This window comes from Streptomyces sp. NPDC054794 (genome assembly GCF_053611585.1).
The window spans coordinates 1-115,343 of record NZ_JBSHAQ010000025.1; the positions used below are offsets into that span (position 1 = coordinate 1).

The window sequence follows — 115,343 nt, forward strand, 5'->3', positions numbered from 1 at the left end:
GGGGCGCCCCCCCTGTTTGTTTTTGGCTTGCGCCCCCCCCTCTCGGTGGGGGGGGCTCGGGCGTGGGGGGGGGGGGCGTGGGGGCCGGCCCACAATCGCCGCGGCCTTCGCGGTGATGCGGCAGGTCGCTCGCTCGGCGGCGCTCAGGCGTAGCCAGAGGCCGTCGAAGGACTCGACGGAGCCGACTGTCGCCTCCGTCCAGACGACCGATTTCGGGCGGGTGAGGACGTCGCGCAGGAGGTCGGGGGCGACGGGCTGGTCCTCGTCCCAGTAGAGCCTGACGAGCCGGTTGTCGTCGATGTAGTCGTCGCGCTCCCCGTCCTGGCCGATCACCGGGAGGAAGCCGCACATCCTGACGGAGTCGGACCGCATCAGGTCCTTCTCCCGTCGGAACGCCACGGACCTGGACAGCCCGCGCCATCGCAGCGGGACCACGAGGCGTCCGCCGACGGCGAGCTGGTCCCACCAGGCGCCGGGGAGATCCCACATGCCGACCGCCGCGATCATCCGGTCGTAGGGACCGAACTCCGGGGCGCCCAGGGCGCCGTCCCTCGTGACCACGCGAACGTCGCTGTATCCGTTCGCGTCCAGCATCCGGCGGGCGTAGGCGGTCACGTCGGGCGCGATGTCGCACGTGGTGACCTCTCCGGACGTCCCGGTGAGGTGCTTGAGCAGGGCGGCGTTGTAACCGGTGCCGGCGCCGATCTCGAAGACGTTGTCGCCTTCACGGACCGCGAGCTGGACCAGCATGAAGTGCACGACGTCGGGCTGGGAGGCGCAGCTCAGCGGAAGTGCGTCCTCGTCCGGGTTCACCTTGATGGTCACGCTCTTGTTGGCGTACGCCTCCTCGACGGTCGCGTCGGGGAGGAAGGCGTGGCGGGGTACGGTCCGCATGGCGGTTTCGACGCGTGCGTCGCGGAGGCCGGAGACCTCCTGCTTCAGGATGGCGTCGACCAGGCGGTTACGCAGGTCCTCGGGGGAGGCACCGGTGGTGTTGTTCATCGCGTCCTTCCGGAAGGTGCCCGGCCGTGCGTACGGCAGGGGCAGATCGTACTCATTCGCTGTGGTTCGGGGTGCGGTTCGCGGCGTCATCCCGCCACGAGCAGGCAGCGGTCCCAGGGGACGGTGATCGCCGTGTTGGCGGGGTCGCTGAGGCGAACCAGATGAACGCCCGACGTGCCGTCCATGAGGCCGACGCCGTCCGGTGGTCCGCTGTGGTCCAAGTGCTCGTCGAGCCGGGTCCGCAGACGACGCAGGTGTCCCGCAAGCTCGTCGTCGACGGCGTCGGCAGCGGCACGGGAGGCGGTCTGTATGAGCCCCGCCCAGCCGTGACAGAGGGACGCGTCGGTGAGCTGGGCGAGTTGCTGGTCGTCGGCCAGGCATCCGGCCAGGGCCTGTTCGGCCTGGCGTTGCCGGTCGCGGTCGCCGAGGGCGATACCGGCGAGTTGTTGGGCGCGGGCGATGCCAGGGGTGCCGTAGCACCAGGACGGGCGTCCGGGGCCTTGGTGCTGGAGAATGCCGCGCCGGTGTTCGGCTCGGGTGATCAGGTCCGGCCACCAGGTGCGCGTGCCGGTGCCGTCGCGCCACCGATCAAGCCGTTCACAGATCCGGATGATGGCCTGCCGCTGGCCGGGCACCGTGTGGCCATGACGCATGGCCGTGGCCAGCAGCGCGAGCGGTCCGCTGATGCCGTGGGCAAGACCGAAGTTCAGGTGTCCGCCGGGCCATCGCGGCGACGGGCGCAGATCGGGGCTGTCGCTGGTCCACCAGCCAGGGATGAGCTGAGCCTCGACGGTGATCGGCTCGGTCAGCCGCACCAGGTAGGCGAGGGTGTCCCGCAGCTCCGTCCGGTGGCCGCGGTGCAGGTGGTACGCACCCAGCCCGGTCAGTCCGCTGATGAGGTCGTACTCGCCCAGGTTGGGCAGCGCGCCGCGGTCGATGCGTGCGTGTGCCTGCCTGAGGCGGTGGCGTGTGACGTCGGCGAGGTGTGTGTCCAGGGTCGCCAGAGCGCGGTTGGCGGTGTCGGTGTGCGTGAAACTGAGGACGTACGCGACGGCCGGGGCGCCCTCGTACAGGCCGCATGCTTCGGGAGCGGCCTGGATCGGGCCCTTGACCATGGCGGCGGCCCACGGCCGGAGCGCGTCCCTGTCGTCTTCTCCGGTGCGGGTCCTGACGGCATGTAACAGAGCGGCTCCCGCGGCGCCGGCGTACAGCGACTGGCCCCAGTCGGGTCTGGTGGGTGTGGGCGGCGTGTCGTGGCTCATGGGCGGCTTTCCCTTGGCCATGCGGCCCACGCGACGGCGGACTGACGGGCCAGGTGGCGGCAGATCCCCTCATCCTCACGGTCCAGGCCACGCAGGCGGTTGTGGTGCATGTGAAGCAGGGACTCCAGGACGGAGTCGCGGTCCATGCCCTCGGCGAGGTGCTCGCGATACAGCGTCAGGGCCACGACGCGGCGGTGCCAGGCGCCGGCCAACGCTTCGCCCCAGCCACGGGCCCGGGGCGTGGCGTGGCGAACGAGGTCAATGGTCTGGTCTCTGACGCCTCGTTCGCCGCGGGCCCCAGGTGCCGGGCGGCGCGCCAGCCATCGCATACCCTCGTCGGGGCCGAGCAGGCCGCGGGCGATGTCCACCATGCCGACGGCGGCCAGCGCGCGACCGTCGACGTCGTCGACGCCCTCGGCTCGCAGGCCCCGCAGTGCGGCGAGGGTGTAGGCGGAGTCAGCCGTGAACACCGCCTCCGCACCGCGCAGGACGGCGCCGGGGCCGTAGCGGCCGACCTCCGGGGTGTAGGTGTCGAACACGAGTCGACTGCTGAGCCCCTCGCGGCGCAGCGCCGCGGCCCATCGGGCGACGAGCTCGGTGCAGGCCGCGTGCTGCCCGGCGCTGCGGGTGCGGATGCGCAGGCGCAGGTGGTCGAGGTCGTGCGGGCTGCGGTATCGGACGAACCACCACTCGGGTGCGTCGGGGAGCTGGGCCGTGAGCTGCGCGAGGTGGGTGGCGATCAGCTCCTCGAACTGGTCGGGGTGGGTGTAGATCTTGGCGTTCAGCCAGGGTGCCCACACCGATCCCGGTACGGGTCCGAGGGTGTTGTTGGTGAGCACGGGGAGGGGGCCGGAGAGCGGGTCAGGGGCCGGCGGGCGCGTGCTGGTCATCGGCAGGGCGATCTCGTGGACGTGGCCGTCGATCCAGCCGTAGCTCTCCTCGGGTGGCGCCTCGGTGAGTACGGCCTGGCCTTCCCGGGCGAGGTGGGCGCGCAGGACGGCGACGTGGGCTGGCACGTCGAGCCGCAGCCGCCGCGTCCGGTCGTCCTCTCGTAGCTCGACGGCACCGTGGCAGTGCCACCGCTTCCGCCACCGGCCGAGGGCGTCCGCCCACTCGCGCGTCTCCGCTCCACGACCTGGCAGAGCGTCTGCGGTCAGGTTCCAGCGGCTGGGCGAGAGGATCACGCGCCCGTGGCGGACGCGGGGCAGGAACGGCAGCCGCGCGCCGTGCGGTCCCCAGTCGAAGCCGGTCCAGGCGGGGCCGAAGGCGCGGGTCAGGTGCGCCAGGAACCGGGCCAGGGGCGGGGGTTGCTTGTCCAAGGCCATGGCGTGGAAGACCTGCGGGTCCACCACGCGGCGGCGGGAGATGCTGACCAGGTACAGGCGGGTGTGCGTGGCCGTGACCGCGAGGTCGTCGACGTCGATGAGCGTCGGCCCGGTGTCGGCGGGGCCGCGGTGCTCGCCCAGCGGGATCACGTGCGGGAGATAGGCGGGGACGCGAGCGACGTTCTCGGTGTGCGGGTACAGCGGCGGAAAGGAGAGCTGGGCGGTCAGCGCGTTCTCGACGCTCGCGGGGACCTGGCGGTAGATCTCGTCGAGGCCAGAGCCGGTGGCGACCGGTGAGAACCGGGAGGTGAGCGTTCCCGCCGCGCGGGCCGGTGTCACGGTGAGCGTGAAGTCCCCGCGTTCCAGCGCGGGCAGGCTGTGGGCGTGCAGGCGCGCGCACATCTCCACGTGGGGCGGTGCCTCCTGCGCGGCCATCGTCTCGTCGGCCAGACGCTCGACCAGGTCGTCGGTGAGGACGATCTCCCTGCCGCCGTCGGCCAGTGCCTGCCAGGCCAGGGCCAGCAGCCGCTCGTCGCGCTCGGAGACCACCGGTGGCGGCGCGGTCCTTCGGCTGCCGGGGTACTCGGCCGGGTAGCCGAGCCCGGAGGCCGGGTCGACTACCTCCTTGACCGGCACCAGCGTGCCGGTGCCGTACCGCTCCCAGAAGGCGACCTGGTACTCCTTCCACACACCCTGGCCTGCCGGTCGGCGCGTCAGCCTCAGCAGCACATCGGCGGCCCGCTCCATCTCGAGCGCGACGCTCTCGGGTATCCGTACCTCAGCGTCCAGCCGCAGGTCGATGGCCAGCGGGTTTCGGCCCGCGCCGGAGAGCTGGCGCAAGTGGGCTGTCAGCGCCTCCCGTTGCTGCCCTTGGTGGGTGGCGGGAAGCCGGTTGTGATCGTGCACGGCACGCTGCGCCGCTTCCAGTTCGTCCAGAACCTTCGCGGCCTCCGGCACCGTACCGGCGTCCGCGACGTGCAGCCGCTCGATCAGGTGGGACAGCGGATCGGTGTCGGTCATCGGCGGGCGCAGGCTGGTGATCAGGAACTTCTCGCGCACGAGCGCGCCGAGCAGTGTGCCGATGTTCCGCGGCTCGGTTCGGGGAAAGGACGCGGCCAACTGCTCCGCGAGGGTGGCGAAGCGGACCGGCTCGCGCGCGAGGGTCGCGATCAGGTGGACCGCGCTGGTGCGCCGGACGGTGGCCCCCATCGGTCCGCCGTGCGGGACGTGCAGGCGTCCTCCGCGGCGTCCCGCCAGGTTGTTCAGTACCACGTCCAGGCGTTCCAGCAGGTCGGGGCACGCCTCCAGGCGGACGACGACGTCGTCCAGCCACTGGGTGTCCACCCGCGCCATGGCCCGGTGTATGTCTCCCCATCTCGCGTACGGCGGGGAACCCACGCTGACCGGCGCCACCCCGGCGAAGAGGCCGAACGGGGTGGGTCGCCCGGTGGCTCGCAGCAGGTAGCGGACGGTGGCCATGGCGGCGCGCCGGACCTGCTTGGGACGTGCCGGCTGCCCGGCACAGATCGCGTCGACCCGCGCGGCGAGATCGCCGCTCGCCTGCCGAACGGCGTCGGCGAACCTCGCGTCGGACCACACCTGTTTCAGCCACCTGCCGCACGCGTCCGTGTCGGATGGATCGGGCCACCATCCCGGCAGGCCCGTCAGCGGCGTCGCGGCGGCCCGGAGCAGTGCCGCGCCCGTGTGCTGGTAGAGCTTTCCGTCGCTTCCACTTCCCATTTCCACTACCTCCGCCATCAGTGCTGGGACCGGGCGGCGGGGCCGGGAGTGAAAGGGCTCCCGGCCCCGCCCACGAGCCGCTGTCAGACGGCGCTCGCGCAGGACGAGGCGCAGGACGGCTTGCAGCCGTCACCGGTGTCGCACGCCTTGGGAAGCAGGTCGGTGTCGATCTCCGTGATGACGGTCAGGTCGATGTCGAACGGGTCGGTGACCACATGGGGGACGTCCGTCGCGGCGGACTCCTCGGTCGTGGCCGTCGTGACCGGGCTGAGCGTGGTCGTGGTCATGGCGCTTCCTCTCGCGTCGGAAGGATCCGAACGTTTCGTCGTGCTGCCCGGCGCCAAGGGCCGGCGCCTCGACGAAGAGCCTCACCGGGGGCGGTCGGCGGCGGTACGCCGTCAGCACGCCGTTCGTCCGCCGTCCGGCGGCGAGCGAGGAGGCGAAGGCGCGGCGTACCGCTGCGCCTCACGCGTGGCGAGGCTGGATCGTCCAGTGCCTAGCGGAAACGAGAAGCGGCGATGGACGCGGTGGACGAAGAGCGCCTCAGCAGGCGGACACCAGTAAGGCGTCATTGGGTCAAGCTGGCGGACTGCGCGGAGCCGTCCGGTCTCGCACGCAGACATGTGCAGGAAGCCCTCAAGGGCTACGCCCGTCCCGAGCGGATCGACGACGCCGTTCTCGTCGTCTCGGAACTGGTGGGAAACGCGGTCAGACACACGGCCAGCGGTCCCGACTGCCTGTGTGTGGAGATCTACTGGAACGTGGCGGTGCTGCGCGTCCATGACGCCGGACGAGATGTGTCCAGAGTCCGGGCACGGTCCGCGGAGATGTCGCTGGACGACCTGCCGGACAGCGGTCTCGGGTTACTGCTCGTCGAGGACCTGGCCTACGGGTGGTCGGCCCGCCCCACCGCGATCGGCAAGGAAGTGATCGCGGTTCTCGCCTTGGACGCCGACGGGCTAGCCGAGCGGGATGTCCTTTCGTACATTCCAGCGGTACGTGCGCCCCTCGCGGCGGAGCTCGACCAACTGGACTGTGGACACGGAGAGTTCGACGGCTGGGAGAGCGCGGAGCCCTGAGACCGCCTCTATGACGGGGGCGGCAGGGCGACGGCGGTTGTTGTACGCCAGGCTGAGGTGCGGTCGGAAGGCGGACGTCGGCTTCTTCGGGGCCAGACCGGCGCCGCTGCCCGCCTTGGCCAGCGCATGGTGCAGCCAGAGCAGGGGTTCCCAGGGGCCGAGGGACAGGCGGACGGCGCCTCGGGATCCGGCCAGCGGCATGGCGCGTACGGCGAACGCGGAGGGCAGCAGCGCCTCGGCGTCCCGCGCCAGGTTGTCCAGTTGGCAGGGGGTGACGGCGTCCGGTGATCCCACTCGGGCGAGGGTGATGTGCAGGGCGTCCGTCGGTACCGGGTCGAGGCCGAGGGGATCCAGCTCCTCCTGGCAGTGCCCGGCGAGGGCCGCGAGCTGTTGATGGCGCGGGAAGGCCAGCATCCAGTAGTACGCCCGGCTGCCGTCCGACCAGCCGGGGCGTGCCCAGTGGTCGGTCATCTCGTCGAGTGCGCTGAACGCCGCCCAGTCGTGGGCCGCGGTGACCGCCGGGTCGTGCGTGTCGGCGGGGGGCTCGGCGGGGAACGCGGCGGGGTCGGCGCTGAGCAGGGGCACCCGTCGTACTCCTTCGGCTTCACACTGCCCCAGCGTACGACGACACCGACGGCGCCTACGACGCGGACGACGCGATGGCCAGGGCCGCTGGCTGCGAGCTCCAGGTCCGGAACTCCTCGCCATAATCGCGCACGGCCGGGTGATCACGCCATGGCCCGGCCTGCTCACGCAGGCCTCGGGAGCGTTGGTAGACGGAGCTGATCGGGGTGTCTCCGCACAGCCGCAGGGCCTCACCGCCCAGCGCCATCGCGTGGTCGACGTCGGGTGTGCGCTGCTGCAACAGCGCGGTGGCGACGTCGAGCCGGACGAGCGCGCGGCTCCAGGAGGAGGTCGAGTGCTCCACGAGGTCGTCGATGTGCTCGGCGTCGCGCAGCACCTGCGCCGCGTTGTGCAGCGCCACGTGGGACGTGACGGCGTTGGCCAGCGTCCGGGCCTGGCCGTACGGCTCGAAGGAGATGCAGGAGGTCAGCCCGACCGGCACCTCGTGGAGGTCGGAGAGCCGGAGCGCCTGTCCGATGGCCTGCGCGACCCCACGCCGGTCGCCGGTCTTGCCGAGGGCCCGGGCCCGGCCGTTGGCGAGCAGGCGGATGGACTGGGCGTGGCGCGGGGCCCGCTCGACGGCTGCGGCGGCGCAGGCGTCCGCCTCGGCGTACCGGCCAGCGTAGTAGAGGCTGAAGGAGAGGGTGCCGCACGCCCAGAGGTCGGTGTCCAGGTCGCCGATCTCACGGCTCAGGTCCCGGGCTTCGGTGCTGTACGCCTCCGAGAGGGCGAAGTCGCCCATGTTCACCGCCATGTAGCCGAGCAGGCCGGAGGCGCGGGCGGCGATGCGGAAGAGCTCGCGGCGCGCGCGTGGGGGCTGGCGGCCGGCGAGCAGGGTGTGGGTGAGCCGCCGCACCTGGCGGGCTTGGGGGCGCAGGACGTACGGCCCGTCCTGTTCGTACCGGCCGGCGATGTCCTCCAGGGATGAGCCGAGGAAGGCGAGCGTGGCGTCGTCGGCGTTGCTGGCCAGCAGCTGCCGAGACCGGGCGACGATGTGGAGTGGGTTCTCGTCGTCCTCGCGGGGCGGAGGAAGGCTCGGCGCGCGACGATGTGCGCGCGGCTCCTCCACGGGGTCCTGCGCGGAGTCCCCGTCGGCCGCCGCCGCGTCGCTGTCGTACGCCGTGAAGAACAGCTCGGACACGGGTCTGCCCAGCATGTGCTCCAGCACTCGGCAGGCGTCAGGGCGGGGCAGAGTCAGTAACTCCCCGCCGTACCACCGGTCGAACTGACGCGAAGATACCTGAAGGGACGCCAGGCGGGGGTCACGGTCGAGTTCCGCCAGCCGGACAGCGGCCCGCTCGTACTGAGCGGCGAAAGCCTCGTGCGTCGTCAGGTGCCGTTGCTGGAGCAGCTGCCGGAACAGCGTCGTCCGTGGCATGGCCCACCCTCCCGGTGCGGCGTGCGGGACCGATACGGAAGCGCGCGCAAGTGGTGCGGTGGTGGCGCATCGCCCATCGGTCGGGTGCGGCGCAAGCCCCGTACGAACACGCGCCGTGACTTCTGACAGCATGCCGAGACAGCTACCAACTAGGCAATATGTCTGGTGAAGTTGACCCGTTCGGGTTGTAGAGGCGTCGTCGGTACGGAGAGACTTCCGACATGGCCTTGAAGAGAAGCCTGGTCCCGCAGTCCGTGTACCGGCGACAGCTCGCGGCACGCTTGAAAGAACTGCGCGACGCGACCGGCCTCACCCTCACCGAGGTCGCCGACCAACTGGAGGTCAACCAGGGGTCACTGAGCCGGATCGAGAACGGCGAACGCGGTACGACACCGGTCCTCGTCCGAGCCCTGCTGGACCTGTACGGCATCGAGGACGAAGACCGGCGCGCCGACGTCCTCGACCTCGTGCGGGCGGACAAGGAGCAGCAGAAGCCCTGGTGGCGGAAGTACTCGACGGTGCTCACCCCGACCCGCTACGACGGCTACCTCGCGCTGGAGGCCGGCGCGACACACCTCGCCAGCTATCAGCCGATGCTCGTGCCGGGACTGCTCCAGACCGAGGACTACGCACGTGCCGTGATCTCCCGGATGAGGAAGGACCTGCCCCCGCCCCAGATCGAGTCCCTGGTTAGGGTCCGGATGGAGCGGCAGAGCAGCCGCCTGGGCGGCGAAGTCCCCGCAAGGCTCTGGGCGATCCTCGACGAAGCCGTGCTGCGCAGGACCGTCGGCTCCGTCAACGTGATGCGCGACCAGATGCGAAAACTGGTGGAAGCGAGCGAGCAGCCGAACGTCACCGTGCAGCTCCTGCCGTTCTCACTCGGCGCACATCCCGGGCTGTACGGCCCGTTCGTCATCCTGACCTTCCCCGACCCCACACCGAACCTGGTATGGCTGGAGAACCCCAAGAACTCCGTGTACCTGGAATCCCCGGACGACGTTGACAACTACACCGATACCTTTGACCAGTTGAGGGACACCGCCCTCGACCCGTCGGAGACCCGCACCCGCATCGCCCGCATCAGCAAGGAGCTCGAAGAGTGAGCACGCCCAGCATGGCCGCCCAACACGACGTCAATCTCACGCACGTGCAGTGGCGGAAGAGCTCGTACAGCGGGGGTGCCAACGACTGCGTGGAGATCGCAGAACTGGGTACCCTCGTCGCCGTACGGGACTCCAAGGATGTTGGTCGTCCGCCGCTGAGCTTCTCGCGGCGGGCGATGCGGGCGCTGGTAGAGGGCATCACGGATAGCCGATCGGCTGGTGTCGAGAGCTGACGAGTTGGCGAAGCTCGGCGCCCTCCCCCAGCAGAAGTTCGACCTGCAGAAGTGCACGTCTCCTGGGTATGCGACACAGCCCTACGCCAGCGTGTTCGGCGCCAGTGTCTCGCGATCAGGCCAGCTTCTTACCGTGGGAGACCAGAGCTGCCTCGACTTGATCGGGGAGGGCGCCTCGCGCTCGCGCGCACTCATTCACCCCGTCCATGTACAGCCGGTATTGGGCCGTGGTCCAGCCGTTCCCCGGCCAACTGGCGTCCGCAGCACCGGTGGCCACAAGAGCCCGTGAGACGACGCTGTCAAGAATGACTGGGAGTTGGGGCGCCGCGCCGTCGCCGTGGCCAGCGAAGTAGAGCACCTTGGTGAAGAACGCCGGCCCCAGGTACGGGATGTGCTGCTCACTGTTTAATGCACGGTACGCGTCGGCGGCGCCTCGTTCCCGGAGCACGTCGAGTGCCTCGCCGAGTCGGGCGTCGATGTCTGCGGGCGAGGAGCGCACGAAGATGTGTGCGCGCCGCTTCACCGACCGCGCCTTGGTGCCGGTCCCCCAGACCAAGGCGGCGACAAGTAGGTGGCGGCGGCCTTCGACTGTGTCGGCCTGGCCGGCGATGCCGAACACGGTCCGCCGGCCACCCGAGGCCAGCGGCCCGCATGCGGGCACTCGTCGAGCGCGGTCGGCTACCAAGTGGAAGCCGGAAGCAGCGATGCCCAGCGGGCTCGGTCGAAGGGAATCGCCTGCCCCAGGACCGTGTCACGGTCAGGGACGTCGACATCATCAGGCAGGACAATCACTCTTGTTCCTCGGCAGGGTTCGGACACCCGGCGTGTCGCGCCAGCCGCCGCGAGCCATCCAAGTGGGAAACGCTCCGTAGGTCAGCCATAGGCCTTGCCACCCCCACCCCGCAGGGATGACAAGACCGGGCGCCCATACCGTGTGGTCAGGGCTCCGGCCGTGGCGGCAACCCGTATCCGAGGTCGCGGACGAGTTGATCGGCAGGCACTGCCTACGCCTCGCCCTCCAACTCATACTCGTCTCCCTGCTCGGGCGTAGCCCCGATCGAGGCCGTCCCCGGCTCGGCCCGCTCCGTGTCTTCCATGGGTTCGGCATACTTCGCGGCGAGCCGAGCGAGGTGCAGGGCGAGTGGAAGCTGCAGCGCGTTGTCGTAGTCGTCCGGGAAACGCTGCTGGTGGACGTACATGGCCCACTGTTCCGCATCGTCACCCGGTTGAAGTGCTGCCATACAGAGATCGAGGATCTCGGGGTTCCATGCCGACGTGCCTGGCATGCGTAGGGACCGTCCAGCTGCGTTGCGGTGCTCGGTGAATTTGCTCATGTCACGGGGGTGTCCGTGCTGGCTTGCCTTGTCCGAGGTGCTCTGGAAGACGCGATTGCCCTGCCGCGCGTCATCGGGCACCCACAGCCCCTTGGCCACGCCGGCGCCCTCGTCCCCGTCGGGTGCCCACCACTGCGGTGTTTCCTCCCGGTCGTTGCTCGCGACACGAACGAGCCGCAGGCGGCGGCCGTGCGCGGCGAGCCGCTGAAGTGGTCCAGCTCCCAGGCTCACACGGTCGACGGCCAGCCCCGGGTTGGTCAGCCACGGCCAGCGCTGGCGGGTGTTCTGGGCGTGGGTAAGGACGAGGGTCGGCTCGCCGCGCAACTTATACAGCGTCTGCTTGACGAACAGGGCGGTTGCGTCCTCCTGCTGCTTCCTCGTCCTGAGGTCTTTGCTGCGGATCCTTCCTGTGAGACTGCGCAACAGCTCGGGGTACGGCACCCAGTCCGATGTGTCCGCCGTGCGGCCAAGCACACAGTCTTGGCCGGGACGGATGAGTACGGCGATCGGGGTGAACTGCGGATATTTGTTGTCGCGGCTGACGTTGCGCTTGACGAGCCAGAAGGCGAGCTGGTTCAGGTCCTCGGGGATGGCCGCACCGAGTGAATGCTCGGGCAGGCACCGCATGCCGAGCTGTCGCAGACCGTCATTCCAGGCAGCCTTGGCCCTGTGCGGGTCCGAAACAGCCTCTGGCTTGGTGGCGACCGGGTCCGGGAGGTCCAGGAACTGGCTGACCAGGCCAGCGTCAGCAAGTCCCACGCGCAGCGCTGCCTTGGGGTCGCTGGTGCGGCGTCGGAAACCGTCCTTGCCTTCCAGCTCGACGAACGCCAGCTGGGGGCACGTGCCCAGCTCTGCCGTCCACACGCGCAGTTCGTCGCGCACCGCCCGTCGTCGCGCATCCATGGCGGCGTCCCACTCCTCGCCTCGGCGCATGGCGCTGCCCTCACCCAATGGGCCGACGAGTTCCCCGGCTTGCCTGACGTGGAGACGCACGGTCAGGTCGGGATGGTCCCACTGCCACAGCTCGGGGCCACTGGTCGTGCGGTATTGCGCAAGCCCGAGGCTCTCCTCGGCTGCGGCGACCAGGTGATCGCGCATGGTGTCGGTCTGGTGCAGCAGTACGGCAGTGAGACCTGCGGGGCCAACGGCGCGCGCGAGCAGGGGCCGCCGACGGGCGGCGTTGCGTGCCCGTCGCTCGGCGTTCTCCCGGTTGATCCTCGTTTTTTCCTCTTCGGTGGCTTTCTTCGGCACGGATACGGCGGCCTCCAGCACGTTGTGCGGAGTCTGGCGCCGGATCCCGCTGCGTCGGGATGTGCCGACGCATGTGAACTCTGGGGACAGCGATGCCGCAGCCCACTCCGTCAGCCGCCGCCGTTCTTGTGGTGCGATTCCGGCCTGCACTCCGTGTCGTCCCATCATCGTGTGGTGCACCACAGCTGCAGTGACGCCGTCCCGGCCAGCGAGCCAAGTCTCCGGCTCCTTGGCCATGAGGTCGGGTGAGGGGAAGCGGGGGAAGGCGGAGATCTGGTTCAGCATCCCTTCTGGCCCTCCCTGAACCCAAGCGTACCCCCCGGTCTGAGGTACCCAGCGCAGTCCACCAACCGCGAACCGTTCCGGGTCGGGCCCGTCAGGCACAAGGCTCTGGTCCGCCAGCAGGTAGACGGAGGCGCTTCCCCGCTGCGGCAACCAAACGGGGCCGCGTACCCACCGGCGTACACCCGTGGATAGGTGGATGCGGGGAGTCGAGTCGAAGGGAACGGTACGGAGACAAACTCGGATGTACGCGGAGTAGTTCCACACCTGGGATTTCGCACCACGGCCATTGGAGTGCTCCAGCGGAGGCCAGGAGACGAGTTCCGCCCCAGGGGCTCCCGCATCCATCGCGACCTGCCGGAATGTGAGCCGTTCGCCGAAGTGCTCGTAGGCTGGCTCCTGTCGAGCGATGCGGGCGGCGAGGATCTCGGGAAGAAGCCGCCACAGGTGATCCGCAGGCACGGCGGTGCCACCATCGCTAACCGTCTGCTCCAGCATGTCCACGCCGAGGAGGTCCCACTCCAGGCTGTCGATGTTCAGCAAGGAGGCGGTTTCCTTGACCTTCGCATGTCCCTCCGGTCCCGGCTGTAGATCGCGCAGCCAGGCATGGATGAAGGTGCTCATCACCGCCTTGGGATAGGGGGCGTTCGCGTACAGCCAGGGCCGGCCATCGTCGAGTGGTGCCTTCTTGGCCACGGACACCAAGTCGGGGGCAACGGCGGCGATCACCTGGTTGAGCCGCTTGATGGGCACCGACACCTTGCTGCGGTCACGCCGCTCGGGCTTGCCATGCTGCCAGTGGTCCTTGAGAGGAGCCCGCCAGGCTCGGGGGAAGGCTAGTCCGTATTGGGGCACGAGGAATGGATCGCTTCCCCGCGTCGGGATGAAGGCAGCAGGCTGAATTTGGTCATACGCCATGACGGGGTGGGTCTCCGTTCGGGTCGGTCAGAAGCGTCAGTGAGCGTCCCTGCGATGCGTGAGAGTGCATCAATGCGCCGGCGCGGGAGGGACAGTGGGACGTCAGTCCATGTCGGCCAATGCCTTGTACAACGGCTCGTACAAAGCCTCGACCAGGGACTTGTCGATCGTGGGTACGGCGGATTCGGTACTGAAATAGGGAGCGAGGAGTGCGCGCATGCTCTCCAGCAGGCTGGTGGCGGGGGTGTCGGTGGCCGCGAGGCCCGCCTCGCGTGGTGAGAAGGCGGCGTCGACGAATACGACGCGAGCGGGCACTCCGCCCCGCACGAGGCGGCCGATGACCTGCCACATTACGACCAGCTGGTCCCAGGTGAACGCCTCCTTCTCAGTCTTCGGGAGGCTGGTCCACGACAGTCGGCGGGTCAGGAAACGGTTCCAGGCACGGCGGGCGTCGCGCCGGAAGGCGAGCCCAGCCCGGTCGGGTGTGCCTTCCCGACGAGCGAGATGCCGCAAGCCGTTACCTGGGCCACGGATCTGCCGTACCGCCCAGTCGTTGACGGCCTGTACGGCAAGTGCGATGTCGTCGGGACGAGGGTGCGGGCGGGCCAGGAAGTAGACCGTGCCGATAGCGGCCTTGCCTCCGGGGACAACGATGTTGTGGCCGCGTTCGACAGCGAGGAGCGGGGCGACGAGGAGTTCCCCGTCGGCCTGGCCGCCGCTCGCCCAGCCCGCTACGTCGCCCCGGCGCAGAGCCTTCGCCTCGGCGGTACGCGGCAAGGCGCTCCAGGCCGTGTCAAGGTCGGCGTCGTCGGAGACAAGTCGGGAGATCCGACCGGCCCATTCCGGGATCGAGTTGAGGTACGCGGCGGCCCTGCGGGCCTCCTCGTAGCTGCCGACAAGGAGCAGCAGGCGGCGTCTCTCGGGGTCTTCGATGTCGTCGAGTTCTTGCTGGAGGGCGCTTACCGAACCGGTGAGGCTGCGGTCGGGCTCGGCGAGCTGGTGCAGCATCTGGACGAGGGCGGCCGGGCGTTCCTCTGGGTCGCAGCCGGACAGCCGCAGCGGTCTTGTACTTCCGGGCCAGTACAGAAACTCCTTACGGAACTCGGTGTCGAGGATGGCTCGCACCTCCTCCTGGTGCGGGCGCAGCACCGCATCGACGTCGGCGTGCACGTGGTAGCGGCTGGAGGTGCCGGCCCAGCTGGTGGCGGACATCAGCAGCAGGTGCGGGCCGGGCCTGCCGTCGACGGCTGGCAGGTCGGGCAGGCCAAGCAGTAGTTCGCGTCCAACGCCGTTACAGCGAAAAAAGCGCAGTTCGCCGCTCTGCTCGCCGTCTTTCCTCCGCTCGTCCAACTGGAACTGGAAGCCGAGGACGTTGCCCATGGGTGACTCGGGCATCGCGGGCTCGTAGTCGCGGGGTGGGCGACGGGAAAGCACGTTGGAGGCGGACTCCAGGTTGAGGACCGCCTCAACGCGCTGCCATAGCCCAGTCATGAAGTTGAGCCGGTGGTGCAGGGCGGCGAGGACCAAGGTGAGTTCGAACCGGGGCACGTGAGGGTCGGGGCCGTCGTCGAGTCGTACGGCTCCGTTGAGGAGCCGCTCCAACACGGGCCGCACCTGGGTGCGGGTGTCAGAGCCGTGAGGGGCGTGCAGCAGACCGAGCGTGAGATGGATGAGCTCGTTGACGAGCGCGGTCTCCGCCGGATCCGTCTCAGGTTCGGTGCCCACCGTACGGGGCTGGAGCGGGTCGTCACGGAAGCGGTTGAGTACGCCGTCGATCCGCTCGCGCTGCGCAAGACGCCGGGCCTCTGGAGTGCCCTCGGACACAACAGTCTCGTCGATGTCTTTGAGGTCGGGGAACCATGCGTTGATGAGCCACTGGTGGAGGGTGACCGCGCTGAAGTAGTCCTGGGTGATCCAGTGGCGCAGCGCGCGGTTCTGAATGAGGCGTGAGTACAGCCGGTCGGTGGCGTGGCGCACGGTGTGGGTGGCGTTCGTCCAGTCGTCGATGTCCCGTGCCGAGAGCTGGAGTCGCGCCTGACCGGCGAGTTCCGCAAGGGCGTGTGCAGCGACCTCGTCGATCCACGAGTTAGGGGCGCGGCCGGCGAGAGTGGTGGCTGGGGCGAACGCCGTGTCGAGCTGCATTTGCACCCGGTCTGCCTCGTCCACGATGACCAAGTCGCTCATTCGGCACGCGAGTTCGAGGTAACGCAGCCGCTGCTGCTGAAGCTGTTCGGGCACGGCCGTGTGGACGAGACTCGCGGGGGTGGCCACCCACACCCGGGCGTCGACTAGTTGACGGGCCGCGTGATGGCGGGGGCATCTGGACCACAGGGGGCAGCTGTGACGCCGCGGCCGTTCGTCGTCCGTGGAGGCGGCACTCGCGGCGGAGTCAGCGGCCGCTGCTCCATCGAGAGCCTCACCATGGCCATCGGGGTCTGTCTCGGAACTCTCCTTGCCGAACAGCCCTTCTCGCAGGTCCGCCTCCTCTGTGGATGTCCGGCGCGCCTCGTACAGGCTTCCGCACGGCGCCTCGCCGACGCGCAGTGGTCGCTCCGCCTCCGTGCCGCGCAGGGCGTCGAGTGGGCAGGCGCTGTTGACGTGGTTGAAGCCGTCGTGCCAGTGGGTGAGCAGGCTTGGGGCTCCATTCGACGCGATACGCCGGTGAAGTCGCTGGATGTGGCGTTCACGCGTGGAGTGGCCGAGTACGGGTGCGGTCGGCACGCCCAGGCGGTCCAGGAGTCCGGTGACGGACAGAGCTTCGGCGACATCGCCGACGACAATGGTGATCCGCAGCCCGAGTTCGGTGGCGGCCCAGAAGGTGAGGATGTCGCGCAGGGTGCTCTTGCCAGCGCCGACCATGCCGACGAGGTGGAGGAGCCGGTCGATACGCAGGGTGTCGCTCTGCTCGAACTTGCCTTGTCCTTCGTCTCGTACGAACAGTTCGACGCGCTTCAGGCGCTGCAGCCAGTGGCCGCGTGCGACGTCCGGGGCATGTGACTCGATCACGTCCATGCGGCGTGCGGCGGCTTCCAGCTCGCGCCACCGTACGGTGATCGGCTCGCCTTCTCCGGGCAGCGGCGCATCTAGGTCATGTGCGGCCGTCGGTCCGTCCGGAACTAGGTCCTCGGTGAAGGTGACGGCGTACCGGCGGTTGCGGACGGGGAAGACATAGTCTCCGGCCTGGGCGCGGGACAGTCGGTGTCGCGCGTACGGGGGCGGCTCACCGAGCACCTTCTCGTAGCGCTCGAAGCGGCGTGCGGCCCGCGCGGGCGAGCGCCGCATTGGTACGGACTCCGCGGATACGAGATGGTATCCGCGCAGTTCCTGGGGAACGGCGAGGTAGGACTCCAGGGCGAGCAGCCATTCCCGGCGCCTGCGCAGGGGCAGCAGGTAGTGCCGGGCTCGTCGGACGCGCAGTCGCTGAGCGTCGGTGGTGATGTCGCCGAACGCCTCCCCGAACGGGTAGCCGCTGATGAGTGTCCAAGTGTCGACGGCGGCCCGGTTCGGCATGACCGACTCCAGTAGGTACAGGCCGAGTTCCACATCAAGGAGATCGCCGGGGCTGAAGGAGCGGGGTCCGTCCTGCCATGCGTCCTTCAAGGGGGCGGTCAGCCCGCGGTGCCAACCGCTGCGGTCACGCATCGAGCTCTCCTTCCTGGGGTTTTGGTGTCGTTCGCTTTACCCTCCGTGCTGTCCGGGGCGCCGGCCGGGTGGTTCCGGGCTCGGTGTGCCGCATGGTGCGGGCCAGAGTGCTTTTCGCCTGTCGCACGACCTCCTCATCGGTAAGCAGGCTGACGTGGCCTTCGACTCCCTCGGGCAGATGGTGGTGGAAGACTTCGCGGTAGCCGTCCCGCTCCTTGAACCTGTAGGAGGGCACGACGAGCAGTCCCCGGTCGTAGGGCGGTTCTCGGCGCAGGGCGGTGGTGGTCCGGCCCAGCAGCGCAGGATTGGCTCGGTCCTTGACGTCGATGCCCCACGCCCGGCCGTCGGGAAAGACGACACGGAGGTCGTACGCGTCGAAGTTGGGCCACATCGCGACGGCGAGGCCGAGTCCCACGAGTCGCCGTTCTAGGCCGGTCTCAGCCAGTCCGGGGCCAGTGATGAAGACGCGAAGCGGCCTGGTGAGGAGGTACAGGCCGCCGTCGGACCCGGGGTCGAGGCGTTCTCCGACGGCCACGGGCCTCCTGCGGCAGCGGTCGAGCGTGCAGGCGTATCCGTCGTCCCGCAAGGGCACCAGCAGACATCCGCAACCGGCGCACAGCGTGCACCGCCCATGGCTGATATAGGCGGCGGTGACCGGCTCGTAGCACCGCTTCACTATGTCGAGCAGTAGCGACAGGTCCAAGTCAACGCTTAGCAGGGCAAGTTCGACACCCGTCAGGACGGGGCGCTCGATGAGCAGCCTGCGGAAGGCGGTGTAGGAGTCGGGGGCCTTGGCCGCCCGGCAGAGGGTGAGCGCCACTTTGAGCAGTGCGTTCTCGATCTGCTCGGCGGCCGGATCGGGTGCGAAGACGGCCCACTCCAGGCACTCCTGGGCGGGGGCGCCGGTGTGCGTGTCGACCAGCCGCAGGTCACTGATGTGCTTGTCTTCTAGAGGGAACGGCCACCAGTCTGCCAGTGGGCGCGCAGCCGCCCACCGGGCGAGCTGCGGCACGCTGCCGGGGGCCGTACGCCCGGTGCGCAGGCAGACGAGGACGAGATGGTTGTAGGCGGCCTGCACGACGTCGGGGTAGACGGGATCGCCGGGCGTGCGCAGCTGAGACAGCCGTACCAAAGCGGTGGCGACCAGCCTCAGCAGCCGCTCGGACTCGGCACCTGCGACATCCGGGGGTTCAACGGCGGCCACGACGCACCTCCTCGGGGGCGCTCGCGCACCACTCGGTGACAGGGCAGGTACGGCAGTGGGTGCCGGGCCTGGGCGTGAAGACCTCGTCGCCGCGCCAGGGCTCGACGTACTCCCGCACGAGCCGACGGGCGGCCTCGACGCGCTCGGGCTCGTTGTACGGCTCGATGTATGAGGGGTCGCCGCTGTCCGGCCGCAGCACCTCCAGCTCGACCCGCGAGCCCGCCGGGTCGCCGCCGAAGGCTCCTTCAGCTAGAAGGATTACGGCCAGGGCAAGTTGGGGGTCGGTGGTGAAGGGGTCCCGGCCCATCCAGGCGTCCGCGCTCTGCGTGGTCTTGGTCTCGCGCCACACCCACGAGCCGTGCTCCGCGTAGAGCAGGTCCGGTTTCACGATCAGGACGACATGAGCGTGCGGGTCGTAGAAGGCTCGCAGGGGCTCGGGCACCACGGCCGTGACACCGTCGTTGAGTAACGGGCACATGTCGATGTGCTGGGCGAGCATCCGGGACCCGGTGCGCGCCCACTCGCCAGTCATGCGCAGCTCCCCGTCACCCCAGGCGGTGTCGCCCCAGGGCATGTCCGCACCCCCGCACGGCGTCAGGAGACCGCTCCTGTGGTTTGCCTCCAGGTGGGCGTGGACGGCCTTGCCGAGCTGGTTCTCCGGCGAGTACTCACGGGTGCGGGGAAGGTGCTGGGCGTAGGAGAAGTACATCTGCGGGCACTTGCGGTGGTAGCGCAGATGGCTGGCGGACAGCTCCCGCAGCGGGAAGGGGCCTCGGCCGGCTGGAATGCCGAGCAGGCCGGGCAGACGAACCGGAGCATCACAGGTCTCCAGGCGGCGGCAGCCCGCGCAGCTGCCGCCGGGCGTCGCGGGGCCGCCACCCACGATCTCCTTGACGCGCCCTTCGGCATGCTGCTCGTAGTAGGCGCGGACCTGTTCGGGCCCGCCCTCAAAGAGGAGCCGGTACGAGCCGTCATGCAGCCCGGTGAGAGCCACGCGCACATGGTCGACAGGCTCTGTGCCAAGGAGCTGGTACGGGTGCCAGGGCTTGGCACCCTGCCGTGCGGGTTCCCCGAAGGCGGCGGCGAGGGCGGCAATCGCGACCCGGTCCTTCGGGACAGACCGGGGATCGGCGCTGCCGTAGCAGAGGAAGGAGAACTCGCGCAGCCGCCGTCCCGGGTTGTGGTGGCAGGCCCCCCAGCCCGTCAGCTCCCAAGTCCGCCCGTCCACCTCCCGCATCCGCACCCACGGGCCGGGGGCAGGAATCACCGGCGGCGCGTCCTTGGGCCGATCACGATCGAGCCACCGCTCGACAGCGTGCCGCAGGAAACGGCGCTGGGCCTGGTGTAGGGAGCGCCGCGCGCAGTCCTCGGTCTGCCGCACGGCGTCCTGCGGGACCATACCCTCGCACTCGACGAGCCGCACGGCGGCCAGAACGAGGCCAAGGACGAAGTTCTCCAGATACGGCTTCGGCCGCTCGACACGGCGGCCCGGCCAGGCATTCGGCCGGGTTTTGCCCTCCGCAAAGCGCAGGCAGGTATGCCGCTCTTCAGCCGCGTGCGAAGCCTGCACCCGGATCAGCGCGCCGCTACCGGTCATCCCCTCCGGCGGTGGCCACTCCGGCATCGCTGCCCCGTCCCTGCCTCTGTCCTGCACGGTCCGTCTCCCTCGGCCACTGCGGTGCCCACGGCACACCCCACCCGTCGCTGCGGCCACCTTGAGCGACCGTGGTGAGACCGTATCGCGCGAGTGTGAATATAGCCAACCAGCACTTGTGATCTAGAGATGACGCTACTGTGATCCTGTTCCTCACGCATGAATTCGCGTAGGGTCGACCGCGCACCACCCCCGAGCTGCCGGAAGACGAGGAGCCGAGGAGCATGACGACAGGCCGAGTGGAGGTGACCGCGGCGGACATCGCCCGGCTCGCCGAGGTGAAACCGACCGCCGTCAGCAACTGGCGCAAGCGGCACGACGACTTCCCCCAACCCGTTAGCGGCACCGACCGCAGTCCCCGCTTCGACCTCGCCGAGGTCGAAGAATGGCTCGGACGCCAGGGCAAAGCACGGCATATCGCGGTGGCCGAGCGGCTGTGGCAGAGCTTTGAATCCGCAAGGGCCGGCAGTGCTGCCGAGGACGCCCTGGCCCTCACCGGCCTGCTTCTGTTCCACCTCCACCGCCACCCCGGGGCACAGAGCCCGCGGGACAAGGCGGGCCTGGTCCAGCTGATGGAGCGAGCCGAGCACACCTTTGCCGAGGCGCTCGGCGGTACGGTCGGCAGTCTCGGCGAACTTCTCAGCGCCCTTCAGTACGAGCTCGGCGCCCGGCTGCTCTCCCTCCTGGTCACGGCCGCCGAGGCCGCGACGGCCGACGGCGCGCGCACCACTTTCGACGACCTGTGCGCCCGTTTCCTGCACCAGGGCTCACGCTCCGGCCTGGCGGCCACCCCCCGTGAACTCGCCGACCTTATGGTCACCCTCGCTGGGCCGCCCACCGACGGTGCGGTCCTCGACGCCTCCTGCGGCAGTGGAACCTTCCTCCTTGCCGCCGCCGACAGGGGCGCCACCCGCGTCCAGGGCCAGGAGCTCAGCCACTCCCTCGCCCTCCTCGCCGCCCTCCGCCTGGCTTTCCGCAACACCGATCCGGTAGCGACGGCCGTCTCCTTCGACGTGCACACCGGCGATTACCTACGGCGCCCCGCGTTCCGCCCCGGGCGTGCGGCGGCCGTCGTCGGTCACCCGCCATTCGCCGACCGCAACTGGGGTCACGAAGAGCTCGTCGACCATGTGGGCTGGGAGTACGGCATCCCACCGCGCAGTGAGTCGGAACTGGCTTGGATACAGCAGGCCCTAGTCCATGCCGCTCCGGGCGCACCCGTGGTCCTCCTCCTGCCCCCGGGTGTCGCCTTCCGTCCGTCCGGTCGCCGCATCCGCCAAGAACTGCTGCGCCGCGGAGCACTACGCGCGGTGATTTCCCTCCCTGCTGGGTACGCGGCCCACTACGCACTCGCCCTGCAGATCTGGGTTCTGCGCCGCCCCGAACCGGGTGAACTTCCCCCTGCCCGCGTCCTGTTGGCAGACAGCGGGGAGGAGCAGGACCCGAGCATGCTGATCCAGGATCTCTGGGCGCGGTACGTGGCGGCAGCCGATGACGATGACTCCTCGTTCCCGGCACGCCCCGGCGTGGCTCGACTGGTCCCCGTGATGGATCTCCTCGACGACGATGTCGACCTGACTCCCCGCCGCCATCTACCCCAGTCCGCCACACTCGGTGTGAGTGCCGAAACCCTGGACGCGGGCCGCACCGCCTTGGACGAGACTCTACGCGCGCTCAGGTCCGCGCTGCCCGCCGTCGGCGCGCTCCCTGGCCTGCCGGACCTGACCGAGGCGGCGCGCGCGGGCGTCCGCGTCGCCACCCTCGCCGAGTTGGCCAAGAGCGGCGTCGTGGTGCTGCGCCGCCCCGCCCACACGGAGCGCCACCGTCCAGCTGCCGATGTCCATCGTGGACAGACCGGCTCCGCTCCGCCCCCCGCCCCTGGCCCCGGGGAGGCTCTCTTCCTCACCGCGCGAGACGTCGTGACCGGTCGACCGCCGTCCGAGATCGGTCCGGCCCCCGACGACATCGTCCAGCACCAGCCGGTGCGCGTTGGTGACGTCCTGCTGCCCGTCACCGCCCGCAGCGTCGTAGCCCGCGTCGCCACCGACGAGGATGCGGACGCCTACCCGGCGGCCACCCTTCACCACATCCGCGTGGCTAACACCGACATCCTGGATCCCTGGTACCTGGCCGGCTTCCTCTCCAGCGTGGAAGGAGCGCACCAGGCCGCCTCCACCACCAGCAGTCCCGGCTCCCACACTCGCCTGGACCCGCGCCGTGTCCGTGTCCCTCTGTTTCCCATTGACCGGCAGCGCGCGTACGGCGCAGCGTTCCGCGCCGTGGCCGACTTCAGCCGCCTCCTGCGCACGGCGCACGATATGGGGCAGGATCTGGCCAGGGATGCCACCGAGGCGGTGGCGGGGGCACTGCGCGGCCAGGGCAGTGCGGAGGCTCACGATGCACCAGCCAGTGCACGGCCCCACGTTGCTCGGTGAATCCCCGCTCTTGCCACCACCGGCCTCCGGCTCTCCCGGTGTCACGAGTTCCTCTAACCCCAACTCCCAAGATTTGTAAGGACGTACGTACGTGGTGACTGATCCGAAGGCCCAGGCAGCCGCGGAGTACGCACAGGCGACGAAGCTCGCGAACCTCATCTGGGAGGTGGCGGACTTGTTGCGGGGCGAGTACAAGCGCTCGGACTATGGCAAGGTGATCCTGCCGTTCACTGTGCTGCGACGCCTTGAATGCGTGCTGGCGCCAACGCGGAACGAGGTAGTCTCCGAGTTCAGGCGGCTGACGGCTCTGGGAAGAAACCCTCACCCATTCCTGCCAGCCAAGTCCGGCCATTCCTTCTACAACACGACGCGCCTCACGCTCGCCTCTATCGTGAGCGGCCACGAGGAAGAGAAAGCCAATCTGCCGCAGTACGTCCAGGCATTCTCACCGGATGCCTACGACGTGTTCCTGAAGTTTCGCTTCGAGGAGCAGATCCAGCACCTTGTGGACACGAAGCTCCTCCACAAGGTCGTGTCCGCTTTTGCTGGTTACAACCTTCACCCGAAGGCGATCCCCAACCACGTCATGGGGTACGCCTTCGAGGAACTCATCAGGAAGTTCTCCGAGGAGTCCAACGAAACCGCCGGTGAGCACTTCACACCGCGCGAGGTTATCCAGCTGATCACCCGCCTCCTCATCACCCCGGACCTCGGTGAACTCAAGGTCGGCAGACCCACGCGCACCATCTACGACCCGACGTGCGGCACGGGCGGCATGCTCAACGCGGGTCAAGACGTGATCCACGAGCACAACACAAAGGCCGACGTGTATGTGTTCGGGCAGGAACTCAACCCCGAGTCCTGGGCTATCTGCCGCTCCGACATGATGATCAAGAACCAGGACATCGAGCGCATTCAGCTGGGCAACACCCTTAGCGACGACAAGTTCGAGGACTTCCGCTTCGACTACATGCTCTCCAACCCGCCGTTCGGTGTCGCGTGGAAGAAGGTCCAGAAGGAGGTCGAGGACGAGCGGGACAACCTGGGGCACCGAGGCCGCTTCGGCGCCGGCACCCCGCGCATCAGCGACGGCTCGCTGCTGTTCCTCCAGCACATGATCTCCAAGATGCGGCCCGTGGAGGAGGGCGGCAGTCGCATCGGCATCGTCTTCAATGGCTCGCCGCTCTTCAGCGGTGCGGCAGGTTCCGGCGAATCCGAGATTCGCCGTTGGATTCTCACGAAAGACTGGCTGGAGGCTGTGGTCGCACTCCCCGACCAGCTCTTCTACAACACCGGCATCTCCACGTACTTCTGGATCCTCACAAACCGCAAGGACCCAGCCCACAAGGGCAAGGTCATGCTGATCGACGCCCGCGACCAGTGGGTCAAGATGCGCAAGTCCCTCGGGGACAAGCGGAAGGTGATCAGCGAGGAGCAAATCACACATGTGATGAAGCTGTATGCCGAGGGCCCAGAGATCGCCGAGAACGAATCCCACGCTTTCCACGGCAAGGTCAAGGTCTTCGCCAACGACGACTTCGGCTACCAGCGAATCACCGTCGAACGGCCACTGAAGCTGCGCTTCGAAGTCACCGAGGAGACGCTGGAGGAGGCCCGCGAGTCAAAGGGCATGATCAAGCACTTCGGGGAGGTCGGGGTCGAGCACTTCACGGATGCCCTGAAATCGCTTCTCGGAAAGACGTGGCCGGGGAAGAAGCCCGCTTGGGCGGCGGTCAACGCGGCCCTCGCCAAGGCTGGCATCCCGTGGAGCCGCAATACCGCTTTCCAGAAGGCGCTGCGCGAGGTCATCGGTGTGCGCGACCCAGAGGGCGAGATCCAGATGAAGAAGGGCGAACCGGAACCGGACCCGGAACTGCGCGACTACGAGAACGTGCCGCTGGACCAGGACGTGGATCAATACCTCAAGGACGAGGTACTCCCGCACGTGCCCGACGCATGGATCGACCACGAGAAGACGAAGATCGGCTACGAGATCCCGTTCACCCGTCACTTCTACGTGTACGAGCCACCGCGCCCGCTTGCGGCGATCGACGCGGAGCTGAGCGGGCTTGAGGCACAAATTCAAGGACTGTTGGGCAAGGTGGCGAAGTGAGCGTAATTCAAATCGCTCCGTGGCTCGCCAATTCGCACTGGCCTACGGTGCCAATTCGCCTTGTAGCGCGACTGGGGTCTGGCCACACCCCAAGCCGAAGCAAGCCCGAGTATTGGCAAGACTGCACCATTCCGTGGATTACCTTGGCTGATGTTTGGCAGCTACGCAGCAACCAAGTTGATGTCATCACAGATACGAAGGAGCAGATCAGTAAACTCGGGGAGGCAAACTCTGCCGCGGTCAGGCATCCTGCAGGCACTGTTATTCTCTCCCGTACCGCGTCAGTTGGATTTTCGGCAATAATGGGACGCGACATGGCCACAAGTCAGGACTTCGTGACTTGGACTTGCGGACCGCGACTCGATCCCCGTTTTCTGCTCCATGCACTGCGAGCGATGGCTCCGGACCTCAAGCGGATCGCAGCTGGATCCACCCACAAGACGATCTATATGCCAGACGTCGAACAGTTGAGGGTGCCCTTGCCCTCACTAGAGGAACAGCGCCGAATTGTCGATTTCCTCGACGCCGAGACAGCTCGCATGGATCAAATCTACAACCTCCGCGAACGGCAGGTGAACCTGATCGACGAATCCGCGATCTCGCGCGCCTACGCTACTGTACGCGGACAGCGCGTAGATGGTCCCCGCAAGGAAAGCGGACTCTCATGGCTCGGAACAGTCCCCGCCTCATGGCGGGTCGCGGCCGTCTCGCACCATTTCGAGGTAGAACTCGGCAAGATGCTCAATGAGGAACGGACAAAGGGGCAACATCTGTTCCCTTATCTCCGCGTCGCCAACGTGCAATGGGACCAGGTGGACGCGGAAGAGTTGGCGTATATGAATTTCCCACCGCACGAGAGACGGCGCTATCGCCTGCGCGCGGGCGACGTGCTCGTGTGTGAAGGCGGCAGCTGGCCAGGCCGAGCTGCCGTCTGGGACGGACAGGTTCCCGAGATGTTCTACCAGAAGGCGCTGCACCGCATCCGCCCTCGTGGGACTGATCTTCCGCGCTGGCTGTATTACTGCCTGCTGGTGGCCGAACGGCTCCGCGTGTTCGCAGTGCAAGGTAATGCGAGCACCATGACCCACCTCACTCGTGAGCAACTCCGCCCGCAGCGCTTTCCGTTCCCTGACCCAGCCACTCAGCGAAAGCTCATTGAGATGCTCGACGCGGCAGCGCAGACTGACCGGGAGGCTAAGGCGCTTCTCCAACGCCAACTCGATGTGCTCGCCGAACGCCGCCAGGCCGTCATCACCGCAGCGGTAACTGGTCAGCTCGACGTCATCACCGCCCGAGGAGTGGAGGCCCCGTGACCCTCGCCAACGCCCCCGCCGCCTTCGCACAGCGACGCCCCGACTCCGAGTACGCCTTTGAGCGGACCATCGTCGGGGCCCTCACCGCCTCCGGCTGGCACGAGGGCGAGCGAGGGCAGAGCGCCTACAACGCCGAGCTCGGTCTCGACACGGCCCAATTGCGGACCTTCCTCGACGCCACGCAGCCCGCCATCCTGGAGCGGCTCAAAGAGTTCACCGGCGAGGCAGATAGCCCCGAGGCCACCGACGTCGCCATGCGTGAGTTCGGCAAGCTGCTCGCCCGCGAGATCGACGCACGCGGCACGCTCGACGTGCTGCGCAATGGCGTCAAGGACCGCGGCCTGCACATTGAGCTTGCCTACTTCCTGCCAGCGCACGCCATCGCCGATAATGCGTTCCACAACTACCGGTGCAACCGCCTGACGGTGACCCCACGCCTACGCTATTCACCCGACCACACCCGTGAACTCGACCTGGTGCTATTCCTGAACGGGCTTCCCCTCGCGACGGCCGAGCTCAAGAGCTCGGCGTCCCAAAACCCCCAGAACGTCGAGGACGCGAAGCGCCAGTACCGCACCACCCGCAATCCGAAGGACCTGATCTTCGCCAAGCGGGCCCTCGTGCACTTCGCGGTCGACGAGATGCTCGTCTTCCTCGCCACACGTCTCAAGGGCGAGAAGACGCTCTTCCTCCCCTTCAACCAGGGGTCGAAGGGGCCCGGCAATCCTGGAGGCGCAGGCAACCCGCCCCTTCCCGACCGTGAGAAGGGGCCGGCTTACCGCACCGCCTACCTCTGGGAGGAGGTCTGGCAACCGGACAACTGGATGGCAATCATCAAGCGTTTCTTGCACGTCGAGGACCCGAGGAACAAGAAGGGCGCCGCGAAGAGCGGCCGGCCGCGTCGTGTGTCCGTGCACGACCGGCCCCTGATCTTCCCCCGTTACCACCAGTGGGACGCCGTCCGCCGCCTCACCGCCCACGCCGCCTACCACGGCTCGGGCCAGAACTATCTCGTCGAGCACTCCGCCGGTTCAGGCAAATCCAACACCATCGGCTGGCTCGCCCACCACCTGTCCGTGCTGCACGGCTCCGCCGAGCCAGGCGCACTCGATCCGAAAGCGGTCTCTGAGGGGCGTATCGAGGCCGACAAGCCTCTCTTCCACAAGATCGTGGTCGTCACGGACCGGACCGTCCTGGACGACCAGCTTCAGGACACCATCTACCAGTTCGACCACACGCCGGGCGTAGTCCGCCCAGTCAAGGGAACCGAAGGCGCCAAGTCTCAGCAGGTCGCCCAAGCCCTTGGTGACACCGGCACGAAGATCATAATCGTCACGGCGCAGACCTTCCCCTACATCCTCGAAGGCGTCACCGGCCTCAAGGACAAGCGGATCGCAATCATCGTGGACGAGGCTCACTCCGGCCAGACCGGCAGCTCTGTGCCAAAGATGCGCAAGGTATTGCGCGGACTCGGAGCAGAGGAGAAGGCCGGCAAGGACGAGGAGGAGTTCCTGACCTCTTCCGCTGCCGCACGCCAGATGCACCCGATGTTGTCGTACTTCGCCTTTACCGCGACGCCCAAGAAGAAGACCCTCAACCTCTTCGGCGTCACCGATCCCGACACCAAGCTCAAGCGCGGGTTCCACATCTACTCCATGAAACAGGCCATCGAGGAGGGCTTCATCCTCGATCCCCTGCGCAACTACACCCGCTATACGACCCATTGGCGGGTCGCCAAGGACGGTGCCGAAGAGATCGAGGTGGACGAGCACAAAGCCAAGAGCGAACTCGCCAAGTTCGTCTATCTCAACCCAACCACCCTCGCCCAACACGCCGAGATCATCGTCGAGCACTTCGCAGTGCACGGCCGCCGCAGGCTCGGCGGGCGGGCCAAAGCAATGGTGGTCACCCGGTCCCGGCCAGCCGCGTACGAGATGTACAAGCATCTGGTGCAGGCCACTAAGGACCTGGACTGCGCGGACCTCGGCGTGCTCGTCGCCTTCTCCGGGGAGCTGGAGGTGGAGAAGGAGATCGACGGGGTTGTCACCAAAGTCAAGGTCACCGAGGCCGAGCTCAACGGCGTTTCCGAGAAAGAACTCCCCGACGCCTTCGCCTACACCCGCGCCGACGACCGCTACGCCGCCCTGCGGACCGGAAAGCCGGGCGGCGCGCCGCTGCGCACCGAGTACCGCTTCCTCGTCGTCGCGGAGAAGTACCAGACCGGCTTCGACCAGCCGCTTCTCACCCACATGTACATCGAGAAGCCACTGACCGACGTCGCCGCCGTCCAGACCCTCTCTCGCCTCAACCGTACCCACCCACGTAAAAGCCAGGAGGATCTGTTCGTCCTGGACTTCGTCAATGACCCTGAGGACATCAAGAAAGAGTACGCCCCCTACTTCAAGGAAGCTCGCACCGAGCCTGCCGATGTCAACCTTCTCTACGGTTCCCAGCGCAAGGTGATGGCCCACCAGTTGCTGTACGAGGACGAGATGGATGCCTTCGTCCGGGCCCTGGCCACGGCGCAGGCGGCCGACGGGTCCGCCACCGTCGGTGAGCCGGGCGCCCGCCGCTGGGAGAAAGCGCACGCGGCCCTCTACCGCCACACCGACGCCGCCCGCGCCCGCTTTGTCGAGCGCCAGGAACAGAACGGTGAGGCCGCCGAGGAGTTTCGCGCCGACCTGCGCGCCTTCCTACGCCAGTACGGCTTCCTGTCCCAGCTCATGCCGCGCGTCGACATCGGCCTCGAACGTCTCTACCTCTACGGCAAGCATCTCGCCAACATCTTGCCACCGCCGCCGTACGACCCCTCCCTCGACGTAGGGGAGATGGACCTCACTCACATGCGGGTCACGAAGGTAGGTGACTACGACATCAGCCTCACTGACGCGGACGTCGAAGACCTCGGCCCGTACGGTGCCGAAGGCGCGGGCAGCCACCGAGACCCAGACAAGGTCCTCCTCTCCGAGCTCATCGAGGAGTTCAATGTCCGCCACGGCCTCGGGCTGAACGAGGCTGACCGCGTGATGTACGAAGAGCGCATCGTCGCCGCAGCAGAAGATCCGGATCTGGAGGATGCCGCGCTTGCCGCCCGGAACGAGGGCGACTTCGAGCATCCCTTCAACAAGAGATTCCGTGACATCATGATCGAACGGGCCGAGGCGGACACCAAGTTCACCGAACGCTACTTCTCCGACGCAGAGTTCCAGGGGCAGCTGCTCCAGGAGGCCCGCACGGCCGCATACCGTCTGATCCGGCGCCGCCACAACCTCCCCGACACCCGCTGAGCCTACTGCGTGGGTACGGCGAAGGGACGGCCGCCAACAGATGCCCACCGAGCGCCTCTCCGCGTGTACCTTCCGATCATCCCTCCGTCTCTTCCTCGGTGGCCAGCCACTCCATGGCCATGTCGTACAGGGACTTCTTACCGCCGACGACCCAGCGTGCCGGCCCTTGCACAGCAGTGGGGGACTGTTCCCAGCCGGCTAGCTCCCAGATCCTGTTGACAAGGCCGCTCGCCGAGTAGGAGGTGCCGTCGTAGGCCCACACCAGCGGCTTGGAACGGTCGTTCGTCCAACTCGCTTGCTCCCTGCGGGGGTCGGCGGTCAGCCAGTCCCGTACCTCCTTCTCTTCCGTACTGTTCAGCGGTACGTACTGGACGGGAGTGCCCTCTGCCAGGAGCCGGGCGGTCACCAGGGTCGGTACCGCGTTCGGTCGGCGTGGGCGGCGCGGCTGCGGGATGGACGGTTGGTAGGTCTCGGGGACCTCCGAAACGGGCTGCCCCGCCCGCACCATTGGCAGGACAAGGCCGACGAGTTCCTTGCAGCGGTCCTCGTTGGTGAAGGTGCTGGTGAGGAAGGACTGCGGCCCGTAGACCGTGTCGATCTGGTGGATGAGCCAGTCCACGACGGGTCTGACCAGGTCCGGGACGCGAGCGAGGAGGGGCGCGAGGTCGAACTTCGGGTCGTCGACGTCCTCCAGATCGGGGGCGAGGAGTTGGAAGACCACATGGCTGACGAGCAGGTCGCCGCGGAGCGTCGTGTCGGCCGCCCGGCCACGTACTTGCTCGTGCAGCCGTTCCAGCGCCTCGCCGACCTCACGGTGGACCAGGACACAGCGCCAGATACGCAAGGCGCTCGGCTCCTCACCGAACAACCGCGCGTAGTTCCCGAGCCGACCGCTCTCCCAGAGCAGGTCCGTCGACCTCTTGGCGCGAACCGCCAGTTCCGGCGTGCGGTGTGCACAGGCCAGGGCAACAGCTGCATCTGCCACCGAGCAGCCTGCTTCTGGCGCTGGGTCGGCCTCGCCACGCTTGTACACGTACTGCTTCCCCAGGGACAGGTCGAAGTCCTCACGAATGCGCGCCTGGGTGTCATCCAGGGCGATGAAGTCCCTTAGCGATACGTCGTTCTGGGTGTTGGTGGTCTGTGTAATGCGTTTCGCGTAGGTGGCCCGCTCATCACCGAGGTCGCCCAGTGCGATCACCCGGACGCTGACATCTGCATCTTCGACGGTGTCCGGTGTCAAGCTCTGTGCCTCGTGTATCGAGGTGACGGTCTGGGCGCCGTTGACGACGCTGACGTTGCCCAAGATCAGGTCCACCGGCTCATCGGGGCGACGCCGGCCGATCCAGCGCTCTTCGATGCTGTCGCACAGCACCGTGATGCCGTTATTGAAATACCAGAAGTTGTCGGGCTCTTCGGCCAGTGTCTTCTGGATGCCCGAGTTGATCGGGGTCAAGCCGAGAGAGTTTCGGATGTTCTGCGAAAACAGGCGGTGACCGTATGCGTCATACCATCCGGCCACTTCACCAGCCGCAACGGTGCCCTGGAAAGCGGTGAACGGCGTATCGCGCTTGATCCACTTCTGCATCCGCACGATGACGTCCACCGGGGCGGGCGAGCGGTCGTCCTTGAGCTGCTCCAACAGCTCACCCGCGCCCAGGAGCTCATAGTCGAGCATGGGGCCGTGCCCGTGATGGTCCTCGACAGTGCGGTCCAAAACGTCCGTAGCGTGCTTGCTGAGCGGGTCGTCCCCAACGAGTGCGATCACTAGGTGGATCTTCAGGCGGGCATCCGCCAGCGCGGAGTCCAGTTGCGCGGTGAAAGGCCGCAGCTTGTCGTTGAACACGTCGAACTTGCGCTGCTCCAGCAAGCTGAGCCCGTCGACCAGCGCGAGGGCCGCAGACTGATTGAAGCCCGCGTTCCCCCGGTCGTTCCACTTCGCCTGGACGAGCCACACCTGGGCTCCATCGGTGACCGCGACTGCGTCGAGCCCGCCGTCGTCGTACCCATCGATGACAGCCTTCGCACACGTCTCGTGGTCCAGGCCGGTCTTACGGCGTAGCGCCGTCGCTGCTACTGCCCGTGACAGCCATGCGCGCTCTCGGTCGCGGCCCGACATCTGTTCAAGTCCGGTCTCGTCGATGAGTCCCTGATAGCCCCGCTTGAGTCCCTCCTCTATCTGGTGCAGCTCCTGACTCGTCGTCCTCGACGGTCCCCGCCCCGTACCGCTCACGCTTCCCCCAGCTCCTCGTTGCCACCCCGAGTTGTGCCCTGGGCCAGCGTAGCCCGGCACCTTCACTCACCTTGAGCAGCAACCAGCTTCTGCATGAACCTGACGTACTCTCATTGAAAGACGGGTGCCCCATGACGTCGGGAGGACGCCACCACATGACCAGGGGTCGGACCAGACGCATCGCCGACCGGTACGAGTTGAACGCGCTGCCGATGCCCGGCGGCATGGGCCTGGTCTGGGAGGGATATGACATCGTCCTCGACCGGCCCGTGGCCATTAAGCAGATCCGCGTCGAGAAGGCTCGCACACCCGCCGAGCTCGCTGTGCTGGTCGGACGGTTCCGGCGGGAGGCCCGTGTAACGGCGCAGATCGAGCACCCGGGGGTGCCCGCGGTCTACGACGCGGCCATCAACCAAGCCGCTGACTCGCCCGACAAGGCGGCAGAATTGTATGTAGTAATGCAGCTGATCCGGGGCATGGACTTACGGGACATCCTCGCCCAGCAGGGCCCGCTGCCCGTCGAATGGGCGGTCGCTGTAGCCGCGCAGATCTGCTCCGTACTGTCATACGCGCACGCCGTGCCCGTCGTTCATCGGGATCTGAAGCCGAGCAACATCATGATCGACGGCAACGGGGCCGTGAAGGTCCTCGACTTCGGCGTGGCCGCTGCCTTCGGGACCGACACGGCCCAGCTGACCGAAACCGGCCGCCCAGTCGGCACCCGCGACTACATGGCCCCCGAGCAGTTCCTCGGTGTCGGCGTCAGCCCTCGCAGCGACCTCTACACTCTCGGCTGCGTCCTACACGAGATGCTCGCCGGGCGCAAAGCGTTGTGCGGAGCCGGCGATGCCGCGCTGCGGCACGTCCACGACAACCCCGAACCACTGCGTTCCCTACGGCCCGACATCCCCGTTGAGCTGGAACGGCTCGTCCTGGACCTCCTAGAGAAGAATCCCGACGACCGCCCCGCTGATGCGCATGCCGTCCATGACCGACTCGTCCCCCATCTCCCGTCACCCGGCACCAGTACCGCACCGCCGGGCCCGCCCGGCCTGGCGGATCCGACCCTCCCCTATCGCGCTCCCCTCGCTCCCAAGAGCCGACCAGCCATACGCACCGGCCCTGGACCGGCGCGCCCCGCAACGCCCACCGTTCTGTCCGACGCGTTCCTCCAGGAGGGAGAGGAGGAAGCGGTGCGACTGTTCGAGGAGGGGCGCTTCACGCAGGCCGCTCATGTACTTGAGGAGTTGCTCGACCAAGCCGATCAACTCGACCCGCGTTTGCCAGAGACCCGGCGCATCCACGCGGGTGTCCTGCTCGCAGGAGAAGATTTCCGCCGCGCTCTCGGCGCGTTCCGGCATTTGGCAGCTGAGGCGAAAGACGGCAGTGAACTCCGTGAATACCGCCAGCACATCGCGCTGTGCCTGGCAGCACTCGGCGAGCATGAGCAGGCACTGAAGGAGTATCGCTCCCTGTTGCGAGACGCTCCAGACTCCGAGGCGGTCACGCTTCGGCAGAAGATCGCCGACCTTTTGTTGGCGTTGCATCGTGCAGGCGAGGCGGCCGACTTGTTGCGAAGCCTTGTGCGCGAGTTCCCTCCAGAACACCCCGCCGCAGTGCGCTCCCGCGAGCTACTCGACCGCATCCAGTTCGCGGGAGGATCCGCCGATTAAGGAGCTGGCGTCCCTACTGACCTGGCCTCACTGGACCTCGTAGGACGACATCCCTTCGAGCGGGGGCACCATCGTGGCACGCTGTGAACCCGGTCCTTCTCACCGCGCGCGTTGTCACTCTGCCTTCAGCTCGTCCCAGCCCCCTCCTTCGCCCCAGTAAGGTCCGAAGTAGACGAACGAGGTGAGGATCGATTATGACGGCTGATCACGAGTACGAGGAAGAAGACGAGCGTGAAAGCACCGAGTCCCTGATCGCGGACTGGCAGGCCCATGTCGCGCACCTCCAGCGGACTGGAGACAAAGTAAGGTGGCTGCACGCGGAGTTGACACCGTGGCATGGCGTGCGGGATCGCGCTGACGAGTGGGACTGGATCATGAGGGAGTTCTCGGAGGCGGCCTCAGGTGCCCACAAAAGCGACTTCGAGAGTCTGATCCTCCAGACCGTGGAACTGCACAATCGCGGCGCCGGAGTCCTCAATCCAGATCATGGACCGAATCCGGTCCCGTCCCCCTTCGTACGGCACATGCCCGCAGACCAAGCCGAGATCGAAGCCAAGCGCATGCAGCGTCAGGGCCGCCATGTCGTCACGTATCAGGAACACATCCGCCAATGTCTAGATCACTTTGTCCTGACGTGGACAGCCCTCATTGACGGCTGTTCGATCTGCGACTGGGACATGATCGACGACGAGTTCCCCAAGCTCGCTCTACTTGCGGAAGAAGCAAAACGCGCCCACAGCATCTGGTCGTCCTTCGACCGATAGAGCGCCACATGTCGCTGTGCCGCTCGGCTTGCGGCCTCAAGCTGAGCGGCCATCTCCCGGAACACGGCGGGGACTCAAAAACGCTCGCGAAAGGACATCCCCCCGAGCCGCGTCTTCGGTAGATGGACTGACATCGTCACGACGGGCGAATCTCCGCAGGCCGCAAGGGTACGTCACGACCAGCCCTTGATTGCGGCCCCTGCCCAGGACTCGAACCTGCGGCCAGCGATAGGTCCAGCCCGTCTATCGGAACCTGGGGGTGTCTCTTCCCGATAGCGGTTGGGTGGGTGTCTCCCGCAGAGTTCCCTGCGGTTGTGCTGCCGTCGCCTCTCTGCGGTGACGAAGGTGTCTCCCGGCAGCGTTCCCTACTGCCGCTGGAGAAGGGATATGGCGTCCTCAACGCGACCGAGGTCGATAAGGTGACGGGCCAGCTCCTGGCTGTTGGCGGGGGTATACGGCTCGAGTACGGTGACGGCCTCTTCGGTCCGACCGACTCCGGCGAGCAGGTCGGAAATCGTCCAGGCCGCATACCAGGTGTCACCCTGGGGGTGTGCCTGTGCCTGCTCGATCGCTTCGTCGAGCCAGCCGCAGGCGGCCATGAGGTGAAGCCGCGGCCTGAAGAACTCCCATTCCTCCTCGCCGTCATGGCGCGCCTTGAGGGCGTCAAGGTAGGCCAGGCCCTCCTGGGCGCGGCCGTGGTCGGCGTACAGGGTGCACAGCGTGTCGATGATCCAGTCCTGCGTGCCGCCAGGTGATTCCGCGAGCGTGCGCATCACCTCGATCGCCTCGTCACGGCGACCGTGCCGGGTCAGAAGCTGAGCCAGTTGCACCGCGCTGTGATGGTGGTGGACTGGCGAGTCGTCCGTCTGGCGGTACACGGCGATCGCGCCTTCTATGTCACCGTGCTCCTCCAGCACCTCGGCGAGGCGTTGTGAGGCGTGCCCGTGGTCGTCGGACGCCGCGTACGCTCGGAGTTCCTCGAGCCGCTCGTGCCGCGCCAACAGATCGGCCAGCTGGTCGTGGTTGTTGACGGAGGTGATGTTCCGGGTGTGCAGCAGGGCGATCGCTTCGTCGATGCGGCCCTGGCGTTCACGGACCGTGGCGAGCAGGCCGATGGCCGTGTCCGGGTCGAGGCCGCTGCAGCACCACGGGCTGTCGCACCGGTGCCCGGCGGGGATCCTGGCGGCCAGCAGCGCGGCGATGTCCTCGTCGCGGCCCATTCCCTCGGTGATGTCGACCAGGGCGGTGGCAAGGACCCAGTCCTCGATTCCGGCACTCAGCAAGGTGACCGCTTCGTCGCCGCCTTCCTGCCGGGCCAGCAGGCGCGCAAGGAACTCGAGCGGGTTCCCTCCGAACGCCGCGTACGGCCGGCTCAGCGTGATCGCCTCCGCCGCACGGCCCCAGCTCTCCAACAGCTCCGCCTGGGTCCGGGCAGCCGGCCACCAGCCCGTGGCAACGTATGGAGCGAGCACATCCAACGCCTGCGCCTGTCGTCCCTGGTAACCGAGCAGCCGCGCCCACTCCCGCGCACAGAACCATTCCCCGCGGCCCGCCTGGAACTTCACCTCCTTGCCGTGCCCCAGCTCAAGAAGCCTGGAGACCAGCGGTGGAGGAATGCAGCCGGACAACATCCGGGCCCTGTAGTCAAGATCAGCAGCGTCCATGACAGCGCACCATAGCCACTGCCCCGCCATCGGCTTGCGGCCCCCAACGGGGTGGCAGAACCACGCCACGCCCCCACGGACCCGGGTTGACCACGGGCCGTCCCTCTTGATCTTCAACGCCGAACGAACAAGCCCGACGGCAGCGGTCCGGTCGTCGCGGGCAAGCTCCTGGCCCGCAAGCGCCCCCACCTGATCCCGGTCTACGACAGGCGCGTCAAGCAACTCTTCAAGCGGCCGAAGACCGATCGCTCCTTCTGGGCCTCGCTGGCAGCGGCCCTACGGGCGGACAACGGCGCCTTCTACGACCAACTGGTCCATCTTCGCGACGAGGCGGGTATCGGAGAGGACATCGGCGTCCTGCGCGTATGCGACGTCATCGCCTGGATGCAGCAAGGCGGGCAGAGCCTGGCTGCAGCGACCTGAGCTGCCACGGGCGCGTATCCCGGCCACGCAACGCACGCGTCGGGCTCCTCGCCGACCTCCGACGCAGACCCTCTGCCGGTCTGCAACGGGGCTGGGCTGCTTGCGCGCAAGACGGAGCGACGCCCCAGCGCGGAAGGCCACGTCTTGGGCGACAGCCCCGCCCTTGACCACAGCTCCCGCCCCGGCCAAAAACCTATGGTGAAGCCGCGACCGCCTACCGCTCCAACCGGACAACCGTCTCGATCACCAGCTGCCCACTCCCGACTACCGGCTCCCCCCGTTCCCATGTTCTGTGTCCCCCGCCGGGGGTTCGAACCTGCGCAGTGCGAGAATTGCAGGGGCCGTAATCACCATGTCATTCAACTCGCGTTTTCGGCAGATGCATCGACATAGTCACAACGAGCGAATCTCTGCAAGTCACAGGGGGTGCGTCACGACCAGCCCTTGATTGCGGCTCCTGCCTGGGACTCGAACCTGCGGCCAAGGGCTCATCGCTGACAGAGTGGGAGCCCCGCTCCACCAGGCGTCTCGCCTTCGAACGCGGCACATCGACTTTCGCCGGGCGTCGCCTGAAGGCCCAGGTTCGCCAACTACTGGCACCACATGCCAGCGTAGGCTCCCACCATGCCGATCATTGAATACCGGGGCGAGGCTGCCGCTGATCGGCCCGCCTGGTGGGCTGCCGCTGCGCCCCCAGCACGCGCGGCAGCAGTAGGCCGGCACCGCAACGCCCGTATCACGTGGGGCTGACAATCGCAGAGGCAGTCGAACAACTTTCGGTCGGCCCGGTCCAACACGCATGCGTTGGTCGTACGAGATGCGGTGTGCGAGCAGGCACACGCACGACCCTGGCCTGCGGGATCCCAGTAGAGGCGGCTTGGCCGGATTCCGTCGCCTCTCAACGATCCGCGACCGATGCTCCGCAGAAGGAATCAGCCATCAAGCAGGCGCTGGTCATCAGTGCTGGCCTGGGCCGAAGGGGAAAGCGTTGCCCGCCAACGACAACACCATCACCGCACTCACCCAGCGTCGCATCGAGCTGGCCCAACGGGCGGGCAGCGACTGGCGATTCTCCGAGAGCCTCAAGGAGCTCAGCGAGGAAATGGCCCAGGAATACGCGGGGCGCGCCCTGGTGGAGCTGATCCAGAACGGGCACGATGCCATCGGCCCGGACGGCCAAGGGCGCATCGGCGTCCTGCTCGATCTGGGCACGCCCGGCCCCGAGGGAGACGTAGAGCACCGAGGAGTGCTCTACGTGGCGAACGACGGCACCGGGTTCACCGAGGACAACTTCCGGCAGATCATCGAATTCGGGCTGTCCGGTAAAGGGCCTGGCGAGGGCATCGGCAACAAGGGGCTCGGTTTTCGCAGCGTGCTCCAGTTGACCGACTGGCCTGAGATCTACTCCAAGTCCGATGCGGGCTCGGTCGGCTTCGACGGTTTCTGCTTCCGCTTCGCGACCCCGAAAGACGTGCACGCCCTGGTGAAAGACGCCGAGGCTGCCTCATGGGTGATCGACAAGGTGTCGCCGCTGGCGCTGCCCGTGCCCGCCAACGTCACGGACCCGGCCCTCGACGAGTTCGCCGCGCAGGGATTCTCGACGGTGGTCCGCCTTCCCCTCCACACGGAGAACGCCGTCGCCGCGGCGCTCGACCAAGTCGTGGGGTTGGTACGTGCGCAGGCTCCGCTGCTGCTCTTCCTCGACCGGATCACCGCCCTGACCGTGGAGACGCAGCGGGACGGCGAGGCAGACACGGAGCGTCATGTGCTGACCCGATCCGAGCGGCAGCCGTCCTGGGCCACCGCGGTGGCCGACGGCGGATGGATCACCGAGGTGGATCTGAACGAGGCCGGCCGTTATCTGCTGGCACGTAGGAGCGTCGCCGCCGACACGCTGCACACGGCCATCGAGCGGAGCATCTCGGGCGACGAGATCCACAAGAAGTGGCGAAACTGGCAGGGCGACACATGGGTGGGTATCGCGCTACGCCTCGACCGCGACCTCGATGACGGCTTGATGTACACGTTCCTGCCCATGGGGACCGAGACCCCTTCGCGCTTTCCCGGTCACGCACACGCGCCGTTCTTCACGAAGATGGCCCGGTTGCACCTCAATGACTCGGTGGCACTCAACGACTTCCTCTTCGACGAGCTGGCCGCCCTCTGTCTCGACACCGCGCGGCACCTGCGCGCCCACGCTCCCCGGACCCTCGCTGTACGCCTGGTGCCCGACGCAGTGTCCTGGACACGGCTCGACCGGATCAACGCCGCCGCGAACGGCGCGTTGGCCGACGAAACGGTGGTTCCCCTCGCCGGCACCGACGAGGACGGGTGGGGTTCCCTGCGGGAGTCCTTCGCCTGGCCCGACGACGGCGTCCCGTGGAAGGTCATGACGGCAACGGCGCTGGCCGCCACCGGCGCCCGGATCGTGGACCCAGGTGTGGGAGCCGTACGCCAGAAGAGGATCGACGCCCTGCATACCAAGCTGCTCGACGGACAGCTCATGCGGGCGACGGCGCGCACCAAGGCCGTATGGGCCGAGCACCTGGCCGCGAATCTGCACCGTGGGACAGCGGCTCGCGTGGGCCTGGAATGGGCCGACCTCTACGACGACCTGGCTCAGGCCTTCCGGACGGAAGGCGGCACCGAGCTGCGTAACCGCAAGATCGTCCTCGACCACAACGGTGAACTGCGGAGGACCTTGGGCGGCGAGCCCGACTCGGGAAGGAAGGAGGAGAGCGTCTTCTTCGCGCCGGAAGGATCCGGCGCGGACGCGGCTGCCCGCGTCCCGAGCGACCTGCGAGCCCTGCGACGACGCGTCGTCTTCACGCATCCCGGCATCGCCTGGCGTCCGTCGGGCCAGGGTTTCCTCGAAGGCAATCGCCTGATCCGCCCGTACCAGATCGACCGTATCCTGGACGCGCTGCGTGACTTGCTCGCCCACCGGCCTTCCGCCGCGCTCTGCCGAGATGCCCTGGTCTTCGCCTACCGTCAGTACCCGCACCTCGGCCAGGCTCAGCGCGGACGACTCGCCGCCATCGGTTTCCGGGTGCCCGTGCGGGACGGCGGTTGGGCCAAGGCGGCCGACTGCCTGATGTCTCCGCAGTGGGGCACCGAGGGCGCCCAACTGCTCACGCGTTTCCTGGACACGGGCGGCAGCGCCGTCCCCGAACTGGCCGCGCTGCGCCAACGTCTGACAGCCGCCCCCGACGGCTGGCCCGTGCGAGTGACGGTTCCCAAGACGTGGCGCGAGTTCCTGCTGAACATCGGCGTGCGCGACGGGTTGCCCCTCGCAGAAGTCACGTTCCCGTCGTACGAAGGCAGGGAACTGCAGCCGTGGCGCCTCGCCCGCCGCTTTCCGCTCTCCGGCGCCGTCGCCAAGGCCTGGGACGGGGACGTACGGCAGGGATGGTCGTCAGGCAACCACCCCTATACGCCCTACGCCTTCGATCGGGGAGTGTCCCACCTGCCGGGTCTGGAGGCGGTGGAGGAGCTCAACGACGCGAGCCGCCGTCTGTTCGCCGACATGATCCTGCACGGGCTGCGGACATGGCCCGAGAGCGCGCTCACGGTAGGCGTTCGCCGCCCGAGCGCCCGGCACAGCAACTACCAGGACCCGCACACCTGGCCCACCCCTGTGGCCTCCTTCCTCCGCCACATGCCCTGGCTGCCGGTCGAGGACAGCGCGGAGGGCCACCTCTCCTTCGTCGCGCCCAGCCGGGCCTGGTACAGCGGCGACGCCGAGCTTCCGCCCTTCGTCCCACAACTTCCCCTCCCGGTCCGGCGTCTGCTCGGTGAGAAACGCACACTGGAACGGCTGCGCAGGCTGGGACTGCGTCTGTGGGACGAGCCCGGCGACTCGGCTGCGGCGGTGCAGTACCTCGGAATACTCCTGGCCGACGGCCATGTGCCGGGCCGTTTCGCCGCCCGATTCAAGAGGCACTACCGGCAGGCGTGGCAACACGCGGCTGCCTCCGGGACATGGCCCTGGGACGACGAGGAGACCGTGCGTCTGGCCGTGGTACAGGGGAGCGCGCTGCGCGCGCACGCGGTGTCGGACGCGGTGTCGGACGCGGACATCGACGAGGAGAGTGGGGAGCCCGCGGACTCGGGCGCACGCGCCGTCTACATCATCGACGAGGTCGCCCCGCTGAAGGAATCCCTGGTCGAGCTGGCCGGGCATCCCGTTCTCGTCGCCGCTCCCGAGCACGGCAAGGACATCGCGCGGCTACTGGAGCGACGCGGGGTACCCGTTCGCAGGCTTTCCACGACGGAATTCCACGTCCGCGCCGCAGACGGCGAGTTGATCACCCCGACCAGCGGCCGACCGCTGCTCACGGACGACAGGGAGTGGCTGGTCACCCTCGTCGCACTCGTGCTGGAACTGAAGTCGGGAGCGTTCACACGGCGCAGCGAACAACGGGTCCGCAGCCTCTTGGACCTGCTCCACCTCATCCGCGTCGCGTCAACCGAGGAGGTCGAGATCCTGGTCGCCGGCCACCCTGCGGCGCCCCCGCCAACAGCACGCGCCCTGGCCCTGCCGCATCCGGAGCACCCCACTGTCGTGGTGTGGACCGGTGACGACGGTCGTAGCGAACTCCAGGCATGCGCGCCGGCTGTGGCCCAGCTTCTCGGCAACCCCTCCCTGCAGGACGCGCTCGAACTGGCTCTGATGAAGGTGCAGCAGCAGCTCGGCGGCACACCACCGGACGACGTCACGGACGTGGACGACCGCACGCTCGCGTTCGCGCTCGACACGACTGAGGAGAAGGTCGCGGAGGTACGCCGCGGGCTCACTGGCGAACTCACCACACTCGTACGTCGGTTGCGACCTGTCCTGGTCTGCGCGGCGGGCCCCGACCGGGCTGCCGCCGTGGATGACGACCTGCGCCGCTGCCGCTCCGAGGAGGCGCTGCTCGATGTGATCGACCGGTATCGGGCCACATCGCGGATCCCCGCCCGCGAACTGCTGGACCTCATCCACGAGCACCGCTCCCTCGCCGACCTGCGAGACGCTCTCGGCCTCGACTTCCGTGCCTTCAACGCCGCGCTCAAAGCGATCGGCCCGCCCTACCGCCCCCTGGCCCATCCCGATCTGCACGAGCGGGCTTTCGACGACTTCGTGCGCGCCCATGCCGGCACCATCCTGGACCGGCTGAGGGAGCACTACACCCCCCTGGCCGCGAACGGCCACGACGTGTCCGGGTACGCCCGGGCACGTCACTTCGAAGGACTGGCCCCCGACCCGTCGTGGTTGCCCCTGTTCAGGGTGCCGACGACGACGATCATGCGCGAGCATGTCCGCGCGTGGCTGCGCGCTCAAGGATGCGAGGAAGGCGTTTCGGACGAGCTGGGCGAGGACGGCCCGCACCGTCCTGCCCTCAAGCCGGTGGGGGAACTCCGAGCGGCCAACGCCGCCGGGCTCGACGCTCTCGTCCCCGGCCTCGTCCCGCTGGTGAAGGCGTGGTGTCGCGTCCACGAGGTGCCGGTGCCCGCAGCCTGGCTGCAGGCACCTCTCATGCACGCCAAGGACAGCCTTGACCGCTCCGGCTTGGCCGACCTGCTCCTCCTCACCGATGTTCAGTTGCTGCGGGCCATCTCCCGAAGCCTGGGCTGGCCCCCGGCCATGCCCCTGACCGCCGACGCGGCCCGGCTCGGTCTGTCCCCGGCGGATCTGGCCGCCTCGACGCGCCGGCGATCTGGTGGGGCCACCCTGTCCACACCCACGATTGCCATCGGCAACACCGAAATCCCCGTCGGCCGCGACCAGTTGGCCCGGATCGCCGAGCTGGCGCACAGCAGCATCGACGAAGCCCTGCTGAATCAACCCGCGACGACACGGCTCACGCCCATGACGTCGGTCGCTCGATTTCACAGCGCCCGCTCCACCGCTGCCGGCCTCGGTCTCCCGCGTGTCCCCCGCCCCACGGACGACCAGCGGGAGGCGATCGGCCTGGTGGGCGAGGTCGTGGCGCGCGCCTGGCTGAACCGCAGACACCAGGTCGTTCACTGGCGTTCGGGCTATGCCGCTCTTCTCGGCAGCCCCGGCGAAAGGGCAGCCGCCTCGGACGCCCATGGCTACGACTTCGAGGTCTCCTGGCGCAAGACCTCGCTGTTCTACGAGGTGAAGGCCCTGTCCGGCGCCTGGACGGGATCACCGGACGATGGCGAGTACGAGTTCGAGCTGGGGGCCTCGGAGCACCGCGCGGCGACCGCGCACGCCTCCACCACGCGCTACCGCATCCTCCTCGTGACCTCAGCCCTGGACCCCACGTCCCGCCGTTTGTTCGAACTACCCAATCCGGTCTCGCCCAGAGGCAGGGACTACTTCCGCATCGTGGGCCACGGCCTGCGCCTGCGCTGCGCCCCCGGCCGGTAACACGGCCCCGCACCTCGGCGGACAGGCAGCACCGCTTGCATACCCGCCAAGATCCGACTCGCCAGCAAAGCCGCCCCGGCGCCAACCCACGCACCGCCGGGGATCGAACCTGCCCAACGCCAAACGGCCCCACCTGGGACATTCGCCAAGGTGGGGCCGTACCGACGGACGAGTCGGGCTGTGCGACGGAGCTGTTCCGCCCGTTGCCAATCAGGCCACCAGGTGGACCGACCGCTGTCGTACAACTGGACGCCACCGATCCGTTCGCCGACACCGACGCGGAGTGGTTCCGGCTGGCCACCGCGCACGGGCTGTTCGGCGAGGACGGCGGCTTCCTGGTCACGCTGGGGCACGGCGGCTGTTTCCGGGTCCGGCTCGGGAAGGATTGGCGGCTCGCCGAGGTCCTGCGGAATCAGCCCCGCTGCCCGGAGTTCATGACGCTCTCCTCGGACGGGAAGACACTGATCGGCGTCACCACCGAGGAATACGAGATCTGGCTGATCGTGGTCGACGATGTCCCTGCGTACCAGGAACAACGGGCCCTGAGACTGGCGCGGGAGGAGAGCGAGAAGGAGCGGGAAGCGGCCTGGGACGGGCTGTTCAGGCTCCGGATTTCACAGCAGACATGGGAGCGGTGGGCGGTGGGGCTTCTGTCCAACGCCTCTCTGCCCGATGACCTCCGGCTCGACCTCGTGGTACGCACCGGGAGGTACTACGGCCGCGAGCTGCCCGCCGACCTGATCGACCAGCTGATCGTCCACCCGGACTGGAAAGTGCGCAGCGCGCTGGTCGACACCGGTACCAACCAGCTGACGCCCGGCCAGTGGAGCCGCCTCGTCCTCTCCGAGGAGAACGACCGCCGCCGCTGGGCCCTGGTCAGCATCACCGTCGACTACGGCGCGACGTTCACCACCGCCGCTTACGAACGTCTCGCCGCCGATCCCGTCCCGCGTGTCCGTGCCGAGGCCGCCGCACTGACGGGCCTGCCAGTCACCGTGGCCCGCGCCCTCCTCACCGACCCCGAGTCTCAGGTCCGACGGTCCGCCTACCCCGCGGCCTGACCGGACCTCGACGCCGACGAGCGCCGCGCGCTCCTCACCGACGCCGACCCCGGCGTCCGCGCCGCCGCCCGCCGGCTGCACCACCGTGAACAGCCGGTCACACTCCGCGGCTTCCAGAGACGACTCGCCACATAAGACCTCGCCGTCGCCATGAACTTCAACCACTCCCAGAAGATCGCGACAGCCCACGCCATCACTGACCTGCTGGCTGCCAAGGAGGTCGACACCCGCGACGATCTCCACGCATGGCTCGACCACCAGGCCAATCGCGCCGCTCTACGCACTGTGAAAGGGGTGGGACCAAAGAGCGTCGACTACATCAGCAATCTCGTCGGCCGTTCGCAGGTCGCCGTCGACGTACATCTACGCACCTTCGCCGCGGATGCCGGCGTGCCGCACCTCTGCTACGAGGAGCTGCGAGCCGTGTACGAGGAAGCCGCCGCACTTATCGGGCACGACCAAGGCGGACTGGAACATGCCGTCTGGCGGTACAGGTCGGGGGCCGTGTAGCCACCACTCCTGCACCAGCCTTCTGAAAGCCGGAAGTCTGCGCTCTGCTGAACAGCTGGGGCGGGGAAGGCGACGGCGGGGGGATACGTGGAGTTCTACAGGCCTCGAGCAACTTTCCGCCGCCTAACGGGGTAAGCCCGCGAAAGACCGGAAAGGGCCTCCGTAGCAGATCAGAGGCCCTTTCCAACGTAAAACCGCAGCTTGCGGCAGGTGAGTCAGGCTATACGCCGGGTTCTGGCCCCTTTGAGGACGTGCCATAGACCCGATCCCTCTCGCCCCCTGAGGTACGCCGCCGATGAAGGACTGTCAGTCCTCGTCTGGCGTCAGCCGCAGCGAAATGCTGTTGATGCAGTACCGCTGGTCGGTCGGGGTCGCATACCCCTCCCCCTCAAACACGTGGCCCAAATGCGACCCACACCGCGCACACCGCACCTCGGTCCGCACCATCCCATGTGAACGGTCGGACACCAGTTCCACCGCATCCGAGTTGCGTGCATCGTAGAAGCTCGGCCAGCCGCAGTGGGAGTCGAACTTCGTCTCCGAGGTGAAGAGCTCGGCACCGCAGGCGCGACAGGAGTAGACGCCCTCGGTCTTGGTGTCGGTGTACTCGCCGGTGAAGGCCGGTTCGGTGGCCGCTCGGCGCAGGACGGCGTACTCGGAGGGCGTCAGCTCCTCGCGCCACTGCTCGTCCGGCTTCTCGACGTCGTACGACATGAGCCTCAGCCCCTCACTGCTGCGACAGGTGATCCAGAATGCGCGGGCCCAGGTCGGTCACGTCGCCCGCGCCCATGGTGAGAACGAGATCACCGGGCTTCGCCATTCCCGAGATCACCGCGGGGACCTCCGCCTTGTCGTGCAGGGCGGTGACGTCGGCGCCGGCCGCGCGGGCCGCGTCGACGATCAGCTCGCTGGTGACCCCGGGGATGGGGTCCTCGCGGGCCGGATAGATGTCGAGGACCACGGACTCGTCCGCGAGGGCCAGGGACTCGCCCATCTCCTTGCCCAGCTCCTGGGTGCGGGAGAACAGGTGCGGCTGGAAGACGACGAGGATCCGGGCGTCGCCCGCGGCGGCGCGCATGGCCTCCAGGTCGGCGGTCATCTCCGTGGGGTGGTGCGCGTACGAGTCGATGACCTGCACGCCGGCCGCCTCGCCCTTGAGCTGCAGCCGCCGCTTGACCCCGGTGTACGCGGCCAGCGCGGGCGCCAGCTCGGCGGCCGGGACGCCGAGGGCCACGCCCGCCGCCAGCGCGGCCACCGCGTTGTGCGCGTAGTGGCGGCCGGGGACGGAGACCGTGAAGGTGAGCTCCGTCCCGTCAAGGACGACGGTGACCTCGCTCTTCAGTCCCTGCGGGACGACGGACAGGATGCGGACGTCGGCGTCCGCCGACTCTCCGTACGTCACCGTCCGCACCGCACCGGCCAGGCGCGCGGTCAGCTCGCGGGCGCCCTCGTGGTCGGCGGAGATCACCAGGGTGCCGCCGGGGACGATCTTGCCGGCGAAGATCTGGAAGGACTCGTAGATCTCGTCGATCGAGGCGTAGTTCGCGTGGTGGTCGAGCTCCACGTTGAGGACGATCGCGACCTCGGGCGCGTACTTGTGGAAGCTGCGGTCGGACTCGTCCGCCTCGGCGACGAAGATCTCGCCGTCGCCGTGCAGGGCGTTGGAGCCGGGGGCGTCCAGGTCGCCACCGATGGCGTAGGAGGGGCTCAGGCCCAGCTCGGACAGGGAGACCGCGAGCATGGACGTGGTGGTCGTCTTGCCGTGGGTACCCGCGACCGCGATCGGGCGCAGGCCCTCCATCAGGGCGGCGAGGGCGTCGGAGCGGTGGACCACCGGGATGCCGAGCTCGGCGGCGCGGGCCAGCTCGGGGTTGTCCTCGCGGATCGCCGAGGAGACCACGACGCAGCCGGCGTCGTCGGCGAGGTGCTCGGCCGCGTGCCCGATGTGCACGGTGGCACCCAGGGCGCGCAGCGCCTCGGCGGTCGCGGACTCCTTCGCGTCGCTGCCCGCCACCTTGGCCCCGCGCTGCGCGAGGATCTTCGCGATGCCCGACATTCCGGCGCCGCCGATGCCGATGAAGTGCGGTCGGTCCATGGCGGTAGGAAGGCCCGGGGCCATGTGCGTCTCCCTGGAGTGGTGCGGCGAAGCGAACATTCAGCGCACCACCATATGGCCCCGGCCCGTCCAGCACCTATTAGGTCCGTCGCAGCGCCGCGATCCGACGCGGCGCCGCGATCCGCCGCGGGTGCCGGTCACGCCTTGCTGTGCGAGAACAGCTTGAGCACCGGGACGCCCACCTTGTGGCGGGCGCGGGAGGCCCAGTCGCGGTGGAAGAACTCCTCCACGTAGTGGGGGTCGGTCAAAATGATCACCTCGTCGGCGCCGATCTCCTCGACCAGGGCCTTCAGGGCGTCCAGCGGATGGTCCTCGACCATCCTGCCCCCGGCCTCGCTGCCAGCCGCGCGCAGGGCCGTCAGGGACACCTCCAGGGCCTGCTGCGCGGGCTCCTTCGCGGCGTCGCCCTCGGGGGTCTTCCGCTCACGTGCCGCCTCGTCGATCTCACCCATCGCGATGTCGTCGATGGCCCGCAGCAGGCGATCGGCCTGGTCGCCGCGCGGCTGGAGCAGGACGTGGAAGGAGACCGGCTCGTCTCCGTGCAAGGTGGTGACGAATTCCACGTCGGCGGACGTCAGGGCTTTCTCGATCATCAATACGCTTGTGAACACCAGCGCCCCATTCTCCTTCGAGGGCCGCGAGCCCTCTCTCCTCCGTGGGCCGGTCCAGGCCCTTGCGGAAACCATCCTGCCCCGTGATCGCACGGGTACTGCCGGTTTTGGTGTGCCTGCCGAAAGCTAACCGGAATGACAGATTCCGCTGATCTCAAGACCGACGGTAGCGACTGAACAGAAACCCGGCCTCTTCCAGGAGCGACACGAGTTCGAAGCGCCGGGGCACCGCGACCGACGGCCCTTGGGCGATGCGCTGGGCGTCACCGGCGGCGAGCATCGGCGAGAGGGTCAGGCAGAACTCGTCCAGCACCCCGGCGGCGACCAGCTGCCCGAGCAGCCGGGGGCCGCCCTCGGTGAGCACACGGGTGTGGCCGCGCTCGGCGAGGACCCGTACGACCCGCTCCGGATCGACCCCCGCCCCGTCACCCGCGACCACGACCCGGGCGCCGGCCTTCTCGGCGGCGGCGATCCGCTCCGGCGCCGCCGCGGCGCCGGTGAGGACCAGGGTGGGCACCAGGGGCGCGGTGAACAGCGGGAGCGAGAAGTCCAGGTCCAGGCTCGCGCTGACGACGGCGATCGCCGGGGCGGGGGCCTGTCCGGACGCCTCCCGGGCCGCCGCGAACTCCGCACGCGCGCGTGCCGGGCGGTACCCCTCCTGCCGTACCGTTTCGGCACCCACGAGCACGACGTCCGCCAGCGCCCGTAGCGTGCCGAAGATCCGCATGTCGGCGGCGCTGGAGATCGGCTGCGAGCGGCCCTCGTGCTGCGCGGCCCCGTCGAGCGTCGACACCATGTTGCCCCGCAGCCACGGCTCCCGCCCGCTCACCGCCGACTCGGGGTAGGCGTAGGCGGCGGCGAGCTCGTCAAGAGTCCACTGGCGGTCGACGAGATCCGCGGGGCCACGACCGGTCACCGCACCCGGCTCACCGGCCCCCCTGGCCTCTGTGCCGCCGGCGGCCCCAGGAGTGTCCCCACCAGAGGTCGGGGCCGCTGTCTCGTCGGTCACAGGGAACAGGCGTCGCATGTCGTGCAGTGTGACACGGCGCTTAGCATGGGGAACCGTGTCCTCGTCCTCCTCCGCCACCGCCGCCTCCGAGCTCAGCTCCATAGCCGAGGCGACCCCGCTGTCCCTGTGCGCCCGCGAGCCGCACGTCCCCGCCGACCGGCTGGTCGCCGAGATGGTGCCGCCGCCGCGCTTCGACTCGGTCCGGTTCGCCACGTACATCCCGGACCCGAACCAGCCCAGCCAGACCGAGGCCGTCCGGGTCCTCGAAGGCTTCGCGGCCGGTCTCGGCGGGGCACACGCCGTCGGCGGCGGCAGGCGCGGCTTCTTCGGGTTCGGCAGGGCGAAGGCACCCAGGACGCCGGCCGGACCGCGCGGCGTCTACCTCGACGGCGGCTACGGCGTCGGCAAGACCCACCTCCTCGCCTCCCTGTGGCACGCCACCCCGGCCGAGCCCGCGCTCAAGGCGTTCGGCACCTTCGTGGAGCTGACCAACCTGGTCGGCGCGCTCGGCTTCCAGCAGACCGTGCGCACGCTCAGCGACCACCGCCTGCTGTGCATCGACGAGTTCGAGCTCGACGACCCCGGTGACACCGTCCTGGTGTCGACCCTGCTCGGCAAGCTCGTCGACGCGGGCGTCGCGCTCGCCGCCACCTCCAACACCCTGCCCGGCAAGCTGGGCGAGGGCCGGTTCGCGGCCGCCGACTTCCTGCGCGAGATCCAGGGCCTGTCCGCCCACTTCCGCGCCCTGCGCATCGACGGCGAGGACTACCGCCACCGCGGTCTGCCCGAGGCGCCGGCGCCGTTCTCCGACGAGCAGGTGGCCAAGGCGGCGTACGCCACTCCGGGGGCCTCGCTCGACGACTTCCCGCACCTGCTCGACCACCTCGCCAAGGTGCACCCGAGCCGGTACGGCGCGCTGACCGACGACCTGAAGGCGGTGTGCCTCACCGATGTGCGGCCGGTGCCCGACCAGTCGACGGCGCTCAGGCTCGTGGTGCTCGCGGACCGGCTCTACGACCGCGAGGTCCCGGTCCTGGCCTCGGGGCTGCCCTTCGACCAGCTGTTCAGCGAGGAGATGCTGAAGGGCGGCTACCGCAAGAAGTACTTCCGCGCGATCTCCCGACTCACCGCGCTGGCCCGGGACGCCAAGGGGCTGGTGGCGGACGCCCGTTAGTGGGTTAGGCCCGGCCGGTCAAGGGCCGGTTCAGGCCACGCCACCCGCACTTTTCACGCACTCTTTCACGCGAAACACCGAGTTAACCCTGCAAACAACTTTGCAGGGTTAACGTGTTTCTTGACCATCCATTGACCATTCCTTGGTCCGTACAAGAGGCGTGAACTGCCCGGAGGGGGGCGCATGTTCCGAGGTACGGCGGCCCGGACCGTGCTCCGGCTCCTTACCGCCGCCCCGCTCTCCCCACAACTACCCGCTCCCGCTCGACCCTTCGCACCTGCGCACACCCTCCGTCACGCCGAGGCCAAGGCTCAGCCTGGATTCAAGCGTTCCGCAGCAGTTCCACGAGCGGGTTCCGACACATTCCAGGAGATCAGTCACTCCAGGGGGCCGACCCCCCACACACGTCGTGCAAGGCCGACGCGCCACAGCGGCGCGCCAGGAGGAATCCACACACCATGCAGCCCCTCATCGACAACGCCCGTACCTTCGGACAGCGCCCTGAGGAGTTCGCCAAGCTCGCCGAAGGCCAGTCCCCGCAGGTCCTGTTCATCACCTGCTCCGATTCCCGGGTCGTCCCGGCGCTGATCACGGGCGCCCGCCCCGGCGAGCTCTTCGAGCTGCGCACCGCCGGCAACATCGTCCCGCCGTACGCCTCCGAGCACCCCACCAGCGAGGCGGCCACCATCGAGTACGCCGTGGAGGTGCTCGGCGTCCGGGACGTCGTCGTCTGCGGCCACTCCCACTGCGGTGCCGTCGGCGCGCTGGTGCGCGGCGACGACCTGGACGCCGTGCCCGCCGTGCGCGACTGGCTGGCGCGGGCGACCCCGCGCCCGGCCGGAGCGCCCGAGGACCCGGCCGTCGCCGAGGGCGTCCAGAGCCACGTACTGGCCCAGATACTGCGGCTGCGCTCCTACCCGTGCGTCGCCCGGAAGCTGGACCAGGGTCAACTCGCCCTGCACGCCTGGTACTACGAGGTGCACACCGGCGCCGTACGGGAACACCGTCCCCGGACCGACCGCTTCGAGGCCCTGTGAGCGCCCCCATGACCACCGCGAGCGCCAGGTTCCCGCATCTGAGGCAGGACTTCGCCGCCTCCCTCGTCGTCTTCCTGGTCGCGCTCCCGCTGTGCGTGGGCGTGGCCGTCGCCTCCGGCGTGCCGGCCGAACTCGGCCTGGTCACCGGCATCGTGGGCGGCATCGTCACCGGGCTGATGCGCGGCAGCAGCCTCCAGGTGTCGGGGCCGGCCGCCGGTCTGACCGTGCTGGTCTTCGAGGCGGTCCAGAAGTTCGGGCTACCGGTCCTCGGCGTGCTCGTGCTGACCACCGGCGTGCTCCAGATCCTCATGGGCGCCCTGCGGCTCGGCCGCTACTTCCGGGCCATCTCGGTCTCGGTCGTCGAGGGCATGCTGGCCGGTATCGGACTCGTGCTGATCGCCGGACAGCTGTACGCCGCCCTCGGGGCCAAGGCCCCCGCCGCCGGGCCGGACAAGATCATCGGGCTGCCGGAGGCGTTCGCCGACGCCTTCGGGAGCACGCGGGCGCTGGCCTCGCTCGCGCTCGGCGCCGGCACCGTCGCCGTCCTCGTGCTGTTCAAGCGCCTGCCGCGCGCCGTGCGGTCGGTCCCCGGACCGCTCGTCGCGGTCGGCCTCGCGACCGCGGCCGCGCTGGTGCTCGACCTGCCCGTGGCCACGGTCGAGGTCAAGGGCCTGGTCGACTCCGTCCAGCCGCCGTCCCTGAGCGCGTTCGGTGAGCTCACGAGCGTCGCCGTGCTCGGCACGGTCGTCGCCTTCACGCTGATCGCGTCGGCCGAGTCGCTGTTCAGCGCGGCGGCCGTGGACCGGCTGCACGACGGGCCGCGCACCCAGTACGACAGGGAACTGCTCGCCCAGGGCGCGGGCAACGCGGTGTGCGGGCTGCTCGGCGCGCTGCCCATGACCGCGGTGATCGTGCGCAGCGCGGCGAACGTGCAGGCGGGCGCGCGGACCAAGGCGTCCCGGGTGCTGCACGGCGTCTGGCTGCTGCTGTTCGCGGCGCTGCTGCCGGGCGTGCTCGGCTACATCCCGATCCCGGCACTCGCGGGCATCCTGGTGTACTCGGGCGCCAAGCTCGTGCCGGTCCGCGCGATCGTCTCCCTGTGGCGCGAGCACCGCGGCGAGGCACTGATCCTGGTGGTCACCGCCGTGTCGATCGTCGCGGTCAGCATGTTCGAGGGCGTACTCATCGGCCTCGCGCTGGCCGTGGTGAAGACCGCCTGGGAGGCCTCGCACATCCGGCTGGAGGTCATCGACAAGGGCGCCGGCCCGGTCGAGGCGTACCTGTCGGGCCACGCGACCTTCCTGCGCCTGCCGAAGATCCTCGACAGCCTGGAGGCCCTGCCCCAGGACCGGCCGGTGTGGCTGGACCTGTCCGGGCTGCACCACCTGGACCACGCCTGCCGTACGGCGCTGGAGAACTGGGCCGCGCGCCACAGCGCGGTCGGCACCGAACCGGTGCGGGTCACGGCGGCCTAGGGGGCGTCCGGCGGATGCCGTGTCTGGTCCGGTGGCGCTAGGCGTGGCCCCGGACCAGATAGTGGGCATATCGTTACATGAACGTACAAATGGCCTCTCTGTGGAGGAGGTCGTCATGCTCCAGGAGCTGCTGGGGGCGATCATCGCCGCGGGCGCCGTCGGGCTGGTGTACGCGGCCGCGGGCGTGCGTGTCATCAAGCAGTACGAGCGCGGAGTGGTGTTCCGGCTCGGCCGCCTGCGGAGCGAGGTACGGGCGCCGGGGCTCGCGGTGATCGTTCCCGCCGTGGACCGGCTGCGCAAGGTCAACCTGCAGATCGTCACGCTGCCCATCCCCGCCCAGGAGGGCATCACCCGGGACAACGTGACCGTGCGGGTCGACGCGGTCGTGTACTTCAAGGTCGTGGACGCGGCGGCCGCGATCATCAACGTCGAGGACTACCGCTTCGCCGTCTCCCAGATGGCGCAGACCTCCCTGCGCTCGATCATCGGCAAGAGCGATCTCGACGATCTGCTGTCCAACCGCGAGAAGCTCAACCAGGGCCTGGAGCTGATGATCGACAGTCCGGCGATCGGCTGGGGCGTGCAGATCGACCGGGTCGAGATCAAGGACGTGTCGCTGCCGGACACGATGAAGCGCTCCATGGCCCGCCAGGCCGAGGCCGACCGCGAGCGCCGCGCGCGGATCATCAACGCCGACGCCGAACTCCAGGCCTCCAGGAAGCTGGCGGAGGCGGCCCAGCAGATGGCCGACACGCCCTCCGCGCTCCAGCTGCGGCTGCTGCAGACGGTGATGGCGGTGGCGGCGGAGAAGAACTCCACGCTGGTGCTGCCCATCCCGGTGGAGCTGTTGCGCTTCCTGGAGCGGGGGCCACAGCAACCGGCGGGCATCGATGACTCGGCCGCCGCGCAGAGTTAACGTTCGGGCATGCGCCGGAGCTTCGTGATCGCCGTGGTGGTGGCCGGTATGGGACTTGCCTCGGGCTGCGGGGACGGCGGCGGCGGTACGTCCGCCCCGACGCCCACCGCCGCGCACGCCGTCGGGGTGACGAGTCCCGCCTTCACCGACGGCGGCACGATCCCGCGCCGCTACACCTGCGACGGCGAGGACGTCTCACCGCCGCTCGCCTTCTCCGGCGTCCCCGCGGACACCGCCGCACTGGCGCTCCTCGTGGAGGACCCCGACGCCCCGCACGGCACGTTCACGCACTGGGTGGCGTGGGGCATCGACCCGCACACCACGGCGCTGACCACGGGACAGACACCACCGGGCGCCACCCAGGGCCGCAACGGCTTCCGCAAGTCGGGGTACGGCGGCCCGTGCCCGCCCAAGGGCGACAAGCCGCACCGCTACGTCTTCTCGGTGTACGCGTCCGACCGCCCGCTCGGCCTCGCCGCCGACGCCACTCCCGACGACGTCCGCCGCGCCCTGTCCGGCCACACCCTCGCCACCGGCACACTCACCGGCCGCTACGGCCGCTGAACCCCGCCGGGCGGGTGACCCGCGGGAGGCCCGCGGGGCGCGTTGGGTGTTTTGCCTGTTTTGCAGTCATATCTTCATACCGTGTTCACTCTCGTACGCCGCGTCACCACCGCCTTCGCCCTGAGTGCCGCCCTCGCCACCGTCGCCGCCTGCGGCATCGGGGGCGCACCCCACGCCGCCCGCCCGGCCCCCGCGCATCCCGCGCCCTCCGCCTCCCGGCCACCCACCCTCGCCCCCGGCCCGAACGGCCTCACCCCGGTCTTCTTCAACGGCCCGCGCAACCTGGGCAAGACCGTCGCCCTCACCTTCGACGCCGACATGACCGCCGACCAGGGGCACCGCGCGGCCACCGGCGAGCACTTCGACAACCCTGAGCTGATCTCCACCCTGCGCGGGCTGAAGGTTCCGGCCACCGTGTTCATGACCGGCCGATGGGCCGACGAGTACCCGGCCGAGGCCCGCTCCATCGGCCGGGACCCGCTGTTCGAGGTCGCCAACCACTCCTACAGCCACTACGCGTTCACCGGTGACTGCTACGGCCTGCCGACCGTCGACGCGGACCAGATGCGGACGGACGTGCAGCGGGCGTACACCGCCTTCCGCAGGGCGGGCGTGCCGCAACCGCTGCCGTACTTCCGCTTCCCCGGCGGCTGCTACGACCGGCAGGCACTGCGCGCGCTCGACGAACTGCACGTCACCGCGGTGCAGTGGGACGTGGTGAGCGGCGACGCGTTCGCCACCGACGCCGACGCGGTGGCCCGGCAGGTGCTGGACGGGGTGAAGCCCGGGTCCGTGGTCGTGATGCACTGCACGCGCAGCGCCGCCCCGACCACCGAGACCGCCGTCCGCACCGTCGTGCCCGAGCTGCGCAAGCGCGGCTTCCGGTTCGTCAAGGTGTCCGACCTGATCGGGCAGTCCGGCGGCCGCTCCTGACCTGCCTACGCTGGAGGCATGAGCGACCAGGACGACGAGACCTACTGCACGAGCATCGACGCCACCAGGCCGCCGGTCGCGGAGGGACCGCCGTACGCGGAGTGCGTGCTGTGTCGCGAGCCGACGGAGTACCCGGAGTCGTACAAGGGCATCACGCTGTGCCCCCGGTGCGAGTGGCAGGAGGCACAGCGAACCGCCTGCTCAGGGTGAGCGGCGGCCGGTGAGCGCGCAGGCCACGGCGAAGGCCGCGGTCGCCAGCACGGCCGCCGCGGCCAGTGGCAGCAGCGGTACCGGAACCCGGCCGGACTGCGAGCCGGTGACCAGACCGCTCACCGCGGCCTGGGCCGGGGAGCCCGCGAGGACCACCGAGAGCAGCGCGGCCAGCAGCATCGCGGGCACGGCGCGGCCGGGCGAGCGCAGCAGCGGCGGGTTGGTGAGCGCGCCGACGGCCGAGCCCAGCAGCGCGCAGGCCAGGGCGGCGAGGACGCCGGCCGCGGCGGACTCCAGGGGCGGCACATGGGTGCGGTGGCCGTTGGTGGCGGGATCGCTGATCAGCGCCACGACCAGCGTCGCCGCCGTGCCCAGGGCCGCCGCCGCGCCGAGCGCCGTCAGCAGGGCGGCCAGGTGGGCCCGGCCGGGGCCGGTCGCGGCGGCGACGCAGGCACGGGCCGCGGGCGGCTCGTTGGTGACACAGATCCGCACCAGCCAGGCGGCCACGGGCAGCAGGGCCGCGGACGCGTAGCCGAGCGAGTCGAGCACCGGCTGGCCGCTCTGCACGCCGACGGCCAGGAACGCGGCGTACAGGAGGAACGGCGGCAGCCAGCGCTGGGAGCGTACGAGGAGCGCGGCCTGGTAGCGCAGCAGGGCGGTCATGAGCGGCTTTCGGGGTCGGGAGCCCAGCCGCCGGTGCTCACGCTCACCACGTGCCAGGGCGGGCGGGCCGTCAGCAGGGCGCGGAGCAGGACGTCGGAGTGGGACACGGGGACGGTGAGCCGGTAGGTGCCGGGCGTCGTCTCGTCGGCCGAGGTGAGCATCCGGCCCGCGTCGGGGGGCAGCTGTCCGCCCGGTGCGCCCTGCACGGTGACGACGGCGTGCGGGCCGGCCGGTGAACCCTCCTTCTCCGTACGGAGGTTGAGGGTGCCCTCGGCCACCGTGTACGTGGCGTCGGGCGCCCCCGCGAGGCGGCGCGGGTCGTGGTCGACGAAGACCACGGCGCCCCCGGCGGCGGTGCGCTCGGCGACCGCCCGCTCCAGCTCGTCCCGGGCCGCCACGTCGAGGCCGGTCCAGGCCTCGTCCAGCACGAGCAGTTCCGGCTCGGCGAGCAGGGCCTGGGCCACGGCGACCTTCTGGCTGCTGCCCTTGGACAGCTGGGCCATCGGCGTGCGCGCGTAGGGGCCCGCGCCGAACCGCTCCAGCCAGTCCTCGGCGGCGCGGGCCGCCGTGCGGCGGGACAGGCCGTGGATGGTGCCGAGGTGGGTCAGATAGCCGACGGCCGTGAAGGGCAGGGCCGCCGGGAACCTCTCCGGGACGTACGCCGTGCGGGGGCGGCCGGTGATGCGGCCCTCGGTGGGGGCGTCGAGTCCGGCGAGGAGGCGGAGCAGGGTGGACTTGCCGGTGCCGTTGGCTCCTTCCACGCGGACGAGGGTGCCGGGGGTGATGGCGAGGTCGACGCCTCTTAACACCCAGGGGCCGCGTACGCTGTAGCGGCGGCCCACGCGGGCCAGCTGTAGATCACGTTGCATGAGGTTATTTTCGTCCGGCCGTAGGGTTGGCCGGTGTGAGCCACGATGCGACATCCCCCGCTGACAGTCCCTTCCGGTCCGAGCGTTCCGCACGCGACGCGGCACCGCAGTTCGTGCTGCCGCTGGTCGTACGGATCGAGCGGTCGGCGCCGCCCGCCCGTACAGATGCGCTGGAGACCGCCGCCCGTTCCGTGCTCACGCTGCTGAGTGACGAGCGGGCGCTCGGGGACGCGGAATGGGCGTCCGCGGTACGGGACTGGCAGGACGCGCGGATCCGCAAGGTGGTGCGCCGGGCCCGCGGCTCGGAGTGGCGGCGGGCGGAGACCCTGCCCGGGATCACGGTCACCGGCAAGTCGGCTCACGTACGGGTCTTCCCGCCCGTACCGCTGGACGGCTGGCCCAAGGACCTGGCGAAGCTCCAGGTGTCCGGCACCGAGCTCGACGACCCGGAGCCGCCCGTGGACCCCGACCGCGCCCAGCCGGTGCTGTGGATGAGCCCCGACCTGGACATGTCGGCCGGGAAGGCGATGGCCCAGGCGGGCCACGGTGCCCAACTCGCCTGGTGGGAACTGTCCGACGAGGAGCGGGCCGCCTGGCGCGACGCCGGTTTCCCGCTCTCCGTACGCACCGCAGACCGCGCCCACTGGCGCGCGCTGACCGACAGCGGACTGCCGGTGGTCCGTGACGCGGGCTTCACCGAGATCGCGCCCGGCTCCTGCACCGTCGTGGCCGACCACCCGGCGCTTCGTCAGGGGGCGTCGGGGTGACTCGGCTCGACGGCAGGGTGGAACGGGGCAACCGCACCCGGCAGGCGGTGCTGCGCCGCACCGTCGACATCGCCTCCGTCGAGGGGCTGGAGGCGCTGTCCGTCGGACGGCTGGCCGGCGAACTGCGGCTCAGCAAGAGCGGGGTGTTCGCGCTCTTCGGGTCCAAGGAGGAGCTTCAGCTCGCCACCGTGCGCGAGGCGGGCCGGATCTTCGCCGAGCGGGTCGTCCGGCCCGCCGAGGAGACACCGGCCGGGATCGGCCGGGTGTGGCGGCTGTGCGAGCTGTGGCTGGAGTACTCGCGCGGGCGGGTCTTTCCGGGCGGCTGCTTCTTCTACGGGGTCATCGCCGAGTACGACGCGCGTACCGGTCCGGTGCACGACGCGGTGGTGCACGCGCAGCGGTACTGGACGGCGCTGGTGGAGCGCACGATCGACGAGGCCCGCACCGCGGGCGAGCTGCGTCCCGACACCGATGCCCCCCAACTGGCCTTCGAGATGGTGGCGTTGATGGAGACCGCCAACGCCGTCTCGGTGCTGCACGACGAGGAGGGCGTCTACCGCAGGGCCCGGGTGGGCATCGCCGCGCGGTTGCGGGGCGCGGCGGTGGACGGGGTGCCGGTGCCGCGGGCCGACTGAGCCGCCCGCACCGTGGGCGGCGGTTTCGGCATGGGCTTCGGTCTCGGCTTCGGCTTCGGTCTCATAAACAAGTAGCACGATCGTTCGTATAGTTTTACGGTGACCGTATGACTGTCACCGGAACGGACATCGTGGAGCTCGACCGGATCGCCGTACATGAGGCCCTACGGGTGGTGGGGCTGGCGGCGGAGGACGACTGGGGCCGGGACACCCCGTGTGCGGGGTGGGACCTGCGGCGGCTGGTGGCGCACATGACCGCGCAGCACCTCGGGTTCGCGGCGGCCGCGCGCGGGGCCGGAGGGGAGGCGGCCCACTGGCGGGAGCCGGCGGACATGGGCGAACCGGCGCGCGTGCACCGGGACGCCGCCGCCGCCGTCCTCGCGGCCTTCGCCGAACCGGGCGCGACGCAACGGGAGTTCATGCTGGCGGAGCTGGGCGCCGGCTTCCCGGGCCGGCAGGCGATGAGCTTCCACTTCGTCGACTACGTGGTGCACGCCTGGGACGTCGCCGCGACCCTGGGCGTCGGCCTGGAACTGCCGGACGACGTCCTCGGCGCGGCCCTCGCCGTGGCCCGACGGGTACCGGCCGCCCCCGAACGCCGGGGCCCGGGGTTCGCCTTCGCCCCGGCACTGGAAGTGCCGGACGGGTCCGGTCCACTCGAGGAGGCGCTGCGCCTGCTGGGCCGGGAGCCGGGGCGGTGGCCCGTACGGGGGTGAGTCCCCCGGCGCCCGGAGCGCGTCGGCAGAGTGCGGCGCCGAACCTCAAATGTTGCTCTGAAGCGGCGGGCAACGAGGTTCGGCGCCGCGCTTCGGGGCCATACCCCCGTCACTCGGAGGAGGGGGAAGCGACCATGCGACTGGGTACGGGAATCGGCTGGCGGCCGGAGATCGCCGACGTCGTCGAGCGCATGCCGGGCATCGACTGGGTCGAGGTCGTGGCGGAGAACGTCTGCCCCGGGCACCTCCCCGAGTCGCTGCTGCGGTTGCGCGAGCGCGGGGTGACCGTGGTCCCGCACGGCGTCTCGCTCGGCCTCGGGGACGCGGACCGGCCCGACGCGGGGCGGCTGACGGCCCTCGCCGAGCGGACGGCCGCGCTGGGCTCGCCGCTGGTCACCGAGCACATCGCGTTCGTCCGGGCGGGCGGGCCGCTGACCGCCTCGCCGCGGCTGGAGGCGGGGCATCTGCTGCCCGTGCCCCGCACCCGGGACGCGCTCGACGTGCTGTGCGAGAACGTGCGCATCGCGCAGGACGCGCTGCCCGTGCCGCTGGCCGTGGAGAACATCGCCGCGCTGATCTCCTGGCCCGGCGAGGAGCTGACCGAGGGCCAGTTCCTGTACGAGCTGGCCGACCGGACCGGCGTGCGGCTCCTCATCGACGTGGCGAACCTGCACACCAACCACGTCAACCGGGGCGAGGACCCGGCCAAGGCGCTCGCCGAGCTGCCGCTGGAGGCCATCGCGTACGTCCATGTCGCGGGCGGCTTCGAGCGCGACGGCGTCTGGCACGACAGCCACGCCCACCCGGTCCCGCGCCCGGTCCTCGACATCCTGACCGACCTCGCCTCCCGGGTCGCACCGCCCGGCGTCCTGCTGGAGCGGGACGAGAACTTCCCCGAGCCGGCGGAGATGGAGCGGGAGGTGGAGGCGATCCGCCAGGCAGTGACGGCGGGACGCACGACGGCCAAACCGCACTCCGCACCCGCCACCTCGGACCCGTCGGCGCAGGGCACGGGCGCTGCGGGCGGCGGTGAAGCAGGCGGAGCCCTCGGCGGCTCACGGGACGCAGCCCGGGAGCGGCTCGGGCTTGCGCAGGCCGCCGTGCTGTCCTCGCTCGTCGCCGGGACGCCCGTGCCCGAGGGGTTCGACCGGGTGCGCATGGGCGTACAGGCGCGGGCGCTGGCCGCGAAGCGGGCCGACGTGGTGGCGAAGGTCGCGCCCGAGCTGCCGGGGATCCTCGGGGACGGGTACCGGCAGGCGTTCCTCGGCTATGCGCAGGCGCATCCGATGACCGGGGGGTACCGGCGGGACGCGCTGGACTTCGCCGGGCGGTTGCTGGGCGAGCGGCGCGTCGAGGACCCGGCGGTGCGGCGGGCGCTGCGGGAGTGGTGGCTGGAGCGGTCGGGTCCGGTGCCACTGTCCCGGCGGCCGGTCGTGCGGGTAGTCCGGGCGGCGCGGAAGGTGCTGCTGCGCAAGGGGTGAGCCGCGGTGCTGCCAGGTGCCATCGGGGCCGTGCCCCTGACCGCAGTACTATGCGGATCCCGCACCCGAAGCGTACTGGCGTGCGGTGCAGGAGGCACCATGCGACCGCGACCCCCGATCAAGGGCCGAGGCATATTCAACGGCACCGGGCTCATCATCGCCGGCCTGACGGCGACCCTCGTGGCGTTGGTCTTTCCGATCTGGTCGTACGCCGACCGATCCGGAGTGACCGGCGCGAACGTACTGAGCGCCGAGACCGTGCAGACCCCGTACGGACCGCTGTCCGCGCTGGACCGGGACTTCGTCACCAAGGTCCGGCTGGCCGGCCTGTGGGAGCTGCCCGCCGGGCAGCTGGCGCAGGGCAAGGGCACCACCGATGCCGTGCGGACCGCCGGGCAGCACCTGATCGACGGGCACACCTTCCTCGACCAGCGGGTGCGCGAGGTCGCCCAGCGGCTCGGGCTCGGGCTGCCCAACGAGCCCAACGACCAGCAGAAGCAGTGGCTGGCCACGCTGAGCGCGGCGCAGGGGCAGGACTTCGACCGACAGTTCGCCAACATCCTGCGGTTCGCCCACGGCAAGGTGTTCTCCGTCGTGGCCCAGGTCCGGGCCAGTACCCAGAACTCGCTGGTGCGCGGGCTCGCCGACGACGCCAACACGACCGTCCTCGACCACATCAAGGTCCTGGAGGCGACCGGCAACGTCGACTTCGCCCACCTGGCCCGGGACTTGGCCGCGACCAGCCCGCCGGCCGGCACCGGCACCCCGCCGCTGACCGACCCCGGGGCGGCCGTCCCGATCGCCCCCTCGCCCTCCCCGACCTACACGCTCCCGCCGGCCGTCACCGGCCCACCGCCGACGAACAGCCCCTGACCTGGACGGGAAACGGAACGTCACGGACCGGCAACACTCCGCCCGGATGGCGAAAAGGGCATGGCGTTTCCCAGGCCCCTGGCATAGAAACACGTCATGTTCTGGGTCCTTCTCCTGCTGCTGGCCTGGGCCGTCGCCGGCACCGCGTGCACTCGGCTGTGCCTGGCCGCCGTACGCGCGGCGGCCGTCGACACGGACGACACGACCGCGGCCCAGGGGCACGATCTGACGCTGTACGAGGCGGCGTTCCTGTCCGGCGGCCCCGCCCGGGTCGCCGATCTCACCCTGGTCTCCATGGCGCGCCAGCGGCGGCTGCTGCTCGCGCACACCGGCTGGGCGACCGTCGTCGACCCGCGTGGGCGGGACGAGATGGAGCGGTCGGTCATAGGGGCCATCGGACCGGAGGGACAGTCCCGCATAGAGCCGGTGCGGTCCGCGGCGGCTGGGGCGGACGCCGTACGCTCTCTCGCCGACGGTCTGGTCCAGGCGGGGCTCGCGGTGCCGGACGGCGCCCGGACGACCGTCGGGGCCGGGCTGCGCCAGGTGCGGGCCGCCGCCCTGGCCGTCCTCGCGCTCGGCGTGACCGCGCTGCTGATGCCGGCTCAGACCGAGATGCCGCGCGATCTGGTCGCCGTCTGGTTCGCGCTTCCCCTCATCCTGACCCTCAGCTGTCTGGCGATAGCCCGGGTCGAGGCGCACCCGTACTCGCCCTGGGCCTCCCCGGCCGGCCAGCGGCTGCTCGGCACCCTGACCCGGCGGCCCGGCGGCGCCGTGGACGACCGCACGTACCTGACCTCGGTCGCCGTCCGCGGGATCCGGGCCGTCGGCGAGCCGGAGCTGCGCGCCGCCTTCGCGCACCGCGACCAGCCCTGGCACGAGTGAGGCCACCGCCCGGCGGCGCATAAGGGGCATTGCGCCCGACACCGGCCGGACGGTGCTTGCCTTCGCCAACGACCGCACGAAACATCCCTATGGTCGCCACAGTGTCCGTACTGCGGTGCCCGTGCCCCGTGCACCGAAGGGATACGCCATGCGAGCCGCCGCCCTCTACTGCACCGCCGGGTCCTTGCTCCTGACCACCCTGGCCGCGGCCCCGGCCGGCGGCGCCGCCGGCAGCTCGGTCGCGGCGGCCGAACTGCGCGGCACCCGGCTGGCCGCCGAGCGCGCCCGCACCGAGGGCATCGACTTCGGCACCTGCCCGGCCGAGGAGCACGCGCCCGCCGCCCTGCGCTGCGGCACGGTGAGCGTCCCGCTGGACTACACGCGCCCCCGCGGCAAGCAGATCAAGCTGACCGTGAGCCGGATCGAGGCCACCCACAAGGACCCGCACAACAGCAAGCGGAAGGTGCCCCGGCAGGGCGCCCTCGTCTACAACCCGGGCGGTCCCGGCGCCTCCGGCCTCGGCTTCCCGCTGATCGGGGCGCTGCCCGAGTGGAAGCGGATCGCGGCCGCCTACGACCTCGTCGGCTACACCCCGCGCGGGGTGAACCGTTCGGCACGGCTGTCCTGCGAGGACCCCAAGCGCTTCTTCACGGGGCCCTCGCAGGCACCGACCTACCCCTCGGAGTCGTACAAGAAGGAACGCATCGCCCGGGCGAAGGCGTACGCGAAGGGCTGCGCCCAGCGGTCCGGGAGCGGGCTGCGCCACTACACCTCGCTCAACAACGCCCGCGACCTGGACGTCGTGCGCGCCGCGCTGCGCGAGGACCGGATCACGTTCATGGGGGCCTCGTACGGCACCTACTTCGGGGCCGTGTACGCGACGCTGTTCCCCTCGCACGTGCGGCGGATGGTGCTCGACTCGGCGGTGAACCCGGACCCCGGGCAGATCTGGTACCGCAACAACCTGGAGCAGTCGGCCGCGTTCGAGAGCCGCTGGGCCGACTTCCGCGAGTGGGCCGCCCGGCACGACGACGTGTACGGGCTCGGCGCCACGGCCGAGAAGGTGGGCGACAGCTACGAGAAGGCGCGGGCGCGGCTGGCCGCCGAGCCGGCGGGCGGCACGGTCGGGCCGGGGCAGTTGCAGGGCGCGTTCCTGACGGCCGGGTACTACGACGACTACTGGCCGGGCAGCGCCGAGGCGCTGTCGGCGTATCTGAAGGGCGACCCGAAGCCGCTGGTCAAGATCGCCGGTCCGGCCACGGAGGCGGCCGTCGAGGCGGAGAACGCGAACGCGGTCTACACGGCCGTCGAGTGCAACGACGCGCCCTGGCCCACCGACTGGACGGTGTGGGACCGCGACAACACCCGGCTCGCGCGCGTCGCGCCCTTCGAGACCTGGGACAACGCGTGGACGAACCTGCCGTGCGCCTACTGGCCGGCACCCCGGCAGCGGCCGCTCGACGTGCGCACCGGGGCGGGTGAGCTGGCGCCGACGCTGATCCTGGCCGCCGAGCGGGACGCGGCCACGCCCTACGACGGCGCGCTGGAGCTGAACCGGCGGCTGGCCGACTCGGTGCTGGTGACCGAGCGGGACTCCGGCACGCACGGCCTCGCGGGCGGGCCGAACGAGTGCGTCAACGCCTACCTCGACGCGTACCTGCTGGAGGGCCGGCTGCCGGGGCGGCGCGCCGCGTGTGCGGCGCGCCCGGAGCCGAAGCCTGAGACGCCGGCCGACCGCACCCGCAAGCAGAAGCTGCGGGAGTCCCTGAAGGGCAAGGCCGACCAGCGCTGATCAGCGCGTCAGGCGAGACCCCCGACCAGCTCGGCCACCGACTTGCGGCGCCCCGTGCTGCATCATCCGGGGGACGACCCCCGGACCCCCGGCCGGGCGGAGCACGCCGACGGCGTCAGGCGAGACCCTCGACCAGCTCGGCCACCGACTTGCGGCGACCGGTGAAGAAGGGGACCTCCTCGCGGACGTGCATGCGGGCCTCCGAGGCGCGCAGGTGGCGCATGAGGTCGACGATGCGGTAGAGCTCGTCGGCCTCGAAGGCCAGCATCCACTCGTAGTCGCCGAGCGAGAACGAGGCGACCGTGTTGGCGCGCACGTCCGGGTAGCCGCGGGCCATCTTGCCGTGGTCGGCGAGCATGCGGCGGCGGTCCTCGTCGGGCAGCAGGTACCAGTCGTAGGAGCGCACGAACGGGTAGACGCTCACGTAGTTGCGGGGCGTCTCGTCGGCGAGGAACGCCGGGATGTGCGAGCGGTTGAACTCGGCGGGGCGGTGCAGCGCCATGTTCGACCAGACGGGCTCCAGCGCGCGGCCCAGCTTCGTCCGGCGGAAGAGGTTGTACGCCTCCTGGAGCTGGTCGCTCGTCTCGGCGTGCCACCAGATCATGAGGTCGGCGTCGGCGCGCAGACCGGACACGTCGTACGTGCCGCGAATGGTCACGTCCTTGGCGGCGAGCTGGTCGAACAGCTCCTGGACCTCGTCGGCGTAACCCGCGCGGTCCTCCGGCAGCACGTCCTTCAGCTTGAAGACGGACCAGAGGGTGTAGCGGATGACCTCGTTGAGGTCCTTGGCCAGCTTGCCCTTGTTCGGGATCCTGCCGGACTCGGTGGTGGGGGCGTCGTCACTCATGTCCCTTATTCTCCCGCTCCGCCGTGAAGGCTCTGCACCGGGTTGGCGGTGAGCTCCTGCACACCGCCGAGGTCGCCGCCCAGCTGGTCCACGGCGGCGTACGCGCTGGCGATGCACGCCGGGATGCCGACGCCGTCGTACGCCGCGCCGCACACGGCGAGGCCGGGCAACTTCGCGACCTGCTCGCGGACGCGGGCCACGCGCGCGTGGTGACCCACCGGGTACTGGGGCAGGCCGTCGGTCCAGCGGGTCACCACGGTCCGCACGGGCGTGGCGTCGAGACCGGTGGCCGCCTTGAGGTCCCGCCGGGACACCTCGACGAGGTCGGCGTCCTCGTGCCGGAGGATCTCCGTCTCGCCGTACCGCCCGACGGAGGTGCGCAGGACGACCATGTCCGGGTCGTCCCCGGCGGACGGGCCCCACTTCTGGGAGGAGAACGTCGACGCCTTGATGGTGCGGCCGTCGACGGGCGGGACCAGGAAGCCGCTGCCCTCGGGCAGCGAGACCGCGTCGCGGCGGTAGGCGAGGGTCACCAGGGCCATGGAGGCGTACTCGACGGCACGCAGCTCGGCGGCGGCCCCGGGGGACTCGGCGGCCAGCAGTTCGGCGGCCACGGGCGCGGGCACGGCGACGACCACGGCGTCGGCGTGCAGGACACGGTCGCCGGCCGTCACGCGCCAGCCGCCGTCGGCGTCCCGGCGCAGCTCCGTCACCGGTCGTGAGGTGAGGATCTCGCCGCCGCGCGCGGTGACGGACTCGGCGACGGACTCGGGCAGGGTGCCGACACCGCCCTCGACGCCCATGAACACGGGCCCGGTCTGCGGGCTCGCCGCCGCCTTCGCCTGGATCTCGCGGACGGCCTCGGTCAGGGAGTCGTGGGTCCGGGCGGCCTGGAAGAGCTGCGGCACCGCCGAGCGCATCGAGATGCGGTAGGCGTCGCCCGCGTACACCCCGCCGAGCAGGGGTTCGACGAGGCGATCGACGACCTCGCGGCCGAGCCGCGCCGCCACGTACTCGCCGACCGCCACGTCCTCGCCGACCTCCGTGCGGGGCAGGTCGGCGTCGCGCTCGATGCGGGCGAGGCCCTCGTCGGACAGCACGCCGGACAGGGCGGACGCACTGCCCGGGACGCCCATCACATGCCCCTTGGGCATGGGGCGCAGGGCGCCGCGGGTCCAGATCGAGGCGGTCGCGGTGGCGGGCGTGCGGAGGCGGTCGGCGAGGCCCACCGCGCGCGCGAGGTCCACCGCTTCGGGACGGCGGGCCAGCATCGACTCGGCGCCGAGGTCGATCCGTACGCCCTCGATCTGCCCGGCCCGCAGTTTGCCGCCGAGCCTGCGGCCCGCCTCCAGCACGGTCACGCGCGCGCCGCGCTCCAGCAGCCGGTGCGCGGCGGCCAGCCCCGCGATACCGGCCCCGATGACGACGACATGGCCCGTGCCCGTACGTGATCCGCTCATGGCTCCACCTTCTCAGACAGCACCGACATTCCCGCCAGGGCCATGTGGCCCTGCCGAGTCCCGACCGTGACCGCATCGGGACCGGCTCGGGACCGTCCCGGTCAAACGCGCGGGCCACTCGTGGCGTCGAAGGAGCGTCAGTCGTCACGACCCTCGGGGGTACCGATCCCATGCGCACACGACGCTCCGCACGACCGGCCCAGGCCCTGGCCGGAATCCTGGTCGCCGCCGCACTCGCGCTCGCGGGCTGCAGCGGCGCGAAAGACTCCGGCGGCGGCTCCAAGTCCGCGGCGGGCGCGGCCGCACAGGAAGACTCGGGAAGCTTCGCGGCCGACGCCGACGGCAAGGGCGGCCCCCACGCCGCCCGGGCCAAGGCACCCGACCTCACCGCGAACCACATCATCCGCACCGCCTCCCTCACCGTTCAGGTCAAGGACGTGCCCAAGGCGCTGGACGAGGCCCGCGCCACCGCCGAGAACGCGGGCGGCTACGTCGGCAAGGAGAGCACCCGCCGCGACACCCGGGGCCACGAACGGACCCGCGTGGTACTGCGTGTCCCCGTCGAGAAGTACGACGAGGTCCTCGCCGACCTCCAGGGCGCGGGCAGGCTGATCGACCGCACCGCGAACGCGCAGGACGTCACCGAACAGGTGGTGGACGTGGACAGCCGCATCAAGTCGCAGCGGGCCAGCGTGGCCCGGGTCCGCGAGCTGATGGACAAGGCGACCAAGCTCAGTGACGTGGTCACCCTGGAAGGGGAGTTGAGCAGCCGCGAGGCCGACCTGGAGGCCCTGCTCGCCCAGCAGTCGTCCCTGAAGGACCGCACGAGCCTGGCCACCATCACCCTGTCGCTGACCGAGACTCCGGTGAAGAAGGCCGCGCAGGACGACTCGCCCGGCTTCGTGGACGCGCTGGCCGGCGGCTGGCACGTCTTCGTCGCGATGCTGCGCTGGATCGCCCTCACCCTCGGCGCCGTGCTGCCGTTCGCCGCCCTGGCCGGGCTGCTCGTGCTGCTGTGGCTGCGGGTCGTACGCCCCCGTCTGCGCCGCGCGACGCCCGCGCCCGCCATGACCGCGCTCGGCCCGCTGACCGGGGCCCCGGGCGCGCCGCGGAGCCCGGCCGCCGGCCCGGACGCGCCCGACGAGGAGAGCTGACCGGACCCGTCCTGCCCCGTGCCCGTAGCGTGGTCTCCATGAGCATGAGCGGTGGACGGGGCGACAGGGAACGGCTGGTCGTGATCGGCGCCGACGCCGCGGGGATGTCCGCGGCGTCGCAGGCGCGCCGCATGCGGGGGCCCGCCGAGCTGGAGATCGTGGCGTTCGAGCGCGGCCACTTCACGTCGTTCTCGGCGTGCGGCATCCCGTACTGGGTCGGCGGCGAGGTGCCCGAGCGGGACCGGCTGATCGCGCGGACGCCCGAGGAGCACCGGGCGCGCGACATCGACCTGCGCATGCGCACCGAGGTCACGGAGATCGACGTGGACCGGCGGCGGGTACGCGCGCGTGACGTCGATTCCGGCGCCGAGGACTGGACGTCGTACGACAAGCTCGTGATCGCGACGGGCGCCCGCCCGATCCGCCCGGACATGCCCGGCGTCGACGCCCCCGGGGTGCACGGGGTGCAGACCCTCGACGACGGCCAGGCCCTGCTGGACACCCTGGCGGGCACGCGTGGGCGCCGCGCGGTGGTCGTCGGCGCCGGCTACATCGGCGTCGAGATGGCGGAGGCCCTGATCAACCGCGGCTACGAGGTGACCGTCCTCAACCGCGGCAAGGAACCCATGTCCACCCTCGACCCGGACATGGGCCGCCTGGTGCACACGGCCATGACCGGCCTGGGCATCACCATGGTCGACGACGCGACGGTGACCAAGGTGCTCACCGGGCAGGACGGCCGGGTGCGGGCGGTGGCCACTGACGACGCCGAGTACCCGGCGGACGTGGTGGTGCTCGGCATCGGCGTGCGCCCTCAGACGGCGCTCGCGAGGGCGGCGGGGCTGCCCCTCGGCCGCCACGGCGGCCTGCTCACCGACCGCGCGATGCGGGTGCGCGGCCACACGGACATCTGGGCCGGCGGGGACTGCGTCGAGGTGCTCGACCTGGTCTCCGGGCAGGACCGGCACATCGCGCTCGGCACCCACGCCAACAAGCACGGCCAGGTCATCGGCACCAACGTCGGCGGCGGTTACGCCACCTTCCCGGGTGTGGTCGGGACGGCGGTGAGCAAGGTCTGCGACCTGGAGATCGCCCGCACCGGCCTGCGGGAGAAGGACGCGCGCCGGGTCGGCCTCCAGTTTGAGACGGTGACCATCGAGTCGACCAGCCGCGCCGGTTACTACCCCGGCGCCTCCCCGATGACGGTGAAGATGCTGGCCGAACGCCGCACCGGGCGGCTGCTCGGCATGCAGATCGTCGGCAGGGAGGGCGCGGCCAAGCGCGTCGACATCGCCGCGGTCGCGCTGACGGCGGGCATGACGGTGGAACAGATGACGGCCCTGGACCTGGGCTACGCCCCGCCGTTCTCGCCGGTGTGGGACCCGGTACTGGTCGCGGCGAGAAAAGCGGCGGCGAAGGTGCGCGCGGGGATCTGTTAGGCGGTACCGCTGATGCGGGGCAGGGAGGTCACGCTCGGGGCCGACGACGTGGCGGCGGGCTGCTCCCCCGCGGGCTTGGCGTGGGCGGCGGACGGCCTGGTGGACCGCAGCCGGTTGCTCACCGCCTCGTCCAGGGTGACGGGCCGCTGCGTCTGCGCGGCCAGCCGTCCGGCCTCCTGGCCGAGCCGGGCCACGTCTTCCCAGGGGAGCCGTACGACAAGGGAGAGCTCGGCCTCCCCGTCGGGCAGCGCGTGCATCGGAGGAGTAACTCGCTCGTTCATCGCCTGATCCTCACGTCGGTTGACGAGTGATACGGGCGTCTGGTCGGCCGTGTTCACCGATTCGCGCGCCGAATCGGGGGCAGTACTTGTGTGTGGTCATCCCCGTCCATGACGTGAATCCGGTGCGCGGCACCCCCTGGGTGACCTATGCGCTCATCGCCGCCAACGTGCTCGTCTTCGTGTCGACGCCGGGCATCGCCGGCTCCGTGGCGGGCGGCAGCGATCTGGCTCAACTGTGCCATCTGCAGGCGTTCATGGATCACTACGCGGCGGTGCCCAGGGAGCTGATCCATCATCAGCTCCCTGGGCTGGTCCCGACCGGCGCCGTGGGGATCGGCCCGCACGGACCGGGGTGCGTGGTGGCACCGGCGGGCTACGACAAGTCCCCCGAACTGTCGGTCTTCACAGCGATGTTCCTGCACGGCAGCTGGCTGCACCTGCTGGGCAACATGCTGTTCCTGCTGATCTTCGGCAACAACGTCGAGGACCGGATGGGCCACGTCCGGTACCTGCTCTTCTACGTCGTCTGCGGCTACGCGGCCGGGTACGGCTTCGCGCTGCTCAACGACGGCTCGGGCGACCCGCTGATCGGCGCGTCCGGGGCGATCGCCGGGGTCCTGGGCGCCTATCTGGTGCTTTTCCCGAGGGCCAGGGTCTGGGTCCTGGTCCCGTTCCTGATCTTCCTGCCGCTGCGGCTGCCCGCCTGGCTGGTGCTGGGCTTCTGGTTCGCGCTCCAGGCGGTGTACTCCTCCGGCCAGGGCGTCTCCGACGCCGGGACCGTGGCGTACGCGGCGCATGTGGTCGGCTTCGTCGTGGGCATGCTGCTGGCCCTGCCGCTGCGCCCGGGCACCCCACCGCCGCCGGAGCCGCCCGGCCTGCTGTTCGGCAGGCAGGCCCGGCCCCGGCACACGTGGTGAATCAGCGGGCGGTCTGCGTGTGGACGTACTCGACGAGCCGGGTCAGGGCGTCCGGGTCGGTGGACGGCATCACGCCGTGGCCCAGGTTGAAGACATGGCCTTCGAGACCGGCGGCCGCGTCGAGCACCTCGCGCGCCTTGGTCTCCACCGCGTCCTTGCCGGCGAACAGGACGGCCGGGTCGAGATTGCCCTGGAGCGCCTTGCCGGGGCCGACGCGGCGGGCGGCCTCGTCGAGCGGGACCCGGTAGTCGACGCCGACGACGTCCGCGCCGGCCTCGCCCATGAGCTTCAGCAGTTCGCCGGTGCCGACGCCGAAGTGGATGCGCGGGACGCCGTATCCGGCGACGGCGTCGAAGACCTTCGCGGAGGCGGGCAGCACCGAGCGACGGTAGTCGGCGGGTGCCAGCGCCCCGGCCCAGGAGTCGAAGAGCTGGACGGCGGAGGCGCCGGCCTCGATCTGCACCTTGAGGAACGCGCCCGTGATGTCGGCGAGGCGGTCGAGCAGGTCGGCCCAGAGCTCCGGGTCGCCGTACATCATCGCCTTGGCGTTCTCGTACGTGCGCGAGGGGCCGCCCTCGACGAGGTAGCTCGCGAGGGTGAACGGGGCGCCGGCGAAGCCGATCAGCGGGGTCGGGCCGAGCTCGGCGGTGAGCAGGCCGACGGCCTCGGTGACGTAGGAGACGTCCTCGGGGGTGAGGTCGCGGAGCTGGGCGAGGTCGGCGCGGGTGCGGATCGGGTGCGCGACGACCGGTCCGACGCCGGGCTTGATGTCGAGGTCGACGCCGATGGCCTTGAGCGGGACGACGATGTCGCTGTAGTAGATCGCCGCGTCCACGTTGTGCCGGCGGACGGGCTGGAGGGTGATCTCGGCGACCAGCTCGGGCCGTGTGCACGACTCCAGCATCGGAATGCCCTCGCGCACCTTGTGGTACTCCGGCAGCGAACGGCCGGCCTGGCGCATGAACCACACGGGGGTGTGCGGCACGGGTTCACGCCTGCACGCCTTGAGGAAGGCACTGTCGTACGTCGCTGTCGGCTGCTGGCCCGTGGGGCTTCCGTTCGCACTCACGACGAAAAGTCTCGCACGCCCCGGAAGCCGACATGGCGGCGCCCTTCTGGGGTGTCTCGACCTGCGCGGCGCGTCCGTTCCCTTAATCTTCCCCGCATGGCTGCGGCTCAGGGACGACTGTCGGACGGCGCTGGCGGGATGGACGACGCGAAGGGCACGGAGGAGGCGGACCGAGATAAAGACGGTTCGGCCCCGCCACCCTTCCGGGTCGCGGTCGAGGCACTGCGCTGTGCTCGGCTGCGGCCGCAGGTGGAGGTGGAGCCGACGCCCGCCCCGCAGCGGCTCGCCCCCTTCGCCTACGCCCTGGAGGCCGCGGTCGTCGACGGCGACCAGGACCTCGCCGACGGGCGTCTGATCCTGCTGCACGACCCGGCCGGCCACGAGGCCTGGCACGGAACGTTCCGGCTGGTGACGCTGGTGCGCGCGGAGCTGGAGTCGGAGATGGCCGCCGATCCGCTGCTGCCGGAGGTCTGCTGGTCGTGGCTGACCGGCGCGTTCCAGGCGCGCGGGCTGTCGTACGGCGAGGCGAGCGGCACCGTCACGCGCGCGAGTTCGCACTACTTCGGCGGGCTGTCCGAGCGGCCCGCCGCCTCGCAGATCGAGATCCGCGCCTCGTGGACGCCGCGGGAGGGACTGGGCGGGGTCCCGGACACCGCGGCCCACCTGTCCGCCTGGTGCGACCTGCTGGCCCAGGTCGCCGGGCTGCCGCCGGCCGCCCCCGGCGACGCCTCGGTGGTGACCCTGCCGCAGCGCCGGGGGCCGCAGCCCCGCTGACGTCCGCCCGCCGCTTTCGCCTCCTGCTGGTTGATCATCATCTGGTTGACCATCTCTTTGTCGATACGGCCACTTTCAGTCCCGTAAGTGAACCCGCCCGAACCGACTCGATCTTCGGATGATCGATCGCGTGTCCGAATTGCACGGATTGTTACTCACCAGATCGTGATCATTCTCTAAAGGCGGACGCGTTTGGTGCCGAAGACGACTGTGACCTTGAAAGCACGGTTCGTCCCGGCTTCATCCCCAGAGCCGGCCCCGTCCCGCACCCCAGGAGGCCTGGTGTCCGTTCTCCTTGAGCAACCCGCAAGCCTGGTCGCCTACCGCCCGAACAAGCCGACCGCCATGGTGGTCGTGGCCGACCCGCGCGTCCGCTCCACCGTCACTCGCCATCTGTGGGCGCTCGGTGTGCGCGATGTCATCGAAGCCTCGTCCATCGCGGAGGCTCGTCCCCGCATCGGCAACCCCCGCGACATCTGCGTCGCCGACGTCCACCTCCCGGACGGCTCCGGCCTGACCCTCCTGTCCGAGACCCGTGCCGCGGGCTGGCCCAACGGCCTGGCCCTGTCGGCCGCCGACGACATCGGCGCCGTGCGCAACGCCCTGGCCGGCGGGGTCAAGGGATACGTCGTGACCGGCACCCGCACCAACATCGGGCTCCCCACCCGACCGGGCGGCGCTCCCCTCGGCTCCGCCGCCCGTATGCACCGCCGCCCCCCGGGTGCCCCGAGCCACCCGGGCGGCTACCGCGAGCTGTCCGGCCGTGAGGTCGAGGTGCTGCGCCTGGTCGCGGAGGGCCAGTCCAACAAGGCCATCGGCGTCTCGATGGGCCTGTCCGCGCTGACCGTCAAGAGCCACCTCGCCCGCATCGCCCGCAAGCTCGGCACGGGCGACCGCGCCGGGATGGTCGCGGTGGCCCTGCGCACCGGCATCATCCACTGACCCGCCGCCCGACTCCCCTTCCGCTTGCGCTTCCGCCGCCGACTCGTTCTTCCGTCGCCCGAATCCCCCAGCCTCCTCGATCGCCTCTTCCCACCCGCTCCCCCCTTCCCCGCCTTCCCCGCCTAAGCCGCCTTGGCCGTTCACCGACGTGAACGGCATGTTGCACCGACCTGACTGGTTTACGACCCTCTGGCGCCCGTCGACGGAACGTTCCGTCGACGGGCGCTGTCCACACACAGATACCCTTGACAGGTGACCGACGCCCAAGAGACCGCAGCAGACCTGCCACTGCGCATCACCGGAGGGACCCCTCCGGACGACGGCGAATCTTCTGCGGCGGCGCCGATCCCTTTGCTCGAACCGTGTGAGGGCATTCCGCCGGTGGTCGCCGACGAGGCCACGCTGGCGGAGGTGATCGCCGCCTTCGCCGCCGGCTCCGGCCCCGTCGCCGTGGACGCCGAGCGCGCCTCCGGCTACCGCTACGGCCAGCGCGCCTATCTGGTGCAGCTGCGCCGCGAGGGCGCCGGGACCGCGCTGATCGACCCCGTCGCCTGCCCCGACCTCTCCGGCCTCGGCGAGGCCCTGTCCGGCGTCGAATGGGTGCTGCACGCGGCCACCCAGGACCTGCCCTGCCTGCGCGAGATAGGCATGGTGCCCAGCCGCCTGTTCGACACCGAGCTGGCCGGCCGTCTCGCCGGGTTCCCGCGGGTCGGCCTCGGCGCGATGGTCGAGAGCGTGCTCGGATACGTCCTCGAAAAGGGGCACTCCGCCGTCGACTGGTCGACCCGGCCGCTGCCCGAGCCCTGGCTGCGCTACGCGGCCCTCGACGTCGAGCTCCTCGTCGACCTGCGCGACGCCCTGGAGAAGGAGCTGGACCGGCAGGGCAAGCTGGAGTGGGCCCGGCAGGAGTTCGAGGCGATCGCGACCGCGCCGCCCGCCGAGCCGCGCAAGGACCCGTGGCGGCGCACCTCCGGGATGCACAAGGTGCGCCGGCGGCGGCAGCTCGGCGTGGTGCGGGAGCTCTGGGAGACCCGGGACCGGATCGCCCAGCGGCGCGACGTGTCGCCGGGCAAGGTGCTCAGCGACTCCGCGATCGTGGAGGCGGCGCTCGCCCTGCCCGCCAACGTGCACGCGCTCTCGGCGCTGAACGGGTTCGGGCACCGGATGGGGCGCCGGCAGCTGGAGCAGTGGCAGGCCGCCGTGGACCGCGTGAAGGCGCTGACCGAGGGGCAGCTGCCGCAGCCGGGACAGGCGGTCACCGGGCCGCCGCCGCCCCGGGCCTGGGCCGACAAGGACCCGGCCGCCGCGGCTCGGCTCGCCGCCGCGCGGGCCGCGGTCTCGGCGGTGGCCGAGCGGCTCACGATGCCCCAGGAGAACCTGATCGCGCCCGACACCGTGCGACGGCTGTGCTGGGAGCCGCCGAAGTCCCTCGACGACGAGTCTGTGGCGGCGGCGCTCGCCGGGTACGGCGCCCGCGCCTGGCAGGTGGAGCAGGTGGCGCCGACGCTGGTGACCGCGCTGGCGGTCAAGGAGCCCCCGAGTTCCTGACGGCCGACGCCGCCCGGCGGGCTCTGCGGGGCCCGCGCAAGCGGAACCGGCACGTCGAGATCACGCCAAGCTCGGACGACGGTCCGGGGCGGAAGTGGAAGGGGACGGAGCGGCCCACCTGGGCGGCCGTCCCCTTCGTGCTCCCCCCGCGCGGATGTGACCTTCGCCGCTCCGGCCTCCGGGACTGTGCAGCTACGTTACTCATAAGTAGCATGAGCCTGAGCGCGCGCTCAGCGCATCGCAGCAGTGCCATCCCGCACCCTGGAGGAGAGCCATCGTGCCTCGTACCGTCAGGGATGTCGTCTTCGTCGACGGCGTCCGCACCCCGTTCGGCAAGGCGGGCCCGAAGGGCATCTACCACGAGACCCGCGCCGACGACCTCGTCGTGAAGGCGATCCGGGAGCTGCTGCGCCGCAATCCCGGTCTCGACCCGAAGAAGATCGACGAGGTCGCCATCGCCGCGACCACGCAGATCGGCGACCAGGGCCTGACCCTCGGCCGCACCGCCGGCATCCTCGCCGGTCTCCCCCAGTCCGTCCCGGGCTACTCGATCGACCGCATGTGCGCCGGCGCCCTGACCGCCGTGACGACCACCGCCGGTTCGATCGCCTTCGGCGCCTACGACGCCGTCATCGCCGGTGGTGTCGAGCACATGGGCCGCCACCCGATGGGCGAGGGCGTGGACCCGAACCCGCGCTTCGTCAGCGAGAAGCTGGTCGACGAGTCCGCCCTGTTCATGGGCATGACCGCCGAGAACCTGCACGACCGCTACCCGACCATCACCAAGCAGCGCGCCGACGAGTACGCCGTGCGCTCGCAGGAGAAGGCCGCCAAGGCGTACGCCGACGGCAAGATCCAGCAGGACCTGGTGCCGATCTCGGTGCGCCGCACCAACGCCGAGGCCGGCGAGACCGGTTGGGGCCTGGTCACGGCCGACGAGCCGATGCGCCCGGGTACGACCCTGGAGAACCTGCAGGGCCTCAAGACCCCGTTCCGCGTCCACGGCCGGGTCACCGCCGGTAACGCGGCCGGTCTGAACGACGGCGCCACCGCCTCGATCATCGCGAGCGAGGACTTCGCCCGCGAGAACAACCTGCCGGTCAAGATGCGCCTGGTCTCCTACGCCTTCGCCGGCGTGGAGCCCGAGGTCATGGGCTACGGCCCGATCCCGGCCACGGAGAAGGCCCTCGCCCAGGCGGGGCTGTCCATCTCCGACATCGGTCTCTTCGAGATCAACGAGGCCTTCGCCGTCCAGGTCCTGGCCTTCCTGGAGCACTACGGCATCGCCGACGACGACGCGCGCGTCAACCAGTACGGCGGCGCCATCGCCTACGGCCACCCGCTGGCCTCCTCCGGCGTCCGTCTGATGACGCAGCTGGCCCGCCAGTTCGAGGAGCAGCCGCACGTCCGCTACGGCCTGAACACCATGTGCGTCGGCTTCGGCATGGGCGCGACGGTCATCTGGGAGAACCCGCACTTCGAGGGGGACAAGTGAGCACCACCGCTGAGCTTTTGAAGGGTGCGGCCGAGCTGTTCCCCGACGAGGTCGTGACGTCCGCGCACGTACGCCACCTCGACCTGCCGTTCGGCGCCGGGCGCTTCGCGCTCATCACGCTGGACAACGGCCTGGACCACACCAAGCCGACCACCTTCGGCCCGGCCTCGCTGGCGAACCTCAACACCGCCATCGACCAGGTCGAGGCGGAGGCCGCGGCCGGTGACATCGTCGGCGTCGGCATCACCGGCAAGCCGTTCATCTTCGCGGTCGGCGCCGACCTCAAGGGCGTCGAGCTGCTGAAGAAGCACGAGGACGCGCTCGCCATCGGCAAGGGCGGCCACGAGGTCTTCAAGCGCCTCGCGGGCCTCGCGGTCCCGACCTTCGCGTACTACAACGGTGCGGCGATGGGCGGCGGCGTCGAGGTCGGCCTGCACTGCTCCTACCGGACCGTCTCCAAGGCGATCCCGGCGTTCTCCCTCCCCGAGGTCTTCCTGGGTCTGGTCCCGGGCTGGGGCGGCTGCGCGATCCTGCCGAACCTGATCGGCGCCGACAAGGCCGTCTCGGTGATCATCGAGAACAGCCTGAATCAGAACAAGCAGCTGGGGGGCCAGCAGGTCTTCGACCTGGGCATCGCCGACGCCATCTTCGAGGGCGCCGACTTCCTGGAGCAGTCGCTGCTCTGGACGGCGAACGTCCTCAAGGGCGACGTCGAGGTCGAGCGCCCGGTGATCGACCGCGGCGAGGGCTGGGACCAGGCCGTCGCCAAGGGTCGCTTCATCGCGGACTCCAAGGTGCACGGCGCTGCCCCGGCCGCCTACCGCGCCCTGGACATCATCGCCGCCGCCAAGAACGGCGACCTGCAGCAGGGCTACGACGCCGAGGACAAGGCGCTCGCCGACCTGATCATGGGTGGCGAACTGCGCTCCGGCATCTACGCGTTCAACCTGGTGCAGAAGCGCGGGAAGCGCCCGGCCGGCGCCCCGGACAAGAACCTGGCGCGCCCGGTCACCAAGGTCGGCGTGGTCGGCGCGGGCCTGATGGCCTCGCAGCTCGCCCTGCTCTTCCTGCGCCGCCTCGAGGTGCCGGTCGTGCTGACCGACATCGACCAGGAGCGCGTCGACAAGGGTGTGGGCTACGTCCACGCCGAGATCGAGAAGCTGCTGGGCAAGGGCCGGATCAACCAGGACAAGGCCAACCGCCTCAAGGCACTGGTCACCGGTGTCCTGGACAAGGCCGAGGGCTTCTCCGACGCGGACTTCATCATCGAGGCCGTGTTCGAGGAGATGGGCGTCAAGCAGCAGGTGTTCGCGGAGGTCGAGGCGGTCGCCCCGGCGCACGCGATCCTCGCCACCAACACCTCCTCCCTGTCGGTGTCGGAGATGGCGTCGAAGCTCCAGCACCCCGAGCGGGTCGTGGGCTTCCACTTCTTCAACCCGGTCGCCGTCCTGCCGCTCCTGGAGATCGTCCGGGGCGAGCAGACCGACGACGCCTCGCTGGCCACGGCCTTTGGCGTCGCCAAGAAGCTGAAGAAGACCGCGGTCCTCACCAAGGACGCCCCGGCGTTCGTCGTGAACCGCATCCTGACCCGCTTCATGGGCGAGATCCAGAACGTCATCGACGAGGGCACCCCGGTCGAGGTCGCCGAGAAGGCCATCGAGCCGCTCGGCCTGCCGATGTCCCCGCTGGTGCTGCTGGAGCTGGTCGGTCCCGCGATCGGTCTGCACGTCTCGGAGACCCTCAACCGGGCCTTCCCGGACCGCTTCACGGTCTCCCCGAACCTCGCGGCCGTCGTCAAGGCGGGCAAGCGCGGCTTCTACGTCTACGACAGCGGCAAGCCGGAGCTGGACCCCGAGGTCGCCGCGCTGCTCAAGCAGGGCGATGTGGTCCTGACCGAGGAGCAGGTCCGGGCCCGCGTCCTGGACGCGGTGGCGCAGGAGATCGGTCTGATGCTCGACGAGGGCGTCGTGGCCGAGGCCCAGGACATCGACCTCTGCCTGATCACGGGCGCCGGCTGGCCCTTCCACCTGGGCGGCATCACGCCGTACCTGGACCGCGAGGGTGTCTCGGAGCGCGTGAACGGCAAGAAGTTCCTGGCGCCGGGCGTCGCCAGCGTCCCGGCGTGACGCTTCGCTGATTCGGCCGGGTGCCCGTACTCCCGTTGGGGGGTGCGGGCACCCTGTGCTTCGGTGCTGGGGGCTGTGCCCCCAGCACCCCCTTTCGGCCTGAACGGCCTCGTCCCCTCAAACGCCGGACGGGCTGAGATGTGCCGACGGGTCAGATCTCCCGCCAGGCCTCCAGGGCCAGGCCTGGCTCCTCCTTGCGGCGGGTCAGCAGGAGGGTGCCGGTCGACGGTGACAACGATGCCGCGACGACCCGGCCGTCCTCGTCCAGCGTGACGCGGACCAGGGCATCGGCCGGCAGGGACGGCCCGGACTCGGTCCACCAGGCGCCGGCCGACTCGTCCTCCGTCGGATAGGCGGCGAAGGCCACCCGGCCGCTCGCCGAACGCTGGGCGAGCAGGGTGCAGTCGTGGCCGTCGAGTTCACAGCGGACGGCGGACACCGGCCCGGGGCCTGCGGCGGCGAGTACGGCGGTGGGCTTGCCGCCGGGCCGCCAGACGCACAGGTCACCGGAGTCGTCGGTGTAGAAGAGGGTGGTGCTGTCGGCGGACGTGGCCAGCGCGTGCAGGGTGTCCGGGCGGACGGAGGCCTCCATCGCCTCCTGAAGGACCGGCTGCGCGCCGGGCTCCTCCTGGCGCCAGTGCAGCAGGGCGCCGGGGACGGCCGCGTACAGCTCGACCCGCCCGGACTCGCCCGTGACCGCCGCCAGTTCGCCCTGGACGTCCCGGCCCTTCAGGTCCCACCAGGGGTTCCAGCCGCCCTTCTCCTTCTGGGTGAGCAGGCTCACCCCGCCGCCGCTGTTGCGGACGAAGACATGGGCCCGGCCCTGTGCGTCCACCGCGACCGCGGGCGGGCCGGTGCGGATGCCCTTCTTGTCGGGGTGGCCGATCGGGTGCCAGTCCAGGGCGGCCAGGTGCGGGCGGAAGTGCGTGGAGTGCACGAGGCCCGACTCGACCTTGCCCGTGGGCCGCCAGGAGACCAGATGGGCGTAACGGTCCGGGCCCTGGACGACGGCGAGCACCGGGTGCAGCAACTGATCGCCGCCCACCTTGCGTGCGATGCCCCAGGGACCGCCGGGGCCGCGTTCCGCCCGGCACAGGACGGCCTCGCCCGACGGCAGGTAGACACTGAGTCGGCCGTCGCGGCCGCGTATGAGCCAGTCGCCGTTCACCGGTTCACCTTAAGCGGCGCGTGTCGTCGGCCTTGGCGCACCCCCCTGCCCGGTCGCCGTAGCGGCGGATGAACGGGCCGGTGTGCCGTGCGACCCTGGGCCCATGGACCTCGAAGACCCGCTGCTCGTGATCGTCGACGCCGCGAACGTGGTCGGGTCGGTGCCCGACGGCTGGTGGCGGGACCGCAAGGGCGCCGCGGAGCGGCTGCGGGACCGGCTGGGCTCGGAGGGGCTGCCCGGCCGTCCCCGCCCCGTGGAGATCGTGCTGGTGGTGGAGGGCGCGGCCCGCGGAGTGGAGTCCGTGCCCGGCGTACGGGTGGAGTCGGCGCCGGGCAGCGGGGACGACCGGATCGTCGAGCTGGTCGCCGAGGCCCCCGGGCGGCCCTGCCTGGTCATCACGGCCGACCGCGAACTGCGTGGCCGGGTGGCGGAGTTGGGCGCCGAGGTGACCGGGCCGCGCGCGGTGCTGGGCGGCCGTCCCTAGGTCCTCCCGTCACACTCGCCCGCGCGCGGCTACCGCTCGGGCACCCGCGCGTAGAGCACCGCGCCGTCCACCCTCGCCACCTCCGCGTAGCGTGCCGTCAGCAGCCGTCGCAGGGTCGGTACGCGGTCCGGGGCGTACGGCTCGCCCCGGGAGTCGTCGACCACCAGGGCGGGCGCCCGGGCGGCCATCTCCGCGCGGAAGACGGGCCAGGCGCCCCGGACGGCGTACTTCTCGCCGACCTGGGGGCCGTTGCGGCCGCCGCTGTAGTTGGTGAGGAGCCCGGCGGTGAGGTAGCGGCTGGCGGGGGTGCGGGACGCGAGCCAGTACGTCTCCGGGTGTATGCCCCAGAACAGGACACGGTCGGCGGGTGTCGTGCGCTGCGCGACCGCGGCGGCCAGGCGCTGGGCGTGGGCGAGTTCGGGGCGGGGGGCGAGCAGGCCCCAGGTCAGGAACAGGGAGCAGCAGCAGGCCGAGGTGAGCAGCGCGGCCGTGAGTCGTTCGCGGGGCAGTGTCCGCAGCGCGGCCGTCGCCAGCAGGGCCAGCGGCGGGGTGAGTTGCAGGAAGTAGTGGCCGAAGAAGTGGAAGCCGAGCAGGACGGCTCCGGCCGAGGACGCCAGCCACAGCCACAGGTCCGCCGAGCCCGTTCGGGCCGGCCGCGGCATCCGTACGACCGGCGGGATCAGGCCCGCGCAGGCCACCGCCAGGATCGCCGTGTTGGTCAGGCCCCGGAGCAGGATGTGGAGTTCGGAGCCGGTGAGGGTGGCGTAGGCCGCCGAGCCGGTGACGGTCCAGAAGAGGAAGCCGGCGGGGTCCGTGACCAGGGCCGCGCACAGCACCGGGACGACCAGTCCGGCGGCCAGCCGCAGCACGCCGCCGGGCGGGGAGCCGCGGCGGTGCAGGAGGTGCGCCACCGGCAGCAGGACCGCCCCGCCGGTCTGCTTGGCGAGGAAGGCGCAGGCGACGGCCGTCCCGGCGGCGCCCCAGCGGCGGCGGTCCGCGCACCACATCGCGGCGGCCGCGCAGGGCAGGGTGAACACCTCGAAGGTGGCGGCCTGCGCGTCCTCGGGGTTGAGCCCGACGGAGACCAGCAGATAGAGCATCCCGGCCGTCCGGCCCGCGGTGTCGCCCCAGCGGCGCCGGGCCAGCGAGGCCAGCAGCACGGCGGTGACCAGTTGGGCGAGGACCGCGAGGATCCGGACCGGCGTGAGCGACGCCGAGCCGTACAGCGCGAAGGCCGCCTCGTACAGCCACGGCACGAGCGGCGGCTTGCGGTCCACGACCGTCTCGTACAGCCGGCCGCCGTGCGCCAGCATCCGGGCCTGTACGGCGAGATAGCCCTCGTCGGGGTTCCACAGCGGCCGTACGAAGGACGGCACCCGGGTGATACAGGCCAGGGCCGCCAGCTGCGGCAGCAGTCTCGCCCAGTACGCCTTCCGTACGACTACGGACCGTGGTGGGGCGAGGGGTGCGGCGAGCATGGGGTGCACGCTATCCGGCCGCGACGTCTGCATCGAAACGGGACATACGGGGCCGGGTCGGCGAGCCGGTCGATCACTCCGCGTTCATCTACCGCGCCGGGCCGCCCGGGCGGCCCTTGGTCACCGCGCCGGTCGTGTTCTCCCCCTCCCCCGCGAGGCGGCTGTGCGTGCGCCCGTACAGGACGTAGACGACGAAGCCGATGACCATCCAGATGGCGAACCGGAGCCAGGTCTCGGCGGGCAGGTTCAGCATCAGCCACAGGGTGGCGACGACGGACAGGATCGGGATGAAGGGCACCCACGGGGTGCGGAAGGCGCGGGGCAGGTCCGGGCGGGTGCGGCGGAGGATGATCACGCCGAGTGCCACGACGACGAAGGCGAAGAGGGTGCCGATGTTCACCAGTTCGGCGAGTTCACTCAGACTGGTGAAGCCCGCGATGATCGCGATGAGGACGCCGAGCAGGATGGTCGGCCGGTGCGGGGTCCTGAACCGGGGGTGGACGACGGAGAAGAAGCGGGGCAGCAGTCCGTCGCGGCTCATCGCGAAGAACACCCGGGTCTGACCGAGCAGCAGGATCATGCAGACCGTGGTCAGGCCGACGACGGCGCCGAAGCTGATCGCGCCCGAGAACCAGGGGTGCCCGGTGGCCTTGAAGGCGTCGGCGAGCGGGGCGTCCACGGAGAGGTCGGTGTAGTGCTGCATGCCGGTGACGACGATGGACACCGCCACGTACAGCGCCGTGCAGATGAACAGGGAGCCGAGGATGCCGCGCGGCATGTCCCGCTGCGGGTTCTTGGTCTCCTCGGCGGCGGTGGCCACCACGTCGAAGCCGATGAAGGCGAAGAAGACGACGGAGGCGGCGGTGAAGATCCCCATCACGCCGAAGTTGGACGGGGCCCAGCCGAACATCAGCTGGATGAGCGGGGCCTTGAGGGTGCCCCCGACCTCCACCGCCTGGGCCTTGGGGATGAACGGCCTGTAGTTGCCGCTCTGGATGAAGAACGCCCCGGCGATGATCACGATCAGGACGACCGTCACCTTGATGGCGACGACCACCTCGGTGACCCGCGCGGACAGCTTCATGCCGATCACCAGGATGGCGGTGAGCGCCAGGACCAGTGCGGCGGCGAGGATGTCGAAGCCGAGGCCGTGGGCCCCGTCCCGGCCGGCGAGGTAGTCGGGCAGGTGCCAGCCGGCGTTGTCGAGGAGCGAGCGCATGTAGCCGGACCAGCCGACGGCGACCACCGCCGTGCCGAGCGCGAACTCCAGGACCAGGTCCCAGCCGATGATCCAGGCGGGCAGTTCACCCAGGGAGGCGTACGAGAAGGTGTACGCGGACCCGGCCACCGGGACGGTGGAGGCGAACTCCGCGTAGCAGAGCGCGGCGAGGGCGCAGACCACGCCGGCCGCGACGAAGGCCAGGGAGACGGCGGGTCCCGCGTTCTCCTTGGCGACCTTGCCGGTCAGGACGAAGATGCCGGTGCCGATGATGACACCGACGCCGAAGACGGTCAGATCCAGCGCGGACAAGGACTTCTTGAGCGCGTGCTCAGGCTCCTCGGTATCGCGGATGGACTGCTCGACCTTCTTCGTCCGGAAGAGGGTGCTGCTCACGGGATACCTCCCACGCTTGTCGTCCTCGACATGCCTCGACATGATCGAGAGGGGGCGTGGTACGTATGCCCCGGCCTGGACGCATTCACGCAAATGGGCCGGTTTCACCACCTCGACAGCGGTGCAACCGGCCCACGGGACGCTCGTGGCGTTCTAGTCGCGCGCGGGCTCCACGGAGCCGACCTCGGCCTCCGGCCGGTCGAACCGGCCGTCCAGCTTGGCGACCAGGCCGGTGACCTGGCGGGCGATGTCGGGGGCGGTCAGCCCGATCTCGGCCATGACCTCGGCGCGCGAGGCGTGGTCGAGGAAGCGCGGCGGGATGCCGAAGTCGCGCAGCGGGAGGTCGACGCCGGCGTCGCGCAGGGCCTGGGCGACCGCCGAGCCGACGCCGCCGACCCGGGAGTTGTCCTCGACGGTGACGACCACCCGGTGCCGCTCGGCGAGCGGGGCCATGGCCTCGTCGACCGGCTTGACCCAGCGCGGGTCGACGACGGTGGTGGAGATGCCCTGCTTGTCGAGCAGGTCCGCGATCTCCAGGCACATCGGCGCGAGGGCGCCCACGGAGACGAGCAGCACGTCCGGCATGTCCGTGCCCGGCTCGCGCAGCACGTCCATGCCGCCGACGCGACCCACGGCCGGTACGGCGGGGCCGACGGCGCCCTTCGAGAAGCGCACGACGGTCGGCGCGTCCTTGACCTCGACGGCCTCGCGCAGCTGGGCGCGCACCTGCTCGGCGTCGCGCGGCGCGGCCAGCCGGAGCCCCGGCACGACCTGGAGGATCGACATGTCCCACATGCCGTTGTGGGAGGCGCCGTCGGTGCCGGTGATGCCGGCCCGGTCCAGCACGAAGGTCACCCCGCACTTGTGCAGGGCCACGTCCATCAGCACCTGGTCGAAGGCGCGGTTGAGGAAGGTGGCGTACACGGCGAAGACGGGGTGCACCCCGCCCGTCGCGAGGCCGGCCGCCGACACGGCGCCGTGCTGCTCCGCGATGCCGACGTCGTAGACCCGGTCCGGGAAGGTCTTGGCGAACCGGTCGAGCCCGACCGGCTGGAGCATCGCGGCGGTGATGGCGACGACGTCCTCGCGCTCGTGACCCAGCTTCACCATCTCGTCGCCGAAGACGGAGGTCCAGTCGGCGCCGGAGGAGGCGATGGGCAGGCCCGTGTCGGGGTGGATCTTGCCCACGGCGTGGAAGCGGTCGGCCTCGTCCTGGAGGGCGGGCTGGTAGCCGCGGCCCTTCTCGGTGAGGCAGTGCACGATCACCGGGCCGCCGAACCGCTTGGCGCGGGCCAGCGCCGACTCCAGGGCCTCGATGTCGTGGCCGTCGATCGGGCCGACGTACTTCAGGCCCAGGTCCTCGAACATGCCCTGCGGGGCGATGAAGTCCTTCAGGCCCTTCTTCGCGCCGTGCAGGGTCTCGTACAGCGGCCGGCCGACGACCGGGGTCCGCTCCAGGACCTCCTTGGTGCGGGCCAGGAAGCGCTCGTAGCCGTCGGTGGTGCGCAGGGTCGCCAGGTGGTTGGCGAGGCCGCCGATGGTCGGCGCGTACGACCGCTCGTTGTCGTTGACGACGATGACCAGCGGGCGGTCCTTGGCGTCGGCGATGTTGTTCAGCGCCTCCCAGGCCATGCCGCCGGTGAGAGCACCGTCACCGATGACGGCGACCACATGGCTGTCCGTTTTGCGAATCTGGTTGGCTTTTGCCAGACCGTCAGCCCAGCCGAGGACCGTCGAGGCGTGCGAGTTCTCGATGATGTCGTGCTCGGACTCGGCCTGCGAGGGGTAGCCGGACAGGCCGCCCTTCATCTTCAGCCGGGAGAAGTCCTGCCGGCCGGTGAGCAGCTTGTGCACGTAGGACTGGTGGCCCGTGTCCCACAGCACCTTGTCCTTCGGGGACTCGAAGACGCGGTGCAGGGCGATGGTGAGCTCGACCACGCCCAGGTTGGGGCCGAGGTGGCCGCCTGTCTTGGAGACGGCGTCGACGAGGAAGGTCCGGATCTCCTCTGCCAGCTGGTCCAGCTCCTCCAGGCTGAGCCGGTCCAGATCGCGCGGTCCCGAGATGCGGGTCAGCAGCGGCACCCGTGCCTCCTTGCAGTAGAGCTGATCGAGCTGTTGCCGGGCTTGTCGAGTCTAATGTTCCGCCTGAGCGGCCCGTGTCCGGGCTGTACGTGATACGTCACGCCAACGGCGGTACCCAACAGAAGGTTCCTCAAGACACGCCTGTGCCCGGCACCTTGACGGCACCGGGCACAGTCGGACAGCGGGCTGCTACGCGCGACCAGCGGTCTTCTGCGTCTTGCGGGTGATGGAGTCGATCACCACGGTGGTCAGCAGGACCGCCGCCGTGATCATGTACTTCACCGGCTCCGCGATGGACTCCAGCTGGAGACCGTACTGGATGGAGACGATGACCAGGACACCGAGCAGCGCGTTCCAGGTGCGGCCACGGCCGCCGAAGAGCGACGTACCACCGATGACGGCGGCGGCGATCGCGTTCATCAACAGGTCACCGGTACCGGCGCTCTGGTTGGCCGAGGCGATCTTGGAGGCCAGGAAGAGACCGCCGATCGCCGCGAAGCCGCCCGAGATGGCGAACACGGAGATCCGCACCGCCGTGACGTTGATACCCGCACGCCGGGAGGCCTCGACGCTGCCGCCGAGCGCGAAGATCTTGCGACCGTAGGCGGTGCGGCGCAGCACGAAGTCGGTGGCGATGAGGAAGGCCAGGAAGACCACCGTGGCCAGCGGCAGGCCCTTGTACTGGTTGTACATGAAGGCGGCCGCGAAGGAGACCACGGCGAGCAGGCCCGTGCGCAGCAGCGTGTCGCTGAGCGGACGGGACGGGACGCCCACGGCCTCACGGCGGCGGTTGCCCAGGAAGGAGGAGACGAAGAACACTCCGACCACGACGGCGGCCAGTCCGTAGGCGGCGGCCACGTCCGCGAAGAAGTACGTGGTCAGCTTGCCGATCAGGCCGTCGCTGTCGAGGTTGATGGTGCCGTTCTCGCCCAGGACCTTGAGCATGAAGCCGAGCCAGAACAGCAGACCGGCCAGCGTGACGGCGAAGGCGGGGGCGCCCAGCACCGCGAAGAAGAAGCCGTGCAGGGCACCGATGGCGACGCCCGCGCCGACGGCGACGAGGATCGCGGCCCACTCGGGCCAGCCCTGGTTGACCGCCAGGACGGCGGCGAGGGCGCTGGCCGCGCCGCTGATCGAGCCGACCGACAGGTCGATCTCGCCGAGCAGCAGCACGAAGACGATGCCGACCGAGATCATGCCCGTGCCGACCATCGTGACGGTGATGTCACTGATGTTCTGCGCGGACAGGAAGTTGGAGTTCAGGCTCTGGAAGACGACGCAGATGATCAGCAGACCGAGGACGACCGGGAGGGAGCCCAGTTCACCGGCCTTCATCTTGCGCTTGAACTCGCCGAGGTAGCCCGCCAGGCCCTGCTCGCGCACGAGCAGGCGGGGGTCGACCGCGGTCACCGCGGCGGCCGCGGCCTCGGGGTTCTCCACGGCGTGCTCGTCCTGCGCAGCCGCGGAGGTCTTGTCGATGCTCACTTGGAAACCTCCCCGGTGGAGCGCGCCGCACGGCGGGTCACGGCGTTGTCGGTGGCGCCGGTGATGGCGGAGATGATCTCCTCCTGCGACGTCGTCCTGACGTCGAAGACGCCGTTGTTGCGACCCAGGCGCAGGACGGCGACCTTGTCCGCCACGGCCTTGACGTCAGCCATGTTGTGGCTGATGAGGATGACGGCGTGACCGCGCTCGCGCAGTCGCTCGACGAGGTCGAGGACCTGGGCGGTCTGCTCGACACCGAGGGCGGCGGTGGGCTCGTCGAGGATCACCAGCTTGGGGGCACCGAGCATGGAGCGGGCGATCGCCACGGTCTGGCGCTGACCGCCCGAGAGCGAGGCGATCGGGATGCGGACGCTCGGGATGCGGATCGACAGCGTCGTCAGCAGCTCGCGGGAGCGGCGCTCCATCTCGACCTCGTCGAGAACCCCGCGCCGCGTCAGCTCGCGGCCCAGGAACAGGTTGCCGACAACGTCGATGTTGTCGCACAGCGCGAGGTCCTGGTACACCGTCGCGATGCCCAGGTTCTGGGCGTCGTGCGGCCTGCTGATCGAGACGGACTTGCCGTCCCATTCGATGACGCCCTCATCGATGGGGTGCACGCCGGCGATCGTCTTGACCAGCGTGGACTTTCCGGCGCCGTTGTCGCCCACCAGGGCGACGACCTCACCGGCGTGGACCTCAAGCTCTACGTCGGTGAGCGCCTGAACGGCACCGAAACGCTTGGAGACCCCGCGCAACGCCAGCACGGGCGTAGCGGACACGTGAACCATCTCCTTCGCCGCCTGACCCGGCGGGAGGTTGTGCAGAGACTTTGGGGGGATTTCCGTCCGGCGCCCCGCACCGAGCTTGCGGGGCTGTCTGATGCGCGGGGCGCCGGAGGAGCCTGGAGCAGTCATGTCCCGTACGGGGATTCAAGGACGAATCCCCGTAGCTGTGAAGGGACCTGGACCGCTTACTTGATGCCGAGCTTGTCGCAGGCGGACTTGTACTTGCCGGCGCAGATGTCGGCGGCGGTGTAGACGCCGTCCTTGATGACCGTGTCGTTGATGTTGTCCTTGGTCAGCGCGGTGACCGGGACGAGCACGGACGGGACGTCGGTGGCGGAGCCGCTGGAGACCTTGTCCTTGGCGACCGAGTCCAGGCTCTCGCCCTTGGCGAGCGCGACGGCCATCGCCGCGGCGGCCTCGGCCTCCGGGGCGTACGGCTTGTAGACGCTCATGTTCTGCTCACCGGTGACGATGCGCTGCACGGCCGCGAGCTCGGCGTCCTGGCCGGTGACCGGCACGTTGAGGCCGGCCGCCTTGAGGGCGGTGATGATACCGCCGGCCATGCCGTCGTTGGCGGAGTAGACACCCGCGATGTTCTTCTTGCCGACCGCGGAGATCGCCGTCTCCATCTCGGAGTTGGCGTTGTCCGGCGACCACTCCTTGGTGTCGTACTCCTTGGCGATCGTGACCTTGCCGTCGAGGGCCGAGTGGGCGCCCTTCTTGAACTGGGCGGCGTTCGGGTCCGTGACGGAGCCGTTGATCATGACGATCTTGGAGGACTTGGTGGCCTTGCTGCCCAGCGCCTTCAGCAGGGCCTCGCCCTGGGTCTTGCCGACCGCCTCGTTGTCGAACGAGGTGTAGGCGCTGATCGGGCCCTCGGCGAGGCGGTCGTAGGCGACGACCTTGATGCCGGCGTCCTTGGCCTTCTGGACCGAGTTCTGGATGGCCTTGGCGTCCACCGCGTCCAGGATCAGCACGTCCACCTTGTTGGTGATCATCGTGTCGACCTGCTGCGCCTGGAGGTTGGCGTCCTGGCGGGCGTTGTTGTACTGGATCTCGGCCTTGTTGTTCGTCAGCTCCTTGATCTTCTTCTCGATCAGCGGGCGGTCGAACTTCTCGTACCGAGCGGTCTTGTTCTCCGGGAGAAGCAGACCGACCTTGATGTTGTCGCCCTTCTTGGCGGACGACGAGGAGGAGCTGTCGCTGCCCTTGGACTCCTTGGCACTGCCACAGGCGGCCAGCGAGACAGCCATCGCACCAGCGGCAACGGCAACGGCGGCACGACGCATACGCGTGTTCACTCTTTGAAACCTCCCTGACGAGGCCGCGTCGTTGCGGCCGAGGTGGCTGGAAGTCAACTCGGCCACACGTGCGACGTCAAGAAGTAAATCCTTAACGAGATGGCAACGGTGCCATCCGTTCTCTAAGTGAAGGCAGGTGCCGCTACGGACAGCGACCCGTCCAAAAGGGTCGAATCGCCCATCTCGCTGAGGGCGAGAGCGAGCGCTCCGAGCACCTCCGCGCGGCCTCCGAGGGCCCCTGGAAGGACCGAAAGCTGGCGCGCGGCACTGGGGATGGCATAGCGGCCGACGGACTCCCTGATCGGCCCCAGAACCAGCTCTCCGGCCTCGGCGAGATCACCGCCCAGGACCACCCGGCTCGGGTTCAGCAGATTGCAGAGATTGGCCACTCCACTGCCGATGTGACGGCCGACGTCGGCGATCACCCGACGACAGCCCGGATCCCCGTCCCGCGCGAGCCGCACGACGCCCTCCATGGTGAGGTCGGCGCCGTGGCTGGGCTGGAGCAACGGCAGCACGTAGCGTGCGGCCGTGAAGGTCTCCAGGCAGCCGCGGTTCCCGCAGCGGCAGACCGGGCCGGATTCATCGAGTGTAATATGTCCGATTTCCCCAGCGGTGCCGCCCGGGCCGCGATAGATCTTCCCGTCGATCACGAGGCCGGCGCCCACGCCGCTCGCGACCTTGATGTAGGCAAGATCACGTACGCCCCGGCCGCTGCCCCAGACCAGCTCGCCCAGGGCGCCCAGGTTGGCGTCGTTGTCCACGTACACCGGCACGCCGAGCCGCCCCCGCAGCTCCTCCGCGGGCTTGGTGCCGGTCCAGCCCGGCAGGATCGCGGTGGAGCCCAGGGTGCCGGACTCCACGTCGATGGGGCCGGGCACGCCGAGCCCCACTCCCGCGACTTTCGTACGGTCCACCTCGGTGGCCGCGATCAGCCGGTTGACCAGCTCTTCGGCCCGGTCGAAGCCCTGCGCGGAGGAGGCGTCGACGTCCAGCGGCTCGGACTCCTCGGCGAGGACCTGGTGGGCCAGGTTCCCGATCGCGACGCGCAGGTGGGCGTGACCGAAGTCGACCCCGATGACGATGCCGGCGTCCCCGCTCAGGGAGACGCTGCGGGCCCGTCGGCCACCCGCCGAGGTGGGCGTGACCTCGACGGTTCCGCCGTCCTTCAGCTCCCGCACGATGTTGGAGACCGTTGCCGCCGACAAGCCGGTCGTCCGCGCGATCTCCGCCTGCGTGAGCGACCCGGCGAGCCGCACGGCTCGTACGACTCGTTCCAGGTTGGCTCGGTGCAGCGACGACTGCGACCCCGGAGTCTCCACGACGACCTCCTGCGCGCGGGACCGCTTCAGCGAGGCCCCGTCTATGTCTAACTAGTGAACTCTAAGCTGAGCTGTTTGGGTCGCCTCCCGTCAAGAGCTTGAACGGTTTCCGGGGTCTTGCCCACACGAGAGCGCGCCGCCCCCGGAGCCGGGAACGGCGCGCGCACGGGCCGTTGCGGAGCGCTGCGCCGAGCGCTGCCGCACGGGCACCTACTTCAGGGTCGCCGAGGTCAGACCGGCCTGGACCTGGCGCTGGAAGGACAGGTACACGACCAGCATCGGGATCATGGCGATGGTCACGCCGGCGAACAGAACGGGCAGGTCGGAAGCGTATCCCTGCTGTTGCTGGAGCTGGATGAGGCCCTGGGTGAGGACGTACCTCTCGGGATCGTCACCGCTCTGCGGCTGCATGAGGACCGTCGGCAGGATGAACTGGTTCCACTGGCCCAAAGTGTTGAAGATCCCGACACTGATCAGGCCCGGCTTCGCCATCGGAAGCATCACCTGGAAGAAGGTCCGGGTGTGCGAGGCGCCGTCCAGGATCGACGCCTCGAAGACCGCCGTGGGCAGGGTCCGGAAGAAGGCGTGCATGAAGAACACCGTGAACGGCATCGAGTAGGCGATGTACACCAGGATCAGGCCCTGGTAGGTGTTCAGCATGTCCAGCCGCTTGACCATGAAGAACAGCGGGACCAGGGCGAGGAACACCGGGAACATCGCGCCGGCGACGAAGAAGTAGTAGAGGAGCCGGTTGCCCCAGAACTGGTAGCGGGCCAGGACGTACGCGGCCATCGAGCCGAAGAGCATGGTCAGCGGCACGCTGAACACCAGCACGATGACGGTGTTCACGAAGTAGTCGCCGATGCCCTTGTTCCAGGCACGGTGGAACACGTCGAAGGACCAGCTGTGCGGCCAGCCGAACGCCGAACCGCCGATCTGGGCGTCGGTCTTGAACGAGCTCAGCACGAGCCAGAGCAGCGGCAGGATGATCAGCAGGGCCCACAGGGCGAGGAAGCCGTGCGAGAAGACGTTCAGGACGACGCCCTCACTGCGGCCGCTGCCGGGGCGGGCGGGGGTCTTGTCCACGGACCGCGGGCGGGGGCCGGCCGCGGTCTCCTTGATGGGTGCGCTCATCGTCGTCTCTCTCCCGCTCAGAACTCGATGCGCTCGCGGCGGGTGGCGCGCAGCGTGAACACGGACAGGACCAGGGTGAGCAGCAGCATGACGACGCCCATGGCGCAGGCGTAACCGCTCTTGCCGAAGTAGAGGAAGTTGCGCATCATCACGGTCGCCATGACCTCGCTGTGGTGGTCGGGGCCGCCGCCGTACTGGCCGGAGGTCATGGTGGAGACCAGGACGAACATGTCCATCGCGATGATCCCGAGGTACACCCAGGCCGTCTGCACGGTGTCCCACAGCAGCGGCAGGGTGATACGGAAGAAGGACTGGGCGCGGCCGGCGCCGTCGATGAGGGCGGCCTCGTAGATGTCCTTCGGGATGGACTGCATGGCGGCGGAGAACAGCACCAGATAGAAGCCGACGCCGTGCCAGACGACGACCAGGATCAGCGCCCAGAGCACGAGGTTCGGCTCGTTGAGCCATTCGACCGGATTCTCGGGGTCGACCAGGCCGAGCTTGGTGAGGAACCCGTTGAGCATTCCGCCGCTGTCGCTGCGGTACACGGCGCCGAAGAGCACCGCGAGAATCGCCAGTGACAGGACCTGCGGGAAGAAATAGACGACTTTGTAGAAGCCGGATCCGGCGACGCCCGCGACGCCGCCGGCCCTGCTGCGTCCGCCCACGTTGAGCATGAAGGCGAAGAACAGGGCGAGCAGGATCGTGATGACCGGGATGAAGATCAGGAACAGGATGTTGTGCCAGATCGCCCCCGTGAAGACGTCGTCCTGGAACAGCGCTTTGTAGTTGTCCAGCCCGACGAACTTGAAGGTCTGCGACTGGCCCTTCCAGTCGGTCAGCGAATAGCCGAACGTCTGGATGTACGGCCAGATGACGAAGATCAGATAGAGCGCCACGGGAACGAAGAGAAATCCCGCGACGAACCGGTACTGCCCTTTGCGCATGGCGCTCCTGCCCCTGGTGTCCCGGACCGGACCGCCCGGGATTCCGGGCGGTCCGGGGTGCGGATGGTCGAGCGTGCGGTCAGTCCCGGTGGTTCTTCTTGGACGCCGGGTCCTTCGCCGCCTTGTCCACCGCGGCCTGTGCCCGCTTCAGCCACTCCTTGGGCTGAATACGCTTGGCCATCAGCTCGTTGGACGCGTTCTGGATGGCGACGTCCATCTCGCTGTACCACTCGGGGTAGAGGTAACGGAAGGTGTTGTCGCCCGCCGCCTTGGACGCCTCGACCGTGGACTGGGTGCCCGGCCGAAGCTTGACGCCGGGGTCGACGCCGTCCTTGAGGATGGTGAGCGAGTTGGCCTCCTTGGCGAACAGCGTCGACCACTCCTTGGAGAGCATGCGCCGCATGAACTCCTTGGCCCCCGGCAGGTTCTTCGCCTTCGCCGGGATGATGAAGGGCTCGCCGGAGCCGGCCCGGATCGCCTCGAAGGGCAGCTTGCTGTCGGGCAGCAGCGGCATCGGCATGAACTTCATGTCGAAGTCCGCGGGCGTCTGCTTGAGCTGCTCGTTCTCCAGCCAGGAACCGCAGGTGATGAAGGCGGCCTTGTACTGGTTCCAGCGGGTCTGGGACTCGGTGTGGGTCAGGCCGTTCGTACCGGGCATCAGCAGGCCCTTCTCGACGACCTCGTAGATCGCCTCGACACCGGCCTGCGCCGCGTCCGAGCCGACGAACGCCTTGGGGTCGAGGTTGTCGATCGCCTTCATCGCGTCCAGACCGCCCGTCTTGGCGATCAGGTCCATGATGGCGACGTTGATGTAGTACGGGTACTTGCCCTGGTGGGCCAGGCCGCCGATGCCCTGCTTCTTGGCGTCCTGACAGACGGTGAGGAAGTCGGCCCAGGTCTTCGGCTCCTCCCAGCCCTTCTCCTTGAAGAGCTTGCCGGAGTACCACAGACCCCACACGGTGTAGATGTAGTTGAGGGCGACGATCTTGCCCTCCTGCATGCCCGCGTCCAGGGTGCCGGGGATGATCATGTCCCGGACCTTCTTGCTCGGGTCGTCCACGGACGGCGCGTCGAGCACCGGCGCGAGGTCCAGCAACTGCCCGTTCTTGTACAGCACGTCGATCTTGATCTGCTGGGCGCCGGAGTCGTCCACGATGTCCGGCGGGTTGCCCGCGTTGAAGCGGGGCTGCAGCTTGCCGGTGATCTCCTGGGTCCCGGTGTGGGTGGAGCTGATGCCGGCCTTCTTCTGGAAGTCCGACTCCCACGCCTTGGCGTAGTCGTCGCCGTACCCGCCCTTGAAGATGACGACGTCGAGCTTGCCGCCCTTCTCCGCGCCGAAGGGGTTCGACTTGGACGTCTTGCCCTCGTTGCCGTTGTTGTCGCTGTTGCTGTCCCCGCCCCCACTGGCACAGGCCGAGAGGAAGCTCATGGTGGGTACGGAGATCAGCCCTAGTGCGGCGGACCGCTTGATCAGATCACGGCGGCCTACGCCCTCGGAACCCTCGGCACCGTGGTGCGCTGCGGAAGTGGATCCCATGCTCAAGTCCTCGCCTTCTCCAGGACTCAGGCGGTGAACCGGATCCTCCCGGCACCGCGGTCGGGTAGCGCTGGGTCGTGCAGGGTCGTGCGGGGTCATGCAGGAAACGCCGACAGGTATAGTCCACTTCCGGCCGACGGAGCAAGATCGAATGCAAGGTTCGCCTTCGGTCTTTTCCGAGTTGAGACCTCTCGGAAATATGAGACCGCTGTGCGTGCCTTGCCGGAATAATCCGCAACATAGGCCCCTGAATGCCGCAGCCAACACCCTTGACATCCCCGGCCACTTGACCACCTACTGGATCCTGCGCAGCGAATTGACAACGTTGTCCGAAGTGGGCGCAGGGAGGGTACCCGTTGTGAAGCAGCGGAGAGCTCGGCACAGACACGGTACGGCGGTCGTTCTCACGGCCGCCTTCGTCATGGCGGTGGGCTCGCAGGGGGCGGCGGTCGCCCTGCCGGCCCAGGCGGCCGCCCCCGACCGGGAGTTCGCATCCTCGTTCGAGGCGAACGACCCGGCACCGAACTGGCTGAACACCGTCGACACGGAGGCCGACGGAACCAAGCGCGCCTCGGGAGTCGACGGCGGCTACAGCACCGGCATTCCGGGCAATGTGACCGACCACGTCACCGACGTGCGGGCGAGCGGGGAGAACGCGGGCGCGGGCGAGGTCAAGGAGAACCTCGTCGACGGGGAGCCGGGCACCAAGTGGCTGACCTTCGAGCCCACCGGCTGGGTCGAGTTCGACCTGGACAAACCCATAAAACTCGTGACGTACGCCCTTACTTCGGCCAATGACTACGACGAGCGCGACCCCAAGGACTGGACCCTCCAGGGCTCGACCGACGGCAAGGACTGGAAGACCGTCGACACCCGCTCCGGCGAGGCCTTCTCCGAACGCTTCCAGACCAAGTCGTACGACCTCGCCCAGCCGGCCGAGTACCAGCACTTCCGGCTCGACGTCACGAAGAACAACGGCGCCTCGGGCATCGTCCAGCTGGCCGACGTGCAGTTCTCGACGGGCGGAGGCGGCGGCCCCGTCCCACAGGACATGCTTTCCCTCGTCGACCGCGGCCCGAGCGGCTCGCCGACCTCCAAGGCCGGCGCCGGCTTCACCGGCACCCGGGCACTGCGGTACGCGGGGCGGCACACGGCGGCCGGCCGGGCGTACTCGTACAACAAGGTCTTCGACGTGAACGTGAAGGTCGGCCGCGACACCCGGTTGTCGTACCGGATCTTCCCCTCGATGGCCGACGGCGACCGCGACTACGACGCCACCAACGTCTCCGTGGACCTCGCCTTCACCGACGGCACCTACCTCAGCGGTCTGGGCGCCACCGACCAGCACGGCTTCCCGCTGTCCCCGCGGGGGCAGGGCGCCTCGAAGGTGCTCTACACCAACCAGTGGAACGACGTGTCCTCGCGCATCGGCTCGGTCGCCGCGGGCAAGACGGTCGACCGGATCCTGCTGGCGTACGACTCCCCGAGCGGCCCGGCGAAGTTCCGCGGCTGGCTCGACGACGTGGCGCTCAGGACCGTGGCCCCCGAGAGGCCCAGGGCGCACCTGTCCGACTACGCGCTGACGACCCGGGGCACCAACTCCAGCGGCAGTTTCTCGCGCGGCAACAACTTCCCGGCGACGGCCGTCCCGCACGGGTTCAACTTCTGGACCCCGGTGACCAACGCCTCCTCGCTGAGCTGGCTGTACGAGTACGCGCGCGCGAACAACGACGCCAACCTGCCGACGATCCAGGCGTTCAGCGCGAGCCACGAGCCGAGCCCCTGGATGGGCGACCGGCAGACCTTCCAGCTGATGCCGTCCGCCGCGGCCGGCACCCCGGACACCGGTCGCAAGGCGCGGGAGCTGGCCTTCCGGCACGAGAACGAGACCGCGCGGCCGTACTACTACGGGGTGCGGTTCGAGAACGGCCTGCGGGCCGAGCTGACGCCCACCGACCACGCGGCGGCGCTGCGCTTCACCTACCCCGGCGACGACGCGAGCGTGCTGTTCGACAACGTCACCGAGCAGGCGGGCCTGACCCTCGACAAGGAGCACGGGACCGTCACCGGCTACTCCGACGTGAAGTCGGGCCTGTCGACGGGCGCGACCCGGCTCTTCGTGTACGGCCAGTTCGACAAGCCGGTGACGGACGGCTCCTCCAGCGGCGTCAAGGGCTACCTGCGCTTCGCCGCGGGCGCCGACCGCACGGTCACCCTGCGCCTGGCCACCTCGCTGATCAGCGTCGACCAGGCGAAGGACAACCTGCGCCAGGAGATCCCGGACGGCACCTCCTTCGACACGGTCGAGGCGCGCGCCCAGCGGGCCTGGGACGACATCCTCGGCAAGGTCGAGGTCGAGGGCGCGACCCCGGACCAGCTGACGACCCTGTACTCCTCGATGTACCGGCTGTACCTGTACCCCAACTCCGGCTTCGAGAAGGTGGGCGGCACGTTCCAGTACGCCTCGCCGTTCTCCGCCATGCCGGGCCCGGACACCCCGACGCACACCGGCGCGAAGATCGTGGACGGCAAGGTGTACGTCAACAACGGCTTCTGGGACACCTACCGGACGACCTGGCCGGCCTACTCGTTGCTGACCCCCGGTCAGGCGGGCGAGATGGTCGACGGGTTCGTGCAGCAGTACAAGGACGGCGGCTGGACCTCACGCTGGTCCTCCCCCGGCTACGCCGATCTGATGACCGGCACCTCCTCGGACGTCGCGTTCGCGGACGCGTACGTCAAGGGCGTCCCCTTCGACGCGAAGGCGGCGTACGACGCGGCCCTGAAGAACGCCACGGTCGTCCCCCCGTCCTCGGGCGTGGGGCGCAAGGGGATGAGCACCTCGCCCTTCCTCGGCTACACCAGCTCCGACACCCACGAGGGCCTGTCGTGGGCGATGGAGGGATACGTCAACGACTACGGCATCGCGAAGATGGGGGCCGCGCTCTACCGGAAGACGGGCGAGAAGCACTACAAGGACGAGTCCGAGTACTTCCTCAACCGCGCCCGGGACTATGTGAACCTCTTCGACTCCAAGGCCGGCTTCTTCCAGGGCCGTGACGACAAGGGCGGCTGGCGCGTCGACTCCTCGGCGTACGACCCGCGCGTGTGGGGCTACGACTACACCGAGACCAACGGCTGGGGCTACGCCTTCACCGCCCCGCAGGACAGCCGGGGGCTGGCCAACCTGTACGGCGGCCGCGGCGGCCTGGCGGACAAGCTCGACGAGTACTTCGCCACCCCGGAGACGGCCTCCCCCGACTACGTCGGGTCCTACGGCGGCGTCATCCACGAGATGACCGAGGCGCGGGACGTGCGGATGGGCATGTACGGCCACTCCAACCAGGTCGCGCACCACGTCATCTACATGTACGACGCGGCGGGCGAGCCCTGGAAGGCGCAGGCGAACGTCCGCGAGGCGCTCTCCCGGCTCTACACGGGCAGCGAGATAGGACAGGGCTACCACGGTGACGAGGACAACGGCGAGCAGTCGGCCTGGTACCTCTTCTCCTCGCTCGGCTTCTACCCGCTGGTCATGGGCAGCGGCGAATACGCCATCGGCTCCCCGCTGTTCACGAAGGCGACCGTGCACCTGGACAACGGCCACGACCTGGTGATCAACGCCCCGCGGAACAGCGCGCGGAACGTCTATGTGCAGGGCCTGACCGTCAACGGCCGCCCCTGGACGGCGACGTCGCTGCCGCACTCGCTGCTCGCCAAGGGCGCGGTGCTGGACTTCCACATGGGTGCCAAGCCGTCGACCTGGGGCACGGGCAGGAACGCGGCCCCGGTCTCCATCACCCAGGACGACTTGGTCCCGACGCCGCGCGCGGACGTGCTGAAGGGTGACGGCGCGCTGTTCGACAACACGTCGGCGTCGGACACCACGGTCACCTCCGTGGATCTGCCGGTGGGCGCGGCCACCAAGGCCGCCCAGTACACGCTGACGTCGTCCGGCGACCACACCAGGGCGCCGACCGGCTGGACCCTCCAGGGCTCCACGGACGGCACGACCTGGCGCACCCTGGACCACCACTCCGGTGAGTCGTTCGCCTGGGACCGGCAGACCCGGGCGTTCACGATCGCCGCACCGGGCTCGTACACCAAGTACCGCCTGGTCCTCGACGGCGAGTCGACCCTGGCGGAGGTGGAACTGCTGGCCTGACGCACCGCGCCGTGAGACAGGAGGCCGCCCCCGGGAGTTTTGGGGGCGGCCTCGTGCGCGGGGGGCTCAGCTCACCGCGAGGGTGAACACATGCAGGTCGGTGTCGTCCGGGAGCTTCACGCTGCGTACGGTCTTGCCGGCCGGTGCCTCGAAGGGCTTGGTCGCGAAGACGTAGGTCGCCACCGGGTCCTTGTCCGCGCCCGCGACGTTGCGGTACGCGGTCTTGGCGACGACCTCGTTGCCGTACTGGACGGTGCCGCCTCCGCCGCCGACGGTCCAGTCGGTGAAGGAGAGGTCGACGGTGTCGGTGCTGCCGTCGGTGTAGGTCACGGTCGCCTTCGTCTGCTGGTTTCCGTTGACCGCGCTGCCGATGAACGACAACTTGGTAGCCGGAGTGGGCAGTTGGACCGTCTGTCCGGCCGCGGCGGCGTTGTCCGGGCGGCCCGTGGGCGAGTTCGGCCAGGTGAAGGTGAGCCCGCCCACCGTGCCCGGCCGACCGGGAGCCAGGCCGGCCGCGGCGAGGGCCTGGCGGGAGTAACTCCAGCCGCCGCCGTCGTAGTCGGCCTCGTCGTGCTCGCCGGCGTCGTCCGAGACGCCGGTGTTGTTGTAGGCGGCGAGGAGGGTGCCGGGGGCGGCCACGGTGAGCGAGACGGGCTGCTCGTACGAGGTGTCGCCCGAGGTCACCGTCACCTTGACGTCGTAGAAGCCCTGGGTGGCGTCCTGCCCGGCCGCGAGGGTGATCTCCTGCGAGCCGTCGGTCACCGTGCCCTGGGCGGGCGTGGCGGTGACACCGTCCGGGGTCTCGACGCGGAAGCGGACCTCGGGGCCCGTGCCGCCGTGCAGCGCCAGGGCGCGGATGCCGACCTTGGTGCTGCCGCCCGGCGCGACGGTCGCCGCGGTCGGGCCCACGCCGATCTGGTACGGCTGCTCGCCCTGCCGGAAGGACGGCGGCGCCTGGGCGGTGCCCCAGGTGCGGTTCGGGGTGCCGGAGAGGGTGTAGTCCAGCCGGCCGCCGTCCCGCACGAAGGAGGCCGGGAGCCAAGGCCGGTCACTGCTGCGGCCGTTGACCTTCAGGGACTGGACGTACGGCGCGTCGGCGGCCGCGCCCGACGCCCGGATGGAGATGTCGTTGCCCTGCGGCCGGGCGATCTCGACGCGCTCGAACAGCGGGGAGGCGAGGACGAGTTCGGCGCGGGAGGGGACCTGTGGGTACATGCCGAGGGCGGAGAAGACGTACCAGGACGACATGGCGCCGAGGTCGTCGTTGCCGGGGATGCCGCCGGGCCCGGTCGACCAGAGCCGCGTCATGGCCGCGCGGACGGTCTCCTGCGCCTTGTACGGGGCGCCCGCGTAGTCGTACAGGTAGGGGACGTTGATGGACGGCTCGTTGTCCAGCTCGGACTTGACGCCGCCGCTGCCGGTGAACGCCCAGCTGCCGTCGGCGTTGTGGAAGAAGTCGTCGAGCCGGGCCAGCGCCTTGTCCGTGCCGCCCATCGCCGCGAACAGGCCCGCCGGGTTGTGCTGGACCATCCAGGTGTACTGGGCCGCCGACCCCTCGACGAATCCGTTGCCGGTGTCCGGGGTGAAGCCGGTGACCCAGCTGCCGTCGGCCTTGCGGTTGGCGACGTAGCCGCCGGTGGGGTCGGCCGCGATGTTGAAGTTGTTCTGCCACCACTGCGCCCGGCGCGCGAAGGCCGTCGCCGTGTCCTTCTCCCCCGCCGCCGTGGCGAGTTGGGAGAGCGCGAAGTCGGCGGTGGACATCTCCAGCGTCTCGGCCGCGCCGCCCCACGCGTTGGACACGGACGGCATGTAGTGGTGGGCCAGGTACTTGTCGAGCGACGGGCGCTGGCCGACCGACAGCACGGGCTTGCCGGCCGCCGACAGGTCCTGTGCGGTCGGCACGGTCGCCGCCTTCGCCAGGGAGGCCAGCGCGCCGCGCAGGTCGAAGTCCCTGCCGCCGAAGGCCCGGATGCCGGCGAGCGCGGTGGCCGAGGGGTCGCCGTTCATGACGTGCGTGCCGCTCGCGCCGTGCAGCCAGCGGTCCCAGATCCCGCCGTTCTGCCGCGCGAGTTCGTACAGCGACTGGGCGACGTCCGAGCCGGTGCGCGGGTCGAGCAGGGTGAGCAGTTGCACCTGGTCGCGGTAGACGTCCCAGCCGGAGAAGGTGCCGTACTGGGCCCGGTGGCCGCGGCCGACCCGGTGCACCTCGCCGTCGCTGCCCCGGTAGCGCCCGTCGGCGTCACTGATGACGTTCGGGTGCAGGAGGGAGTGGTAGAGGGCGGTGTAGAAGGTGGTGCGGTCGGCGTCCGTGCCGCCGCCGACCCGGATCGCGTCCAGCCGGTCGCGCCAGGCCCGGCCGGCGGCGTCCCGCACCGCGTCGAAGGAGCGGGACGACGGGTTCTCCGCGGCCAGGTTCGCCTCGGCGCCCGCCCGGCTGACGTAGGAGATGCCGACCTTCACGTTCACCGGGTCGGTGCCGGGCGCGAACTCGACGTATCCGCCGGCGCCCTTGCCCGCCACGGGCCGCCCGCCGTTGCCGAACCCGCCGGTCCCGCCGGAGGCGGAGGTCGAGCCGGGGTTCAGCCGGTCGTCCTGCCAGGTGCCGGTGGCCTTGAAGTCGCGGTCGAAGCGGGCGGTGAAGTACAGGGTGTAGTAGGCGCGTCGGCCCTCGGGGTCGAGGTAGCCGCAGAAGTTGCCGGAGGTGACGGAGCCGGAGATCGTGCGCGTCCGGGGGTCGATGCTGATCGACGAATCGGTCGAGCCCACCTCGGAGTTGGCCGTGCGGACGAGCAGCGAGGCGGGCTTGTCGGCCGGGAAGGCGAACCGGGCCGAGCCGGTGCGCGCGGTCGCGGTGAGGTCGGCGCTGACGCCGGAGGAGAGGCCCACCCGGTAGTGGCCGGGCTCGGCGGTCTCGTCGGCGTGAGTGAAGCCGGAGGCGTAGACGGCGTCCTTGGTGTCGCTCGTCGGGGAGGAGGTGACCTCGCCTGCGTACGGGAAGAACGGGATGTCGCCGCCGCCGCCCGCACAGCCGGTGCCGGACATGTGGGTGAGGCTGAAGCCGCGGATCCGGGTGGCGTCGTACTGGTAGCCGCCCGGCGCGGCGGTGCGGGTGGCGTCGCCTCTGGTGTTCTCGGGGCTCCAGGAGAGCATGCCGAAGGGCACGACGGCGCCGGGGAAGACATTGCCGCCGTTCTTGGTGCCGATCAGCGGATCGACGTAGGTGGTCGGGTCCTTGATCAGGTCCGGGGGTGCTGTCGTCGCCGCCAGGGCGGGGGTGGCGCCACCGGCCGCGAGCGCGGCGGCCAGCAACAGGGACACGGGACGGAAACGCATGACGCGGCCCCTCCTCCTCAGGACGGGTCGCGCATCACGGGTCGCACAAGCCGCAGGGACAGTAACGTGCACCGGCGGTGCCGCGGAAGACCGCGTGCACCTCCTTCGGTACACGGGGACGTCACTCGATCGGGTGAGCCCAAGTGGCTTGACATCGTTGTCGGTTGGAGCGGTAGAGTCATGTACAGACCACTAAGACAACGTTGTCGCATCATGCGGCCGACACAAGCCACGCTCCACCCGGACGGGCCGAACCCCCCTCGCCCGCCCGGCTCGCGGACCCGGTGCGCACCGCCACCGGGTCCGCCCAGAGCGACTCACCCGACCCGGCGGGCAACGGTCGCCGCGCAGCCACCGCCGGAGCGTCGCGCGCGGGAGCAACGGTCGTGCACGGATTGCCGTCGCACGCGGGAAGCGGGCGCACACGAGTAGCGGTCGTACGCGAGCAACGGTCGCGCGCGAAGAGCGGGCGGGAGCGGCCCACGCGACCCGGCGGGTTCCGGTCCGTCGGAGCCGCGAATGCCCGGGAGCGCTCCCACCTCCCTTCGGAAGCTAGCGCGCTCGACGAGTCCTGTAAACGCCTGACGCACCGGCCATACCTGGGCTCGGCGCGCGCTCCGGGGGGCGAATGTGACGTCCATCGCTTGGGACGACCGTAGCCACCGGCAATCACCGGTGCTACAAATGTCGCATGGCGGACCGATTCGCCCGGTTTAAGCGCATCCCGATGCGCTCGCTGGTCGGCAAGAATCCTCGAAGCGTCGCCGGGCAGGTCTTCATACTGCAGGTGGCGCTGGTAGTCGTGCTCGTGATCTGCGCGGTCGTCGCCCTCGTCCTGCAGTCGGAGCGGGACACCAGCATGGAGGCCAAGCGGCGTTCCATCGCGGTCGCGCAGACCTTCGCGCACTCGCCGGGCATCCTGCAGGCATTGAAGGAGCCCCAGCCGTCCAAGGAGCTCCAGCCGCTCACCGAGGCGGGACGCAGGGCCGCGGGCGTCGACTTCATCGTCGTCATGGACACCAAGGGGATCCGCTACACCCACCCCATGCCGGACCGGATCGGCAAGCGGTTCGTCGGCCGGATCCAGCCCTCGCTCGAGGGCAAGGTCTACACCGAGAGCGTGCACGGTCCACTCGGCCACGAGGTGCAGGCCACCGTTCCCATCAAGGACGACAACGGCAAGGTGACCGCACTCGTCTCCGCCGGGCTGAAGGTCAAGAACGTGACCAGCCAGGTGGACAAGCAGCTGCCGATCATCCTGGCCGCCGGGGCCGGCGCGCTGCTGGTGTCGACCGGCGGTACGGCGCTGGTGGGCCGACGGCTGTCCCGCCAGACCCACAGCCTGGCGCCGGACGAGATGAGCCGTATGTACGAGCACCACGACGCGGTGCTGCACTCCGTGCGGGAGGGTGTGCTCATCGTCGGGGACGGCGGACGGCTGCTGCTGGTCAATGACGAGGCCAGACGGCTGCTGGAGCTGCCGCCGGACGTCGAGGGGCGGCACGTCTGGGAGCTGTCGGGGCTCGACCCCGAAACGGTCGCGCTGCTCGTCTCCGGGCGCGAGGCCACCGACGAGGTGCACCTCGCCGGTGAACGGCTGCTCGCCGTCAACCAGCGGCCCACGGGGAACGACGGCGGCCCCAGCGGAACGGTCGTGACCCTCCGCGACTCCACCGAGCTCCAGGCGGTCTCCGGCCGGGCGGAGGTCGCGCGCGAGCGGCTCAAGCTGCTGTACGACGCCGGACTCAGCATCGGCACCACCCTCGACGTGGTTCGCACGGCCGACGAGCTGGCCCAGGTCGCCGTCCCCCGCTTCGCCGACTTCGTCACCGTGGACCTGGCCGACGGTGTGGTCCACGGCGAGGAGCCCGCCCCCACCGCCACCGGCATGCGACGGGTCGCCGTGAGCGCGATCCGGGACGACCATCCGCTCTACGAGAAGGGCCGGCTGATCGATTTCCTGCCGTCCACGCCCCAGGCGCGCGGCTACGGCAGCGGCCACTCCGAGCTGGTGACCGATCTGTCGACCGCGGCGGGCTGGCAGGCGCAGGACCCCAGGCGCGCCCAGGACATCATCGACTACGGCATTCACTCGCTCATCGCCGCGCCGATCCGGTCCCGCGGTGTCGTCCTGGGCATGGCCAACTTCTGGCGCACCAAGCGGCACGCCCCCTTCGACGAGGAGGAGCGGTCGCTGGCGGAGGAGCTGGTGGCCCGTGCCGCGGTCAGCATCGACAACGCCCGCCGGTACACGCGCGAGCACACCCTCGCGGTCACCCTGCAGCGCAGCCTGCTGCCGCGGGCCCTGCCCGAGCAGAACGCCCTCGACGTCGGCTACCGCTACATCCCCGCCCAGTCCGGCGTGAGCGGCGACTGGTTCGACGTGATCCCGCTGCCGGGCGGCCGGGTGGCCCTGGCCGTCGGCGACGTGGTCGGGCACGGCCTGCACGCGGCCGCGACGATGGGCCGGCTGCGCACCGCGGTGCACAACTTCACCACCCTCGACATGCCGCCCGACGAGTTGCTCTCTCATCTGGACGACCTGGTCGGGCGCATCGACCAGGACGAGGCGAGTGCCGACGCCTCGGCCGAGCTGGTGGGCGCGACCTGCCTCTACGCGATCTACGACCCGGTGACTCGCCGCTGCGCCATGGCCCGTGCCGGGCACCTGGCGCCCGCGCTGGTCCACCCCGACGGGCGCGTCACCTTCCCCGACCTGCCCGCCGGGCCGCCGCTCGGCCTCGGCGGCCTGCCCTTCCAGACGGCCGAGCTGGAGCTCGCCGAGGGCACCCAGCTCGTCCTGTACACCGACGGCCTGGTCGAGGACCGCACCCGTGACCTCGACGTGGGCCTGGAGCTGCTGCGCCGCGCTCTGGCCGGCCACCCCGACCGGGAGCCGGAGGACAGCTGCCAGGCGGTGCTGGAAGCCCTGCTGCCGGGCCGGCCCAAGGACGACGTGGCTCTGCTCATCGCCCGCACCCGGGGGCTGCCGGCCGACCAGGTCGCCGACTGGGACGTGCCGCGCGATCCGGCCGCCGTGTCGGCGATGCGGCTCGCCGTGTCCGAGAAGCTCGACGAGTGGGGCCTGTCCGACCTCGGCTTCGGCATGGAACTCGTGCTGAGCGAGCTGATCACCAACGCCATCCGGTACGGCTGCGAGCCGATCCATGTGCGGCTGATCCACGACCGCACGCTGATCTGCGAGGTGGCCGACAGCAGCAGCACCTCGCCGCATCTGCGGTACGCGGCGACGACCGACGAGGGCGGCCGCGGACTCTTCCTGGTCTCCCAGATGACCGAGCGCTGGGGCACCCGGTACACCCCGCAGGGCAAGGTGATCTGGGCCGAGATGGCGGTGCCGGACCTCTCGGCGCTCACGGACCGCCTCGGGGAGTGAGCGGCGCCTCCTCGGACGGGAATCCGTGGGCGCCGTACAGCCGGACGAACCGGGCCGCGACGACGAACCCGAGGCGGTCAAGCCCGCGCTCCGAGCGCTCGTACACCTCGACCTCCTCCGCGCCGCCCGGCCCGATCGGCTGGACCAGCCGGCCGCCGGGGCACAGCTGCGTCACGAGCGGCGGCGGTACGTCGGGGTGGGCGGCGCAGACGACCACGGCGTCGTACGGAGCATGGTCGGGCAGCCCCAGGGTGCCGTCGCCGACGACGACCTCGGCGTTGCGCACGCCCTGCGCGGCGAGGTTGGCCCGTGCCCGGCGGGCCAGGTCCGGCAGGCGCTCGACGCTGACGACGCGGGCGGCGAGGCGGGCGAGCAGGGCGGTCTGGTAGCCGTAGCCGGTACCGATCTCCAGGACGCGTTCGTCGCCGTTCAGGGCGAGGGCGTGGATCATCAGGGCCACGAGGGAGGGCTGGGTCGTCACCTGGCCGTGGCCGAGCGGAACGGGCGTGTCCGTGCCGGCCGCGCTGACGTACGCGGCCGGTACGAACCGGGCACGCGGCGTGTCCCGGATCGCGCTCAGCAGGCGCTGGTCCCGGACCCCCATGGCTCGGGCGGCCCGGACCAGGTCGTCGTCGGCGGCTCCGGGGGCGGGGACGGGACGGGGCATGGGGTCCACCTCCGGTGCGCAGCGGTCGGCCACCGGTGCGGGTGGGCGCCGCTCACCTCCAGCAGAGCAGAGCCGCGGGCTGATCGCCACGGTCCGGGGTGGCCGGGCCCGGCCGGGTTCAGGCGGAGCTGCCGAGCGCCCGGGTGGGGCGGAGCGCGACGGGGTGCGTGCCGTGCGAGGCGGGGTTCCCGGCCGGGGCGGACGGTCCCGCTGCGGGTAGCTCGACGGTGAATTCGGTACGGCCCGGGGCGCTGTCCACGTGGATGCGGCCTCCGTGTGCCGCCGTGGTGATCGCGAGGCCGGGTGGACCGTCCGGCGTGATGCCCGCCGGCGCGGCCCGCCGGGCGGTGGTGAGAGCGCGCGGGCCGGCGTCCTGGCCGACGACCGCCACCGAGAGGATCCTGCCGTGCGCGTCGAACCGGGCCGCGAGCATCCCCGTCGGCCGAATGCTCTCCCCGAGCAAGGTCAGGTCCTCGGCGAGCCCCGGGTGGAGCGCCGTCGCGGCGCGCACACGGAACAGGGTGGCGCCGAGTGGGTGATGACCCGGGCCGGACACGGTGAAGGGCCGCACCCCCGTTTCCGGGAGTGCGGCCCTCGACTGCCGTACCGAGCCGCTTACTTGCGGATCAGGTTGCGCAGCACGTACTGCATGATGCCGCCGTTGCGGTAGTAGTCGGCCTCACCGGGGGTGTCGATGCGGACGACCGCGTCGAACTCGACACCGGAGTCGGTGGTGACCTTGACCGTGCGCGGCGTGGTGCCGTTGTTCAGCTCGGTGACGCCGGCGATGGAGAAGGTCTCCTCACCCGTCAGACCGAGGGACTCGGCGGAGGCGCCCTCCGGGAACTGCAGCGGCAGGACGCCCATGCCGATGAGGTTCGAGCGGTGGATGCGCTCGTACGACTCGGCGACGACGGCCTTGACGCCCAGCAGCGCGGTGCCCTTGGCGGCCCAGTCGCGGGACGAGCCGGAGCCGTACTCCTTGCCGGCCAGGACGACCAGCGGGATGCCCTGCTCGATGTAGTTGCGCGAGGCGTCGTAGATGAACGACACCGGCGCGTCGGCCTGCGTGAAGTCGCGGGTGTAGCCGCCCTCGGTGCCCGGCGCGATCTGGTTGCGCAGGCGGATGTTGGCGAACGTACCGCGGATCATGACCTCGTGGTTGCCACGGCGGGAGCCGTAGGAGTTGAAGTCACGACGCTCCACACCGTGCTCGGTGAGGTACTTGCCGGCCGGGGTGTCGGCCTTGATGGCACCGGCCGGGGAGATGTGGTCCGTGGTGACCGAGTCGCCCAGCTTGGCGAGCACACGGGCGCCGGCGATGTCGACGACCGGGGCCGGCTCCATGGCCATGCCCTCGAAGTACGGGGGCTTGCGGACGTACGTCGACTCGGCGTCCCACTCGAAGGTGTTGCCGGTCGGGATGGGCAGCGCCTGCCACTGGGCGTCGCCCGCGAAGACGTCCTGGTAGGACTTGTTGAACATGTCCTCGCCGATGGCGTTCGCCACGACGTCGTTGACCTCGGCCTCGGTCGGCCAGATGTCGGTCAGGTAGACCGGCTTGCCGTCCTGGTCGGTGCCGAGCGCGTCCTTGGTGATGTCCACCTTCATGGAGCCCGCGATGGCGTACGCGACGACCAGCGGCGGGGAGGCCAGGTAGTTCATCTTGACGTCGGGGTTGATACGGCCCTCGAAGTTCCGGTTGCCGGAGAGGACCGAGGTGACCGCGAGGTCGTGGTCGTTGACGGCCTTGGAGACCTCCTCCGGCAGCGGGCCGGAGTTGCCGATGCAGGTGGTGCAGCCGTAACCGACCAGGTTGAAGCCGACCTTGTCGAGGTACGGCGTCAGACCGGCCTTGTCGAAGTAGTCGGTGACGACCTTCGAGCCCGGGGCGAGGGTGGTCTTGACCCACGGCTTGCGGGTCAGGCCCTTCTCGACCGCCTTCTTGGCCACCAGGGCGGCGGCGACCATGACGTACGGGTTCGAGGTGTTGGTGCAGGAGGTGATGGCCGCGACCGTCACCGCACCGTGGTCGAGGGTGTAGGTCGTGCCGTCGGGGGCGGTGACCTGGACCGGGTTGGACGGGGCGCCGTTGGGGTGGATGGCGGGGGCGTCGGAGGCCGGGAAGGACTCCTGGCCCGCCTCGTCCACGGTGTCGACGTAGTTGCGGACGTCCTGCTTGAACTGCTCGGCCGCGTTGGCGAGGACGATGCGGTCCTGCGGGCGCTTCGGGCCGGCGATGGAGGGGACGACCGTCGACAGGTCCAGCTCGAGCTTCTCGGAGAAGTCCGGCTCGGCCGTCGGGTCCAGCCAGAGGCCCTGCTCCTTGGCGTACGCCTCGACGAGCGCGACCTGCTGCTCGGAGCGGCCGGTCAGCTTGAGGTAGTTCAGGGTCTCGCCGTCGATCGGGAAGATGGCGGCGGTGGAGCCGAACTCCGGCGACATGTTGCCGATGGTGGCGCGGTTGGCGAGCGAGGTGGCGGCGACGCCCTCGCCGTAGAACTCGACGAACTTGCCGACGACACCGTGCTTGCGGAGCATCTCGGTGATGGTCAGCACGAGGTCGGTGGCGGTGGTGCCGGGCTTGAGCTCACCGGTCAGCTTGAAGCCGACGACGCGCGGGATGAGCATGGAGACCGGCTGGCCGAGCATGGCGGCCTCGGCCTCGATGCCGCCGACGCCCCAGCCGAGGACACCGAGGCCGTTGACCATCGTGGTGTGCGAGTCGGTGCCGACGAGGGTGTCGGGGTACGCCTGCCCACCTCGCACCATGACGGTGCGGGCCAGGTGCTCGATGTTCACCTGGTGGACGATGCCGGTGCCCGGCGGGACGACCTTGAAGTCGTCGAACGCGGTCTGGCCCCAGCGCAGGAACTGGTAGCGCTCCTTGTTGCGGCCGTACTCCAGCTCGACGTTCTGCTTGAAGGCGTCGCTGGTGCCGAACTTGTCGGCGATGACGGAGTGGTCGATGACCATCTCGGCCGGGGAGAGCGGGTTGATCTTCGCCGGGTCGCCGCCGAGCGCCGCGACGGCCTCACGCATGGTCGCGAGGTCCACGACACAGGGAACGCCGGTGAAGTCCTGCATGATCACGCGGGCCGGCGTGAACTGGATCTCCTGGCTGGGCTGCGCCTGGGAGTCCCAGTTGCCGAGGGCGCGGATGTGGTCGGCGGTGATGTTCGCGCCGTCCTCCGTGCGGAGCAGGTTCTCCAGCAGGACCTTGAGGCTGTACGGCAGCCGGGCCGAGCCCTCCACCTTGTCCAGCCGGAAGATCTCGTACGACTCGTCGCCCACCTGCAGCGTGCTGCGGGCGTCGAAGCTGTTCGCCGACACGACAGTCTCCTTCATTGATGTGCGCGTACTCACCACGATCCTGCCGCCACGGCATCTCGACCGTTCCGCTAAGGTAAGGCTAAGTTAGGTAACCCTTACCGGGGTGGCGGCTGCGGTGCTCCTCGGCAGATATCTCGATGTCGAGATAACTCTAGTACACCGCCGCCGGATGGTCATGTCCGCCCCGACTCAGCCGCCCCGATGTTCAGTGGCATGGCCCACACGGAGGGGACCGATAGCCCCTTCCTTCGCAAATCAGTACGCAATACTCATGTACGACATGAGCTGATTAACACCCGGACGCCGGACGTACACTGACACGCCATCACCCGAACGGCCCCCTCAACAGGCGCCATCTCATATCTGAGATAGCCTCAGCCTCATGGCAGACGACTACCTCGTACGCATCGGCAAGCTCATCCGTGACGCCCGGCAACACCGCGGCTGGACACAGGCACAGCTCGCGGAGGCACTCGGCACCAGCCAGAGCGCCGTCAACCGCATCGAGCGGGGCAACCAAAACATCAGCCTTGAGATGATCGCTCGAATCGGTGAAGCCCTGGACAGCGAGATCGTCTCGTTGGGCTACGCGGGCCCGATGCATCTGCGAGTGGTCGGCGGCCGCCGGCTGTCCGGTGCCATCGACGTGAAGACGAGCAAGAACGCCTGCGTCGCCCTCCTGTGCGCCACGCTCCTCAACAAGGGCCGCACGGTGCTGCGCCGGGTCGCCCGGATCGAGGAGGTGTACCGCCTGCTGGAGGTGCTCAACTCGATCGGCGTGCGCACCCGCTGGATCAATGACGGGGTCGACCTGGAGATCGTGCCGCCGGCCGAGCTGGACATGGGCGCCATCGACGCCGACGCGGCCGTACGCACCCGCTCCATCATCATGTTCCTCGGCCCGCTGCTGCACCGTATGGACCACTTCAAGCTGCCGTACGCCGGCGGCTGCGACCTCGGCACGCGCACCATCGAGCCGCACATGATCGCGCTGCGCCGCTTCGGCCTGGACATCGCCGCGACCGAGGGCCAGTACCACGCCCAGGTGGACCGCTCCGTGCGGCCCGGCCGGCCCATCGTGCTGACCGAGCGCGGGGACACCGTCACCGAGAACGCGCTGCTCGCCGCCGCCCGCCACGAGGGCGTCACGGTCATCCGCAACGCCTCCTCCAACTACATGGTCCAGGACCTCTGCTTCTTCCTGGAAACCCTGGGCGTACGGGTCGAGGGCATCGGCACGACGACCCTGACCGTGCACGGCGTGCCGGACATCGACGTCGACGTGGACTACTCCCCCTCCGAGGACCCGGTCGAGGCGATGAGCCTGCTGGCCGCCGCCGTGGTCACCGAGTCCGAGCTGACGGTGCGCCGGGTGCCGATCGAGTTCCTGGAGATCGAGCTCGCGGTCCTGGAGGAGATGGGCCTCGACCACGACCGGTCGCCCGAGTACTTCGCGGACAACGGCCGCACCCGCCTGGTCGACCTGACCGTCCGCCCCTCCAAGCTCGAAGCCCCGATCGACAAGATCCACCCGATGCCGTTCCCGGGCCTGAACATCGACAACGTCCCGTTCTTCGCGGCCATCGCGGCGGTCGCCCAGGGCAAGACGCTGATCCACGACTGGGTCTACGACAACCGGGCCATCTACCTGACGGACCTCAACCGCCTCGGCGGCCGGCTCCAGCTCCTGGACCCGCACCGGGTACTCGTCGAGGGCCCGACCCGCTGGCGCGCCGCCGAGATGATGTGCCCGCCCGCGCTGCGCCCCGCCGTGGTCGTCCTGCTGGCGATGATGGCGGCCGAGGGCACGTCGGTGCTGCGCAACGTGTACGTCATCAACCGGGGTTACGAGGACCTCGCCGAGCGCCTCAACTCGATCGGGGCGCAGATCGAGATCTTCCGGGACATCTGACACCCCTCCGGATGAGCGCCGCCGCACCCATTCCGACCAGCACGAACACAGGTCAGGACGGATGCGGCGGCGTCTCTGGGATTTCTCAGGGACTTCCGGCCTCGATCGAAGTGCTCCAGCCTCCCATGAGGCCTGCACCGAGAAGGGCGACTCCAAGCACGAGGAACAGAGGAGCGAGGCTTTCCGGTCACGGCGCAGGGGCGGCATGAACTTCCGTTGACATCGTCAACGTGAAGGTGTGATGCTCGTCAACGGGTGAAGGTATACGCTCCCTACGCAATGTACCCACCTTGTATGCGACGGGTGAGACGGGGAGGGCCAGTGAGCCAGGAGACGGTCGACGGACGGTTCCGGATCACGGGGATCGTCGGGCGCGGGAACATGGGTGAAGTACACCGCGCCGAAGACCTCCAGGCCGCCCCGGACTCCCCTCACCGGGCGGTCGCGGTCAAGACCGTGCTGCGCGCCCGGACCGGAGTCGCCGTCGACGCGTCGGGGTCGAACAAGGAGATCGACCGTTTCCGCCGCGAGGTGCGGATCATGCGCATGCTCTCCCAGGGCCACCCGAACCTCACCCTGCTGATAGACGGCGGTGTGGACCGGACGCCGGGCGGCAGCGGCCTGCCCTACCTGGCCATGGAGTTGCTGGACGGTCATCCGCTCGCGGACCTCATCGACGAGGAGCCCCAGCTGCCGGTCTCCTGGGTCGCCGCCGTCGGGGCGCAGATAGCCGCCGGTCTCACCGCCGCCCACACCGCCGGGGTCGTCCACCGCGATCTGAAGCCGGCCAACGCGATGCTGACCCGCGACGGCACGGTCAAGGTCCTCGACTTCGGCATGGGTTCGGTCGTCGACGATCCCGATCAGACGCGGCTGACCAGCACGGGCGTCAGCGTCGGCACGGCCCGCTACATGGCACCCGAACAGTTCCGCGCCGAGCATGTCTCGGCTTCGGCCGACCTCTACGCGCTCGGCTGCATCCTGTACGAGCTGCTGCTCGGACGGCCGCCGTTCTCCGCCAGGACCCCGTACGAGCTGTCCGAACAGCACCAGCACGAGGCCCCGCCGAAGCTGACCCTGGTGCGCCCCGACCTGCCCGCCGAGCTGGTCCGGCTGGTGGACCGCCTCCTGGAGAAGGACGCCGATAACCGGCCCGAGAACGCCGCCCAGGTGCGCGAGGCGCTGATCCCGCTCGCGCTCGCGCCGGACGACACGGCCGCCCTGCTGGCTCCGCACTGGCAGGCGATGGACCCGGTGGCACGGCTGCGTGCCCTGCTTCCCGAGCCCGCCCCGGCCGCCCCCGCACCGGTGCCGCGCAGAGAGCCGCGGCTGCCCGAGGCGATGGACGTCTTCGGCATCCATGCCGATCTGATCAGCGAGTACGAGGACTTCACCAGGAGCGCGACGGTGATCCGGGACGCCCGCATCGACGGCTTCGTCGCGGACGACCTGGCGGCGAAGTCGCAGTGGCCCGACCCCTGGCTGTCACTGAATCCGTTCTTCGCCGACGGCGGCCAGGTCACCGACCTCGTGCGGGACGGCGTGCTGCACCCGAAGTGCGCGGAGATCTTCCAGGCCGGCAAGAAGGAGACCTCGCCGCGCCCCGACGGCCGACCGCTCACCTTCCACCTCCACCAGCGACAGGCGATCGAGGCCGCGCAGGCGGGCGACTCCTATGTGCTCACCACGGGAACCGGCTCCGGCAAGTCGCTGGCGTACATCGTCCCGATCGTGCACCACGTACTGAAGGAACGTCAGGCGGCCGGTCCGGACGCGGGTGGCCGGGTGCGGGCGATCGTCGTCTACCCGATGAACGCGCTGGCCAACTCGCAGCTGGGCGAGCTCGAGAAGTATCTGCGGCATGGTTTCGGGAAGGGCCGCGAGCCGGTCACCTTCGCCCGCTACACCGGCCAGGAGTCCACGGAGGAGCGCCGCGAGCTGCGCAAGAACCCCCCGGACATCCTGCTGACCAACTACGTGATGCTGGAGCTGATGCTGACCCGGCCGGACGACCGGTCCAGCCTGATCCGCATGGCGGAGGGGCTCCAGTTCCTCGTCTTCGACGAGCTGCACACCTACCGGGGCCGGCAGGGCGCGGACGTGGCGTTCCTGATCCGCCGGGTGCGTGAGGCCTGTCGCGCCTCCGCGACCCTCCAATGCATCGGCACCTCGGCGACCATGTCCACCGAAGGCTCCTGGGAGGACCAGCAGCGTGAGGTGGCCAGGGTCGCAGGCCGGCTGTTCGGTACGACGGTGCTGCCGAGGCGAGTCATCGGCGAGACCCTGATCCGGGCGACCGAGGAAGCGCCCGACTCCGTGCCCGCCGAGCGGCTGCGGGTCCCGGCGGCGCCCCGCTCGTACGAGTCACTCACGAAGGACCCGCTGGCCCGCTGGGTCGAGTCCCGGTTCGGTCTGGAGCGCGAGCAGGACACGGGGCGGCTTCGTCGCTGCGCGCCGGGCACCGTCGAGGAGGCGGCCGCCGAGCTGGCCGACGAGTCGGGCGTGGCCGAGGAGAGCGTGCGCGAGGCGATCCGGACGACCCTGGAGGCGGGCGCGCAGGCCAAGCATCCGGTGACGGAGCGGCCGCTGTTCGCGTTCCGGCTGCACCAGTTCCTCTCCAAGGGCGACACCGTCTACACGACGCTTGAGGACCCGCTCACCCGGCCGCTGACCCGCACCTATCAGCTGGAGCAGCCGGACAGCGACGGCAAGCCGCTGTTCCCGCTGGCGTTCTGCCGCGAGTGCGGCCAGGAGTATCTGACCGTCTGGCGCGCCGAGGACGGCGGCACGTTCCGGTACGAGCCGCGTCGGGACACCTCCGCCTCCGGGGGCCGCGAGGGCGAGGGCTACCTCTACCTGGGCATGCCCGGGGAGGACTACGAGTGGCCGGCCGATCCGCAGAAGGCCGTGGACGACCGGCGGTTGCCGGAGTCGTGGCTGGAGCGGGACGCGCAGGATGTGACGGTCGTCAAGAAGTCCTACAGGCCCCGGTTGCCCAAGCGTGTCGTCGTGGACGCCCACGGGAACGAGTCGGGCGAGGGGCTGGTGGCGGCCTTCGTCCCGGCTCCGTTCTTGTTCTGCGTGCACTGCCAGGTCTCCTACGAGCAGACCCGCGGCCGGGACTTCGCCAAGCTGGCCACCCTGGATCAGGAGGGACGTTCCTCGGCGACCTCGCTGATCTCCGCGTCGATCGTGAAGTCCCTGCGGGCGGTGCCGGAGGAGAGCCTGGGCAAGGAGGCGCGCAAGCTCCTCACCTTCGTCGACAACCGGCAGGACGCCTCGCTGCAGGCCGGGCATTTCAACGACTTCGCCCAGGTGACCCAGTTGCGTGGCGCCCTCTACCAGGCCGCGGTGCGCGCCGGTGAGGAGGGCCTGAGCCACGACGATCTCGCCGAGGCCGTCACCGAGGTGATGGGCCTGACGCCCCGCGAGTTCGCGGCCGGCGCCAACCTGGCTCCGTCCATGGAGCGCCGGGCCCTAAAGGCCTTCCGTGATGTCGTGGGATATCGCCTCTACCGCGACCTGGAGCGCGGCTGGCGCATCACCATGCCCAACCTGGAGCAGACGGGCCTGCTGCGGATCGACTACGAGGACCTGGGCGTCATCGCCGCCGACCGCGACCGCTGGCAGTTGGCGCACGCCGCGCTGCGCGACGCCGATCCGGCACTGCGCGAGGAGATCGCCCGGACGCTGCTCGACTTCATGCGGCGTGCCCTCGCCATCGATGTGCAGTACTTCCGCGACGACTTCGACACCTTGCAGCGGGCGAGCGAGGAGCGACTGACCGGGCCGTGGGTACTCGGCGAGAGCGACCGGCCGGCCGTCGGCACCGCCTACCCGTACGGCTCGCGGCCGGGAATGGAGCGGACCGCTCAGTTCCTGTCCGCCCGGGGCAAGTTCGGCAAGTATCTGCGGCGCAACATGCCCGACCTGCGCGACGTCCACCTGGACGACGTCCAGAAGGTCATCGAGGACCTGTTGATCGTGCTGCGTGACGCCTACCTGGTGTGCGAGGTGGACGCGGCCCCCGAGCAGTCCGGTCCGGCCTACCGCCGCCGCGCGGGTCAGAAGCGCACCGGTTACCGGGTGTCTGCGGCCGCGCTGATCTGGCGGGCCGGAACAGGCGAGCGGGGCGCCGTCGATCCCCTGGCGCGCACCTACACCAGCGGCGAGGGCCCGCGGGTCAACCCGTTCTTCCGCGACCTGTACCGGACCGCCGCCGCCGAGCTGGCCGGCCTGTTCGCACGGGAACACACCGCTCAGGTCACTCCGGAGGACCGTCTGGAGCGCGAGAGGCTGTTCCGGGACGCCGAACTGCCCCTGCTGTACTGCTCGCCGACGATGGAACTGGGCGTGGACATCTCCTCGCTCAACGCCGTGCTGATGCGCAATGTGCCCCCGACCCCCGCGAACTACGCGCAGCGATCGGGCCGGGCGGGCCGTTCCGGTCAGCCCGCGCTGGTGACGACGTACTGTGCGACGGGCAACAGCCACGACCAGTACTACTTCCGCCGCTCCCAGGACATGGTGTCGGGCCAGGTGGCCCCGCCGCGTCTGGACCTGGCCAACGAGGATCTGGTCCGCTCCCATCTCCAGGGCATCTGGCTGGCGGAGACCGACATGAAGCTCGGTACCGCGATCCCGGACGTCGTCGATGTCGCCTACGACCCCGAGGGCGACGACCGCCCCGATCCGCAGATGCCGCTGCCGCTCCGTCCCGACTTCCTCAGCCGCTCCCTGGACGAGGATGCCCGCAGGCGCGCGGCCGCCACCGCCCGTACCGTCCTCGCCCCGCTGATCGCGGAATTCGAGTCGACCACCTGGTGGTACGACGAGTGGATCGAGGACCGGATCGAGCGGGCACCGCAGGAGTTCGACGCCGCTTTCGAGCGGTGGCGTGACCTGTTCCGGACGGCCGTCATCGACCAGTACGAGCAGAACAAGCGCGTCGTCGACCACACGCTCTCCCCCGGCGAGCAGAGCCGGGCCCGCTCGCGCCGCCGGGAGGCGGAGACACAGACGAACCTGCTGCTCAACCGCTCCGTCGACAGCAAGTCGGTGATGAGCGACTTCAATCCGTACCGCTATCTGGCGTCCGAGGGGTTCCTGCCCGGCTACAGCTTCCCCCGGCTGCCGCTGGCCGCGTACATCCCGCGCTCGGGCAATCGCCGCAACGCCGACGGCGACTACCTGCAGCGTCCCCGGTTCCTCGCGATCCGCGAGTTCGGACCGGGCGCGCTCATCTACCACGAGGGTGCCCGCTACCAGGTCACCCGGGTACAGCTGCCGCCGGACGTCTCGGGCGACCTGGCGACGGCGGAGGCCAGGCGCTGCGACGGGTGCGGCTACCACTATGCCGTCAAGCCCGGCGCCGACAAGTGCACGATGTGCGGGGCGGACTTGGGCAGCAAGCGCACCGGTCTGCTCCACCTGCACACCGTGTACACCACGCCGCGCGAGCGGATCTCCTCCGACGAGGAGGAGCGCCGCCGGGCCGGTTTCCGGCTGGAGACCTCGTACGCGTTCCAGGACCACGGTGCCCGCAAGGGACGCCTCACCTCGCACGTCACCGACGCCGCGGGCGCGCCTGTCCTCGACCTGGACTACGGCGATTCCGCGACCGTCCGCATCACCAACCTCGGCCGCGTGCGCGATAAGGGCGAGCACGACGGCTACTGGCTGGACCTGGGTGACGGCCGCTGGCTCAACGACCGGGCCGCCGCGGACGCCATCGAGGGCACCGGCATGCCGGTGGTCGACGAGGACGGCAACGAGAAGCGCCGCAAGAAGCGGGTCCTGCCCTTCGTGGAGGACCGCCGCAACATCCTCGTGGTCACCCTTGAGGAGCCGCTGCCCGAGCCGGTGGCGTGGTCGTTCCTGTACGCGCTGGAGCGGGGCATCGAGGCGGCGTTCGAGCTGGAGGACTCCGAACTGACCGCGGAGCTGCTGCCGCCGGACGAAGGCCCGCGCCGCCACATGCTGTTCACGGAGGCCGCCGAGGGCGGCGCCGGTGTGCTGCGCCGGATCCAGCACGACAAGGACGCCCTCGCCAAGGCCGCCCGGACGGCACTGGAGATCTGCCACTTCGACCCGGACACCGGCGAGGACCAGGGTGGTCCGGCGGACGGCGAGAAGTGCGCCCGCGGCTGCTACGCCTGCCTGCTGACGTACGGCAACCAGACACACCACCGCCAGCTGAGCCGGCTCGCCGCCCGGCCGCTGCTGGTTCAGCTGGCCGAGGCCCGTACCGAGCGGGAGGACCGCGGCGAGTCCCGCAGCGAACGCTTCCGCAGGCTCGCCCCCGCGAGCGCCTCGCCCCGGAGCACCTCGCCGACCACGGTGGAGGCGGATCTGGCGGCCCTGGTCGCGCAAGGCGATCTGCTGGGATGGCTGAGGGCGAAGGGCTACCGGCTGCCGGACGAGGTCGGTGTCCTCGTCCCGGAGGCCGGGGCCTGCCCGGACCTCGTCTTCCGTCTGGACGGTGCCAACCTCGCCGTGTTCGTCGACGTCGTCGGCCATCCGGCCGACTCCACGCGTGAC

At 69.9% G+C, this 115,343-nt stretch carries 77 protein-coding genes and 1 pseudogene (1 of these 78 running past the window's edge); 40 read left to right on the plus strand and 38 right to left on the minus strand.

Annotated features, from left to right (window positions below):
* The 4 genes from ACWGKT_RS25390 to ACWGKT_RS25405 form a co-directional block, all read right to left on the minus strand.
* Window positions 1-1,002, minus strand: a 1,002-nt coding sequence (locus tag ACWGKT_RS25390; protein ID WP_453275510.1) for a methyltransferase domain-containing protein, incomplete at its 3' end; no start/stop codon positions are given.
* Between the two features lie 86 nt (window positions 1,003-1,088).
* Window positions 1,089-2,264, minus strand: a complete 1,176-nt coding sequence (locus ACWGKT_RS25395) for a lanthionine synthetase C family protein (RefSeq protein WP_453275511.1) — start codon at window positions 2,262-2,264, stop codon at window positions 1,089-1,091.
* Window positions 2,261-5,329, minus strand: coding sequence for a lantibiotic dehydratase (locus ACWGKT_RS25400; RefSeq protein ID WP_453275512.1), 3,069 nt, complete (start codon window positions 5,327-5,329; stop codon window positions 2,261-2,263). The genes ACWGKT_RS25395 and ACWGKT_RS25400 overlap by 4 nt, the downstream gene beginning before the upstream one ends.
* Window positions 5,330-5,412: 83 nt before the next feature.
* The gene (locus ACWGKT_RS25405) at window positions 5,413-5,616 is read right to left on the minus strand and encodes an FxLD family lanthipeptide (protein WP_401350278.1); all 204 of its coding nucleotides are present in this window, start codon (window positions 5,614-5,616) and stop codon (window positions 5,413-5,415) included.
* Window positions 5,617-5,847: 231 nt separating this feature from the next.
* On the opposite strand from ACWGKT_RS25405, the gene ACWGKT_RS25410 reads away from it, so the two are divergent.
* Window positions 5,848-6,408, plus strand: a complete 561-nt coding sequence (locus tag ACWGKT_RS25410) for an ATP-binding protein (RefSeq protein ID WP_401350281.1) — start codon at window positions 5,848-5,850, stop codon at window positions 6,406-6,408.
* On the opposite strand, the gene ACWGKT_RS25415 is transcribed toward ACWGKT_RS25410, so the two are convergent.
* Window positions 6,289-6,993, minus strand: a complete 705-nt coding sequence (locus tag ACWGKT_RS25415; protein WP_401350284.1) for a 2'-5' RNA ligase family protein — start codon at window positions 6,991-6,993, stop codon at window positions 6,289-6,291. The genes ACWGKT_RS25410 and ACWGKT_RS25415 overlap by 120 nt on opposite strands.
* Window positions 6,994-7,048: 55 nt before the next feature.
* On the minus strand, window positions 7,049-8,410 hold the full coding sequence (locus ACWGKT_RS25420) for a hypothetical protein (protein WP_453275513.1): 1,362 nt from the start codon (window positions 8,408-8,410) through the stop codon (window positions 7,049-7,051).
* A 221-nt stretch (window positions 8,411-8,631) separates the two neighbouring features.
* Between ACWGKT_RS25420 and ACWGKT_RS25425 the strand changes: the two genes are divergently transcribed.
* Window positions 8,632-9,513, plus strand: a complete 882-nt coding sequence (locus tag ACWGKT_RS25425) for a Scr1 family TA system antitoxin-like transcriptional regulator (protein WP_401350289.1) — start codon at window positions 8,632-8,634, stop codon at window positions 9,511-9,513.
* Entirely contained in the window at window positions 9,510-9,746 is a 237-nt protein-coding gene (locus tag ACWGKT_RS25430; RefSeq protein ID WP_401350292.1) for a DUF397 domain-containing protein, read from the plus strand. The genes ACWGKT_RS25425 and ACWGKT_RS25430 overlap by 4 nt, the downstream gene beginning before the upstream one ends.
* 115 nt (window positions 9,747-9,861) lie before the next feature.
* Here the strand turns inward: ACWGKT_RS25430 and ACWGKT_RS25435 are convergent, their stop codons facing one another.
* The 5 genes from ACWGKT_RS25435 to ACWGKT_RS25455 all read right to left on the minus strand — a co-directional run bounded on the left by ACWGKT_RS25435 (window position 9,862) and on the right by ACWGKT_RS25455 (window position 19,974).
* Window positions 9,862-10,365: an 8-oxoguanine DNA glycosylase OGG fold protein gene (locus tag ACWGKT_RS25435; RefSeq protein WP_401350294.1), complete on the minus strand. Its 504-nt coding sequence runs from the start codon at window positions 10,363-10,365 to the stop codon at window positions 9,862-9,864.
* A gap of 385 nt (window positions 10,366-10,750) precedes the next feature.
* Complete coding sequence (locus tag ACWGKT_RS25440) at window positions 10,751-13,531, minus strand: pPIWI_RE module domain-containing protein (protein WP_453275514.1); 2,781 nt, start codon at window positions 13,529-13,531, stop codon at window positions 10,751-10,753.
* 102 nt (window positions 13,532-13,633) lie between these two features.
* Window positions 13,634-17,173, minus strand: coding sequence for a pPIWI_RE_Z domain-containing protein (locus ACWGKT_RS25445; RefSeq protein ID WP_453275515.1), 3,540 nt, complete (start codon window positions 17,171-17,173; stop codon window positions 13,634-13,636).
* Window positions 17,166-18,377: a pPIWI_RE_Y domain-containing protein gene (locus ACWGKT_RS25450; RefSeq protein WP_401350302.1), complete on the minus strand. Its 1,212-nt coding sequence runs from the start codon at window positions 18,375-18,377 to the stop codon at window positions 17,166-17,168. The genes ACWGKT_RS25445 and ACWGKT_RS25450 overlap by 8 nt, the downstream gene beginning before the upstream one ends.
* On the minus strand, window positions 18,364-19,974 hold the full coding sequence (locus ACWGKT_RS25455) for a PD-(D/E)XK nuclease family protein (protein WP_401350305.1): 1,611 nt from the start codon (window positions 19,972-19,974) through the stop codon (window positions 18,364-18,366). Before ACWGKT_RS25455 ends, ACWGKT_RS25450 begins: the two co-directional genes overlap by 14 nt.
* A 281-nt stretch (window positions 19,975-20,255) precedes the next feature.
* Here ACWGKT_RS25455 and ACWGKT_RS25460 point away from each other — a divergent pair, with 281 nt between their 5' ends.
* The 4 genes from ACWGKT_RS25460 (at window position 20,256) to ACWGKT_RS25475 (ending at window position 29,179) form a co-directional block, all read left to right on the plus strand.
* Complete coding sequence (locus tag ACWGKT_RS25460) at window positions 20,256-22,466, plus strand: N-6 DNA methylase (protein WP_453275516.1); 2,211 nt, start codon at window positions 20,256-20,258, stop codon at window positions 22,464-22,466.
* A 94-nt stretch (window positions 22,467-22,560) separates the two neighbouring features.
* Window positions 22,561-24,579, plus strand: coding sequence for a type I restriction-modification system subunit M (locus tag ACWGKT_RS25465; protein WP_401350309.1), 2,019 nt, complete (start codon window positions 22,561-22,563; stop codon window positions 24,577-24,579).
* Window positions 24,576-25,892, plus strand: a complete 1,317-nt coding sequence (locus tag ACWGKT_RS25470; protein ID WP_401350312.1) for a restriction endonuclease subunit S — start codon at window positions 24,576-24,578, stop codon at window positions 25,890-25,892. Before ACWGKT_RS25465 ends, ACWGKT_RS25470 begins: the two co-directional genes overlap by 4 nt.
* Window positions 25,889-29,179, plus strand: a complete 3,291-nt coding sequence (locus ACWGKT_RS25475) for a type I restriction endonuclease subunit R (protein ID WP_453275517.1) — start codon at window positions 25,889-25,891, stop codon at window positions 29,177-29,179. The genes ACWGKT_RS25470 and ACWGKT_RS25475 overlap by 4 nt, the downstream gene beginning before the upstream one ends.
* Before the next feature lie 76 nt (window positions 29,180-29,255).
* Here the strand turns inward: ACWGKT_RS25475 and ACWGKT_RS25480 are convergent, their stop codons facing one another.
* Window positions 29,256-31,409, minus strand: a complete 2,154-nt coding sequence (locus ACWGKT_RS25480) for an AIPR family protein (protein ID WP_401350318.1) — start codon at window positions 31,407-31,409, stop codon at window positions 29,256-29,258.
* Window positions 31,410-31,480: 71 nt separating this feature from the next.
* Between ACWGKT_RS25480 and ACWGKT_RS25485 the strand changes: the two genes are divergently transcribed.
* Together ACWGKT_RS25485 and ACWGKT_RS25490 are read left to right on the plus strand one after the other, a co-directional pair.
* Window positions 31,481-33,082, plus strand: coding sequence for a protein kinase domain-containing protein (locus tag ACWGKT_RS25485; RefSeq protein ID WP_453275518.1), 1,602 nt, complete (start codon window positions 31,481-31,483; stop codon window positions 33,080-33,082).
* 194 nt (window positions 33,083-33,276) lie between these two features.
* Window positions 33,277-33,846 (plus strand): hypothetical protein, encoded by a 570-nt coding sequence (locus ACWGKT_RS25490; RefSeq protein ID WP_401350323.1) that lies wholly within the window; start codon window positions 33,277-33,279, stop codon window positions 33,844-33,846.
* Between the two features lie 365 nt (window positions 33,847-34,211).
* On the opposite strand, the gene ACWGKT_RS25495 is transcribed toward ACWGKT_RS25490, so the two are convergent.
* The gene (locus ACWGKT_RS25495) at window positions 34,212-35,579 is read right to left on the minus strand and encodes a tetratricopeptide repeat protein (RefSeq protein WP_453275519.1); all 1,368 of its coding nucleotides are present in this window, start codon (window positions 35,577-35,579) and stop codon (window positions 34,212-34,214) included.
* 66 nt (window positions 35,580-35,645) lie between these two features.
* Here ACWGKT_RS25495 and ACWGKT_RS25500 point away from each other — a divergent pair.
* The 4 genes and pseudogenes from ACWGKT_RS25500 to ACWGKT_RS25515 form a co-directional block, all read left to right on the plus strand.
* Window positions 35,646-35,933, plus strand: a pseudogene (locus tag ACWGKT_RS25500) (DUF6308 family protein); the annotation flags it as partial.
* 988 nt (window positions 35,934-36,921) lie between these two features.
* Complete coding sequence (locus ACWGKT_RS25505) at window positions 36,922-42,312, plus strand: sacsin N-terminal ATP-binding-like domain-containing protein (RefSeq protein ID WP_453275520.1); 5,391 nt, start codon at window positions 36,922-36,924, stop codon at window positions 42,310-42,312.
* Window positions 42,313-42,515: 203 nt separating this feature from the next.
* Complete coding sequence (locus ACWGKT_RS25510; RefSeq protein ID WP_453275521.1) at window positions 42,516-43,373, plus strand: hypothetical protein; 858 nt, start codon at window positions 42,516-42,518, stop codon at window positions 43,371-43,373.
* Between the two features lie 150 nt (window positions 43,374-43,523).
* Window positions 43,524-43,883 carry a hypothetical protein gene (locus ACWGKT_RS25515; RefSeq protein ID WP_453275522.1) on the plus strand — a complete coding sequence of 120 codons (360 nt, stop codon included), beginning with the start codon at window positions 43,524-43,526 and terminating at the stop codon, window positions 43,881-43,883.
* Between the two features lie 306 nt (window positions 43,884-44,189).
* Here ACWGKT_RS25515 and msrB read toward each other — a convergent pair whose 3' ends face one another.
* The 4 genes from msrB to ACWGKT_RS25535 form a co-directional block, all read right to left on the minus strand.
* A complete protein-coding gene (msrB, locus tag ACWGKT_RS25520; RefSeq protein ID WP_453275523.1) occupies window positions 44,190-44,597 on the minus strand; it encodes a peptide-methionine (R)-S-oxide reductase MsrB in 408 nt (135 codons plus the stop codon).
* A 13-nt stretch (window positions 44,598-44,610) separates the two neighbouring features.
* A complete protein-coding gene (murC, locus tag ACWGKT_RS25525) occupies window positions 44,611-46,002 on the minus strand; it encodes a UDP-N-acetylmuramate--L-alanine ligase (RefSeq protein ID WP_453275524.1) in 1,392 nt (463 codons plus the stop codon).
* A gap of 134 nt (window positions 46,003-46,136) precedes the next feature.
* Window positions 46,137-46,610: an indole-3-glycerol phosphate synthase gene (locus tag ACWGKT_RS25530; RefSeq protein WP_356154320.1), complete on the minus strand. Its 474-nt coding sequence runs from the start codon at window positions 46,608-46,610 to the stop codon at window positions 46,137-46,139.
* A 154-nt stretch (window positions 46,611-46,764) separates the two neighbouring features.
* On the minus strand, window positions 46,765-47,637 hold the full coding sequence (locus tag ACWGKT_RS25535; protein WP_453275525.1) for a pyrimidine reductase family protein: 873 nt from the start codon (window positions 47,635-47,637) through the stop codon (window positions 46,765-46,767).
* On the opposite strand from ACWGKT_RS25535, the gene zapE reads away from it, so the two are divergent.
* The 7 genes from zapE (at window position 47,636) to ACWGKT_RS25570 (ending at window position 53,928) form a co-directional block, all read left to right on the plus strand.
* Window positions 47,636-48,793, plus strand: a complete 1,158-nt coding sequence (gene zapE / locus ACWGKT_RS25540) for a cell division protein ZapE (RefSeq protein ID WP_453275526.1) — start codon at window positions 47,636-47,638, stop codon at window positions 48,791-48,793. The genes ACWGKT_RS25535 and zapE overlap by 2 nt on opposite strands.
* 458 nt (window positions 48,794-49,251) lie before the next feature.
* Window positions 49,252-49,830 carry a carbonic anhydrase gene (locus tag ACWGKT_RS25545; RefSeq protein WP_453275527.1) on the plus strand — a complete coding sequence of 193 codons (579 nt, stop codon included), beginning with the start codon at window positions 49,252-49,254 and terminating at the stop codon, window positions 49,828-49,830.
* An 8-nt stretch (window positions 49,831-49,838) separates the two neighbouring features.
* The gene (locus ACWGKT_RS25550; protein ID WP_453275528.1) at window positions 49,839-51,305 is read left to right on the plus strand and encodes a SulP family inorganic anion transporter; all 1,467 of its coding nucleotides are present in this window, start codon (window positions 49,839-49,841) and stop codon (window positions 51,303-51,305) included.
* Window positions 51,306-51,420: 115 nt separating this feature from the next.
* A complete protein-coding gene (locus ACWGKT_RS25555) occupies window positions 51,421-52,221 on the plus strand; it encodes a slipin family protein (RefSeq protein ID WP_453275529.1) in 801 nt (266 codons plus the stop codon).
* A gap of 9 nt (window positions 52,222-52,230) precedes the next feature.
* On the plus strand, window positions 52,231-52,785 hold the full coding sequence (locus tag ACWGKT_RS25560) for a YbhB/YbcL family Raf kinase inhibitor-like protein (protein ID WP_453275530.1): 555 nt from the start codon (window positions 52,231-52,233) through the stop codon (window positions 52,783-52,785).
* Window positions 52,786-52,866: 81 nt separating this feature from the next.
* Window positions 52,867-53,718, plus strand: a complete 852-nt coding sequence (locus tag ACWGKT_RS25565; protein ID WP_356154300.1) for a polysaccharide deacetylase family protein — start codon at window positions 52,867-52,869, stop codon at window positions 53,716-53,718.
* Window positions 53,719-53,736: 18 nt separating this feature from the next.
* On the plus strand, window positions 53,737-53,928 hold the full coding sequence (locus tag ACWGKT_RS25570; protein WP_356154297.1) for a hypothetical protein: 192 nt from the start codon (window positions 53,737-53,739) through the stop codon (window positions 53,926-53,928).
* On the opposite strand, the gene ACWGKT_RS25575 is transcribed toward ACWGKT_RS25570, so the two are convergent.
* Together ACWGKT_RS25575 and ACWGKT_RS25580 are read right to left on the minus strand one after the other, a co-directional pair.
* A complete protein-coding gene (locus ACWGKT_RS25575) occupies window positions 53,920-54,591 on the minus strand; it encodes an ABC transporter (RefSeq protein WP_453275531.1) in 672 nt (223 codons plus the stop codon). The genes ACWGKT_RS25570 and ACWGKT_RS25575 overlap by 9 nt on opposite strands.
* Window positions 54,588-55,460 (minus strand): ABC transporter ATP-binding protein, encoded by an 873-nt coding sequence (locus tag ACWGKT_RS25580; RefSeq protein ID WP_453275532.1) that lies wholly within the window; start codon window positions 55,458-55,460, stop codon window positions 54,588-54,590. The genes ACWGKT_RS25575 and ACWGKT_RS25580 overlap by 4 nt, the downstream gene beginning before the upstream one ends.
* Before the next feature lie 35 nt (window positions 55,461-55,495).
* Between ACWGKT_RS25580 and ACWGKT_RS25585 the strand changes: the two genes are divergently transcribed.
* The 7 genes from ACWGKT_RS25585 (at window position 55,496) to ACWGKT_RS25615 (ending at window position 62,606) form a co-directional block, all read left to right on the plus strand.
* Entirely contained in the window at window positions 55,496-56,227 is a 732-nt protein-coding gene (locus ACWGKT_RS25585) for a peptidyl-tRNA hydrolase (RefSeq protein WP_453275533.1), read from the plus strand.
* On the plus strand, window positions 56,224-56,862 hold the full coding sequence (locus ACWGKT_RS25590; RefSeq protein ID WP_453275534.1) for a TetR/AcrR family transcriptional regulator: 639 nt from the start codon (window positions 56,224-56,226) through the stop codon (window positions 56,860-56,862). The genes ACWGKT_RS25585 and ACWGKT_RS25590 overlap by 4 nt, the downstream gene beginning before the upstream one ends.
* A gap of 107 nt (window positions 56,863-56,969) precedes the next feature.
* On the plus strand, window positions 56,970-57,578 hold the full coding sequence (locus ACWGKT_RS25595) for a TIGR03086 family metal-binding protein (protein ID WP_453275535.1): 609 nt from the start codon (window positions 56,970-56,972) through the stop codon (window positions 57,576-57,578).
* Window positions 57,579-57,712: 134 nt separating this feature from the next.
* Window positions 57,713-59,059: a DUF692 domain-containing protein gene (locus ACWGKT_RS25600; RefSeq protein ID WP_453275536.1), complete on the plus strand. Its 1,347-nt coding sequence runs from the start codon at window positions 57,713-57,715 to the stop codon at window positions 59,057-59,059.
* A gap of 99 nt (window positions 59,060-59,158) precedes the next feature.
* Complete coding sequence (locus ACWGKT_RS25605) at window positions 59,159-59,932, plus strand: DUF4142 domain-containing protein (protein WP_356154279.1); 774 nt, start codon at window positions 59,159-59,161, stop codon at window positions 59,930-59,932.
* A gap of 96 nt (window positions 59,933-60,028) precedes the next feature.
* A complete protein-coding gene (locus tag ACWGKT_RS25610) occupies window positions 60,029-60,814 on the plus strand; it encodes a TIGR04222 domain-containing membrane protein (RefSeq protein ID WP_356154277.1) in 786 nt (261 codons plus the stop codon).
* Window positions 60,815-60,962: 148 nt separating this feature from the next.
* Entirely contained in the window at window positions 60,963-62,606 is a 1,644-nt protein-coding gene (locus tag ACWGKT_RS25615) for an alpha/beta hydrolase (protein ID WP_453275537.1), read from the plus strand.
* Window positions 62,607-62,721: 115 nt separating this feature from the next.
* Here the strand turns inward: ACWGKT_RS25615 and hemQ are convergent, their stop codons facing one another.
* Together hemQ and hemG are read right to left on the minus strand one after the other, a co-directional pair.
* Window positions 62,722-63,453, minus strand: a complete 732-nt coding sequence (hemQ, locus tag ACWGKT_RS25620; RefSeq protein ID WP_356153538.1) for a hydrogen peroxide-dependent heme synthase — start codon at window positions 63,451-63,453, stop codon at window positions 62,722-62,724.
* 5 nt (window positions 63,454-63,458) lie between these two features.
* On the minus strand, window positions 63,459-64,913 hold the full coding sequence (hemG, locus tag ACWGKT_RS25625) for a protoporphyrinogen oxidase (protein ID WP_453275538.1): 1,455 nt from the start codon (window positions 64,911-64,913) through the stop codon (window positions 63,459-63,461).
* Between the two features lie 170 nt (window positions 64,914-65,083).
* Between hemG and ACWGKT_RS25630 the strand changes: the two genes are divergently transcribed.
* A complete protein-coding gene (locus tag ACWGKT_RS25630) occupies window positions 65,084-66,067 on the plus strand; it encodes a DUF4349 domain-containing protein (protein WP_453275539.1) in 984 nt (327 codons plus the stop codon).
* 38 nt (window positions 66,068-66,105) lie between these two features.
* Window positions 66,106-67,506, plus strand: a complete 1,401-nt coding sequence (locus ACWGKT_RS25635) for an FAD-dependent oxidoreductase (protein WP_356153547.1) — start codon at window positions 66,106-66,108, stop codon at window positions 67,504-67,506.
* On the opposite strand, the gene ACWGKT_RS25640 is transcribed toward ACWGKT_RS25635, so the two are convergent.
* Complete coding sequence (locus ACWGKT_RS25640; protein WP_235460202.1) at window positions 67,503-67,787, minus strand: hypothetical protein; 285 nt, start codon at window positions 67,785-67,787, stop codon at window positions 67,503-67,505. The two genes, ACWGKT_RS25635 and ACWGKT_RS25640, sit on opposite strands and share 4 nt — an antisense overlap.
* A 92-nt stretch (window positions 67,788-67,879) precedes the next feature.
* On the opposite strand from ACWGKT_RS25640, the gene ACWGKT_RS25645 reads away from it, so the two are divergent.
* Window positions 67,880-68,704: a rhomboid family intramembrane serine protease gene (locus ACWGKT_RS25645; RefSeq protein WP_453275540.1), complete on the plus strand. Its 825-nt coding sequence runs from the start codon at window positions 67,880-67,882 to the stop codon at window positions 68,702-68,704.
* A 1-nt stretch (window position 68,705) separates the two neighbouring features.
* Here the strand turns inward: ACWGKT_RS25645 and hemE are convergent, their stop codons facing one another.
* Window positions 68,706-69,773, minus strand: coding sequence for a uroporphyrinogen decarboxylase (hemE, locus tag ACWGKT_RS25650; RefSeq protein WP_453275541.1), 1,068 nt, complete (start codon window positions 69,771-69,773; stop codon window positions 68,706-68,708).
* A gap of 96 nt (window positions 69,774-69,869) precedes the next feature.
* Here hemE and ACWGKT_RS25655 point away from each other — a divergent pair, with 96 nt between their 5' ends.
* The 5 genes from ACWGKT_RS25655 to ACWGKT_RS25675 all read left to right on the plus strand — a co-directional run bounded on the left by ACWGKT_RS25655 (window position 69,870) and on the right by ACWGKT_RS25675 (window position 76,658).
* Window positions 69,870-70,547: a DUF3000 domain-containing protein gene (locus tag ACWGKT_RS25655; RefSeq protein ID WP_356153556.1), complete on the plus strand. Its 678-nt coding sequence runs from the start codon at window positions 69,870-69,872 to the stop codon at window positions 70,545-70,547.
* 282 nt (window positions 70,548-70,829) lie between these two features.
* On the plus strand, window positions 70,830-71,489 hold the full coding sequence (locus tag ACWGKT_RS25660) for a response regulator transcription factor (RefSeq protein WP_235460195.1): 660 nt from the start codon (window positions 70,830-70,832) through the stop codon (window positions 71,487-71,489).
* A 252-nt stretch (window positions 71,490-71,741) separates the two neighbouring features.
* Window positions 71,742-73,037: an HRDC domain-containing protein gene (locus ACWGKT_RS25665; RefSeq protein ID WP_453275542.1), complete on the plus strand. Its 1,296-nt coding sequence runs from the start codon at window positions 71,742-71,744 to the stop codon at window positions 73,035-73,037.
* A gap of 277 nt (window positions 73,038-73,314) precedes the next feature.
* Window positions 73,315-74,532 (plus strand): thiolase family protein, encoded by a 1,218-nt coding sequence (locus tag ACWGKT_RS25670; RefSeq protein ID WP_184969671.1) that lies wholly within the window; start codon window positions 73,315-73,317, stop codon window positions 74,530-74,532.
* Window positions 74,529-76,658, plus strand: coding sequence for a 3-hydroxyacyl-CoA dehydrogenase NAD-binding domain-containing protein (locus ACWGKT_RS25675; RefSeq protein WP_356153562.1), 2,130 nt, complete (start codon window positions 74,529-74,531; stop codon window positions 76,656-76,658). Before ACWGKT_RS25670 ends, ACWGKT_RS25675 begins: the two co-directional genes overlap by 4 nt.
* 151 nt (window positions 76,659-76,809) lie before the next feature.
* Here ACWGKT_RS25675 and ACWGKT_RS25680 read toward each other — a convergent pair whose 3' ends face one another.
* Window positions 76,810-77,826: a hypothetical protein gene (locus ACWGKT_RS25680; RefSeq protein ID WP_453275543.1), complete on the minus strand. Its 1,017-nt coding sequence runs from the start codon at window positions 77,824-77,826 to the stop codon at window positions 76,810-76,812.
* Window positions 77,827-77,929: 103 nt separating this feature from the next.
* Here ACWGKT_RS25680 and ACWGKT_RS25685 point away from each other — a divergent pair, with 103 nt between their 5' ends.
* Complete coding sequence (locus tag ACWGKT_RS25685; protein ID WP_453275544.1) at window positions 77,930-78,310, plus strand: NTP pyrophosphohydrolase; 381 nt, start codon at window positions 77,930-77,932, stop codon at window positions 78,308-78,310.
* A 29-nt stretch (window positions 78,311-78,339) separates the two neighbouring features.
* Here the strand turns inward: ACWGKT_RS25685 and ACWGKT_RS25690 are convergent, their stop codons facing one another.
* The 10 genes from ACWGKT_RS25690 to ngcE form a co-directional block, all read right to left on the minus strand.
* Window positions 78,340-79,788, minus strand: coding sequence for an ArnT family glycosyltransferase (locus tag ACWGKT_RS25690; protein ID WP_453275545.1), 1,449 nt, complete (start codon window positions 79,786-79,788; stop codon window positions 78,340-78,342).
* A gap of 88 nt (window positions 79,789-79,876) precedes the next feature.
* Complete coding sequence (locus ACWGKT_RS25695) at window positions 79,877-81,403, minus strand: amino acid permease (protein WP_453275546.1); 1,527 nt, start codon at window positions 81,401-81,403, stop codon at window positions 79,877-79,879.
* Between the two features lie 153 nt (window positions 81,404-81,556).
* The gene (dxs, locus tag ACWGKT_RS25700) at window positions 81,557-83,485 is read right to left on the minus strand and encodes a 1-deoxy-D-xylulose-5-phosphate synthase (protein WP_453275547.1); all 1,929 of its coding nucleotides are present in this window, start codon (window positions 83,483-83,485) and stop codon (window positions 81,557-81,559) included.
* Between the two features lie 189 nt (window positions 83,486-83,674).
* Window positions 83,675-84,970 (minus strand): sugar ABC transporter permease, encoded by a 1,296-nt coding sequence (locus tag ACWGKT_RS25705; protein WP_235458491.1) that lies wholly within the window; start codon window positions 84,968-84,970, stop codon window positions 83,675-83,677.
* A complete protein-coding gene (locus ACWGKT_RS25710; RefSeq protein WP_235458492.1) occupies window positions 84,967-85,758 on the minus strand; it encodes an ATP-binding cassette domain-containing protein in 792 nt (263 codons plus the stop codon). Before ACWGKT_RS25710 ends, ACWGKT_RS25705 begins: the two co-directional genes overlap by 4 nt.
* Before the next feature lie 182 nt (window positions 85,759-85,940).
* A complete protein-coding gene (locus tag ACWGKT_RS25715) occupies window positions 85,941-87,044 on the minus strand; it encodes a sugar ABC transporter substrate-binding protein (protein WP_453275575.1) in 1,104 nt (367 codons plus the stop codon).
* 134 nt (window positions 87,045-87,178) lie between these two features.
* Window positions 87,179-88,378: an ROK family transcriptional regulator gene (locus tag ACWGKT_RS25720; RefSeq protein ID WP_453275548.1), complete on the minus strand. Its 1,200-nt coding sequence runs from the start codon at window positions 88,376-88,378 to the stop codon at window positions 87,179-87,181.
* Window positions 88,379-88,588: 210 nt separating this feature from the next.
* The gene (locus ACWGKT_RS25725) at window positions 88,589-89,512 is read right to left on the minus strand and encodes a carbohydrate ABC transporter permease (RefSeq protein WP_453275549.1); all 924 of its coding nucleotides are present in this window, start codon (window positions 89,510-89,512) and stop codon (window positions 88,589-88,591) included.
* 17 nt (window positions 89,513-89,529) lie between these two features.
* On the minus strand, window positions 89,530-90,459 hold the full coding sequence (locus ACWGKT_RS25730) for a carbohydrate ABC transporter permease (protein WP_356153591.1): 930 nt from the start codon (window positions 90,457-90,459) through the stop codon (window positions 89,530-89,532).
* A gap of 79 nt (window positions 90,460-90,538) precedes the next feature.
* The gene (gene ngcE, locus ACWGKT_RS25735) at window positions 90,539-91,996 is read right to left on the minus strand and encodes an N-acetylglucosamine/diacetylchitobiose ABC transporter substrate-binding protein (RefSeq protein WP_453275550.1); all 1,458 of its coding nucleotides are present in this window, start codon (window positions 91,994-91,996) and stop codon (window positions 90,539-90,541) included.
* A gap of 421 nt (window positions 91,997-92,417) precedes the next feature.
* Here ngcE and ACWGKT_RS25740 point away from each other — a divergent pair, with 421 nt between their 5' ends.
* Entirely contained in the window at window positions 92,418-96,161 is a 3,744-nt protein-coding gene (locus ACWGKT_RS25740) for a GH92 family glycosyl hydrolase (protein ID WP_453275576.1), read from the plus strand.
* Window positions 96,162-96,227: 66 nt separating this feature from the next.
* Here ACWGKT_RS25740 and ACWGKT_RS25745 read toward each other — a convergent pair whose 3' ends face one another.
* On the minus strand, window positions 96,228-99,494 hold the full coding sequence (locus ACWGKT_RS25745) for a GH92 family glycosyl hydrolase (protein WP_453275551.1): 3,267 nt from the start codon (window positions 99,492-99,494) through the stop codon (window positions 96,228-96,230).
* 691 nt (window positions 99,495-100,185) lie between these two features.
* Between ACWGKT_RS25745 and ACWGKT_RS25750 the strand changes: the two genes are divergently transcribed.
* Window positions 100,186-102,891, plus strand: coding sequence for a SpoIIE family protein phosphatase (locus tag ACWGKT_RS25750; protein WP_356153599.1), 2,706 nt, complete (start codon window positions 100,186-100,188; stop codon window positions 102,889-102,891).
* Here the strand turns inward: ACWGKT_RS25750 and ACWGKT_RS25755 are convergent.
* The 3 genes from ACWGKT_RS25755 to acnA form a co-directional block, all read right to left on the minus strand.
* Window positions 102,869-103,558 carry a protein-L-isoaspartate(D-aspartate) O-methyltransferase gene (locus ACWGKT_RS25755; RefSeq protein ID WP_453275552.1) on the minus strand — a complete coding sequence of 230 codons (690 nt, stop codon included), beginning with the start codon at window positions 103,556-103,558 and terminating at the stop codon, window positions 102,869-102,871. The genes ACWGKT_RS25750 and ACWGKT_RS25755 overlap by 23 nt on opposite strands.
* 118 nt (window positions 103,559-103,676) lie before the next feature.
* Window positions 103,677-104,069 carry a hypothetical protein gene (locus tag ACWGKT_RS25760; RefSeq protein ID WP_453275553.1) on the minus strand — a complete coding sequence of 131 codons (393 nt, stop codon included), beginning with the start codon at window positions 104,067-104,069 and terminating at the stop codon, window positions 103,677-103,679.
* Between the two features lie 104 nt (window positions 104,070-104,173).
* Entirely contained in the window at window positions 104,174-106,891 is a 2,718-nt protein-coding gene (gene acnA, locus ACWGKT_RS25765) for an aconitate hydratase AcnA (protein WP_453275554.1), read from the minus strand.
* Between the two features lie 382 nt (window positions 106,892-107,273).
* On the opposite strand from acnA, the gene ACWGKT_RS25770 reads away from it, so the two are divergent.
* Together ACWGKT_RS25770 and ACWGKT_RS25775 are read left to right on the plus strand one after the other, a co-directional pair.
* Entirely contained in the window at window positions 107,274-108,803 is a 1,530-nt protein-coding gene (locus ACWGKT_RS25770; protein WP_453275555.1) for a helix-turn-helix domain-containing protein, read from the plus strand.
* A 321-nt stretch (window positions 108,804-109,124) separates the two neighbouring features.
* Window positions 109,125-115,343: the 5' portion of a protein kinase domain-containing protein gene (locus tag ACWGKT_RS25775; RefSeq protein WP_453275556.1), read on the plus strand. 114 nt of this gene lie beyond the right edge of the window; 6,219 of the gene's 6,333 nt are visible here — the first part of the coding sequence; its start codon is at window positions 109,125-109,127; its stop codon lies off the right edge, out of view.

What these genes read in the sequence shown, in the direction of transcription:
- ACWGKT_RS25395 (WP_453275511.1), bottom strand. Translation starts at nt 2,264, where the DNA reads ATGAGCCACGACACGCCGCCCACACCCACCAGACCCGACTGGGGCCAG.
- ACWGKT_RS25400 (WP_453275512.1), bottom strand. Translation starts at nt 5,329, where the DNA reads ATGGGAAGTGGAAGCGACGGAAAGCTCTACCAGCACACGGGCGCGGCA.
- ACWGKT_RS25405 (WP_401350278.1), bottom strand. Translation starts at nt 5,616, where the DNA reads ATGACCACGACCACGCTCAGCCCGGTCACGACGGCCACGACCGAGGAG.
- ACWGKT_RS25410 (WP_401350281.1), top strand. Translation starts at nt 5,848, where the DNA reads ATGGACGCGGTGGACGAAGAGCGCCTCAGCAGGCGGACACCAGTAAGG.
- ACWGKT_RS25420 (WP_453275513.1), bottom strand. Translation starts at nt 8,410, where the DNA reads ATGCCACGGACGACGCTGTTCCGGCAGCTGCTCCAGCAACGGCACCTG.
- ACWGKT_RS25425 (WP_401350289.1), top strand. Translation starts at nt 8,632, where the DNA reads ATGGCCTTGAAGAGAAGCCTGGTCCCGCAGTCCGTGTACCGGCGACAG.
- ACWGKT_RS25440 (WP_453275514.1), bottom strand. Translation starts at nt 13,531, where the DNA reads ATGGCGTATGACCAAATTCAGCCTGCTGCCTTCATCCCGACGCGGGGA.
- ACWGKT_RS25445 (WP_453275515.1), bottom strand. Translation starts at nt 17,173, where the DNA reads ATGCGTGACCGCAGCGGTTGGCACCGCGGGCTGACCGCCCCCTTGAAG.
- ACWGKT_RS25455 (WP_401350305.1), bottom strand. Translation starts at nt 19,974, where the DNA reads ATGACCGGTAGCGGCGCGCTGATCCGGGTGCAGGCTTCGCACGCGGCT.
- ACWGKT_RS25460 (WP_453275516.1), top strand. Translation starts at nt 20,256, where the DNA reads ATGACGACAGGCCGAGTGGAGGTGACCGCGGCGGACATCGCCCGGCTC.
- ACWGKT_RS25490 (WP_401350323.1), top strand. Translation starts at nt 33,277, where the DNA reads ATGACGGCTGATCACGAGTACGAGGAAGAAGACGAGCGTGAAAGCACC.
- ACWGKT_RS25515 (WP_453275522.1), top strand. Translation starts at nt 43,524, where the DNA reads ATGAACTTCAACCACTCCCAGAAGATCGCGACAGCCCACGCCATCACT.
- msrB (WP_453275523.1), bottom strand. Translation starts at nt 44,597, where the DNA reads ATGTCGTACGACGTCGAGAAGCCGGACGAGCAGTGGCGCGAGGAGCTG.
- murC (WP_453275524.1), bottom strand. Translation starts at nt 46,002, where the DNA reads ATGGCCCCGGGCCTTCCTACCGCCATGGACCGACCGCACTTCATCGGC.
- zapE (WP_453275526.1), top strand. Translation starts at nt 47,636, where the DNA reads ATGTCGTGCAGTGTGACACGGCGCTTAGCATGGGGAACCGTGTCCTCG.
- ACWGKT_RS25535 (WP_453275525.1), bottom strand. Translation starts at nt 47,637, where the DNA reads ATGCGACGCCTGTTCCCTGTGACCGACGAGACAGCGGCCCCGACCTCT.
- ACWGKT_RS25545 (WP_453275527.1), top strand. Translation starts at nt 49,252, where the DNA reads ATGCAGCCCCTCATCGACAACGCCCGTACCTTCGGACAGCGCCCTGAG.
- ACWGKT_RS25550 (WP_453275528.1), top strand. Translation starts at nt 49,839, where the DNA reads ATGACCACCGCGAGCGCCAGGTTCCCGCATCTGAGGCAGGACTTCGCC.
- ACWGKT_RS25555 (WP_453275529.1), top strand. Translation starts at nt 51,421, where the DNA reads ATGCTCCAGGAGCTGCTGGGGGCGATCATCGCCGCGGGCGCCGTCGGG.
- ACWGKT_RS25560 (WP_453275530.1), top strand. Translation starts at nt 52,231, where the DNA reads ATGCGCCGGAGCTTCGTGATCGCCGTGGTGGTGGCCGGTATGGGACTT.
- ACWGKT_RS25570 (WP_356154297.1), top strand. Translation starts at nt 53,737, where the DNA reads ATGAGCGACCAGGACGACGAGACCTACTGCACGAGCATCGACGCCACC.
- ACWGKT_RS25575 (WP_453275531.1), bottom strand. Translation starts at nt 54,591, where the DNA reads ATGACCGCCCTGCTGCGCTACCAGGCCGCGCTCCTCGTACGCTCCCAG.
- ACWGKT_RS25580 (WP_453275532.1), bottom strand. Translation starts at nt 55,460, where the DNA reads ATGCAACGTGATCTACAGCTGGCCCGCGTGGGCCGCCGCTACAGCGTA.
- ACWGKT_RS25595 (WP_453275535.1), top strand. Translation starts at nt 56,970, where the DNA reads ATGACTGTCACCGGAACGGACATCGTGGAGCTCGACCGGATCGCCGTA.
- ACWGKT_RS25600 (WP_453275536.1), top strand. Translation starts at nt 57,713, where the DNA reads ATGCGACTGGGTACGGGAATCGGCTGGCGGCCGGAGATCGCCGACGTC.
- ACWGKT_RS25605 (WP_356154279.1), top strand. Translation starts at nt 59,159, where the DNA reads ATGCGACCGCGACCCCCGATCAAGGGCCGAGGCATATTCAACGGCACC.
- ACWGKT_RS25610 (WP_356154277.1), top strand. Translation starts at nt 60,029, where the DNA reads ATGTTCTGGGTCCTTCTCCTGCTGCTGGCCTGGGCCGTCGCCGGCACC.
- ACWGKT_RS25615 (WP_453275537.1), top strand. Translation starts at nt 60,963, where the DNA reads ATGCGAGCCGCCGCCCTCTACTGCACCGCCGGGTCCTTGCTCCTGACC.
- hemQ (WP_356153538.1), bottom strand. Translation starts at nt 63,453, where the DNA reads ATGAGTGACGACGCCCCCACCACCGAGTCCGGCAGGATCCCGAACAAG.
- hemG (WP_453275538.1), bottom strand. Translation starts at nt 64,913, where the DNA reads ATGAGCGGATCACGTACGGGCACGGGCCATGTCGTCGTCATCGGGGCC.
- ACWGKT_RS25630 (WP_453275539.1), top strand. Translation starts at nt 65,084, where the DNA reads ATGCGCACACGACGCTCCGCACGACCGGCCCAGGCCCTGGCCGGAATC.
- ACWGKT_RS25635 (WP_356153547.1), top strand. Translation starts at nt 66,106, where the DNA reads ATGAGCATGAGCGGTGGACGGGGCGACAGGGAACGGCTGGTCGTGATC.
- ACWGKT_RS25640 (WP_235460202.1), bottom strand. Translation starts at nt 67,787, where the DNA reads ATGAACGAGCGAGTTACTCCTCCGATGCACGCGCTGCCCGACGGGGAG.
- ACWGKT_RS25655 (WP_356153556.1), top strand. Translation starts at nt 69,870, where the DNA reads ATGGCTGCGGCTCAGGGACGACTGTCGGACGGCGCTGGCGGGATGGAC.
- ACWGKT_RS25685 (WP_453275544.1), top strand. Translation starts at nt 77,930, where the DNA reads ATGGACCTCGAAGACCCGCTGCTCGTGATCGTCGACGCCGCGAACGTG.
- ACWGKT_RS25690 (WP_453275545.1), bottom strand. Translation starts at nt 79,788, where the DNA reads ATGCTCGCCGCACCCCTCGCCCCACCACGGTCCGTAGTCGTACGGAAG.
- ACWGKT_RS25710 (WP_235458492.1), bottom strand. Translation starts at nt 85,758, where the DNA reads ATGGTTCACGTGTCCGCTACGCCCGTGCTGGCGTTGCGCGGGGTCTCC.
- ACWGKT_RS25715 (WP_453275575.1), bottom strand. Translation starts at nt 87,044, where the DNA reads ATGCGTCGTGCCGCCGTTGCCGTTGCCGCTGGTGCGATGGCTGTCTCG.
- ACWGKT_RS25725 (WP_453275549.1), bottom strand. Translation starts at nt 89,512, where the DNA reads ATGAGCGCACCCATCAAGGAGACCGCGGCCGGCCCCCGCCCGCGGTCC.
- ACWGKT_RS25730 (WP_356153591.1), bottom strand. Translation starts at nt 90,459, where the DNA reads ATGCGCAAAGGGCAGTACCGGTTCGTCGCGGGATTTCTCTTCGTTCCC.
- ngcE (WP_453275550.1), bottom strand. Translation starts at nt 91,996, where the DNA reads ATGGGATCCACTTCCGCAGCGCACCACGGTGCCGAGGGTTCCGAGGGC.
- ACWGKT_RS25740 (WP_453275576.1), top strand. Translation starts at nt 92,418, where the DNA reads ATGGCGGTGGGCTCGCAGGGGGCGGCGGTCGCCCTGCCGGCCCAGGCG.
- ACWGKT_RS25745 (WP_453275551.1), bottom strand. Translation starts at nt 99,494, where the DNA reads ATGCGTTTCCGTCCCGTGTCCCTGTTGCTGGCCGCCGCGCTCGCGGCC.
- ACWGKT_RS25750 (WP_356153599.1), top strand. Translation starts at nt 100,186, where the DNA reads ATGGCGGACCGATTCGCCCGGTTTAAGCGCATCCCGATGCGCTCGCTG.
- ACWGKT_RS25755 (WP_453275552.1), bottom strand. Translation starts at nt 103,558, where the DNA reads ATGCCCCGTCCCGTCCCCGCCCCCGGAGCCGCCGACGACGACCTGGTC.
- ACWGKT_RS25770 (WP_453275555.1), top strand. Translation starts at nt 107,274, where the DNA reads ATGGCAGACGACTACCTCGTACGCATCGGCAAGCTCATCCGTGACGCC.